This window comes from Ruegeria sp. F12 (assembly GCF_056533885.1).
Genome location: NZ_JBQFOV010000014.1, coordinates 1 through 112,144, shown reverse-complemented (window position 1 = coordinate 112,144; position 112,144 = coordinate 1). Strand labels below are relative to the sequence as shown.

The following is a 112,144-nucleotide window of genomic DNA, read 5'->3' as shown; positions in this document are numbered from 1 at the left end:
TCCGGCTGAACAGGTCGAAACGAAACGGGGCTTGGAGCGAGTTCTGTTGATGGTACGTTCAGCAACGGAGCCGATGTGATCTGCGGTTCCGCAGGAAGTTTGGGCACCTGAAAGACCGTGGGCGCAGGCACCGTCATTTCAGACCTGTTCGAGGCAATGAACATGATCGCAGCAATCGAGACGCTGCTGATCGCGATCGCCGAGGTTGCTAGAAACCGTGCGCTCATGATGTTGTATCCGCTCCACTTTTCAAAGCGCGGCGGATCTTGGGTACAGCAAACTCTCTCTGCTCATGATAGTCGATGGTGCTGACAAATTCGCCTGTGGGGTTAAACAGAAAAACACTTGCGGTGTGGTTCATTGTGTAGTCGCCATCTTCCATAGGAACTTTTTCATAAGTGGCGCGAAAGTCGTCTGCGGCTTGCGCGATTTGGTCCGAAACGCCGACCCAACCGCGAATAGCTGGATGAAAGTAGCTGACATAATCGGTCATGGCATCGACCGTGTCCCTTTCAGGGTCTACGGTTATGAACACGACGTTCAATTCGTCCGCGTCATTGCCCAGATCATCCAGCCAGAGGGAAATATCCGAAAGAGTCGTCGGGCAAACATCCGGGCAGTAGGTAAAGCCGAAGAACACCATTGTTGCACGTCCGACCAGCGATTGCGGGGTGACGGGGGTCCCTTCGTGATCAACCATGCGAAAGTTCATGCCCGACAACGCAAGGGGACGAAGGCGATCTGATTGAGCCGCTCCCGGCCCATCCACTTGCCACCATCCGACAAAGAGTGTCAGGCCGATTGCGCCAATTCCAGCAGCCCCAAATGTGAGAACACGTCGCCGCTGCATCAGTTCTCTGGGCCTCGTGCAGCAATACCGAATATCGGTATGTTGACGGTCTTTTCTGCTCCATCGGCAAAGATCAGGGTCAGCGCAAAACTCTCGCCTTCAGTCATCGGGCGTTGCAGCCGCATAAGCATTGCATGCAGCCCGCCGGGCTCAAGCGCGACGGAACCACCGGGCGCAATTTCCAGCTCGCCAGCTGGTGCCATGGAACTAACGCCCTCTGCATTGGTCGATGTCTGGTGGATCTCGGGCATCATCGCAAGATCGGTGCGGATAGAGGTCAGTGTGACGACCTCATCACTGGTGTTGCGGATCGTCATGTACGCGGCACCCGGCCGGTTGGTGCCGATAGAGGCCCGCGACCAGGCATCTTCAACGACAACATCGTCGCCCCCTGCCAGTACCGGTGCCGATAGAATGGCAGTGGTGCCGAATGCGGCAAGCACACCTGCCAGAAGTGTATTTTTTGTAGTGAGTCTCATAGTACCTCTCGCTACTGCTCAGCTTTGCAGTGCTGCAACTTCTGCAGCGACCAGACGTCTCAATTCAGCCTCACCAAACGGATCCAGAGATTTGCCATTGACGAAGAATGTCGGAGTTTGCCGTATACCGACTGCTTCGACATCAGCGCGATCCTGATTAAGAACACCGACTGTCTGGGGCGCGAGCATTTGTGCCTGCGCTGCATCGGCATCCAGTCCCGCCGCTGCTGCAATTCGAATAATAAGACCAGGCTCAGGCGCACCATGCGCGGCCCATTTGGGCTGCTCTCGCAGCACGGCTTCCAGGACCGGTTCAAAGACCCCCTGCATGCGTGCCGCTTCAAGCACGCGGATCGCCTCCTCTGAGCCTTCGCCATGGAAAGGGGTGTACCGGATCACAACGCGCACGGCGTCTCCATGCTGTGCCATGATGTCCTTCACGACCGGATGAAAGGCACGGCAGGCTTCACAAGCCGGATCGAAAAATTCGACAATTGTAACCGGTGCGTCTTTAGGGCCGAGAACAGGCGAGTAAGAACGGATAAGTGTTTCAGCGATTTCGGGTGCGACAGGCTCGGTGTTGCCTGAAGCAGCCGGGCGGTTCACGTACCAGGAGGCGGCTCCAAAACCAGCGCCACCAAATGCGAGAACGGACAAAATCAGGCCTCGTCTGTTCATACTTGTTTCTCCTTGAGTGAAAGGGCGCACAGAACGCCGATTAGCGCGAATGAAACGAGCGCCATCAGCGGAATCGGGACGCCCAAAACAGTTTGATTTGCGTCCGTGCAGGACGGACCGCTAGCTGAGCATGGTTGGATTTTTTCGGGGATCAGACCGGCATACAGGCCCATGTGCCACAAGGCGACAGCAGCGCCCCCCAATGCCAGTGCTATCCCGTAACGGCCCACGTTCTGGTCCTGCCACCACAGGCCAAGCCCCAGTACGATCGCCAATGGGAACATGAACGCGCGCTGGAACCAGCACAGCACACAGGGCGTCTGCCCCAGGATCTCTCCAATGAACAGAACAGAAAGAGAAGCAACCAGGGCAATCGCCCAGGCCAGGCCGAGAAGTGTATCTTTGGAAAACCAGGACATGGTGCTCAGAGTCTCTGTTTCAGATCCGCAAGAATTTCTTCGGGAGGCGTGCCATATGACCAGGACTGAACGAATCCAGCGTCCTCATTGAACAGAAACAGATGAGAGGTATGCCCCATCGTGTATCCGTCCGGTGCAGCGGCTTGTTCGATCCGTTCGTAGAATATCGGAAAAGTCTTGGACGTTTGCGCTATCTGTTCTGACGTGCCTGTAAGTCCAATGATCCCCGCATCGAAAAGTGGTACATACTCGGCCAAGACGGCCGGAGTGTCGCGTTCGGGGTCAATTGAAATGAAGATGGGTTGCACTTGGTTTGATTGGGTTCCCAGGCCTTCCTGCACTGCTGCCACCTCGGACAGTGTTGTAGGGCAAACGTCCGGGCAGTTGGTGAACCCAAAAAACACCAACATCCACTTGCCCGCAAAGTCGTTCTGAGTACGGACAACACCAGAGTGATCTGTCAGTTCGAACCTGGCCTCGAACGGGACAGAACCTTCTTCGGTCCGCACGGATCTGTTATCTGACCACAACATCAGATAGGCAAATGCCGCCGTTGCGACACCAGCCAGCACCCATAAGATTTTCTGAAATACAGTCAGTTTCAAAGTTAGCCGTCCGCCTGCGATTCTTGGTTCAGAACGGCGTGTACACCCTCTACCTGCTAGAGGTTCAAAGGTGATTTCGAGCCTGCGGCTGGGTGTCACAGGTCCACCGGCTGGAAGGTGCTATTGTGCGGTGCTGACCTGAACCTACATAAGCTGTAACTTTGCAAGGAGACCCAGATGCTGACGATCGGAACGCTTGGAAAAAAGACCGGAACCAAGGTTCAGACGATCCGCTACTACGAGCAGATCGGACTTATGCCGGAACCGGGGCGCACCGAAGGTGGCCAGCGGCGTTATGGCCATACCGAATTGGATCGCCTGGCTTTTATCCGTCACGCCCGCCAACTGGGGTTTTCGCTTGAGGCGATACGCGAACTGCTTGATTTGTCCGACGATCCGGATCGCCCCTGTCATGAAGCCGACAGTATCGCGCGCCGGCAACTCAAACAGATTGAGCAAAGAATGGCGCGGCTGGAAGCGTTGCGGACCGAGCTGGAGCGCATGGTGCATGAATGCAGTGGCGGCAACACCTCGGATTGTCGTGTACTCGAAGTTCTGCGCGATCATTCCGAATGTCTTACTGATCACGAAGAAATCGGCGCGTAACCCTGGGCAGCGTCGTTGCGAACTGGAATTAGCCCCTTGAAGCTATAGTCACTGTAGCAATTACAAGTCTTTCTGAGTTGATTCGACGAGAGACCAAATGCTGAACCGAGACCCGTTGCTAACCGCCACACCTCTGCTTGATTTTGAAACACCCGCAATTTTGGGACTCATAACGGAACGGCGCTGGCCCGATCTGCCTGTCTTGGATCGAATTGGCGCTATTTATGATTTCGTGCGTAACGAGATTGCCTTTGGTTACAACCGTGCAGACGATATCCCGGCATCAGAGGTACTCGCCAATGGCTATGGGCAATGCAATACCAAGGGCACTCTTCTGATGGCACTGTTTCGCGGCAGCGGTATCCGATGCCGTTTGCATGGCTTTACGATCCACAAAGAGTTGCAGAGGGGTGTGGTTCCCGAGCTTTTCTATCCGATGGCGCCGACGGAGATTGTGCATTCATGGGTTGAAGTCGAAGCAGAGGGTACGTGGCTAAAGCTGGAAGGCTTTATTCTGGATGAGCTTTTCTTACGCGTGTTGCAGCAGACATTTCCCAAAACAGAAAGCCTGTGTGGGTATGGTGTGGGGACGGATTGCCTGAGCGATCCCCAGGTCGAATGGGAAGGCCGTGACACATACATTCAAAGAAACGGCATCGTGCAGGATTTTGGGGACTTTGACTCACCTGACTCCTTTTATGTCCGTCACAGGCAGAACTTTGGCTTTTTTCGTGAACTGATGTACCGAGTCGTCGTGAGGCATTGGATGAACGCACGTGTAAGAGCACTACGCACTGGCAGGCTGGTGGCAAATGTTTCGGCAACACATTCCCATGGCAACTCCGGTGAATCCGTTTGAACGCTAGATTGGCACCAAGAATTTTCCTCAACGCAGGCGATTTTCAATCTAGCAAGCTTGAGGCCTTAACAAACCAGCGCGAGGGCGTGTGTAGCAGGCTACACCGGCCCGGTTTCAAGCGAAGCATCCAACCTTCAACCGCGATGGAAGAAAAGGAAAGACACGAGCCTTTTCTTTAGAGAATTGGGAAATTCCGGCTTAGTTGAACCGTTTTTGCAAGGCCATATTCAGCGCCTCTGACAATAAAACCAGAACAATGATTGCCAACGTCACGGTCGCAGCCTTTTCATACTGAAACGACCGTACATAGGTTTGCACATACAACCCAATGCCACCTGCACCGACAATGCCCAGTATCAGGCTTTCGCGCAGATTTAGCTCAAACCGAAATACGGTATCGCGCATGATCACAGGCGCCATCTGCGGCCAGATTGCCCAACGCAACTGTTGAATTCTGTTGGCCCCTGCGCTTTCAAGCGCCGCCACAGGAGCGGTGGCAACATTGTCGATGGCTTCTGCATAGAACTTTGCCAACATGCCGGTCGCGTGAAATGTGATTGCCAGTATACCGGGAAGCGGACCCAACCCAACAGCGCCCACCATTAGCATAGCGACCAGGATCAGCGGGATCGACCGGATAACCGCAAGCAAGGCACGGACGGGACGCCAGATCGCTGGTGGTACCATAGTTTCAGAGGCCAAAACGGCCAGTCCCACCGACAGGATCACGGCGAACAATGTTCCCAGAATGGCGATCCTCAGAGTCTCCGCCAGCCCGGTCAGAACCTCGCGCCAAACGGACAGGTCAGGTGGGATCATACGCCCCAAAAACTCTGCCAGACGGGGTCCCGCGCCTGGCAGCTTGCCCAATCCCATATCTCCGCTGGTCAGCGACCACAGGATCGCCAGCACCAGCATGACCCAAATGACGGATCGACCCATCAACTGACTACACGCAGCCCCGATGTGACACCGGCACCGTGATACAGTTCATCGATGTCCCCGCTGGTCAACTGAGCCGACGGTTTGTCGAACAATACCACGCCATCTCGCAGGCCTATGATGCGCTCAGCAAAGCGGCGTGACAGGTCGGGCTGATGCGAGCTGAAAATGACGCCGATTTCGCGGCTACGTGCAGAGCTGGTGATCAGGCTCAGAATGCGTTCTGCGTGAGCAGGGTCCAAATTGCTGACGGGCTCATCCGCAAGGATCAACTCGGGTTCTTGTGCCAGACATCTGGCAATCGCAACGCGCTGCCGTTGTCCACCCGACAACTGATCGGCACGGCGGCTTGCCAGATCGGACAGCCCCGTATCCTGAAGCGCCCGTGTCACGCACATATGGTCCTCTTCCCGGAACCGCCCCCAGAGTGAGGACCAGATATTCATCCGGCCCATCCGACCGTTCATCACATTCTGATAGACACTCTGCCGATCAACCAATGCGAATTCCTGGAAGACAAAGCCGATATTGGCACGGTCCTCGCGGGATGGAATTCCTGTTGCCAAAAGTGACTTGCCCAGCACCTGGGCCTCGCCCTGCCAACCGCTCGAACGACCATCCAACAACGCCAGCAACGTTGATTTGCCCGCACCCGAAGGACCGAGTAGCGCGACACTTTCACCCGGCTGCACCGACAGTGAAACATCTGCAAGAGCTGCCGCACTGGCAAAGTGCTGCGATACCGCGTTGAGTGAAATCACAGGGTTCATTTCAGAAACCCATACCGCCGCGCAGTCTCGCGTACGCCTTCGTAAACCGATGGATCAGCAGGGAGATAGCCGTCCGGGCCATAGAGGTAGGTGAGCAGGTGACGGTTCTCACTCTCGTTGAGGCGCAGCATGGTTTCAATGAACTTCGCCTGCAGCCCAGCGTCCAGGTCAGGGCGGGCGATGATTGCGTGGCTGGGAATTTGTTCTGATTCCGCCAGCACCTTGACCTCGGCCTGCTGATCCGGTGTCAGATAGAGATCGGCATACTGGCTTGCGCCTGCCGCATCGACCAGTCCGTTGGCCATGGCCTGCATCGCTTGCTGATAACCACCGGCAAAGAACTTCTGCCCGAAAAAACTGTCAGCATCGCCTGTGCCCGAGAACAGCCCGGCGCGCACAAACAGATCAAGCGGATAGATGTAACCGGATTCCGAGACCGGATCGGAAAAGGCAATGTCACGTCCCCGGAGATCGGCCAGCGTTTCGATACCGCTGTCACGTCGCACGAAGACGCGGCCCGAATAGCTGGGTTGCCCGCGATAAACCTCGGACAAGAGCGGTACGGCACCGATCTGGTCCTCGGCCAACACAAAGGGCAACGCTCCCATGAACGAGATATCGGCATCACCGTTGCGCAGCGCCTCGACGGCGGCTGCGTGGTCAAACGTCACAAACCCCGTGACCGGAACACCCATCTGCTCGGAAAGCCAGCCTGTGATGATGTTGATATCACCCAACAGCTTTTCGGGGTTCTCCTGCGGGATGAAGGCCAGCTTCAGCCCCTGATCAGTTGCGGCCATTACGGGCAGGGCTACAGATGCGGCTGCAGCGACCAGAAAATTGCGGCGCGACAGCATCAGAACATCCTCTCGTCAATTTCGGCCTGCATGGCCTTGAACAGCTCCCATTGGCGGGTGGCTTCGGTCCAGTTTCCTTCGGCGCTGGCATCGCCAACCGCTCGCAGGATGGCAGCGAATTCGTAGATTTCGGGCTTGGCGTTCTGATTGACCATGACACTGGCATCCGTCGCCAGATCAGGAGCTACCGTGTCGATCAGAACCGCTATGTTTTCAGCATCCTGCATAGGCAGCAGGGTATCGAGCGTGCTGGCGAATGTTGTCAGTTCTTCCCAGGACAAGCGGAATACGCTGTCACGGCCTTCGAATACTTGATAGGGGTCTTCACCGTCGCCAACGGCTTCGACATAGGCAGTCAGGTCTGCGCGCTGTGCTTCGTCCAACCCCAAATTCTTGGTGTCATTGAACCAGTCAACAACGCTGGCCAGCGTCGGCAGCGATCCGTCATGCATGTAAGGTGCAGTGAAATTGACGTTGAGCAGTGTCGGGGTTTCGAACGCCGTAGCCGTGCCCCCGGGGAATGGTGGTTCAGCGCTGCCCATGTCGTAGGTCAGACCATCGCGGAACTGACGGTCAGGCGTGTGACACGAAGCGCAGGATTTGTCACCAAGTCCGGCAAATTTGGTGTTGAACAGCACCTCTCCGCGCTTGGCGTCGTCCGAAGCCAGATCGGTCAGCTTGCCGTACCGGTCGATCTTTGGGTTGGGAAGGAAGTCGAACTGTTTGACATAGGCTTCCAGCGCATCCAGCTGGAACGGCGTTGGTTCCTTTCCCGCGAACTCGGTCACAATCACATTTCGGATGAACCGGCGCAGGCTTGGTTCGCGCCCGTCGCGGCCATAAGGTGCGGTAAAGCGGATGCCACGCATGGAAGGCGTGTCCAAGTGATCATCGGTCCGGTCATTGAACATTGGATTGAAGAACGAACCGTCCACATCCATCCCACCTGGATGGGATGAAAGGCCCGGAATGAAGAAATCCCGGTTCACGTCGGAGCGGTTGTGGCAGGTCGAGCAGGCGATGCCCAACTCGCGCGCCGGGCCGCCGAAGATTTCAGGGCTGTCGAACAGCATATCTCCATAGGCCACCAGCGGTAGATTGGCCTCATCCTCACCCGCCTCTTCAAACTGAAGAACCAGCCGCGGCAGCTGCGCCTGATCTCCGATGTTCGACCCTGGCGGCAGCGTGGCGGGCATTGTGATTTGTTCGCCTGAAAGAACTACTGTTTCAGGCAGCGGTGTTAACTTGTCGCGTTGGGCATACTCGGATGGCAGATAGTTGGCACGAATATAGGCAACAATAGTGGCCTGAGCTTCTGCAAATTGGTCGACATCCACTGTTTGTGCGCCATTGCCCAGTACTCCTGCGCTGCCAAGGGTGGAGTTCAGAACCAACCATGCCCGGCCCAGATCGCGAGACGCCGACGTGTCTGCAGCCTTGATACCATCCTCGAATGCGCGGAACAGAGCAGCCGCTTGCGCGACCTCGCGTGCCGCTTCAGGCTGACCCAGCGCGGTCTTTGCGACATCCAAATGGCGCAGAATTCCCTCAGCAATGGCAGTTGTGCTTGCTTCAAACAGCGCCTGCCGATCTTCGGCTTTCATAGCTTGGTTGATCGCAATCGCTTCGTTGCCGGAGACGCGTGACAAGGGAGCGACCTGAATGTCACTGCCAGGTGCGGGCGAAGTCCAACTCCTCTCAATTTCATCCCAGGGAACCGGGGTTAGATTTCCCATGAACAAGGTCAGTCGATACGCGGCAGCGCGCGGAGCCCAAGGAGATTCTTCAATCGCCGTGGCATCCGCGATCACGGGCAATGCGCAAAGTAGTGTGGACGCTATCAGGTGTTTCATAGCACTGTCTATCAAAGTTAGCCTTGTCTAATTTAATGATGAAGGCATGCTCATTGTCAAGCTCGGCTTTCAGGTGCATACACTGGAGACTAGACCAGCGACGTAATCGTGAGCCGATGACCGAAACAAAACCGGTAAATTCAGATCGTAGCATTGATACCCAGGCGAGTGGGTTTGAGGCTGTGCGACAGGCCCACCAAAGCGAAATGGTTGAAGACTACGTTGAACTTATCGCGGAGCTGATCCATCAGAATGGCACGGCGCGCCCGGTCGAAATAGCCGAGCGATTGGGCGTGACCCAACCTACGGTTTCCAAGAATTTGGCTCGTTTGAAACGAGAGGGTTTCATTGAGCAAATACCCTACCGCTCACTTCAGCTGACCGATGCCGGGCGTCAATTGGCGGAAGCTTGTAGAAGGCGTCACCGGATTGTCGTGGAGTTCCTGATCGCCTTGGGCGTTTCACCAGAAGTGGCAGAGCATGACGCTGAAGGTATTGAGCATCATGTAAGCGAAGAAACTCTTGCAGTGTTTGAACGGTTCGTTGGGCGGGCCGATGAAGCAAAGTAGAAACAAAAAGAGCCTCAAATATGGTTGCGAAATTTGGTAGATCTAATTTCACATAGACAGAGATTGTCCTAAGTTGCAGCTAGACAGTGACGCTATCTGAGGGTGGGTGGCCCGGCGCGAAACTACGTGGGTACCTGAAAATCGATACAGGTGCAGACGTAGTGAACGAGTCCTTAGAACAAGAATCCAATTCGGTAGATGATCTGGCTCACTTAGTAATCGGCGTCAAGATTTCCAGCGGCAAAAAACCTGACTACAGCAGCGATCTCCGTACTGAATAGGCGAAAACTGAAAGATTGCTTAAGAATAACATATGTCGAAATCATAGAGTTACTCATTGCACTTCTGACGAGGTGGCCACAACTGATCACTTTGTTTTCGGTTCCTGTCCTAGCGAGATCCAATATACCTTTGTTCAACTGGCCTTTAGTGATATTTTTTTGAAAAAATCAAAATGAGCCGAGCAGTTCCAATGAAAAGACGTCTGTTTCTCTCTGGCTTCATAGCCGCCTTTTTGTCCGGCTGTGCAAGCAAGTTCCGTACTTACAATGGGCCGGTTGTGACTCGGCTTCGGCTATACAAAGCGCAGCGCCTACTTATCCTCGATGGTAGTGAGCGTGTCTTGCGGGCTTTTCCAATTGGACTCGGATTTGCCCCCGAAGGTCACAAGCAATTCGAAGGAGACGGGCGAACACCTGAAGGCTCCTATGTAATTGACCGTCGCAATCCCGAGAGCCTTTTCCATCTTTCAATCGGAATCTCTTATCCGAACGAGGCGGATTCTGCGTTTGCCCGAGCTCGGGGTCGTTCTCCGGGCGGTGATATTTTTATCCATGGCGGCCCTCGCCCTGGAATTGATCCCACGAACAAGCGTGACTGGACTGCAGGGTGCGTCGCTGTCACAGATCAGGAGATTGAAGAGATCTACGCTATGGTCAAAGACGGGACGCCAATCGAAATCTACTCATAGAGGGACAGGTTCCGAATAGACAACGATTGCGGATTTGCCTTAGCGCTACGTTGATGGGGGCAGAAGCTATTACTAGAGCTTTCACGGCCAACGCCACACTCGCTGTTTCGACGAACGGATAAACGGATATAGGTCTGGATTGAGAACCCAATCCCACCAGCGCCGAGCATCGGTGGGATGACATGCTTATGGGCAAGCAAATTGATGACAGGACGAATGAACACCGCCGACGAGTCCAATAAAGGACGTTATTTGTATCCTTTTCCGACATCAACTCGCGTAATTCTGCCGTCGCCAGACCGCAAGTCTCATGCTCCAACAGGTGAGAAGTAGGACATGAGGTGTCCCATCACCGATCTGCAGCTTTCCGGTGCGCAGACGCGCCGTAGTAACCATCGCGTTCAGATGACAGGGTTCTGAGAAGACGTTTATTTGATCTCGCGATGGATAGTTGCCTTCGAGCGTTTCAACACATGTGCCATCTCTCGAACAGGGACCTTCGCATGCCTCCAGCGCTCAATCCTACGCCGTTTCTAAATGCCGAGTTGCGAATACACTGCGCCTGTGCCATTTTCTCCTCATTAGATAACCCATTGGTTTCTAACAGAAGTCGCACTTGGAAATAGCACACACCCCCTGCTTCAAACCAAAAACGCAGAAGCGAAATTATGTGAAACTTGCCCCTGCTCACAATTTTGCAAATCAAGCGGTGCACGTGGGCCGAACTCAGAGATGCCTGATCCACACGCATTGATCCCGGTTGGGCCCAAGTTCTTCGAGGATCCTTTCAGCATCCAGATTGAAGTCTTTGGCAATTTCCTGGACCTGAACCGCCTGAAAGCTATCCAAGTTCCGCACCGTTCGACCATCTTCAAAGGTGATCAACTCGTGTGATCTTCCAGACCAACGCACGATCCCGCCGCAAAGGGTCTGTCCTTCAACATCCGCAAGTTCGGCGACCGGGTCGGCAAAGAAATCGGTCCATTTAAGAATACCTGTGCTGACAGCTCTCGCCACTGCTTGTTCCGTTGTCCGGCACTTGAGTTTTGTGACGATCGAAGACGTCAAAGCATGCACCATTCTGGAGGAGAGCCCCGTCTGGCCAGCAACTACGGATGGGATCAATCCTGATGCGAGCATCTTCAGAACATCCATCTCCTGATCGGACAACGCATCCGTAGGAAAGTTGAAAACCGTATCAATCACATCGAGCGCGAGTAGATGCAGGACCTGCGCTTCGTGGCGAAGGGCAGGGAGCATACTCCCGACCAAGGCGTCCCAGTCGGAACGGCGCAGGTTGGAGGTAACCGTAAAGACGCCACGCTCCCCAAACGGATTGATAACCGGAATGGATAGTCCGTGCTGACCCACACCAAATTTTCTCGCTGCATCGAATAGCGGTGCGTGTTCACGCTGATCATCAAACACAGCCCAATCAATCGGGGCAATCATTGCGGCGCCAAATCGAATAAGGGGATCAATCAGAACCAGGTCGTTGTCGACGTAATGCCTGACCCATTCGGCCGGGAACGTGGTGCAACCGTGGACAACGTTGTGATGCTTGTCGATATGGGCGTAGGACGCATTCTCCAGCTCAAACCTGGAACAAATTTCCTGAAGGCGCGCCTCCCCGGTCTGTCTGAAATCCAGTTCAGAATTGCCAATGTCCGCGATTTTCATAGACCGTCTTCCTGTTCCGCGTTGCCGTCGAGGCCGATTAGCAACCTAAAGCTGAACAAACCACTCGGGATTTCCCGTAGCCAATCACAGATTTGAATACGCTTCTGTTCTGGAGGCGGAAACAGAGCAAAAACCTGCCGATGAGACACATGAATTGGAGAAGCTGGCAGCGCGCAACCCGACACGGTTAAATCCGCTTCTTGGGGTCTTGCGGAAACCCGTCTTCCTCCTCCCGGGCTCTTCGTGCCAACAAACCCATGAAACTGGAAATCAGGTTCAACTCCCCGCGCTCATCTGCGCGCACCATACCGCGAAGGTATCCGCCCGGATTAACCACGGGCGGCAGGCGCGGATCACTCAGCCTCGCGTCTATGATCAACCCGGCCAGGATTGCACCCATCACGGTCAAACGGTCAATCGCCGTATGCCATGCGGAGGCATTGGCGCCGATCTCCGACAATCGCGCCGAAACGCCGGTCTCAATCGCGTAGAGCGACGGGCTGGAATTCTGATCTCCGCCACCGGCGATATCGATATGCATACGCAGCTCGGGTGAGGCCAGTTCATATAGGATGCGGTTATTCACCTGCGGTAGTTTTTGGGCCTTGCTTGATGCCGTATCTGTCGGATGATTGCTTTCTAAGCAATGCGGAGGGCCGTAAGGCCCGGAGCCAGAACAATCTGGTTCCGAGGCTTCAGCCGAGGGCATTGTAACTTCGCCATCGGCGTTACAAGACAGAATTTCTTCTTCAATTTGGTCTTGTATATGGCACCCGAAACAGGCTTCGGGTTCACCCGAAAATTCACCGGGTTTTTTAACATATATTTCGATCCGCTTCCAAAGATCGTGAGCTGCCTGAACATGTGATCTGAGCCCATCCAGCGACATGTATTTCAGCTTGTCGGCACGCGGCCAGGATCGAAGTTCCCCCATCATGTCTTCCAGGCCTTCAGGACTGCAGGGGAGCGAGGCAAACACTGCCAAGCTGTGTTTCACATGTCGGTAAAGCCGTGATCGATCCCCGCGCAGCTCGTCATGTTCTTTCTTCTCGGCTTTGCTTTGCTCGTCTGCGTCGCGCATCTCTGAAATGAGGTTTAGGGCAGGGGTCAGAAAGAGGCCGAGCCCCTTGCGCTTACAACGCGCCCCATTTGCACCAAGCCTGCGTTCGAGCAGGCCAATCATTTCCAGTTCTCGTTCGTGATTGTGGATTGTCCGATCTGTCACGCCTCGACCGGCAATGAGGGTTTCCTGGCGCGCGTAGCAAAAGGGTTCCTGAGACGGGTCTCGAAAAGCACATGGCGTAATCATATCGATGATGATCTCTAAGGTGCGAATACAATGGGCTGATGCGCCTCTGATCTGCGCATATCCCACGCAGAGCTGCCGAAACCTGTCTCGATTCCAACCCTCGGGAAGGCCGTTGTGGAAGCGTATATTTTCGTGGTGATGGACGGATGCGATCTGCCGAAAGCTCATCGTATTGGCTTCCCTTGGCAAAGGTCAGTATTGGCATCGCAGCTTAGCGGGGCAGGGTGTTCGGTATGGTTAAGGGGTCTCATAGTCTGCTTCTCTTTGGGGAAGCAAGGCAGGTTGAACCTCAGCAAATAAACACAGAAAAACCGTTCGCACAGATGCGTTTGTCCTTGTCAGTAATTTTGGAGTTTCCTATAAATCAGGTGATCAAACGTGACTTAAGAAGATCCCCGCTGAGGCCCCGCCTTGCGGGGGTTTTTGTTTCTGGGATTAAGTTTTTCCTCCGGGCCAATCGGCCTGGTTTAAAAATGCAGCTGGCGATTTTTGGTGGCATAGCCAGGAGCAACGCGTTGTACCGCAGGTCAGCACCTCAATATCGGATGAGTTCGTAGTCGCTGAACCCGAATGTGTCGGTCCACTCGACGCCAACGCCGCGGAAGTAGCTGGGAGGTTCACAGCGATTGCCCAGTGGCAGCCAGTAAGGGATTGGGGCAGGAGCGCGCTCGGACCAGCGAAAATTCGTATTATCGTCGTAGGTGCCAACCACAAGATCAAGCGAACGCTCGCAATCTCCCTCCCTTGAACGACGGCGATAGCTGTAGTGGCGCACATCCCAAACCCTGATGGATCTCACAACGTCGAAATCGGAAGAAGAAAGATCGACGCTGATCGGGGTGGCTTGGAAACCGTCACCGTATTGGCCGTGATGTGCATCGATCCTTCCTATCGAGATCGCTGCGTCTACCAGTATTGGCTTAGCGGTGTCATCCGATGGAAGCTCTGGAACTGGGCTAGCACTGGTGCGCTTGATGGCTTCCAACCGTTCCATAGGACCCAAGTCCGAGGGGCTGTGTGACGTATTCATCGGACAGCGCCAGAGTTGAAGCGGCGGTTCGACCGGGTAGGGTGTGATGCGCCGAATGAACTCCGCCTTGGCTGCGACGCAATCAGCCGAACTTGGCCAACCCCCGGCGAGGCAAAGGAATATGGCACAGTCAATTGGATAGGCACGAGCCTGCGTGGCTGGCAGTGCAGCGAGTGCAACTGCAAGGGCCTTCGCGCGAGTTCGATTTCCGGATTTTGAGTGTTTCAAGATGGTCTCTCCTGCTTGCGAATCGCCTAAGCAATATCCGGCCAATATATTTCTGACAATCCAATATCGTATATTGGCGGGTTTTCTTATATTGACGTAGATTGTGTTTTAGTCCACAACTTTTGGATGTAGAAGACGGCCCATAGGGGGTCGTCATGGCGGACAACAAGAGACAATACACTGTGGTAACCATCGAGATGGTCCGGGGCCTGAAAGAGGATCAGGTTCCCTTTACATGCCGCTACGAATTTATCGGACTCGCTTCCCTTGGACGACCTAAGTACCACTGCATTTACAGCTCGCCGAACTATGTCGGGGCCTTGTGCAAGTCGAAGATCTCTCGAGCGGGCGCTGAGCCCAGAGAGTTCGATCTTTGGCCGGGCCTCTTCAAGCATCATCAGGAATTTGGTGATGGGCGCATTCTCTGCGTCAAATCAGACTATACGATCGAGTCGATTACCCCAGAGGGTCTCGAAGCAGCTCAGGCCCTGGACGCGAAATCCAAAACCTGATCGGTCACGTTCGAGAACCCGGCTCATCAAAATGCTGGGGCAGGGCGCATGAAACGGCTCTTGTTTCTCAGCGCTACACTCGCGTCTTTGTTTTTTGTTGCGGTCTGGATTGAACCATCAAAACAAACAATAACCCTGAGCGCATCCGAGGTGATTGCCGTTGATGGTGACACCATCGACCACGGTGATGACCGCTACCGCCTCATCGGTTTCGACACTCCTGAGACCTTCCGCGCACAATGTGAGGCCGAGAGAGCTTTGGGTCTGAAAGCCAAAGACCGCCTGACGGAGATCATTCAGACCAGTGGGCAGATAGAATTGGTTATCCAACCAGACCTGGACGTGCATGACCGTTTCCTCGCGGTCGGACGTTCAGGTGGTCAGGAGATAGGGAAAACTCTGATATCCGAAGGTCTCGCGCGACCCTATTCGGGCGGCAAACGCGGGTCCTGGTGCGGCTAGACGAAAGGACTGAGCGACGACTTGCAGAAAATGGAACAAAACCACCGAGCAGTGAGCGGTCCTGTCGATTGCGCCAACAACCGACAGGACAAGAAACGCCCCAAATCCATCCGGGCATTCCTCAAACATCAAGAGAGAACTGTACTATGGTAAAAACAGTAACCCTAGATGCCGATCTTAGATCGGACAGCACCGCGCCAGAGTCAATGGGTGCGACCCTGGACAACGTGCCTGCACCTCCGACCGCTTAGCGCTGTCTGACGATTTGGGCGAGCGGGACATCCGAACGTTTCAGCTAGGCCATCCGACTAAGAGATCCGAACCAGACATTGGTTTTTTGCGGCGCCTCTGAAGGTTCCGTGTTGTGTCCCGGCACCCTTTTCCCACGGCCCAGATGACCTGATGTCGAACCCCATAATAGTAATTATGTAAAAACTACTGACCTAATTTGGAGGACAAATTAGTGACCAGCTCCATCAAAAGCTTCACCGAAAACAGATGTCGGATCAACGCCGTTTGGCCGTTGTTGGCATTCTTGACGGCGACTTTGGGAACGGATGCCAGTGCACAGGTCATCGAATACGAACCGGACGGCAGCGTGTATCTGAACGGTGCGCGGGCAGAAATCGTTAATGGCATCGTCTGTCCAATCCGGATGCGCGAGTACACTCTCGATGAAAAACCGGAAGCTCCGAAGGCCAAGCCACAGAAAAAGATCGAGATTGCGGGCAAGGCACCGCGGCCTCGCAGATCCTCGGGCGGCTGGTCGCAGGAGCGGATCGTTAAAGAAATCCACGCAGCGGCGGAACGCCATGACATTCCGGCAGAGTTGTTCATGGCGCTGGTCTGGCAGGAAAGCCGGTATCAGGCTGATGCTCTGTCGCCCAAGGGTGCCTATGGCTTCGCACAGCTCATGCCCGGAACGGCGAAAGACCTGGGCGTGAACCCAAAGAACCCTGCAGAAAACCTCGACGGTGGTGCCCGCTATTTGGCGGCGCAGTACCGCGAGTTCGGAACCTGGAAGCTGGCGCTTGCCGCCTACAACGCCGGGCCTCACCGCGTCGTCGAATACGGCGGCGTCCCCCCCTTCACCGAAACCCGCAACTACGTGCGGATCATCCTAAGCAAAGTGAGCACTTCCTCATGAAAAGAACCCACTTCATCCAACAGACCGCGTTCTTCGCGCTGGCAATGATTATCGTCAGTGCAGCTCCCGCCTCCGCTGGCTGGCTGCAAGATGCCATTGGCGATTTTATCAACGAAACGCTGGCCGACTCCAAGGTTGTTGGCGTCAGCCTTGCCGCTGTCGGCTTCATCTGGGGCTGTCTTGCCTATGTGTTCGGTTGGGGCTCGCTGAAGGGTCCAGTGGTCGCGATTGTTGTGGGTGCCGTCATTGGCCTTGCCGATACATTCATCGGAGCCTGATCGATGCCGCGCCGAAATACCGTCTTTCGCGGCCTAAGCCGTCCCGCAGAATGGGGCGGCCTACCCGTGATCTATCTGCTGGTGATCCTCGGGATGACCATGCTTTCGTTCTTCATGTTCGGAATAGCGCCAGCAATCATTGCGGGTTTTGCTTTCTACACCGTGCTTCGCCTCTTTTACGAATGGGAACCGGCTTTCTTCCGCGTCCTGTCTGTAACCCTTTCCAAAACTCCGCGCACCAAAAACCGCCAGCATCATGGGGGAGATTACTATAGTGCCTAAGCCTGCTGCCCGAGGCATGTGGACCCTTGCCCGCTCGTTGATCGAGCCGAGCTGGCGCAAGGATGAAATGAGCCTCTTTCAGATGTTGCCGTATGGCTATGTCGTGGATGATGAGGTCATTTCCACACGCAACGGTGGTCTTATCGCCGCTGCGGAAATCACCGGTGTCAACGCAAACACGCTGGACGAAAACGAGTTCGAGTTCCTGGCCGAACGGTTTGAGCGTGTGTTGCGCACAACACCTAATGAGGTGGCTTTTTATATCCATCGACTGACCGTCCCGGCTGAGACTGGTCATGTCATCACAGATCCAACCGGTTTTGCCGGTGCAGTGGCGCAGGCCATGCGCTCAGCGTCCGTCGATGCAGAGCTGAAAGAACGCAAGATCATCATCAGCGCCATTCTCCAAAAGCGGCAGGATGAGCGGGCAAAACAGATGTTCGGCATGTCGTCTGGAACGATAGACGAGGAACGCCGAGAAATGATGGAACAGCTCGACGGTGTGTTCACAACACTGGCGGGCACGCTGGGCGAGGCCCGTGTGCGCCGGCTGAAGCTCAGCGAGGGGCATTGGCTCGGTTATTATGGAATGCTGTTGAACGGTCGGTATCAGCCGATCATTCACACAAACATTGCAGAACCCATCGCCTTCAACATGCCGCAAGAGGATGTGCTGTTTCAGGGCAAGACCGGCAAACTGGTCACAGGCGACGATCAGGAACGCTCCATCCGTGTGTATTCCCTGAAGAATTACCCGATGGTTTCGTTCCCCGGCATTTTCGACGGGCTGGACCTGCCGGTTGATGTTGTGATTTCGCAATCCTTCCTGCCGATCAGCCGCGCCCAAGCGCAGGAAATGGAACGCCGCAAGTCGGGACAAATGCGCTCGGCGGGCGACAAAGCGAAGTCGCTTGAAGAGGACTTGTCCATTCTGGCGGACGGCATTGCCTCCGGCACCATGTCACTCGGCAAGCACCACCTGTCGATCTGCGTGTTTGGGAACGAGGAAGATCTGAAAACCGCCGAAAAACACATCATCGGTGAAATCCAGATTTCGGGCGGCACGGTCAAACGCGAAGCGATGTCGGCGCGGTCGGTGTACTTCGCGCAGCACCCCGGCAATTTCGCGTTCCGCGCCCGTGAAGAACTGATCACGGACCAGAACTTTGCGGATATGGTTGCGTTCCACATGCGCCCCAAAGGGTTGGATGCGGAAAAGCTACCCTGGCCGGGGCCATTGGCGACGTTCCCGACAACGCACGGGGACAGCTACGATGTTTCGCTGCACCTTCCCAAGACCAGTAACGACCCTGAAAACCTGCCCTCCGGGCATACGATCGTTCTTGGACCGAACGGCTCGGGTAAAACTGTGATCGCGATGCTGCTGGCAACAATGGCGGTTGCACAGGGCGCGCGGATCATCGCTTTTGACAAAGACCGGGCAATGGAGGCTCCAATGCGGGCGCTCGGTGCGCAGTACACCCGCGTCCGGGTGGGCGAACCCACTGGCATGAACCCGTTTCAAACGGAAACGGATGAGGCTGGGCAAAGCTGGCTCGCCAATTGGGTCATTGCCCTGTTGAGCTATGACGAACCACTGACCACCGATCAGAAGGATGAAATCACGCGGGCTTGCCAAGCGAATGCCACTTTGCCGCCTGCGCTTCAGAACTTCGATTCACTGGTGGAACGGTTCAGAGCTTTTGACGATGACAAGAACCTGTACAAGCGTGCAAGTGAATGGGCTGGCGAAGGCCGCTTGTCCTGGATGTTTGGCGAGGGTGGCTCAGATCCGTTTGCTGCTGGCGACCGTCATCTTGTTTTCGACATTTCCGAGGTTCTGGATGACGAATTGGTGCGGCTGGCATGGATCAGCTACGTCATGCGCCAGATCGAACGCCGCTGCGCCACCAAGATACCCACTGTCTTTGTGATTGATGAAGCATGGGTAATTGCTGGCAACCCTTATGGCGCTGGCATCCTCATAAATGCCTACACCACGTATCGGAAGCTGAACGTCATGATGATGATGATGACGCAGATCCCCGATCACCTCCTGTCGTCGGCAGCAAGTAAGTCGATCCTGGAAAACACCAGCACGCAGCTCTTGTTCCCCTCTCGATCCGGCAATGAAGCGGATTACAGGGCAATCGGCTTGAACGATTCAGAGCTGGGCGCGCTGAGGGCGCATTTTGGCGACCGCGTAATGCTCATGAAGAAAGGTGATGAGAGTGTTTGGCTCGATGTCGATGTCGGCGCTCTCGGCCCGCTTCTCCGTGTTCTGAGCGGATCAGACGGAAAATCGTTCCCTGATCCTGACTGGCGAAAAAACCCCATCTTCTGGAAGGAAATCACATGAAAACTCGCCTTGTAATCGCCCTTGTAGTTCTGGCCGCCGTCTCGGCCTGCACCAGCACCTATTCGGGCTATCGCAGCAAATGCGCCTGCGACTTTGAGCGCATGACCCCCCCTGAAAACTTGGAGCTTGTCTAATGAGTATTGCAAAGAAATTGCGGACAACCATTGCTGTTTCGGTTCTGGCCGCCCTGCCCGTCGTTACAGCAGCCCAAGGTGTTCCGACCGTCGACGCCACAGCCATTGCACAGGACGCCGCCAATTCGGCCCGCGAAGTCGCAGAAATGGTCCGCCAATACGAACAGCTGATACAACAATATGAGAAGCTCGAGCAGCAGCGCGCGATGCTGGAGAACTCCTTCAAGGCCATTTCTGGTCTAACAGATTTGGACGAGTTCAACAGCCGCAGCTTTTTGAAGCTGGCGACCGCTGCTGACACGCTCGGATACGCGTTGGACGCGACCGAAGATACGATTGGTGATCTTCCGGGCGTGGCCGGGCTCGCGATGGAGCGCCGATCGATCAGCCTGGGTCTGAATAATGGCATCCTCAAAGAGTTCAGCACGTCAGACGTGCCAGCCCGGCGCATTATCTCGGAGCGCGGTGGCGCTGGCTTGATGGCGTCCGCTCTGGGCGAACAGGGCTATGACATGGCCGGTCAGCTCGCTGAAGATGCCGAAAAGCTGCGCGATGAAATCGGCCAGCAAGAAGATCTGAAGGACGCCATCGACTACAACACGGCGGTTCTCCTGAAACTCTTGCAAGTTGAAATTGAAATCTTGCGCACAACCTCTGCTAATGCTCTGGCGTCGGGCACAGATCTGGCTGCAAACGCAGCGGACCTAAAGACGCTTAGCAATTACGCAAGAGGAGAAACCCAATGAAAAGCCGCACCACTTTCGCCCTGATCACACTGACGGCGACGCTTTTAGGGTCGTCGGCCAGTGCTGAGGCCAGACTGCCGTTTCCCCCCAATGTTGATTGGACATTTGGGGAATATCGGACCTGTCTTGGTTATTCGGGCGTGCGAGCGTTCAAAAAACCCCTGAAGGAATACGGAGTTGAACAGCTCGCTAACGCTGGTCAGGGCGCGGATCAACAGTATGTCGTCGGCAACTGGACCGATGCCATTCTGAATGAGCAAGTGATCGCTGCTCATGAGTTTGCCATTGAGCAATGCCGACTGCGCAAATCCGATGAAGCTTTCAGCACTGAATGCCCGCTCGGCAACCTCAGCCGCGAAGCTGCAATCGAGTTGGTGGGCGCTGACCAGGGCGATTTCTGGTCAAAGCCATCCAGCGAACTCAAATCGCTCAAAGCAACGCAGCAAGAACGCTTGGAAGCGCTGCGCCCTGTAATTGAGGAGGCTTGTGGGCCGTGATTCAGGATTTCGTCAGCTCGATTGAATCAGCAATCAGCAACTTTTCTCAGCAAGCATACACCAGCCTTGCGGCGGATCTCGCATCCGCCCTCTGGGCTATTGCTGCGCTGATCTTTGTAGCGATGCTGATCAACGGCGTACTTCAGATCAGAGAAATTGGGTTTGGTGGTTATGTAGGCTGGATCATTCGGGCGACGATAATCATCGGAATGGCGTCGAGCTGGTCCTTTTTCCAACCAATCTATCAAGGCGTCCAAACCTTGCCGGACAGTATTGCCGGGGCACTCACTGGAACCACTAATGTATGGCAAGCGTTGGATGAGATTGCGCTTCAGTGTTTCTTGATGGGCCAGCAGGCCATTGAAAACGCGACTTGGGGCTTGAGCATCACCGGGGCTATTCTCTGGGTTGTTGGGGCCGTCATCGTTGCCTTTGGCACTGGCATGGCACTCATCGCAAAAGGCGGTCTGGCGGTGTTGCTGGGTCTAGCGCCAGTTTTCATCGCAACGCTACTCAGCTCGGCAACAGCCAATATCTTCGCAGCCTGGGCGAAAACGACCGTTGGCCTGATCATGGTCATCGTCGTTCTGACAGGCATCGTTTCTCTTATTCAGGCGCTTTTCGCTTCGGAGCTTGGTTCCTTGTCTGATGTTAATGACATGGAAGCGAGCGGGCGTTTTCTAGCAATCTGCATCGTGGCTATCGTCATGCTCACGCAAATCCCGTCACTGGCTGGCGGCATGTCTGGCGCGATAGTTTCGGCATCCTCCGGTCTTGCCGTGGCAACCGGCGCGGTAGCAGCCGCAAGAAGTGCATTGGGCACTGCCAGCGATGGCGCGCGCGGTGCTGTTGCCGGTGGGAAAACTGCCGCCGCTATGGCTTCCGCAGCTCGTGACGGGACTGGCGTTCGTGACAGCGCGTCTCGCGCAATGCAAGCGCGTCGGGACATAGCGCACAGAGCCCGCAATCAGGATGGGGCAGCTCGTCAGAGCTACGCCGCTGACCGTTACCGGCAGAGCATTCGACAAGCTCGCGCCAATAAATCTTCATAAATCGAGGTACAGAGCAAATGTCACACGTGACAGATCACGAAAAAGAACTCTTTCTGGGCGCACGCCGCGATGCCTTCAAATGGCAAGTATTCGGCATGGTCGGTATGGCAATGGGCGTGGCCTCTATTATTGGCTGGGCGATGCTCCTTCCCTTGAAGGAAATCCGGGCGGTGCCATTCTCCATTGATCCGGACACAAAGCTGCCGGTGCTGCTGACTGAAAAGGTCGAAGAACTGGAACCATCTGAAGCGATGGCCTTCCGTGAAGTCGCAAATTATGTGCGCGACCGGGAAACCTATGATGTCCAGGACAACAACGAGCGCCTGAAATCGGTACTGCGTCGTTCTAATGAGCTGGCCGAAACGTCTTACCGCGAACTGTGGGATGGGTCGAACGACAGCCATCCGGATGAAATCTATACGCCCAAGACAAAGGTGCAGACGGAAATTCTGGGCGTCTCGCCGGTCAACGATGAGACGGTGCAGGTCGAGATCCGCAAGTCCCTGATCGTGCCAAACCAAGAAACGGCCTCAGCCCGCTACGTGGTCACAGTGACCTACGGGTTTGAGGAAAAAATCGTGACGTCGATGGATGAGCTTCTGGAAAATCCTTTCGGCTTCGTCGTCACCAACTACCGCGTAGACGCCATGGGAAACATCTGATGCTGCGTACGTCAAAAACACTCGCGACCACCGCCGCAGCAGTTCTGGCATTCTCTACGCCACTGCTCGCTGAAATCACACCGACGCCAGACGGAAAGAATGCGGATCACCGCATCACGCATTTCCATTACGTCGAGAACCAAGTGTACCGCATCCCTGTAGGTGAACGCCTGATTACCTATGTTCACTTTCCGCAGGGCGAAACCGTCCGCAGCATTGGTGCGGGCGACACCGAGAGTTTTCAGATCACTCGCCTGCAGGAAGGTCGCGTTATTGCGTTCAAACCGGAAATCCTGAACTCGGATTCAAACCTGACCGTTCTGACCAATCGCGGGACATACAACTTCTATCTGGTTCCGGCCGAGAGTGCCGCCGAACGTAAACGAGTACCGTTTCGGGTCACGTTCTATAACAAAAACAACAGCGGCGGGACTACAAAGCGCCGTGGCACAGTTGCTCGGAGTGAACCGAAACCGACAGGCCGGTTTGTGAACCAAAACTACTCGCGCTCGGGCAAAGCTGACTTCGCGCCCACCGCCGTGTGGGATGATGGCGTTCACACCTATTTGCAGATCCCGCAGGATGCAGAGTTGCCGGGGATCTTCCGTGTCCTGCCTGATGGCCGCGAGCTGATGGTGAACACCACAGTCAAAGAGCGCGGCATTATCCAGGTGCAGGGTCTTTCCGATCTTTGGACACTGCGCATCGAGGACACTTCGATCTGTGTTCGAAACGATGGCGACGCGTTTCAGCAGGCAAGCGTGAGCGGTCGGCCCGTCACTTCACAGACAGTTAAACCGGGGGGCAGCAAATAATGAACCGCGAGCAGACAATTGCGGCGCGGATTGCAGCGGAGCAACCGCCTCAACGAGTAAGGAAGAGGTTTGAGCCCAAGAAGCTCATTACGGTTACTGTCGCCGGAACAGTATTCGTGGGCTTCGCGCTGTTTGTGTTGGGCGAAGACAGCAAGACCTCTCGCGCCGGAGTTCGTGTCGACGCTCTGCAACAGAGTGGTGGTGAGCGATACGGGCTTTTGACGGCACGTGGGCCAGAGGTCGATGAACCGAAACCCCAAGCTCTGCCAGAGACAATTGCTGTCGCGACACCGGCGACAGCGTCTGTGCGGGTCGAGTCCGAAGGGCTGAAACAAGCCTTGAAAACTATCGAGCAACAGAACGGCCGGATTTCCGAACTGCAAGACGAGCTGACGGACGCCAAAGTTTCGCTGTCAGAAAAAGACGGTGAAATCGCAACGCTGAACCTGACCAATGAACGCCTTCAGGTCAGATATGATGAGCGCGAGAAGAAGTTCCAGACCGAACTTGCCCAGGCCATCGCGGATGCGGAGGCCCGGGCACTTGCCAGCGTAAGCCACCTTCAGGCGCAAGGTCTGACCGATGATGAGCGGCGCAGACTCGAAGAACTGAAGAAGATGCGCCAGCGGCAGAACCAGTCGGACGGCATTGTGTTCGATGAAAACCCATACGGCAGAAACTAACGGAGCTGACGATGAACAGAACAGCACTCACCCTCGCCCTGGTCGCGTTGGCCTCAAGCGCGATGGCGCAGAATGCCACCGGGCAAAACTACGAGCCGATTAACAGCGGATCGCAGCCGGTGATATTCCAGCCCTACTCTGCTGCGCCGCAGCCGGTTCAAATCCAGCCAGACGACACCCGCCTGCATGAAGAACAGCGCGGTTACCAGGAAAACCAAAACACGACATGGCAAAACAATCTGGTCGAAGAATATCCCCCCATCGTGGGGGCCTCGATTATTGACGACCCGTCACGCACCCTAACGCAAGGGACGATCTTGTCGGCTGTGTTCGGTGGCGCGGTCAGCTCGGAATTGCCCGGTAGCGTCGTGGCGACGATCACACGTGGCGTCTACTCGATGGACGGCACTCGTTTGCTTCTGCCGCGCGGATCGAAGCTCTATGGCGAGTATCGAGCGGATACGACGTTGGCGCAAACACGCATCATGATCGTTTGGAGCCGTGTGATCACGCCTGACGGCCTGTCAGCTCAGATCGGATCGGCTGGTACGGACGGTCAAGGCCGGACTGGTGCGACCGGCAGGGTGAACACACACTTTGGGAAGCGGTTCGGCACGGCTGCGTTGTTGTCCATCATCGGCATAGCGCCTGTCGCGCTGGTGTCTGACAACGATAGCAACAACTCGGTTCGCACTGATCTGGCAACGCAAGTGGGTTCCAACCTTCAGAACGCCACGGCGGCGGCGCTTGATGAATACCTGCGCATTACACCAACAATCTTTGTAGATCAGGGCAGTCGTATCAACGCGATCCTGCAGCGCGACGTTGTGTTCGATAGCTTCTGATGAGCGGGCGGAACGATAATAGCCTTCTGGAATACTATACAGGCAAGATCGAGCATCTGTTGCACGATGAAAGCCTGAGCGAAATTTCTGTGAATCCTGACGGATCGGTCTGGGTCGAAGAAATGGGCACAACGCACATGACCAGGACAGACATCACTCTGAACAGAGACGATGTAGAAAACATCGGGCGCTGCGTGGCCGGTTTCAGTGATGTGACATTCGGAGAAAAGAAACCCATTGCGACGGCCAATGTGCCAACACAGCAGGGCAAAGCGCGGGTCCAGGTCGTGATTCCGCCAGCAACAACCGGCGTGGGGTCCGTGGCGATCCGCCTCCTCCGCTTGAAAACCGTCGATCTGGGCGCGTTCAGCTTCGCCTGCAAAGAGGCGGCGTTGGCGGAAAGCAACGATCACAGCGCGCTTGAAAATGCCCGTGCTGCCCTTGCAGCAGGCACGATGAGCTTTGACGAGCTGGCGGACCTCTCAATGCTTAGCAAATGGAACGTGATCATTGCGGGGGGCACCTCGTCTGGCAAAACCACTGTTCTCAATGCAATGCTGAAGCGCGTCGATCCGGGCGAACGGATCGTGACGATTGAAGAAGTGGCCGAGTTGGACATCGAGCAACCCAATTCTGTCGATCTGCTTGCTGACCGTTCCGAAGAAGATGGCCCTCGATCACCAACAAAGCTACTGGAATCGGCGCTTCGCCTCCGGCCTGATCGGCTGGTTTGCGGGGAAATCCGGGGCGACGACGCGAATATGTTCCTGGAGCTGGTGAACACCGGCCACGATGGATCAGTCTGTACCATGCACGCCAACTCGCCCGTTGATGCCATTGGACGCATGAGCAAGATGGTGCGTCGCGGATCTCCGACCGTTCAAAAGTCAGAAGTGGTCGATGACATCCGGGCCACCATTCACATGATCGTTCACATGAAGAAAATCGGTGACGAACGGAAGGTCAACGGAGTGATCTTCCCACCCCTGATGGCCGCTGATCAACTTATCTGAAGGAGAAATAGAATGAAAAAATTTGAGTATCGTAATGTCTTGATGCGGGTAGAGGAAAATGCAGGCGAGAAGTTTGCGAAGCTCGGGCAAGACGGTTGGGAAATGGTTGGTGTCGCACGTGCTGAATTTGGCATCGTGTGCTTCTTCAAACGCGAGCTGACCGATGGCTGAGTTTCAGGATCTCCCAAAGGGCAAGAAGGTCGCGATCGCCGGTACAATGGGCTTTATCGCTACCTCGGCTTGCGCGGTGTTGGTGGTCGGGCTGGCTCTCGAATACATCAACACCAGAGGCTTTCGCGGGCTGGACATCTGGGCGATCCCAGAGAAGTTCATGGCACAGCCTGCAGAGACGCAGCAGATCATGGGTCTGGTGGCGGTGGTCGCAGTGGGTGTTTTGACCTTTGCATTTGTGGCGGCTGCGCTGCGTGGTCCCTCAACGAAATACGGTGATGCGACCTTTGCAAAGGCCCCTCAGCTCGTCCAGGAAGGCTATGCGTCGGTTCTGAAGCTCAAAGACAAATTGGATAGTGAAATCGTGTTTGCCAAATTTGGTGAGCCAAAGGACAAAAACGCGATCTACTATAAGCCCGGCCCCGGTGTCCAAAAGCCGCACGCGATGTTCATTGCCCCGTCTGGTTCGGGCAAAACCAGCGGCTTTGTGATCCCGAATGTCCTGCGTTTCAATGGGTCTTGCGTCGTCCTGGACATCAAGGGCGAGATTTTCCAGACAACCGGCGCGCGTCGGGCAGCAATGGGCGATGAGGTTTTTATGTTCGACCCCGAGAACCCCGACAAAAGCCACAGCTACAACCCTCTGCGCCGCGCAGCACGTGCCGACAATCTGGACCGGCGATGGGAAGAAGTGATTCAGGTTGCAACTCAGATGTTCGACACGCCCAGCTCGTCCGCGCAGGGCTTTATGGGTGGTGTTGAAGGCATGTTCTGCGCAATGGCGATGCTGGCGATCAAAAGAAAGCGGCCATACATTTCCGAAGTCCTGCGCCTGGTCAAAACGACCAAGCAAAAGGACTATGAGAAAATGGCTGAAGAAGTTGGATATGCGCGAGCTGCAGATGAGTTTCTGAATCTTGCAGCCGAAGAATCCAAAATCCTGCGGTCAACGATTTCGGTTATGTTGAACTCCGGCCTGCAGCTCTGGCGCAACCCGTCGGTAGCAAGAGCCACGCAGGGCAATGACATCAACTTTGAAGATCTGCGTCGGCGCCCCAGCTCGATCTACTTTTCCGTGCCAGGGAAAAAGGTCAAAGAGTTCCGGACGCTCATTCGCCTGTTCTTCCTCGATCTGGTGAACACCATCGAAACTGTTGAGCCGGGCGAAGATGAGCCGTTCAAGGTTTTGATGCTGCTCGATGAGTTCCAACGCCTCGGCCATCTTGAGCGCGTTGTTGAAGCCTATGACACCATGCGATCGTTCGGGGGCAGGCTCGTGGTGATTTCGCAAACACTGTCGCGCCTACAGGACATTTATGGGCACGAGGGTGTGCGGGCGATGCTGGCAAACGCTGGAACCCAGATGTTTGCCGCCTCAGAGGATTCCGAAGTACGCGAACATGTGTCCAGGTCCATCGGGGACAAAACGGTCATAAGCAAGTCGAAGTCTCGAGCACTCGGCAAGATGGAAATGGGCAGCATATCAGAGCGTGAAGAAGGCATTCGGCTGCTCCGGCCAGAGCACGTTGGTCGTCTGCCGGAAAACGAGGTTGTGCTGATCCGCGAAGGCAAGATGCCGGTGATTGCAAACAAGATCCGATACTTCGAAGATCCGTATTTCATGCAGTTCTTGGGTGGCGAAAGTCCGAAGATCAAAGGCACACACCTCGATCTGGCTGTAGAGCAAGCCAGGGACACGGCAAAGGCAGTGGCTGATGCGAAACCGGCCCCTGCCCCGGACAGAGAGGTTTCTGAAAAAGACCAGGAACTTCAGGCGGCATTTGATGCGCAGCGCACGGTCGCAAAGCGGAAAAGTCGGTCAGCGAAAGATATGGCGATGGAGAAAATGAAAGCCAAACGGGCTGAAAGTAGCGCCTTCACTTGACGGGGGTAACAGGACGCGGCCGAACCGGACCTTACTTCAATATGCAGAGAACGGCAGGAGAGAGCCCTAACCTGCTCGTGCTGCGACTTACATATATGTCCGCTTCCGTGAAGCTTACTAGAATGGCGCATTGTCAGCTTTATGCCTGCTGAGAATTGTCGTCATAGTATCGACAGCAAAAACACTCATCAAAAACCAACAGATTGACGACAGATCAAGGGAACCCCGCACGCATATAAACGATGATCTTCCAAAGGTCTTCTTCGCTCAGCGCTTCCTTGAAGGCTGGCATGTCTGTTCCGAAGCGTTCGCCGCCCTCGGAAATTGCCCAAAGAAGGTACTCGTCCCCCGACATCGGCATCTGAACGAACCATCGTAGGAGAGCGGGAGAGGGCGCGAGCGAACGTCCGGCTTCACCATCGCCCAAACCCTCAGCTCCATGACAGCTTGCGCAGTTTTCCGTATATAGCGTCTTGCCCTCCGAAACATTCTCGGGCGTTGCACGAATGGTGCTCCGAGCCCCGCGGTAGGCTGCGGGCACGTCCTCGTTCATATACGTCCAATGTCGTTGCATGCGCTGCTGCTGGCCAGGCCCCATATTGCCGTGCCCCCAACCACGCATGTGCTCAGACCTCATGTGGTTAGATCCCATTGGCCCGTGACCCCACCAATCTCCTCGTTGTTGTTGTGCGCAACCCACTGTAGCAATGGTGATAGACAGAACGCTTAAGGTAAGAGTGCGTAATCCAAGCTTCGTCATCTTCTCCTCCTTACTGTTTCCGCTCGATGAACGTCGCCTCAGGCCGCTTCGTAACTCTTGAACACCTCGGTGCTACCGTCCTTGAGGATCAAAAACACGTCGTAGGCCTCACGACGATCTTCCGGCCCCATCCCAGGGGAACCGTAGGGCATGCCAGGAACAGCAAGTCCAACAGCACTGGGTTGCTCCTCCAGCAGACGACGAATGTCTGCAACCGGCACATGCCCCTCGATCATATAGCCATCGATCTCGCCTGTGTGGCAGGACATCATTTCTTCGGGAATGCCGTTGTCCAATTTGTGGCGGACAAGCTGTGTTCCAAAGCTGCGCTCCTCGGTAATGCGAAAGCCTTCCTGCCGCAGGATGTCGATCCAAACCTGGCAACAGCCGCAGTTCGGATCCTTGAGAACACGGACGGAAGGCGTGTCTTGCGCAAACGCGGCAAATGGTACTGTGCTGGCAAAGCCAGCGGCGTAAGTCAGTACTTGGCGGCGTTTCAGGTTCATGGCGAGAGTCCTTGGTATTTCCAACTAAATTGAGCCGATTTCGTATCATTCGAGATCAAAGGTCATAATCCACGTCAAACATGCTCATGTTCGCCAACTTCCCGACGCTCGGCGAGCGCTTGGCGCACGATCTGGAAAGCAGAGGAAAGAAACAACGTTGCCATGACCGCCGCAACAATCAGGTCAGGCCAACCGCTAGCTGTGCCCCAGACGCCTAAAGCTGCAAACATAACGGCCACATTGCCAATGGCGTCATTACGCGAACATAGCCAGACAGAGCGCACATTTGCATCGCCGTCCTTGTAACGGACGAGCAAGAGAACACTTGCGAGATTGGTCATAAGAGCGAAAAAGCCAACGATGCCCATGATCTCGGCCTCCGGCACTCCGACATAGAACACCCGGTACACGGTCGATCCAAACACCCAAAGACCCATCAGCAGCAAGCTCACCCCTTTCGCCAGAGCGGCATTGGTGCGTGCACGGATTGAAGCCCCGATCACTGCCAGCGAGATACCGTAGGTCAAAGCATCCCCAAGGAAGTCTAGAGCGTCGGCCTGAAGTGCCTGAGACTTTGCATAGTGACCGGCAGTCATCTCGACGACGAACATCACCGCGTTCAGAGCAATGACAATCCACAGCCTCCTTTTGTAGTCGTCTGATACGCCGTCGAATTTGGCGTTGTGTCCGCAACATGCTGACATTGGGAAGCCCTTTTTGTATCTGTCGTGACCATAGTGTAGTGTCTCTAGTTACTAGAGGTTCAAGAGGTATTTTCATGTTTTCTATCGGGGAGCTTTCCAAGCGCACGAAGGTCAAAGTTCCGACTATCCGCTACTATGAGGAAATGGGCCTGCTTGCCGCACCAGAACGCACCGAAGGCAACCAACGGCGCTACGATGTGGCAGGGCTAGAGCGTCTCAGTTTCATCAAGCATGCACGCGATCTTGGTTTCTCAATTGAAGCGATCTCCGAATTGATTGTGCTTCAAGGCCACCCGGATCGTTCATGCCAAGCCGCAACGGACATCGCCGTCTCACAACTTTCCGAAGTAAGAGCAAAGATCAAACGACTACGGGCTCTTGAAAAAGAGCTGGTTCGGATTTCGAAGGGCTGTGATGACGAAGGAGTGTCAGAGAACTGCTATGTGCTCGCGTCTCTTGCCGATCATAAACTCTGTCACCACGATCACTAAACTATGAGCGGACATTGCTTTAGTCCCAGCGAAAGACTGTTTTGTCCGCTTCTTGCCTATTCAAACGTGGTGCAGCGAATGCCCGGAATGTCCAAGGACAAGAGTCCGTCCCAATCGGAACAGACCCCACATTACTCCAACCCGGTGGTCTCGCTGTTCCCGGCAACACATTCACCGGCGCGAACAATCATCTATCATGTCCTCCGTGGTTAAAGACTGTGTCCATCATACTCATGGACGTGGGTAGCCTGTTCGCGGGTATGGGCAATCTCTTGCACCACGGCGGCAATCTTGCTGGATGAAACTTGGTGCAGCTCACCAACAACGGCCTCCGCGCGCTCGTAGCTGTCCGGAACGCCTTGGCTGTTGAAATGGGCGGCAGCGGTGGAAATGTCCGCGTCTTTCCAAGTCGCCGTTGTGCCGATTGAAACGCTGTCATGATCGTTGTAGCGGGCCAGGAACTTGCTTCCGTCGAGACCGAAGCTGTGCGCGGTCGCCACAATGTCATCACGCACAGCCAGCCATTTTTCGGCTTCCGTGGGGTCCAGGTTGTCCAACTCGGCCGCATTCATGGATGTGGTGTAGCTGTCATCAGCCAAAGTGTATGCCTGCAGGTCGGTGTCATATGGGCGCAGTTCGGCAACATCGCCTTTCAACTCCCCGATCTGAACGTCCATTGCGGCACGCAAGTGTGGATCTTCGACCTCTCGTGCAAGAGCCTCCATGTTCTCGATGGAGTTCACGATGTCCTTGGTCTGCTGCTCGTAGTTCTCAAAGATGGCCTCCCCCAAAGCGGATTGCATATACTGAACATAGCGATCACCGGGCGACTGGTAGTCGTCGGACTCCTGAAAATCCTTGTCACCACTCAGATCCGCAAGGGACGAATAGTAAGGGTGATACAGATCGTATTCCTGAGCATCACTCATGTGCTGAGAAACCAAAGCCTGCATATCGTTCAGATCAACCGGCTCCCCTGACCGCTCCGCAGCTTCAAATTCGATTTTGAATTCTTCGACCAGATCTTGTTGCGCAGTATGTTCGTCAACACGGCGGTTGGCCTGGTCCTCGATGTCGAAGCTGTTTGAGGCGATGGCTGCACGATCAAAGCCCATCGCCTGCTGTTCTTTCCTGATGATGTCGATCTGCTCTGAAACGCGATCTTCACGCGGGGCGGATTGATCAAATCTGGAATAGGGTGCGAAGTGTTCGACTTCGTTCAAAAGATAGTCTGTACGCGAAACCATAGTTTTTCCTTTGCGAGTTGATGGAAAACTCTGTGATGGGTCTGCCTGGGGCGTTGGCGCGCGCATCAGGCAGACCGGTTAAAGTCCTTACAAGCTGTGCCCGTCATCGTCACCGCGCCCCTGCAAGAGCGGGTGCGTTGCGTGGGCGTGAACGTCTGAAAGTTCTTCTGAGATTGCGATGATCCTGGAAGACGCAAGCTGGTGCAGCTCGTCAACAACGGCCTCAGCGCGGTCGTGGCTGTCGGGTAATCCTTGCGCCTGGAAGTGGGCCGCGGCGGTCGAAATGTCGTCGCTGCGCCATCCCATTGTTGTACCCAGGGTGACGTTCTGATGATCGCCAAAGCGGGCAACGAACGCCTCGCCATCGAGGCCGTAGCTGCTGGCCGTGTCGGTGACTTCTTTGCGGATCGCTGCCCACTTGCCGGCCTCTGAATAATCCAAGACATCCATTTCGGCAGTGCCCATTCCCATCATCGTTGAATAGCGGCGGTCCTCGATGATGAAGGCTTGAAGGTCCGGATCGTTGGTGCGCAGGTCCGCAACGTCGCCCTTCAACTCGCCAATTTGAATATCCATAGCGACACGCAGATGAGGGTCGTCAACCTCACGGGCCAGCCCTTCCATCTTGTCGATGGATTGCAGCAATTCTTTGGTCTGAGTCTGGAAGTCCTCATAGGCCCCCTTGCCCAAGGTGTCCTGTATATAGACCTCGTACCGGCGTGCTGCCGGGGCATAATCAGCGGACGACTGGAACGCCTTGTCATCGACAATATCAGCAAGGGCAGACAGATACGGATGGCTCTGTTCGTTGTCCCGAACGTCGCTGATATGGGCAACAACCTGAGCCTTCAGCTCGGGTGCGATTGTTTCCTCAGAACCGCCTAATTCGATGTGTCGCCGCAAGTTGCTCATGACTTCGGGCGACACATAAGACGGGTCTCCTGGCTCGCCGTAATCATCAAAATGATGGGCTTGATCCAGCAGATGTTCCATTCTCGATACCATAGGTTCCTCACTTTCAACGAGTTGGATGGCAAACTCTTCGATCCGGTCTTTGACAGCGTTGGCGCGCTCATCAAACAGATCCGACATTCTTGCGATGGAGAGTGTCATCACATCACCGGCCATGTCGCGGGCCGTAACTTCAACCTCCGGAGTGCTTTCAACAACAGACAGTCCGGCCTGAACCTTCCACGTGTCGGTCTCAACTTCCTGCCGCAAACCGCGCTCAAGGCGGGTCGTTGCGGTCAGCTCAATTCCGTATCCTTCGGCAACCTCAACCTGGATAGAGCGCTGAACGTCGATGTTCATGTCGCTGCTCATACCCATAGCCAACCACTGCCCATGTTCCACGCCTCGGTTATTCACAACGATGTGGACATGGGGGTTGTCAGTGTCGTTGTGGAACACGGTCAGATAGTCCCAGGTATCGCCAAAATCACCGCTCCCAAACAGGCGATCCGCGAAGTCCAAACCGGCCTCATGCGCGGCATCCGGATAGGTGCCTTCGGGAAAAGAAACGATCATGTGACGGGTATAACCATAGTTGGTTTTCCCGTTGAAATCCTCGGCCCAGGTCTCGATCAGATCACTCACCTGATCGGCATCGAGCGGGGTCACACCATTGTCGCGGATGTCCAACACGCCCTCTGCCCTGACGGTCAGGTAATTGATCTGGCGGCGCAGCTCATGCGCTTTTTTCACCCCACCTTTGCGGACGTGTTTCACAACCGCCTCGGGCTTTCCAACCACAGCACCAAGCCGCGCCTTGATGGATGAGGCCCGCGAGATCATGAACTTCATGCGCTTGGCGGTTTGCAGCTGCTGGCTGATCTGCTTGGACCGATCGATACCCTTCTGCGCTTCCCGGAAGGCTAGCTCCAGAAAGTCCCCTGCCGTCAAATTGTGAGCCGCGACGTTCATGCTTCAGATGTCCTCTCATCGTCGCGCAAGATTCGGCGAATGGCGGAGTCTGGCTCTCGGTTTCGGCGGGCCGCGGTGATCAGCGCCTTCAGGTCTTGCCGGTGCTGGATGATCGCACGATGGAGGTTTTCGACATCGCGCCGGTCGTCATCGGTCCAGATCACCGAACCGCGTTTGGCCGATTTTGCGAGCTGATTGAGGTTGGTGTATCCACCCTGAACCTGCCGCAAGTGCGTCTGCCAGAGATCGACAACGGCCGGGTCAGGATCGAGATACCCGATCAGACGATAGATCAGTCGTTGGATGATCTGGTTGCGGCTCTTGGCCCCAAGCGACTGCACGGCCTCCTCCAAACGCACCAACGCATCTGACGGCAATCGAACGGAAAAGACAGTGGTGTCGCCGGGCTTGCTCAATGTATACCTCTGGTTGTTTTTATGACTTGTAACACAACTACCTTATCCTGTCATACTCTCCAAGAGGAAACCGGGGGTGATTTTAGAAATCCGTATTTTCTCAAATTGCCCCCGGAACAGTTTTGCTCTTGGAGGCAATCTCCACGCCGGGAAAAGGGTCCTGCCCCTTTTCCAGCCAGCAGGCGTGGGTGCCGGTGGACCGGCGCAGGGCAATCACGCAAAGCGGGAGCTGCCCGAACAGCGCCCGTCACATACCGGCACGTTCAAGGTCAGTATGGCATTTTCCGCGCGCCTCAGCGCGCTCAATGTCCCGCCGCTTTCGCGGCGGGTGTGGCAGGGTTGTCTGCTGCCGCATTGGGGCAGGTCGGCACCCCTGCCCGGTCTTAGGACCGCGCGCCACCTGTGGCGCATATGTGGTCCGGCCTGCGGCCGGAGCAGAAGAAAGGGCGGCTTGCGCCGCCCTGCCCTCCCGTCATTCGGTGACGGGATCGTCATCGGTGCGCTTCGGGAAGGCCACCATCTCAACGCCAGGGAACATGCTGTGCTTGACCTGGATCGAGGTGATGGTGCCGGTCTCATCGGTATTGACGAAGAGCACCCCGCATCGATCCCAGAATGTCTTGCCTTCTTTTTCACCGGTCTTGACGCTCAGTTTCAGAGTTTGAGTTGCCATTGTTTGATCCTCGCTATGGCGTGTTTCGATGAACAAGGGAAAAGCGGGCATCAAGGGGATGTCAGCAGGGAATTTGATCCGCGCGGAATGCGCCGCAGGCGCAGGGGACATTCCTTGTTGAAGCGCGGCGCCCGGCCCGGGCGCCGCGCGTCTTCCCCGACTGCCCGCTTATGTTCATCCCTTCAGAAACACCGCAGCCGAGGATCTTCTCCGGCAACGTACTTGAAACTGTCAGACCTGGTGAAAGGCAAGGCTTTCTGGGATCGCTGCGCGCGGAACATCTGAACAAAACGATGTCTTTGATGGCGGCAACATCACCTCGATCCGACACAGGCGCGGCGCTCAGTTCTAAGTTGGGGGTTGCCCTTCTGGGTCGGTATGACCGTCGTCGCAAAGGATGAAGAATGACGGACGGTGCAAACCGCCCTATCCAACTGGCGGAGGCCAAAGACCGGACGGTCCGGCCCTGGTCCGTGCTTGTGCGGATCAGGTAAACAGCCGGACTCAATTTGGATTGGCGGGTTCGGTAGGACGCCCCGGTAATCCGCAAGAACTCTCTCAAGCGCTGTCGCGGGGCGAGACCGGCGCACGGGCAGATACAGTGATGAGTACGCCAAGAAAAAGGCCCACCGAAGCGGGCCACGAGTTTAACCAAAGGAAAATCTGGAGGTATTCTTTACAGGCTAACGCTTGCGCGCGCGATCGACAACACCGTCAGCTGTGATCGTGGCAATGCGATCCTCTGTGCGGCGGGTCATTTCCACCCCGTCACCCGTCATATGCGCCTCGGCAAATTCCGTGAACTTGAAGATGCTGCCATCTGCTTCAACATGGGTTTCGTCCTCTGCCGAGCGCCGCTTCACCGATCCGTCATGGCGGATTTCGATGATCGTGTTGTCGGCCATTCGGACCGTCACGGTATGCTCATCTACAGCGACACCCTGCCACCAGGCATCTGCATCGCGGCGCACAACAATGCGGTTTGGGTGCAGCTTGATCTGCACGTCCTGTACCTCGTCCGGATCAGCGGCTTTGACGACCACGATGGCCTCCTGCGCGCTGGGATCACCATGGATCGACGCGCTCCCGTTTTTTGGCGGCCAGAGCTTCGGCTGTGTGCGCGGCTTGCCCTTCTGGTCTGTATGAAACCCGACGAACATCTGCGCGGATTTCCAGACGCGGCGGGCGGCTTTTTCAACCGTAGACGGAGCTGCATCGGTGGACATGGTGGATAGCCTTTAAAGTGGGTTAATTCACGTGCATTTTCGGGGTGAGCGTCACACCCACAGCGCTCAGCACTTTCAGCACCGTGCCAAACTCGGGATTGCCATTTTCGCTAAGTGCGCGGTAGAGGCTTTCCCGAGACAGACCAGATTTGTCGGCCACACTCGACATACCTTTGGCCTTGGCAACATCGCCAAGTGCCGACGCGATCAGCGCCGTGTCGCTGGTTTCAAAAGCCGCTTCAAGATAGGCTTGAATGGCTTCCGGGCTGTCCAGATAGTCAGCCGCTTCAAACTTCGTTGTTTTGACACCCATGTTTTTCACTCCAACTCTCTTGCCATCGCCTTGGCGGTTTTGATGTCGGCTTGCTGGGATGACTTGTCTCCCCCGCACAGCAAAACGATCAAAACGTCACCGCGCGACACATAGTAAACGCGATACCCCTTCCCTTCGGAGATACGCAGTTCACTCACACCTTCACCAACCGGTTTCACATCACCGGGATTGCCCAGGCTCAACCGCGTGATGCGAACCAAGATCCTGGCTCTCGCCCTTTGGTCCTTCAGGCCCTTGAGCCACTTGTCGAACAGGTCCGTCTTACGAATTTCTATCATACCTATATGTAGCCTACAGGCTACAACCTTTCAAGTCAAAACAACCTATACCATTGAACTAAAATCAAAAATCATTGCTGAGAAGCAGGGCGCGTTGCGCCCTGCCCTGCCAGTTTCAGAAGCAATCCGGCACCCATGCATCGATCCGGGCTTTCTGTGCCTCGGTCACGCCCAGTGCCTTTTGATGCTCTGGATCATTGAAGAGCTTGTGCAGCGCCTCGTTCTTGGCACCCTTTTTGGATTTCGCGAAGGCTTTGAACATGTCGGCGTCGATGTGCAGGTCCAGCAGGTCTTTGTAGAGATCATCCAGCTGCCAGCCTTTCAGACGCTTGAAGCAGTTTTCAGCCGAAGGGGTCCAGATCGCGCGCATGTCAGCCTCGATCTCAGCCTCGATCTCCGCCATGAACTCCGGGCGTTGGGTCAGAAACCGCCGGGCCAGAAAACCCGTGATCTCACCATTGCGGGTCTTCTTGCCCAGATCGCGAAACGCTTTGAACGCTTCCACGCTGCCTTGTGCGGCAATCTCGTGGAACTGGTCATAGGCTGCCTGTGCCGCTTCATCCCGTTCTCCGCCAAGACGCGGGTCGAGGATGAACTGGTCATCGATCTCGGGTGTGTTCCGCTCGGCACCACCATAGCCAAACCCAAACAGATTGCTGCTCAGACCGGAGGCCGGGGTGGCAAAGAAAGCAAACAGGCTCAACACATAATCAGGCTTGTCCAGCAGGGCCGTTTGAACCGCTGCCAGCCGGATCGCCACCATGTCGTCGATGAACTTCTGCGAATAAACTGGTTTTGGTTCTTCCTTGATCTCCGGTTCTTTGACCGGGGCCAGAACACCAGCCTCAATGGCAGCCTGAACATGTTCCGCCGCGACATAGGCCGGGGATGTTTTGATCTCGCCATTGTTGGTGACATAGACAAACACGCCGGACAGCTTGCGCTGCGCGTCAGAATAGAACGGCGCCGTATAGTCCTCAAGCGCGGCCAGCTCCTTTTCACCATCCGCGTCCAGAGCCTCACCCTCATAGAGTTCGGCAAGTTCGTCATACCGTTCGGCCTGTCCTTCGGTGAAGTCCCGGCTCACCATGTCCAAACGGTGCATGTCTTTCGTACCCGAGAACCCATAGGGAATGTAGCTTTCCTCATGGGTGTCCACCCAGTCCCAGCCTTCCGCGTCGCGCAGTTTTTCCGCTTCTACCGCCAGTTTCTCGGCAAACAGACGATCCAGTAACGCGCCTTCATTGAATAGGGTTTCATCGGCAAACAGATCAGCGGTGACGGTGCCGCCCGCCTCAACATAAGCCTTCTGCCCGACAAATACGGCCTTGCGGCTAGTGCTGCTAACAGCCTCCGACGTCAGTGCCTGTTTGACATCATGCTCACTGAACCACCGACATTCTTTGGCCCGTTCCAGAACCTCCAGAATTTTCTCTTCTTCGGTGCTGACGGTCATGGCCTTGGCCAGCCCCATGCTGATCTCACCGGCTTTGAGCGCATCCAGAACGGCGGCGGGCAGACTGGCAAGCGCGAGGCGGCGGCGCACATGGGATTCGGTCACGCCAAACGCATTGCTGATCTTGGCAATAGACAGAGATTTCTCGGCCATTTTGCCATAAGCACGGACCTCGTCCACAGGGTCCAGTTCTTCACGGGCGGTGTTCTCCGCATTGGCCCATTGCTCAGCCACGAAGGGATTGTCCGTGACCTTAACGGGAACCTGTGCCAGATCAGCGCGCTCAGTCACGGCGATGTTCAGAGCCCGTAGGCGGCGACCACCGGCAACGATTGCGACTTTGCCATCGGTATCGCGCAACCCGCTGAGGTTCTGGATCAAGCCACACATAACCAAACTGTCGGCCAGAAGTGCAATACCTTCCTCACCAACCTCCTGTCGTGGGTTGATGTCAGACAGGTAGAGATCGGACAGGGATACGGTTTCGATGGTTTCCGGTGCGGTGAATGTTTCGACTTTGCTCATGGGGCAAATCCTTGTTTGAGTGTTTGAGATCGTGTTAAGGGTGCCCTACCCCTTCCGGGGTAGAGCGGAGCCGTTTAGATGGCTGCGTGTTGGATCAGGAAGCGGCGCGCGATGTGGAAATTGTCGCCCTTCCTGATTAGCGCCCACGCTTCTGCGATACGTTGCTGCAAGATTTCATTGCTCATGGTGTTCACCTCCTTTCCGGTTTGGGATTGAGATCAGTATTCGCTGGGGCACATGATGGTCAGAACGCGGCGCGTCACTGACGTGTCAAACGGCCGGTCGGACCCATACGTGTAGTCCGTGTCGTAAAGATCGATCTTCCAGAACAGCTTCTGGTCACGGACTGTCACCGCCCCAAAGGTGTGATCGCCATAGGGGTCATTGCCCTCGTCAAACTGGTCATCCGACGCCACCGCTGCCAAAGCTGCAGTCTGGAACTCCATCCCTTCACCTGACACGCCGGGCGTGACAAATACCTGACCCTGAATTCCCTTAGAATGCATCTCGATTGCCGCAGTCGGATCGATCAGCGCTTTCCGAAATAGGTCATTCTGGGTCGCAATCTCTGCCGCCTGCAGGCTGGTGTCAGTGTCGATGTCTTTTGTCTTTTCAATGTCCAAAACCGTCTCTCCTTTTGTGGTGCGACCTCTGGGGTTGATCCCCTTTGGTGCTGGTTTTGAGCCGAGCCCTGAAAGGGCGTCGTCTCTAAAACCTGCCCCGTGGCGAACGCGGAGAGGGGCGAGACAGGACCAATCGACAAGAGTGGTGCGGCCCGCAGCGCAGGCGCGCGAGGACACGGTATTGTCTATTTGTCTTGTCCGAGGGGGGAGGCCGCGCCTTCCCCCTTACGGAAGGTAGCGTTTGGCTTGTCCAAATCCCGCCTGACCCACAAGGAAAGGACAAAGGATCTCTGATCCTGCGTGAGCGCAAAAGGGACCGTCACCCGAATGGGCAGATCACCACGGCATGGACCGACCATGACCCAAAGCCCCTGCCCCGGCTCGCAAGAGACGGGTCAGGGGCTACTGGGACAGGGAGATCATTCTGGGGTGTTCTGGGTGGAAGCCGATACGTCGGCTGAAACCTAGAGCCTGCTCACGAGCCGAAAGGCTCGGGATTTGCCACAGAAACAGACTGCAGCCCGAAGTCACTCACCGACCGGAACATACCCTCGACGGAGCTTTTGCTTTTCGAGATTGTGGAGCGCTTCACTAGCCAGGGCTTCGTCATCATACGTCACCATCATGGCTTGCCCGTTCGTGCCAATACGCCCCCAGGTACGAAGCACTGAAACCTCCCCAAACAACGTCGGCTGCAACTCGATGCCATAGAACCGCGCCATGTTGATCTCAGGGTCCACATGGATCAGGTGCACAGGTGTGGTGTCTGTCAGCTCCATGACGCGATTGTCGATCAATAAAGCTCGTCTGTCCAATGACTTTGCTGGAACAGTCAATTGGCAAGGATTCAGAACCGTGATGAAAACATTCGACAACTCAATCTGTCTGATGCTTGCCTCGTACCCATCCAGGTACAGGAGCTCATATTGGCACCATTCCACATTCCGCTGCTGGAACCGTTGTGACCACTGGCCAGAGTAGGTACGGTTTTCTCATATCTTGCAAAACGAAATAGAAGGATGAAGGCAACGTGGCTGAAATCTTGGAAGGCGGATGTTTTTGCGGTGAGGTTCGATACCAGGTCACTGGCAGCGCAGTAATGCAACTCATGTGTTTTTGCAGTGATTGCCTATCGATGACCGGAACGGACGGTTATGCCGGGTACATGATAAAGTCGGAAGACCTGCAGCTGCTGAAAGGCAAACCACGGACCTTTGAGAAGACCTCAAAGGAAGGTCGACCTGTCATCAAGCATTTTTGTGGCACCTGCGGATCAGGCCTGTGGGGCGTGACAGCCTTCGGATTGACGAGCATTGCGGCTGGGACATTGGATGAGCCAAACAACTTCAAGCCAACGAGCAAGGTTTTTGTGAAAGATGCCCCCAACTGGGCCAGGGTTCCCCACCATTTGGAAGAAATGTAGCGTTTGAAGCTTTGGTATCACCTACATTTCTGTCTTGGAGTTGTTCCTCTTGGTGACCCGAGTTGCTACGATTGTCGTTGAGGCAATAAGCAGGACATCGCGATGCGCAATGCAATCTTTTTACCCCTAATGGCTTTGTTCCTGGGGGTCGTCATGGACGTTAAACCGGCGGCGGCCGCGTCACTCGGAACATATGAGGTTTTTGGCGTCGAAGACGGTGACATGCTAAAAATGCGCAGTGGGCCTGGAACAGGGTTCAATGTGATCGTTGGTCTTCCAAATGGAACCGCACTACGAGTTCACGGCTGTGAGCAGACCGGTGGCACCCGTTGGTGCCGCGTCTCTTTGGAGCGCGCGCGCAAGCTTAAGGGATACGTCTCTTGGGCATATTTGCGGAAAATCTAATACGACAGCGATCAGCACCACCATCTTTTAGCAATCATAGAATACCGGCGGAAACGCCCTGACGAATCCACTAGTTGGGCTCACACCCGTCGTCGAAGCGGCTCGCAACATCCCCGAATTCGCTGGGTTCAGGACGGCCCTAAGGCTTTGACTGGGGAGCGCTTGATCGCCTGCACCGTAACGGATTGATCCTGGACCCGGTTGGAAAGGCAAAATCGGTGGTACTGACCGATGAAGGCCTGCGCCGCTCCGAAAAGCTTTTCACAGAGCTTTTTGGGCGGGAGCCAAAGACATAGCATTCGCCATGACAAGTCCCTCCATGTAACGCAGGTCTGCATACGCGTGTGGGCTGGCTGGCGGTTGCAATCTGCGCTAAATCGCCCCTGTCCGGCAAACAGGGAGAAGCTGAAGATGACAACGGGGAACGATCTTGGTGGGCTCATCGGGTTTATCACCCGTGACGAGATTTGGCATGAGCGGCTCGCTGATGTGTTGGACGAGCATTTTCTGCCAGCGCTCGAGGCCTTCGATCTTGAGTTCGAGGATCTGGGCGACTTGCTGGGCGAGGATTGGCCGATGGTCCTGTGGGGTGGTGGCCTGGAAGATTTGCTGGGCAGGACATTCGGAGCGGACGCCGAAAACGCTGCGGATGCTTATCTGAAAGGGAGCGGTTCCAAGGAGAGTGCGCAGACCCGCGCCTATATCAAAGGATTGCGGGACGCGTCGGTCAGCCTTTATGAGGTGAGCGAGGTAGACCCCGGCAGATCCATGGTCTTGCGCAACATGCTTTCGGACGCAGAGCCGGTTACCGTCCGGGAACACAGCGCGACGCAGATGCTGCAGCGATGGGATCGCATCGCAGCTCGGGTTGTCGCACAGGGGGATTATAACGTGATCTCGGGGGCGCTGCTCCCATTCGACCCCGACACCGTCGCGTTTTTTGAAGACGGGCTCCGCTCCGTGTTGAAATTGAACCCCGACGTTGAACTGAGGCTGACACAGGATCAGCTACACCGTTCCGCACCCCTCTTCACCAATGCCTGGCTCTTCGCACATCTGCCGAACCTACTGGATCCGGAACCACCACAAATCAGCAACAGCGATGGCGACAACCTGCTCTTTCACGACATGCGCTTCCCCCTCGCCAGCAAAGTGACGCAAAGCCAGGTATCTGAAAAGCTAACACAGTCCGCAGAACTCGTGATCTCAGGCCAGAAGGATTGGACCTGGCTTGACCTCGACACCCCGTCCGGCACCAAGCACGGCACCGGCCTCGTGTTGGACAAATCAATGTCAGGGGCCTCCGTGCTTGGGTCCCTAGATCTGAAAGGTCGGACACTCACACTTTCTGTGAGCTCTACAGCGCGCGCTGAACGCGGCGAAGCCCTGGTCCGGGACCTCCTGGGCGACCTGGTGAAATCTCCGCTGACATCAATCCAGACCGCCGAACAGATGATGGCGGATGACAGCACGAGTAACGGAGTGGCAGAAGAAGAGGACATCCCCCGTGCCCTTGCCCGTCAGATGGCCCACGAATATCTCGAACAGCATTACCGCGATACGCTTGACCAGCCGATTCCTGCCCTGGATGGCAAGACCCCGCGCCAGGCCGTTCGCAGCACGGCGGGCAGGAAGAAAGTCATAGACTGGCTGAAGACAATCGAAAACCGCAGCGCGCGCCAGACCGGCTCTCCGGTGGCTGAGTATGATTTCGGCTGGATGTGGGACGAGCTTGGTCTGTCAGACTACCGAAATTGGACCAGCGATGGTTCTTGCAAAAACCGTTCCAAAGCTTCGCCTCCTGAACCCATCGACTAACCCATGTTTTCCCGGCTGCGTCTTGCAGAGATGTGGCAAGGGTTATGCTGTCGCTGCGCGTCCAGATGGTTTGCCTCGTGACAGCTGGGGCACAACAAAATTTCAGTCTCCGTGGACACACCGGTTTCATAATCGAAACAGTACTCTTGTCCACATATTTCCAGCACCTCTCCACTCTTGGCCAGTTCCGAACTTGTCACCTCGCAGTGATCACAAATTCCGTCCAAGAGAGCTGATTGGAGTTCAGAAAGAACCACTGTTTTCTGAAAATTGCACACTCTGTCACTCATAACTGCTTCAGGCTTTCACAAAATGGTGAAGAGAGAAAGCTTGTGAAACAAGAATTCAAGGGAATGTGACATAGCCCAATGGGTTCGAGATTTAGTTTCGCCGATCATTGCCTGTAAGCTGCGCGGCGCGTCGAACTTTCACGTCAGCCGCCATCCCACAACAGACCCGCGCACATCAAAATACAACCTGGGCTAGTCCTCCCAGCGAAACGCGTCGTTGTCCGCCTTCACCCGACCAATAGACGGCAAAGCGAAGTGGTTTCCCAGCACAATACATCCCGTTTCCGAGGCGCTTTCCAACAGTTTCCGACGGGATGTCACGGCCATCTCAGCATCGGAATCAAACATAAAATGCCACTCGGGATGCCAGCACTGGGCGGTTGTATGGATTGCATCACCTGTAATCAGAGCGCGCCGGTCGCCACTGGTGATTTCGACCGAGACATGACCTGGTGTTTGGCCTGGCGTGGGGATCAGAGTGACGGAATACACCCTGTCGCAGTCCTAAGGTTCACAGGAGGCCCGAGACAAAGTAGGTTTCTTGTGCAGAGGTAACGGCAATAGGCGTGGATCAGAATGGCGCGACAGCTCCCACTCGAAGGTAACAAGCCCTTTCTGGTTTACGCCGGCACTGGCACCGACCTGATTTTCAATCATGGAATTGAGCTTCCCGGTTTCGCGTCGTTTCCATTGCTGGAAGAACCTGGCACCAGGGTGATACTGGCCGGTCAAATGCAGGCTCTTGTCGATCTGGCCCGTGAAATGAATGTCGGATGCATCCTTGATGCGCCCACATGGATGGCGAACGCCGACCGGGCAGCGCCCTTGGGGTACGATGCAGAGCGGCTCGCCGAAGTAAACAAAGATGCGGTCAGTCTAATGGAAGACGTGCGCCAAGCTGCCGCTCGCGATGATGTACTGGTGTCGGCCTGCATCGGCCCGCGCCATGATCCTTACGCCGACATCCCGCCGGTACCCGTCGAAGATGCACGTCAATACCACGCCGCTCAAATGCACAGCCTGAAAGACACAAGCCTCGATCTGGTCACCGCTTATACATTCAACCGCCCAAGCGAGGCAGCGGGATGCATCCTCGCCGCCCGGGACGCTGAACTGCCGATCATCATGTCTCTGGTTGTTGAGACAGACGGGTGCCTGGCAGACGGGACCAAACTTGTGGACGGAATTGACCAGATCGACGCAGCAACCGACTCGGCGGCGCTGTTTTTTATGGTCAACTGCGCTCACCCTACCCATTTCGCCGGAGCGCTTGGCAACCACCCCCGGCTGAGAGGCCTTGTGGCGAACGCTTCGAGTTGCTCGCATGCGGAACTTGACGAAGCAGATGAGCTGGACGAAGGCGATCCAGCTGAACTTGGTAAACAGATTGCCGCGATTGCGAGGCAGAATCCGTCGATCCAAGTATTTGGAGGATGCTGCGGTACCGACATGCGCCATCTGAAATCGATGATCAGCGAACTAGCATAGCCAACTTGGTTCAATCTGAGCGATAACGCTGAGATCTAAGGTGATCCCGTAATTTCTTTCCACAACTTGTTAGGAGATCGGCCCATTCCTGCCGTTGACCGAGGGCGCGCATCGCTGCGGTGCGGCCCACCAGACCGGACTTTAGCTGCGACTGCGAAATCCAGCGATCGACAAACTCACGCATCGCGGACCAAGTGTGAATTCGCCGCGCTTGTCGCGATGGCAGCTCGGTGCGCTTCGCTGACGTCAGAACAAGCGTGAAAATGTATCGATTCTCGCCTGGATTGAAATACCTTCAAAGACAACACCAAAGAAGTGAATCTTTGTTCAGACTAACATGTTGGGTCTGCTTCTAGGGGGGGATGCCCAATGACCGAGACCGGCAAAACAGTCCACACGCCAGTGGCGCTTCAATGCCAAGTTCGGTGTGAATTTAGGCGTTCGCACCATCAATGGTCATCGGGTTAGCGCTCCGATTTGACACCAATATATTCCGGCAGATAACGCGGCGGCATTGGCCCCTTGTTCCGCCCGCCCTGTTGAATCTGTTCCCAGCCATGAGACAAGACGCCAACCGAGCGGGAAAGACAGAACAATCCCCGGGAAAGCGGTGCCGGGAACCCCAATTCGCAAAAGATAACAGCCGTGGCCCCATCGATATTCATCGCGATATCGGCACCGCGCTTACGTCCGATTTCCGTCTGTATAGCTTCACCGATATCGGCAAATCGCCCTTCTACAGTGCCTGACATCGCGGCCTCGCGTACCAACGCCATCAATCGCGGTGCGCGGGGATCGACGGGCTTGTGGAAACGGTGGCCAAAACCCGAGACGATCTTGCCATTTTCCTCACACCAGGCGGCGATACCGTCGCGGACGGCAACTTCCTGTTCAGCGCCGTCATCCATCCGTTTGGCGACGTCGAAATAAAGCTCGGCGCATTGTTCACCGGCGCCGCCATGCACGTCACCCAACATGTTGACCCCGGTGGCCATGACGTTGTTGAGCCCCAGCCCACAGGTCGCGGCCATACGCGCTGCGGCTATCGATGGCGCCTGCGGACCATGATCCACGCCCGCCACCAGCGCGCATTCAAAAAGCGCCGCCTGTTCTGGCGTGGGCAAATTGCCGCGCACCATGAGCCAGATCATCTGAGCAAAGCTGACGTTTCCGATCAGGTCCTGGATCGGGTGGCCGCGAAAGGCGATCCGCCCCGGAGCCATGTCGATAATTTCGGTGCGCCACCAGTGGCAAATGGCATCGGCGTCATTGCGTCCTGCGGGGTCCGTCATATCGCGCCATCCTTTGCCAGTTTTTCAATGTCTTCCGGTGAAAGACCTAACTCGCTCCAGATTTGAGAGTTGTGCTGCCCCAATGTGGGCGGTGGTGCATCGACGGTGGGCGCGCTGCCGTCCAATTTGATCCCGGTCGTGGCAACCTGAATGTCGCGTCCGACGCCGGGGACGTTTTCAAACTGGTCGAGGAAACCGCGGTCTGCAACCTGCGGCATTTCCAATACTTCCGGCACTGTCAAAACCGCTCCTGATGGCACACCAATGCTATTGAGTTCCTTGGCCCAGTCGCGCGGTGACCGGGTCTTCAACACGGTCTCCAGCTCAGTTTTCAGAGCCAGCCTATTGCGTTTGCGATCCTCGCGCGTGGCATATTCAGGCCGCTCGCGCAGCGCGGCCAATCCCAGGTGGTCCGTCAGTAGCTCCCATTGCTGGTCTTTGTTTGCGGCAATGTTGATCAACCCGCCCTTCGCTTCAAACGCACCGGAAGGCGCCGAAGTGGGGTTTTCATTGCCATTGGCAGTCGGATTGACGCCGGCGATCAGATAGTTCGACACCACCCAGCCCATTGTCGCCAGCACCGATTCCAGCATCGACACATCAATAAAGGTGCCGCGCGGATTGGCGTTCAGAGCAGATGAAATCGCAAAGGCTGCGGTGATGCCCCCCACAGTGTCTGCCACCGGATATCCAACGCGCAGCGGCGCGCTGTCGCTATCCCCGGTGATCGACATCACACCCGAGGTTCCCTGTATGATCTGGTCATAAGCCGGGCGGCGTATCCACGGGCCCTCTTGGCCAAAGCCGGAGATAGCACAATAGATGAGGGTCGGATTGGCCTCTTTCAGGGTCTGGTAGCCCACGCCGAGGCGCGTCATGACGCCGGGCCGGAAGTTTTCAACCACGACATCTGCAGTTTCGACCAGTTTCAGAAAAATCTCTCGACCCCGTGGGTTCTTGAGGTTGACCGTGACCGATTTCTTGCCCGCGTTCTGGGCGAGAAAGGACACGCCCATGTTGACTTTGTTCAGCTCTGGGTCGGCCCCCAGTTGGCGGGCGAGATCGCCCCGACCGACGGCTTCGACCTTGATAACCTCGCCGCCCAGATGCGCCAGATGATGACAACAGAACGGACCGGCAAGGACATTGGTCAGATCAAGAACACGAATGCCCTTCAAAGGTGTCTGCGACATTATCCGCGCCCCGCGTGTACAACCTTGGCCGCCGTGAAAAACTCGCGGCAATAGCTGCCTTTTTCCGGTGCACCATAAGAGGATCCCTTTCGGCCCGTAAAGGGTGCGTGGAAATCCATGCCGGCGGTGGGCAGATTGACTTGTATCATGCCTGCTTCGGCGTTCTGCGAGAAGTGATCGATTTTGGCGGGATCCCGCGTGACAATTCCTGCGGACAATCCAAATTCGCAGTCGTTGGACGTGGCCAGGGCGGCGTCGTAATCCGGCACGCGTAACACGGCGGCGATGGGCCCAAAGATTTCGTCTCGTGCCACGGCTGCGTCGGGTGACACATCCGTAAACAACGCAGGCGCAAAGTAATGGCCGGTTGTTTTGGATTTGACCTCGCCACCACCTGCGGCAAGCGTTGCACCGTCATCCACAGCCTGAGACACGTATCGTTTGTCGATGGCGAGCTGCGCTTCACTGGCGACCGGACCAATCTGGGTTTCCGGAGCGCGCGCATCACCGATCCGAAGGTCTTTCATTGCCGCGCAAAGACGGTCAACAAATGCGTCGTGAATGCCCTCGGTCACAATCAGGCGGGAAGACGCTGTGCAGCGTTGTCCGGTTGAGAAAAAGCTGCCCTGAACGGCGCAGTGCACCGCCAGATCCAGATCGGCGTCATCCAGCACGATCAAGGGGTTCTTCCCCCCCATCTCCAGCTGCATTTTCGCTCCTCGCGCAAACAGCGCCGCCCCCATATGGCGACCGACGGGTGTGGAACCGGTGAATGTGACCCCGGACACCTTGGGGTGCGTAACGATTGCCTCCCCAACCTCACGGCCTTTTCCCATCACAAGGTTGAACACCCCCTCAGGCACGCCCGCACGGGCAATAATATCGGACAACATCCATGCCGATCCGGGCACCAGTTCGGCAGGTTTGAACACAACCGTATTGCCATAGGCCAGAGCGGGTGCGATTTTCCATGCGGGGATCGCCAGTGGGAAATTCCAGGGCGTGATTACGCCCACAACGCCGATTGGCTCGCGTACAACATTTAGCGACACACCTTCGCGCAGAGATTGGTAGGTGTCGCCGGTCGCACGATACGCCTCAGCCGCGAAATATTTGAACAAATGCCCGGCGCGATGCGCTTCGGCCTTGGCTTCGGGCAAGGTTTTGCCCTCTTCGCGGGCCAGCATATCGCCCAGCTCGTCTACACGGGCGAGGATTTCCGACCCGATCCGGTCGAGCGCTTCGAACCGGACCAGAGGCGATGTCTTGCGCCAATTCGGCAGGGCCGCGGCCGCGGCCTCGATTGCGTCAACCGTTTGATCGGCGCTTGCCCGGGCATACTCGCCGATCGTGTCGTTCAGGTCGGACGGGTTGACATTGGGGGCCGCGTCGCTGCTAGCAACCCATGATCCGGCGATAAAGTTGGCAAAGGGGTTTGCAGTCATAGCGCTTCCTCAAGAACTGGTCGCCACCCGATATCTTCATGCCGGTGGTCCACAGTATTCACGTAAAAATAGGTCGGGCCATGATAGCCCCTGCACACCCGCCCATCGGCCCGTCTGGCAACCGGTTCGGCGGTCCAGCTGACCGCGCCGAACCAGTTCCACAAACGGTTATGAGGCGAGGTCAGATGATCCGGGCAAAGCGGTGCTGTACTATTGGCCGGGTCCGGTTGCGGAGCGTTCAACGCCCCGCTGCCCCCCACCAGCGCATCCCATTCATTGGGGCGCGTCGCCCCCTGAAAAGGGTCACTACAGGGCGTATCCCCCCCCGTAAGCAACCGGCAGCGAAACAGGCGTCCATCAATCGACAGCTCTGTGCCATGGACATACCCCGCATCATCCAGATCCTGCCAGCTGACGCGGCTCATAAGCATCCGGTCGGCGACCATCAATCTTCTTCCACCGTCCTCAAATAGATGCCAGTTCAGGCGCAGGTTCGGGTCTTTGGGACTGTCGGTGAGCGCCCAGTTGTCCCAATTCGGGTCGCGTTCAAATTCCGGTAGGTTCCCGGGTTGCAGGCCCTCGTAAGGGCAAAGCGCTGACAGGTCTGTGATCCAGGGCCGTGTCGCGGGCGCAAGTGTTTTTCCTGCATGGGAAAACCCACCCAGCTGCTCTGTTCCTTTGTAGTCCATCATTGCTCTGTCACCGCCCCGGTCACAGGTTGTGTGCGGAAGCGACGCAGGATCCGGAACAACATTTCTGCAGCCAGAAATTCGGTACGCTCCGACGGATCAAGAGGAGGGGACACCTCAACAATATCCAGTCCACCCAACGGGGCCTCGGCCAGCCCATCCAGCAGATCGTAATACTGACGCGGTGTAATACCGCTATGAACGATTGAGCCGGTGCCGGGGAGGTAGCCAGCGTCCATCGCATCGATGTCGATTGACAGATACAGTTCGTCACATCCCTTCATGGCATGCTCCAACGCCTGACGAATTGCCTCTGCCGTCCCCAATTTATGTACGTCGCCAGCCGAAAACACCCGACCGCCCTGCTCTTCGATCAAGGCGAGTTCACCGCTGTCGACCCAACCGGTGATCCCGACCCAAACCATATTGGACACGTCGACATTGGGCAGTTCGGAAATCCGACGGGCATTGGTTGCGTGGTTATGGCTGCCCCACGCGCCAAGCCGGTCAGAGAAATCCAGATGACCGTCGATCTGGATATACCCAAAACGTGCATTTGGTGCGCGTTTGGCCAACCCACGGGAATAGCCAAGGCAGGCCGGGAAGCTATTATAGTGATCACCGCCCAGTGCCAGAGGGATCGCCCCTCCAACGCTCAGCGCCTCGGTCATTGCGGCAATGGCCTCGGTGGTTGCGTCTACATCCTCAGGGGTGATCACTGCATCCCCGCAATCCACGAGCCAGTCGCTGGCCGTTGCGCTTCTTTGGCCCGTATCTGGATCAAAACTGACCCCCTGCGGTCGCATGGATTGCAATACCGTCGTTGCCTTACGCAGCGCCTCGGGACCAAACCTGGTTCCGAGCCGGCTTGAATGTGTCCAATCGCTGGGCATACCCACCACACCGATTTGGCCCGGACGGACGTCGGCGGCATCGAGCAGAGGCCCATCAAACAGCCGATACCCCGGTTGTGCCAGAGGCGGGAGAAATGTCGTTATCGCTGCAGTCATGTCAGTACTTTTTCCTTGGAAGTTTGGCGGCGCGGAAAATCAATCCCAAAGCCGAGGCGCGCATAGATAAACGCCAGAAGAGCCGTGACCATCAGGCGTTGGCCAACCTTCACGACACCCATTCCGGGACGGTTCGGATTCAGACCGGTCAACATAATGGCGCTGACCTCGTGCCGTCCCAAAAGCTCAAGCCATTGCACCACCGTCGCAAGATCGCAGCCCCCCAAACGGGGCCGATCACAAAGCGCACTGAGCGATGTTTCAAACACCGAGAGATCAAACCGAACAAACAACGGCTTTGATGGATCCCGCCACTCTGAAAACGCGGCACGCTGCGCGGCAGTATCTCTATTTACCGGCGTGGTCGTTCCGTTCGGCAAGGGCGCAATATGAAAATCGCGCGCATCGGCTGGTGTACCGCCAAGCTGCACTGTCTGACAATGAGGGAGCGCGCTCCGCGCCGTCTCGGACATGCGATCTGATCCGCCCAAAAAGATTGCACAGGCGCCATTGTCGCTGATCTGACGCATGGCCGCCTTCAAGGCCGCGTGGATCGCATCTTCGGACCCCGGTGCAATATCTCCGAGATCACAAAGCCGCTCGTGCAGGCCATCGGTACTGATATCCTGACGCGCATCGATATCTACGGGGTGACTGAATTGTGGATTTGCGTGCCAACCGAAATAGACCGAGGTTTCGCGTAATGCACGCGGCGCCAGAGATTGCCCTGCATGAGGTGCGTTTGTATCTTCAAACGGGATGCCCAGTACGGCCAGATCTCCAGACCGGACGTCGCCGATTGCTTTGGTCTGAGAGCGCATGAACGACAGATGCCCTGCCATGCGCGGCAACGGGGCCGAACGTAGAGGCATCAGCCTGCTCCTTTCTCAAGACGAGCTGTGACCGCTTGCAGGATCGCCAGTGCAGCGCGGGTTTCAGCCTTGCCACGGTTGTCCAGTTCCGGGGCAAGCCCAAAAACCGCAGCCGCGATGGTATCGCCCGGGGTGGCGTCAATTTGCGCGATCATTTGTGCTGGTGACATTCCCGTCAGGCGATGCGGGTGCGATACCCATTTGCCCGCAAGCTCTTGTAAATCCACAGACAGGATGACCGGTTGGGTGCGGGGCAAATGGCTCACTGCGCCGCCATTGACCCCAATGATGGGAACATCCGCACCTGTGACCTGTCTTGCGGCGACGTCAAGCGCTTCCAAACCGCTGGAATCGCCGCCTACCAACACCATGCGGGCACCGGTTTCAAGAACCGATTCACATTGCGAGGCAACTGCGAGAAAATGCTTGTCAGGTTCTAGCGGAAAGACGTTCACGTCCCCAAGGTCAATTGCATTCGCGGGTGTTACTGTGGGGCAGGACGCATACCGAAGCTGGCGCGCGAGATAGCGTTGCCCTGCCGATGGCCGGGCGAGATTGTCACAAAAATAGCCTGCAATCGCGACCTGACCGGGCACGAGATCTTCCAGATCGCCAATGGATGCGCCCAGAAAACTGGGGATCGCGTCAAACTGTATTTGCGCCGCTTCACTCATTGTGCAACGCCGCGTTCAGGGTTTCGATCGCCGCCAGTTCCGACATTCCCCTGGTGTCGCGCGCAGGCGCAAGGCCGGTGATCACAATCGCCTGCCATTTACAGGACATGGCACCAATGACGGAAACCAGCGTTTCAGGTTTCATCCCGCCGGGATTTAGGCCGACGCTGCCAGCTGCATGCCCCAGATCAATGACCGATATGTCGATCCACAAGACAGCGCGCTCGGGCGTGTCAGAATAGTCGCCGTGCCCTTCATCCAACTGCCGCGCGGTGCGCCAATCCATCTTGCGCTGGCTGATCAGATCCCAGACACCAGCAGGTTGATCGCCGTTCAATCCCACCCAGATCGTGTTGGCTGTTCGCGTCGCGATATCACGCCGGGCCAACGGCATGGCCGCGACAACTGGCAGATCAGGCAAGGCCCCCAGCACACCCGAGGCGACATCAGACGCGCCACCCAAGACAACGGGTACAACACCGTGATCCACCATTTGCGTCACAAGTTGTTCCAACGCGGCAGGCCAATCCCCTGACAGGTCCAGATTGCCAAGATCCCGACCATCTACAGGCAGTCCGATCCCAAGTTGGGCAGTCATTTTGCGCAGCGCATCGGGTGCCAGAGAGGTGCCGGATCGGGGCCCGGTGTTAACTTCGCTCGGAACGCCCATAACCCCAACACAATCAGCCTTACATTGCGAATGAATGCCAAAAGGAAGGTCCGCATAACCAGCTGTTATCATTTGTTTCCGCGCGCTATTCATTGCCAGACGCCTTCGTTATTTGCGATTTCCAATTGCGCTCAAACCGGCTATAAAAAGCGACGGATTTGCGTCGAAAGGTCTGCCTATGCCCGACAAGCCCCGATCCCCTGACGCCAATGGTGGTGTCGAAGCGGTAGAGCGCGCATTGCGTGTGCTGGACATCTTTGAGCCGGGCGATGCAGGCCTCTCTTTGAAGGAGGTTGCGGACCGCAGCGGGGTCAACAAGGCGACAATTCTGCGTCTGAGCGTGTCGCTTGAAAAGTTTGGTCATATTACGCGAGACGCCGAGGGTCTGTTTCACCTCGGGCCGTCTTTGTGGCGTCTTGGATCCGTGTTTCGCCAAAACCTGCGGATGGGGCCAATTGTGCGACCGGTGCTTGCGAATTTGGTGAATGCGACCGGCGAAAGTGCGTCGTTTTATGTGCAACGCGGCAACTCTGGCGTGTGCCTCTACCGGGTCAATTCGCCAAGGCTTGCGCGGGATCACGTTCAGGAGGGCGAGATCATTCCGCTGAGCATGGGCTCTTCGGGTCAGGTGCTGGATGCTTATTCCATCCGGCAGGGAAAACAGGCGGCCAGCATCCGAAAGGCCGGGTATTATCTCAGCCTTGGTGAACGCGATCCTGACGTCGCCGGACTGTCGGTTCCTGTTCTTGGGTTCGAAGATGAATTGCTGGGCGCGATCAGCTTGTCCGGCCTGCGCGTCCGCTTCAATGACACAGCCGTCGAAAAGTATCGCGCGGCGGTCCTTGATGCCGCCCGCCAGATTCGGGTGGAGTTTGGCGAAAAATAAGACCCGCATCATTGTGCCTTGTCTTTCCGACGCCCGATCATCTGCACACCGATAAGCGCCGTGATGGACACGACAATCAGACAGGTCGAGATCGCCGCGATTGTCGGATCAAGCTGATCACGCAGTGAATTGAACATGCGCCGGGTGATTGTGGCGTTTTCCCCGCCCGAGACCAGCATCGAGATCACAACCTCGTCCAGCGACGTGATAAATGCCAGAAAAGCCCCTGTCTGGATCGAGAATTTCACCTGCGGTACGGTGATTGTCCACAATGCGTATGCACGGGACGCCCCTAAGCTGCGCGCTGCAAGCTCCTGATCGAAATCATAATTCTGCAATCCCGACATCACCGTCACGATCACGAATGGCAGCGCCAGCGCAGTATGGGCGATCACGATCCCGGTCAGTGTGTAATTGAGCCCCAGCTTGGCATAGAGGCTGAACACTCCAACAGCGATCAGGATCACTGGCACGACAATCGGCATGATCACAAGGATTTGAGCCGCGCTCCTGATACGAGGCGCAGAGCAATGCAGACCATAGGCACAAAGTGAGCCCAGGGGCGTCGCGATTGCCGTGGTCAGCGCCGCCGCGATCAGCGAGGTCTTTGTTGCGCTCATCCATTCCGGCGACGTGACATAGGCCACGTACCAGCGAAACGAGAGCGATGTCGGCGGGAATTCCAGATAGGATGCCCCCGAAAACGACATCGGGATAACGATCAGCGTGGGCAGGATGAGAAAGAACAGCACAGCAATGCCGACCACTGTCAGCCACAGGCCGTCGATTTTACGTTGTCCGACTTGTTCCATTTTCAGATCCTCAGCGCATAAACAGTTTGTCGAGCCCGAAGACACGGTTCATCAGCCAGATCATCGCCAGCGCCAGCAACAGCAGGACCACGCCCAGGGCTGATGCGGCCCCCCAGTTCGAATAGACTGTGATGGTGCTTTCGATACGCTGCGCCAGCATCTGAACCCGGCCACCGCCCAGCAAAGCCGGTGTGACAAAGAACCCAAGCGACAGGATGAAAACCAGCACGATGCCGGCAAAAAGGCCCGGCAGGGACATTGGGAAAAATACCCGCCAAAAGGCCCCGCGCGGGCTGGAACCAAGGCCCACGGCGGCTCGGACCAGGTCGCCGTCAATATTGCGCATAGTGGCGTAGAGCGGCAGAACCAAAAAAGGCAGCATGATATGCACCATGCCAATGATGGAGCCGGTCAGATTGTGCGCCAGTTGCAGCGGTTCTTCGATAATGCCAAGTGACATCAGCGACGAATTGATGATCCCATTGCGCTGCAAAAGCACCAGCCACGCATAGGTCCGCACCAGAACCGAGGTCCAGAAGGGGACCAGCACAAACACCATCAGAATGGCCGCTGTTTTGTTCGGCATCTTTGTCAGCCAGTAGCACAGCGGGTAGCCGAGAAGGACGCAAATCACCGTCACGGCAATGCTGATCTGAAACGTGACGACAAAGGTTCGCCGATAGAGAGCACTACTAAAGATGCGCGTGTAATTTTCCGTGCTCAGTTCGCCTGCCGCATTGAAAAACGACAGCGAAGACAGCCAGAAAATCGGCAGGAAGACGACGATCAAGATCGTCAAAACCGCAGGCATCGAAAGCCCAAGAAACGTCAGTTTTTCGCGGCGTTCTTCGGATTTGAGCGTGCTGGCATTCTGAAGAGTCCCAGCACCTTCATACGTCTCGGCGATACTCATGCCACATGTTCCGGTACGATGATCGTATCTTCGGGATGCAGGGCAAGGCCGATTTGCTCTCCCTTCGACGGCAACCCGGTTTGGCCCGCGCGATTGGCAGGCACACGCACATTGATCTGACCAGCGCTGTCGTGCTGAACGATCACTAGAACGCTGTCGCCCTGATAAATGATGTCATGCACTTGGCCGGACAGGTCATTGGCGGCGTCTGGCACCGCGCCTGCTGTGACTTCCAGCAACTCGGGCCGGATGATCAGACGATGGCCTCCGCTGCCCAGCGCAATAGGCGTATTGGATTTCAGAACGCGCTCGCCAAGCTGCGCCGTGTCATTCGCTACACTAACCGGCAGGGAAATGGATTCCCCGATAAAATCCGCCACAAAGAAACTATGCGGCTGGCGATAGAGCCGCTCAGGCGTCGCGATCTGTTCGATCCGCCCATGATTGACCACTGCAATCCGGTCCGACATCGTCAGGGCTTCGCGCTGGTCATGGGTCACGTAAACGACAGTTGCATCCAGCTTTTCATGCAGCGCCTTCAATTCGATTTGCATATGTTCGCGCAACTTCTTGTCGAGCGCTGACAACGGCTCATCCATCAGAATGATCTGCGGCTCAAAAACCATGGCGCGGGCAAGGGCCACGCGCTGTCTTTGTCCCCCGGATAATTGCGTGATGCGCCGGTCGCCATAACCGCCCAGCTGCACGGTCTCCAGCGCGCGCTCGGCGCGGGCCTTCTGATCGCTTTTGGACACCCCGCGAATTTTCAACGGATAAGCCACGTTTTCTGCGACCGTCATGAACGGAAACAACGCATAGCTTTGGAACACCATGCCAAGGCCGCGCTTGTGGGGCGGCGTTGCAATCATTTCCTGTTCGCCAAACCGGATCGACCCGCCATCAGGACGCACAAATCCGGCCAGCGCCATCAAAAGCGTCGTCTTGCCGGAGCCTGATGGCCCCAGCAATGTCAGGAACTCGCCCGCGGCGATGTTCAAAGACACGTCATTCAGCGCTTTGACCGATCCGTAGGCCTTGCACAGGTTGGATATATCGATGGGAAGGGAGTGGGCTGCAGGTGACATGGGGGCTCCTAACCTGACAAAAATGGGCGCAGCACAAGATGTGCCGCGCCCAGATATTTTTTACTGTTGGATCAGCGTGTCAAACTCTTCGGTCAACTCGCCCAGCTGGCCGATGTAAAAGTTCGGATCGACCAGAAGCTGCTTGCCATAGTTGTCGGGATGTGTGTTGACCTTCACTGCCATCTCATCCGAGATTATCCCGGTGCCGAAGGCACCCGAATTCACCGGACCCAACGGCATGGTCACCGCCAGCCTCGCCTGTGCTTCGGCGCTCAGCAATTCGTTGATAAGGCGCATCGCGTTGTCTTTATTCGGAGCCCCCTTGGGAACCAACAAGCAGTCCACGTCCATCGTGCCGCCATCAAAGGCATAGGCCACATCAATGCCCGACGCGATCACGCTTTCTACGCGGTTATGGCCCATATGGATCACGTCCACTTCGCCGTCACGCAGCAACTGCGCCGATTGCGACCCGCCGCGATACCAAACGGTAACTTCGGGGGCAATCTCACCCAGCTTGTCCCATGCGCGCGCCTTGCCCTCATTCGTGGCCAACGTGTCATAGATCTCGGCCATCGGCACACCATCCGCCATGAGCGCGGCTTCGAGGTTATAGTTCACCTTGCCGTGCATACCGCGCTTGCCGGGGAAGTTTTCCAGATCCCAGAACTCTGCCCAATTGGACGGGCCATTGTCGCCAAATGCATCCTTGCGATAGGCAATCACCTTGGTGAAGTTGATGAAGCCGATGTAATTGTCATGGATCAGCTCTTTCGGAATGCCTGTGGTGTCAACAATCGAATAGTCGATCGGCTCAAGGCTGCCTTCCCGGCTCAGGGTTTCACACGAAGGCAAATCCTGTTCTGTAACGTCCCATGCAACGGCACCCGCCGTGATCTGCGCGCGCACGTCCTGAATGCCGTTTGTCGTATCTTCCTTGACAGTGATATTCAGCGCACCAGCGGCAGGTTCCAGCATGGCTGAGCGCAAGGCATCCTGAAACGAGCCTCCCCAGGACGCAAACACGACCTCTCCCTCGGCAAAGGCAGGCGAAGCAATGGCCAGGCCACCTGCCACTAGCGCCGTGGTGAGCTTCAGTTTTTGGTTATCTTTCATCATGTCAGGCTCCTCCCGAACTGTTGGTTGGTTTGTGGCTTCGCGACATGCGCGGCTCCACATAATCATTCGCAATCGTTTCATCTAGCAAAACGTCATTTCAGTTTTACTAGAGCTGATGTTGGAATTGGTCAAGGATTCTTTTGCCCCGTAGGATTCACACTCCCGTTTCCTGAGCATCAGAGCCTGGAAAATCTCGCAATTCGCGCATTGGTGCAGCATTCATCTGGGTTCGATCTTGCACATATGGCGTCTGAAGCGATCTTCGTCTGACCCGAAGTTAACTGCCACCGATTGAAGCATTTGGTGGAACGTGCGGACCGCAAACTCTCACTCGCTTTGCGTTGATCCGCGAATTTGAGTGGCAGCTTCTTGACAGTATGCGCCAATTGATCCTGACGACAGAATTGGTCAATTTGGGCTCAGCCCCGACCTCGGATGCGACGCAGCATCCCGTGATATGGAGGCATCGTCAACGTCAGGTTGTCGTTGTGGGAGGGCATGGCGGATCGGAGGATCAGTCATGGAAACACCAAACTTACCGGCCATTCGTGCGCTTCGCCCGGCTTGGAACAAAGGGCGCATCGTTGGGCAAAAACGGCCACTGAAACCAAAACACGTCTGGGCAATCCGTGTTCGACTTGAACTCGCCGAGAACCATCGGGACCTGGCGCTGTTCAATATGGCAATCGACAGCAAACTGCGTGGCTGCGATCTCGTGAAGATGAAAGTCGTCGACGTGATGGCGTCCGGCCAGATCAAGGAACGAGCTTCGGTGTTGCAAAGCAAAACGCAGAAGCCGGTTCGTTTTGAAATCTCCGAAGGCACACGCGCCTCGGTTGAAAAGTGGATGGAAGATGAGCTCATGGTCGGCTCGGAGTACCTATGGCCGGGTCGTTTCCATGAACGCTTGCACATCTCGACACGCCAGTACGCCCGGATCGTCCGGGATTGGGTCACGTCGATCGGTCTGGAGGCCAGTGCATACGGAACGCATTCGATGCGGAGGACAAAAGTCACACAGATCTACAAGAAGACCGGCAACCTGCGGGCGGTCCAGCTGCTACTTGGGCACACCAAGATGGACAGCACCGTCCGGTATCTCGGTGTTGAGCTGGAAGATGCGCTTGCGATCGCAGAGGCCATTGAAATCTAACAACTTGGGCCGTCTTCGCGGACGGCCCAAACAAGACCTTGGCGAAATCTGCGGCGAACAGCGACGAGGAGCCCAGAGCGACGGTCTTCTTGCGGAGCAGGCAAGGACATCGCTTTAAAGTTTCAACTGACACGGCGTATTAGAAAATTCAGAAAAAACTGCCCGTCAATCCTGCGCGGCTCGTAGACAAGCCTTCTTCCTGGCGAAAGTCCTTCGGGCAGTTTGACGCTTATATTGACCTTATAGGGTGTCGCCTGCCCGAAATGCGAACTCAATGTGAAGCGCAATTTCAACTGACCGGAGTCATCGAATTTGCCAGTGAAGTCCCTAAACCAAGGCCCTTCGGCCGCAAAGCCTTGGGCAGATAGCAAGGTCAGCTTGTCTCCATTGCGATTGATGCGCAAGGCTGCAAGTGGCTCGATTTTTCCGGGGAAATAGGCCTTGTCGGGCCGACTGGTTGTTTGCCAATAATCATCGTCCCATCTGCGTCTGATTAAGACAATGTAGTCACCATCAAAAGTCGCGAAAGACGGCGCGACCAACTGATTACAGACTCTTCCTTGCTCTCCTCGAAGTGCGGCAAGAGTTTCACTGGTCTCGAGGCTCTCAGGCGTCAGTCCAAGATTCTCTCTAGCGCTGATATACCGAGAGAAAGCAGATCTCGTGCGTGGGCCCGCAACACCGTCCGCTGTGCCAGCGCTGCAGCCAACGCGATTTAGCTCAGTTTGTATATCACGGATCAGGCTGCGCGTCTCTGTATCATCCTTCGCGCTTTGAGGCGATGTCGGCACAAGAGCTGCTACTTTGTCTCGCGCAGTACTACTGTTGCCCGGCACTTCGTCCTTCTGGTGCTCAGCAAGCAAGTCGTCCCGCAACGAAAGGGCGAGCGCGACTGCAAAATGATCCCTTTCGCCTTCGTATCGCTCCAGAAACATCTCGATCGCATCAAGCCTTCCGAGCGAACGCGCAAGTTCAAAGTCCGCATAAATCTGGTCTTCGACACGCTCAATTTCTTCCTCTGGCGTCGAGCCTGCAGCCGCATCTGGAACAAGAAAAATGTCTCTGGCGGGAAGCGAGCCATAAGTAAATGGCTCCTGATAGCCTTCTGTCAGAGTGTAAACCCTGTCGCGGACTCGCCGAAACAACTTGCCAATCTCAAGTCCGGGTTCCTCGATGTGGTTGAGCAGAGCCTGAGCATAGGGGCTGTTGCGGCCATCGCCGTCAAGCGCCAGCGTTCCGCTCCTTGCAGCATATCCAACCAACACACCTCCCGGATCGATACGTGCAAGTCCGCGTCCAATTGAGCGGGTGCTGTTTGTGCGCTCCATAGTCGCGAGGAATGGATTGTTGCGGCAGGCGTCAACCAACACGATCTTCAAGCCGGGTGCGCCCGCGATGGAGCTAATCAATGTGTTGAGGCGGATTGCCTCGAGTTCGATGTCACGGTCGCTCCGCAGTTCCGCACTGACAGGGATCAGGAAGTTCGTGTTGTCCAACTCGATGCCGTGGCCGGCGAAGTATACGATGACCGACTCGGCGTTTTTTGCCTTTTCTCCAAAGTCACGTATGGCAAGGCGCATGTCGCGGTAATCCAGATCAAGACCTGTTGTGACCTCAAACCCGATCCTGCGCAATGCCTCTGCAATGTCGATCGCATCATTCGACGGGTTTTTGAGATTGCTGACATGTTGGTAGTTCGCATTGCCAATTACCAAGGCAACTTTGTCCGCCAGCACCATCGCAGGCAGAAAACAAAACACAACTGAGAACAGGATACGCTTCATGTGAAATATCGCCGTTAACGCGTCTACCATATGAACGTTTCCACACTTTCGGAATTCAATCAATATGACCGGCGTGGACAAGCTCTAGCTCGGCTTAGGCCGCATAGCGGAGTTCGGGATTGACACGACGAAGGTTCGTTTCCCGCCCATTGCGCCAGTTTCGGCATGGACCATTCATATGAAGTACGAACTCGGAGCCGCCTTGCGGCGGGACAGAAAGATGCTCGCTTGGGAAGCTATCTAAACGTCAGCTTCCGCATTTCCTGCGAGCATGCGTAGCGACTGCAGCGAACTTCCACTTCCCGCGCTTCGTGCCGTACTTCAGCCCCCTACCCGTCCCGATCTAGCTTTAACCAATATCGCGTGTACCGGAGTTCACCCGTTCGGATCAAAGCGCCCTTCTCTACCAGGTTCTGGAGATCCCGCGTTGCTGTGGCGCGCGATGTTCCCGTGATCGAGATATAGTTCTCAGCGCTCAATCCCCCTGTGAACCCATCCGGCCCAGCCTTGAACAAACGGGCGATTACCTTGCTTTGGCGAGTGTTGAACTGATCACGGTACCGATCATAGAAGTGCGTCTTGGAAATAAAGAAACCAACCCGCTCAAGCGTCACCTGCTGTGCTGTAAGGACAGTTTCGGCAAACCAGACGAGCCACGGTGTGACTTCCAGCGTCTTTTGATGGCGTTCGAGTTGGTCGTAGTAAGCCTTCCGCTCTCGCTCGATCGTGAAAGCAAGGGCAATCAGACTTGGCTGACCGATATTCTGGGCCAAGGACTTTTCAGCCAGCGCCCTACCCAACCGGCCATTGCCGTCCTCAAAGGGATGAATGCTCTCGAAATACAGATGGCTCAAACCGGCCCGGATCAGTGCGCGCAATGGTTCGGGACCATCCGGTGCGGTCCGGTTGAACCAGGCTACGAACTGGTCCATTTCAGCCGGAACCTGATGTGAAGGTGGAGCTTCGAAATGCACCGTTGGGCGGTCGAGCCTGCCTGAGACGATTTGCATCGCATCCTCATGGCTCCGGTATGATCCAATCGTTTCCAGATGCCTGTCATGGGACAGAAGCATGTCATGCCACCGAAACAGGGTGTCGTGTGACAGTGGTTCCGAATAGTTGGAATAAACATCCACCATCATTTCAGAAACGCCCTGCTCGCGCGGTTTGGATGGATAGCTGTCGGGAGCCAGTCCAAGATGTCGGCGCAAGGAAGATTGCACGCTGAGACGATCCAGCATCTCACCTTCGATCGCGCTGGTCTTCATTGCTTCTTCGCTTAGCAGGTCGATACGCAATTGATCTCGATCCGATGTGTTCACATGATGAACCGCTCCAAGAACTTCCCCTGAGGACAACAGGAACTGTTGCTCGTATGGTTCGAGTCTTGCGGCGTCGTAACGAAAGGTAGGCCAGTCAGGGTTCTGCCAGTTCCACATCGTGAGGTATAAGCTTCCTTTCTATAACTCACTATTTATGGTTGCGTGATTTATAGAGGTCAATCCTATAGCTCACCTTTTTCAGACCCTTCGATCCAGTCATCACTTGGAGGTGTAATCTGAAAACGGTAAATTTCATCCTGTTTCCCCAAATTTACGTAGCATTGGATGTCCGCGAGAGCATTGCCTTTGGAGACAATTCGCCCTTTTCGATCTTGGCCAGCAACGAAATCAGGTAAGCCCCTGGAGATTGTATGTTCTCAGCACGTTGAAAGATGTATCCGAGAACAATGAAGCGAATAGCTGGGCCAAAAGTTGATTTCATTGCATACCAGGTTTGGCCAAGCCGTAGATACTCGGCGATATCATCCATAAGCCGATCACAGTGGTGCTGATCTTTTGCAAAGCGTAGTTCTGAGCATAGCCGTGGAAAACTGCGCTCCATTTGGTCTGGAGAAACCTGAATCTGAGAAAGCTTTTCTTTCTTAACTTCCGGATTCAAAGAGTCCTCTTTGTGCCCCTCAATTTCACTGTCACTGGCCCTCAAATTTTCTGTATCAGTCTGTGTTATCTCGGAGATTTCCACAGAGATTTCTGCCAACAGCTCGCTGAGTACATTCGCATCTGGTTTGCGACGCAGAGCATTGCGTACGGTGGTCACCAAATCAGAGATCGCGGTGTCATTTGCTACGAGTTCCTTAAGGCGCGCCAGAGCGGCGGAAACTTTGTCACGGAGTACAGTGAACTCGAGAACGCGATCAGCATGCCTCTGGGCTTCCTGAATGAACTCAGCGTGCCGTTCAGACAAAGGCATCAAGGAGAGCCCAGTTGCGGTGACCACCCTGCCCTGGCGATCCCGGCGCGCCCATCGCTTACCGTTTGCGCTCATGACGCGGCGGATAAGTCCAAGGTCCACCAGCGTCGAGATATGACGCTCAACTGTCTGCACGCTGACATGAGTTCGTTTGGCTATCGCCGCGTTGGACGCGAAACAGATGTGATGATCATCCTGGTCCGCAGCAATCTGATCACCGCCCATAAAGGAAACCATCGCTCTCAGGACATTGAGAGTTGTGGATTTTAACCCAAGAGGTTCTCTGGCCTCTTCAACGGCGCGAAGAAGTATCCATTTTTTGGGCGTACTGTTCCCCTGCCCTGCCGTTCCCGACAAGGTCGCTCCAATTGGAGCCAATGCTGTTAGTGTTTTCATGATTATCTATCGGCAGACAAAAATTACCCGTTCGCTCAAGAGCGTTTTTTCTTGTGTGGCGATTCGGGTGCTGCTAGATTCTAGGTGTCTAATCTAAGAATTGCGCTTTGCGCAGCAGCCCTCGAAGCTCCGGTTTCGGGGGTTTTGTTTGTTTGCCTTCCTCCTTTCTGCTCGTCCTCAGTTCTTTTTCTTGGCGTTTACAGCTGTAAACTCAGCGTGTGAGCGCTTAATGATTTCAGCCATGTTTTCGTCCAACCAGCTAGCGAAGCCAGCGTTAGCTCCGGTCCTTTTGACCGAAACAGTTAGTGATCCGTTGGTAGATTTGATTGTAACGCCTTCGATTGGGTTGAGTTCGGCTGCACCTTCTCTTTGTCTTGCACCGCGTTTGGCAGCTGCTTTTAGGAGCATTTCCAGCCGATCATCTGACGACATCGATGGCTCAATGGTTGCAAGAAGATTTGCAGCTTCATCTTCCGCTAGCTTGCCTGCAACGAAGTGCTCTGCAAGCACGGTCCATTTTGGGCGGCCTGATTTTGGGGCTGCGCCGATCATGTCACCAATCTTTGCAGGAACATGTTGCGTAATTTTTGTCAGGTGAGACAGCCCTGATTTCGAAACGTTCAATACTTGCCGCACCGTTGCCGTGTCATGCCCGGAAGTCAGGATCGCCTCGGCGAAACGTGCTTTCTCGTAGAAGGAAAGATTGCGCCTCGCAGCATTCTCAAGCCCTTTGGCGAGAAGCGCTGAAGCATCGTCGATATCCTGAACATTGGCGCGGACTTTAATACCAAGTTCACGACAGGCTTTGAGCCTCCTCCGTCCATAAATTGCCTCGTATCGACCGTCGGATTTCGATCTTCTGACAAGAATGGGAACTTGTTGGCCACCGTCTTGTATACTCGACATCAAGCTTTCAAAACTATCGTCTTCTTCGTCAATGTTTACAGCTGTAAACTCACCGAGCCTATCGGCAGGCCCCCAGTCGTCGATCAGAGCAGGGTCAATTTCCCTGATTGCGGCAAGAGAGCCCTGAAGCGCACCAAGAGCAGGGGCATTGGGTTTTGGAGTTTTATCGATGGCCTTGGGGCCAGAGCGCGCGATGGTGTTTGCGATCCCCGACATCTCCTGAAGCGACTTTCTAGCCATTAGCTGCGTCCCCATGCTTGATGGATCATTTGCTCTACCTCAGAGCCGATCGCATCCATTGAGTTCTTTGCCCGATCATAAGTTGCGCGTGTCATTTCTGACCGCACGACTTCGTAAATTGATTGTTTGAGCATTGTGGCGTCACTGACCGCGGTGCTTTTGAGGGCTGTGGCTGACATAACGCGATCCTGAAACAGTGCCCGCATGAACGAAGCCAGTTGTTGAGACGGTACGTCTGTTGGCTCGTCACGCGTTATCAGGAATTTGAAGTTGTCGTATTCGAGCGTAGCGCCGGCATCTTCAATGACTGCCATGTAAGCACCAGCGAGTTCGAGAAATTGAGCCGTCGAAGACACGTCCAGCATCGAAGGTGTAAGTGGCACAAGCAATGAACTGGCGGCCGCCATCCCAGCAATTGTCAAGAATCCTAGCTGAGGTGGGCTATCAATCAGAACAAGGTCAAAATCTCCTTCCACCTGGGCCAGGGCATTCCGTATTCTTGTAAAGAACGGATGGTCTGGGTTGGAGTGAACGGCAGATTCTGTCTCAAATTCGGAAAGAACAAGCCGTGACGGAGCCACAGAGAGACCGGGGAAGTACGTCGGAAGCACGACGTCCGCCATATCTACCGGATCTTCATATCGAATAGCATCGTAAATCGTCAGCCCGTCAAACTCTATTTCGGGGCTTATGCCGCACATGGATGTAAGAGAGCCTTGAGGATCCAGATCAACAGCCAGCACACGGTAACCGCGAAGCGCAAAATAGTGAGCCAAGTGAATTGTTGTGGTGCTCTTACTGCTGCCGCCTTTGAAGTTCATCAACTGCCAGACTTGGAGCTTTTCTCCTTCAGTCCGGCGAGGGACATAGCGCCCTTTTTTGCGTGAGGTTTTCTCAAGCGTTTCGCGAGCCTCCCAAAGTTCTTGGGCAGTATAGTAACGCCTACCGCTGCGTACGTCATTCGGTTCAGGAATCGTTCCCTCTGCGTGGACTTTGCGCATGAATTGACCTGAGACTCCTAAGAGTTCAGCAGCTTCTGGCGCTGCAAAATTTCGCAGTGATTTGGTGTTGTCGGGGGCAAATGCAGCAAGTAGATGTTCCCGGATAGCCGAGTTTAATCTCTCAGATATTTCCGTGGCGAGTGCCGATGGTCTTTCTGCCGCAAGTGGTGTCACGGGAATCATGTAGTTGCCTCAAATTAAAGAATGTGGTCATTTTTGCGCCACTTGAGATAAACAGCCGTGATTCATAGCACTAAGTCAAGGATTTTCGCCTATATTGTAGGTTTTCCAACGCGGAGGACTACATACGCTTTGCATCAGAGCAGGGTGGTTTACAGTTGTAAACTCGGTTGAGCGGGATCATGGGTTCTTTCAGTCGATGAAGTTCTAACGTAGGCATGCGAAGGCATTCCTGTAAAACTCCTCCCTATGCTCCGCTTTGAGTAGAACGCCTCTAGCATGGAGTTGGAGTGAAGGCCGAACGGCTTTTGGCGCAAATTGCGCAATTGGGAAGGGCAGGGAGCTAGTTGAGCTGATTGGTCAAATTCTCTCACCAACAATTTCGTTATCGAGTTTTCTGCGATACCAACTTCGTAACAATACTTCTGCGCCAGTACGGGAGTACGATGCGGTGAGAATGGCATGGCGATCTGGGTCAGATACACCGAGCTCAGCCCGTGCGCAGAGGAAAACACGCGAACATTCCGGCTAGAGTCAGCCGCTCGCCAATTGCCCAAGAAATGGCATACCGTGAGGGCGGGGTTTCGGGAATTGTGCGCCTGTAAGTTGCGACGGAACACGGAACTGTCCTCGATCCAGTGCAGCTGTGCTTGCGCGGCGCGGCTTTTGACGCAAGTCTCTACCGTCATTGGATTCATATGGGATCACAGACATGATCCGTGTGTTCACGTCCCATTAGCGTCCATAAAACCAGCTTGCTCGAATTAGTGATTTTGGGCTCCTCAATCGTTGAACAGACGGTCTCGTTGGCATATATTGCCAAAAAGGAGGCTTACGCCATGGTAACCCGCAATGTTGTACTTACAGAATCGCAGGATCAACTGGTGCAGAATCTGGTTGCGTCCGGTCGATATCAGAACGCCAGTGAAGCGTTGCGCGCCGGCCTTCGGCTTTTGGAGCGGGAAGAAGCGGGGCTGGAGTCTCTCAAACAAGGCTTGCAGGAGGGTGTAGCGCAGGCTCAGGCCGGAGATTTGGCAGAAGGCAGGGGTTCGGATGCGATCCGTCGTGCCTTTGCAAGGGCACGAGCCAAGGCGTGACCAGACCCTTTCGACTGACACGCCGCGCTGAATCCAGCCTGGTGGAAATTGCCCGATGGACCATCGACAAGTTTGGATCGCATCAAGCCGATCTTTATGAACAAGAACTAATAGCGCGCTGTCAGGCCATCACAGAGGGCAGGGTGGCCAGCCGAAGTTGTTCTATATTGGTCGAAGAGGCGGCGGATCTCAGATATGTGCGCGCAGGAGAGCATTTCCTGGTTTATCTGGATCAGCCGGACGCGGTGATCATTGTTGATATCCTGCATTCCCGTTGCGATCTGCCGCGACATGTTTCCGCGCTGGCCACGTTAACAGATGCGACAGGAAACAAGACATAGGCACAGCAGCCGGAGTTTCCCTCAAGCGGGGATTATTAAATAGTCAGTAACTACTCACCCCAGTAGATCAGTCGCCGGGTTATCCGCGATGTCCACATCGTCGTAGTATTTCTGCGCCTGGGCCATGGAGCGATGCAGGGAGAGGCGCATCGCGGCCTGGATCGGGGCGCCGTCCAGCGCGGCCTGGGTCAGGAAGCCCGAGCGCAGCCCATGGGGGGAAGCGAACCCGTCCGGCAGGCCCGCCAGTTTCGCCCGACGCTTGACGATCTGCGCGATGGCATCCGGGCTGAGGCGGCGGGTTAACACCCGATCGGCTTTTGAAACAGGCCGGAACAAGGGGCCGTCCTGAATCTCACCCACCTCGATCCAATGGGCCAGCGCTTGGGCTGCGCGGCCTTTCAACACCAGCCGCGGCGTTTCACCTTTGGTTGTCGTCTTGGTCTCCAGCAGTGAAATCCAAACCAGGCTTTTCTCGTCGAACTCCTTCAGCGAGACGTCTTCAAACATCAACCCGGTGATCTCCGAGCGCCGTCTACCACCCGAAGCCCAACCCAGCATCAAGATGGCGCGGTCGCGGCAATCCCGCCGGGACCCCCGACAAGTGGACAGCAACTGCTCGAGCACATCGCGGGTAATCGGTTGCTGCGATTTTGGGGCAGGGGGCCGGGCGGCGGCGCGGCGCGCCTTGGCACGGGCCTGCTTCACCTGCGGCGCATCAAAAGGGCTGGTCAGGTTCTTCATTCGATGAAAGGCCAGCCAGGAGGCGATGCGCCGGTCCAGCGTAGAAGGGGCCGGGCAGGCGAGGGACTTGCGTAGCCCTTGCGCGATCAACATCTCGGCACTCTGACGCGCGACATCCTCGGGCGCGGCATCTCCCAGATCGCGGGCGTGATCGAGAATGAAGGCCAGCGCTGTGGCCTCGCTCTCGGGCCAGTCCAACGGCACTCCGAACCGTGCTGCCTTCCAGGCCGTTACATAGAGCAAATCGCGCTCATAGGCCCTGAGCGTGTTGGCGGGTGTGCCGCGGACATAGAGATCGGTCAGGGCGTCCTGGTCAGACTGCGACAGGGCAGGGGAGGGGGCGGGGAGATAGGGCTCAGGGGTGCTCATACGGCCCACTCTGCGCCCATTTTCCCGCAAAATCAATTATACTTGATAAGGGATACTTATCAGATGTGATTGTGATTTATGAGTGCGCCAAAAGTAACGATCAAAACGGTCTATTTTTGCGCGTAAGGCGGGTCGAGGGCTTGCGGAATAATATAATCGAAGGTTCTGTGGCAGGTCTGTGACCCATTTGGCATCGACATTGCGCTGGAACCGTTGGCAAACTAAATGAAATGAACAGATATTTTGCCACTGAATTGCCTTTCTGGAAGTTTGCCAGAAACACGCTGATCGTCAGTTGCCTCGCGTTGTTTCCGCTGTTGGCCATCTTCGTTTTGCGCACGCCGGGCTTTGCGACGCACCTCCTGAACAGTGGTCCCGCGTTTGTTCGGTTTTTGCGCCAGGTGGTGACGAACGGGTTGCCGGTCGTGTTCCTCGTAAATTATCTCAGCTTTTTTCTTTTCGCAGTTGGGGTAAGGGCGCGGGGCAAATGGGCCATCCCGGCCCGGTATCTGCTGATTGACCTGCTGCTTCGGGCCGTCCTGTTCATCGGGCTGCATGCGCTGATCTACGCGCTTTCGGCGGACTGGTTCGGGTCTTTCGGCGGTGATCCCGTAGTGGCGTTGCGGGTAGTCGGTCCGACGCTGGTGCGCTCCGCCTACTTCGAGAACATCTCAGGCGTTTACCTGTACGCCACGCTGGTCGGAGCGCTGCCACTGTACCTATCCGTTGTTCAGAGCCAGATCGCCCACGGTACTGGATTTGCGGCCCAACTGGCACGTCGCGTACCCGGGCGCGGCGGACCTGTGATATTGGCCCTTCTACTGATGGCGGTGTCAGTGGTCGTTCTGACCACCGCGGCGGCGCTGATTGTCCGTTTACAGTCGGTTTGGGGCTGAAGGGTCAGAACGCCCTGCGTATCGCGAAGGAGACTGTGTAATCGCGTTCAAGCTGGGGCCCATCCAGATCTTGATACGCCGGGATCACGCCCTCGATACCCAGACGCGTGCCCGCCAAAACGCCCGATCCCGACACAAGGTAATTCACTCCGATTCCGATGCTCAGAAACTGTCCGCCGCGCAGGGTCGGATCGGCGGTGGGCACCATGCCTGGGTTCAGGCGTGCATCCGACCCGTCAATGTTTTTGACGATGTCGCCGACCACCCGCAACGAAGAGCTGAACTGATCATTCCAGCGCCGTGCACCCCAAACTGTTGCTGAATAGACGTTGCCCAAGGTGTAACCGGCATCATTCTCACCCATCCGGATCATGGCGGCCAGCTGGGCGCCCCACGACCAATCCGCGTTCTGGCCCGTATAGGTGACGCCCGGCAGCAGGTCGTAAGTGCCTGAACCCAGTTGCATGGGGTAGGGCAACAGCTGGTCCGGCCCGGCCGGTGTGGTGTCGGTCTCGTCTATCGAGCCGGTCGGCAGACTGAGGCCAAGAGATAGTTCCAGCACCTGCCCGTTGGATTTGTAGATATCATATCCGCCGATGATCTTCAGATCGCCAAACCCCTGTGCCTTGGTCTTAAAGGTCTGGCCCATGCGGGTCTGGTGCTTCATCGTCTTACGTGTATAGGGCAGCATCGCCATCACTGAGATTTCGTCGGTCACACCGTACATCAGGCCGACCATCGCCATGTTCATGCTCATGCTGAGCGGCGCGATCGGATACTGCGACAGCACGTCCGAGGTAGACAGCGACTGCGTTCCGGTACGATTTCCGTTCATCTCCATGTTCATGTAAGAGAACACCGGCATCAAAACACCCTCAGGCGGATGCATACCGCCAACGACACCCGTTGGCGGTACCGCGTCGGGGCGCATCATCGTGGACATGCTTCCCATACCTGACATGTTGCTGGAGGCTTGCGAGTTCATCGCCACGTTGTCAGCCGGACGGTTTTCAGGTTGGGCCATGGCAGGTGACCCGAGGCTCAGCCCCCCAGCCAGCATTACGGCCTGGAGGCGTTGCCAGACGCACAAAATCTTGCTGTTGTTCCGTGTCATTTTGCCCTCGTGTTCGTTTGTTTCCTGAATCCGTGTCCTGAAAACAAAATGTTCGGTACGCCCATTGGTGAAGCCGGAATGGTGGGGGTCTCCAGCGCTGGAAGGTCAAGGCCACCGGCCAGACTTGCGCTCGTCAAGAATGCATCAGCCGGAGGGGGGTGCGGCAATAATGCGCTTGACCCTCCAGCGCTGGATTGTCGGACAAGGCCGCAAAACCGGAAATCCGGAGGGATTGGAATGATACCGGAAATCGGGCAGTTCGCCCTGGCGCTTGCCCTGGCCGTGTCCTTGGTGCAAAGCGTATTACCCTTGATTGGAGCAGCCCGGAACAATGTCATGTGGATGCGATCGGCATCTGCGACCTCGGTCCTGCTGACAGCGCTGGTTGCTATCGCCTTCGCCGCTCTAATGTGGTCCTTCGTGGTCAGCGATTTCACTGTGCTAAATGTGGCCAGCAATTCTCATTCGCTGAAACCGATGCTTTTCAAGGTGGCTGCGACCTGGGGTAGCCACGAAGGGTCGCTGCTGTTGTGGATTCTGATATTGGTGATTTTCGGGCTGGGTGTGTCTCTGTTGGCTCGGAACATCCCGCTGAAACTCAAGGCGCGCACTCTGGCAGTGCAGGCCTGGATCAGTGCGGGGTTCCTGTCATTCATGCTGTTCACCTCGAACCCGTTCGACCGGGTGTTTCCGGCACCGCTGGATGGTCAGGATTTAAATCCGCTGTTGCAGGATGTCGGCCTGGCTATGCACCCGCCGTTCCTATACCTGGGTTATGTCGGCTTCTCGATCGTATTTTCTTTCGCCGTGGCTGCCCTGATTGAGGGGCGGGTCGATCCGGCATGGGCGCGGTGGGTCCGACCCTGGACATTGGCGGCCTGGGTGTTTCTTACACTTGGTATCGTTCTGGGCAGCTGGTGGGCCTATTACGAACTGGGTTGGGGCGGCTGGTGGTTCTGGGATCCGGTCGAGAATGTCTCGTTTATGCCCTGGCTTGCTGGCACAGCGCTGTTCCATTCGGCCATTGTGACCGAAAAGCGCGGCAGCTTCAAAAGTTGGACGATCCTACTGGCCGTTTTGACCTTCTCGTTGTCCTTGTTGGGGACATTCATTGTCCGCTCAGGCTTGCTTACATCGGTCCATGCGTTTTCGGTCGATCCCGAACGCGGCATTTACATCTTGGCGCTGTTGGCTGTCGCGATCGGTGGTTCATTGACGCTGTTTGCCATACGCGCACCGGAGATGGAGGGCGGCGGTCTTTTTGCCCCGATCAGCCGCGAGGCCGGTTTGCTTATTAACAACCTGCTGCTGGCCACCGCAACGGCGACGGTTCTATTCGGTACGCTTTATCCGCTTTTGCTTGAGGCTGTGACAGGTGAAAAGATTTCGGTTGGACCACCTTATTACAACGCCAGTTTCGTGCCGATCATGCTGGTTCTGGTCGTTGTAATGGGGATTGGGCCGCTGTTGTCATGGAAGCGGGCGGATTTGCGCGGTGTTCTGGGCCGGCTCAAATGGGTGGCCGGGGTTAGCCTGCTCGTAGCGTTGCTTGTGTGGTATCTGGATACCGGCGGCCCAGCCTTGGCGGTAGTGTCGATCGGCCTTGCGGTTTGGTTGCTGGGCGCTGTGCTGACAGAGTGGGCCAGCCGAATTAAATTGGGTGAGGCGCCGTTGGCCGAGTCCCTGCGTCGGGCCCGCAACCTACCGCGTTCTCATTACGGCATGGTCGTGGCCCATGCGGGGTTGGCTGTCTGTATGATCGGCTTTATCGGGTCCAGCGCTTGGAAATCCGAGGTCGTGACTTTTGCCGAGCCCGGAACACAGATTGAGATAGCAGGGTTCGACGTGCGTTTTGACGGTGTGGAACAGCTTCGCGGTCCGAACTATCTGTCTCGCACGGCCACACTGACGGTATTTCGCGATGGCGCTTATGTCACCACGCTTCAACCCGAGCGCAGGGCCTATCTCGTGGCGGGTACCAGTACGACCGAGTCGGCAATTCGAACGACGTTGGCAGGGGACCTTTACGCCTCGATATCGGAACCGGCGGCGGAATCAGAACAGAGCAAATGGACCCTGCGTATCTTGTATGAGCCATTGGTGGTCTGGATCTGGATAGGTTCAGGATTGTTGGCATTGGGTGGGGTCTTGTCACTCACCGATCGGCGTCTACGCGTCGGTGCACCACGAAAACGGACTGGGCAGGGCTCCATTCCGGTGGCGGCGGAGTAGGGCAATGAAACGTCTATTTGCACTGTTCCCAATTACGATTGCCGGCATCCTGGGTGCCTTCCTGCTATGGGGACTGAATCCCGATCGCGATCCAAACGAAATCCCGTCTGTTTTGATCTCGCAGCCGGTGCCTGAGTTCGACTTGCCGCCGGTCGATGGGCTGGATACCCACGGGCTGTCCAGTACCGATCTGGTGGAAAATGACGGGTCAGTTCCGATCGTGGTCAACGTGTTTGCGTCCTGGTGCGTGCCCTGCCGGGCCGAACATGCGGTGCTGACGCGTATGGTGCGCGATGAGGGCATTCGCCTGATGGGCATTAACTACAAAGACAAGCCGCAGGGCGCGCGGAAATGGCTCGACGATCTGGGCAACCCTTATGAGCGCATCGGTTCCGACCTGGACGGCCGAGCCGGGATCGAATGGGGGATTTCCGGCGTACCGGAGACCTTTGTGATTGATGGCGCGGGCAAGGTCGTATTCCGTTTTGTCGGCCCGGTGCTGGGCGACGAGGCAATTTCAAAGATGCGCACCGCGCTGGATCAGGCGCGGGCGGTCGGAGGAGAGGCGTCATGATACGTCGAATTGTAATTACCGCAGTCACTCTGGCGACGCTGGTGTCGCAGCCGGCATTCGCGGTTGAGCCCGACGAGATACTTGTAGATCCGGTTTTGGAAGAGCGGGCCCGGGCGATTTCAAAACAGGTGCGCTGCGTGGTGTGCCAGAACCAAGACATCGACAGTTCCAACGCCGGGGTGGCGCGCGACCTTCGTCTGCTTGTGCGCGAACGGCTGGTGGCAGGTGACTCGGACCAGCAGGTTATGGATTTTCTGGTTGCGCGTTATGGCGACTATGTTCTGTTCAACCCGCCATGGAAGCCATCAACTTACATTCTGTGGGTTGCGCCTATCGTCATCCTGGGGCTGGGTGGTATCGCGACTGCAGCGGTATTGACCCAAAATGCGCGCCGATATCGGAAGTCGCGAAAACAAGAGACGGAACGCGGCGCGAGCGAAGAACGGAATCCCGAAAACCATTCACTCACGGAGCCGCGCGCATGATCTGGATTATCTTTTCATTCATGGCCGCGGCGGTGTTTCTGACGCTCGCCCTCTCCGGTATGGGGCGCAAGACCTCGGACTTGTCGAGACGCGAAAGCGCCTCTGCCATCTTTTCCGACCAGATCGGCGAAGTTGAGAAGGACCTTGAACGAGGAATTATCTCGGCCGAAGAAGCCAAGGCCGCCAGAGCCGAGATAGAACGTCGCCTGAAGGCGATTGACCGGCAATCGGACGACAAAGCGATGATGGGCCATTCCGGGCGTGCACTGATTCTACTTGCCGCGCTGGCAGTTCCAGCACTCGGAGCCGGTCTTTATTGGCAACTGGGTAATCCCGACATCCCCAGCCAGCCATTTGCCCAACGCGAGGGGGAGCAGGCGGAAGCCCGTGAAATCGCCGACCTTGCCGTGCGCCTGAAGTCGCGGCTCGAGGCGGATGAAACCGGCGGACCAACCGAGGGATGGGTGTTGTTGGCTCAGACCTATATGCGTATGGGACGCTTTGGAGATGCCGCAGACGCGTTCGAGGGGTTGCTGGACCGACCCAATGCGAATTCAGCGCTGGTGTCGCAATATGGCGAGGCGTTGGTCTATGCCGATGACGGTGTCGTTACGCCCAAGGCCGATCGGGCGTTTGAACGAGCCTTGGAACTGGACCCATCGAACCCAGCAGCGACATTCTACAAAGCCGTTGGTCTGGAGCAGGCTGGATCGCCTGATGAGGCCTATGATCTACTGAAGACACGGATCGACGCCGAAGAGGAGTTCCGGCCATGGATGGAGAGTTTTGTGGCCCAGCTTAACCGCATCGCCCCGTCGATCGGACGGGCGCCGGTGGATCTGGCGGCTTTTGCCCCTTCCATGCCCGGCCCAACTGCCGATCAAGTGGCGACGGCCGAGGAGATGTCCGACGAAGATCGGCAGGCCTTCATCCGCTCGATGGTCGAACGGCTGGCGAGCCGGATGCAGGAAAACCCAGGCGATCTGGACGGCTGGATGCGGCTGGGCAACGCCTATTCGGTGCTGGGCGAGACCGACGGCGCCCGGAACGCCTATGGCAGGGCAAGGGATCTGGCGGATGACCTGCCGCAGGAGGATCCGCGCAAGGTGGCAATCGACCGGGCATTGCTGGAACTGGGGGGTTGAATCCCGCAGCCTGGCGTGGGTCGGGCCGGCGCCGACTTTGCGCTTCGATGCCCAGTGAGCATCTGGAAAATGCCGGTTTAGGCTTTCGCATGCCGATCTTTAGGAGGTTGAGACCATGAAAGTTGAAACGTTTTCTGATCTAATTGTCTGGACGCGGGAAATGCATCATTGGCTCGCTGAATGTTTGGCCCACTGTTCGACACAGTCCGAGCAGGAACTGGTCAGGATGTTGCTTACCTACCTCGCCGACCATGAGGCTGCTTTGGAGAAAATCATCGATGGCTTCGTGAAACGAGCCGATCCCAAAGCGCTCAACACGTGGGTATATGACTATTTGGGCCATGAGCCGATCGACCCACATCGCACCTGCGACAGACCGTTCGCACAGATGAGCGTCGATGAGATCTGCGAAGCGGTCTTCGATCTTCACAATCAGGTGATCGATTTATATCGGTATTTGCAAGGGCGTGCCGAGATACCCGAGGCACGCGAACTCCTTCAAGCACTACTGGATATGGAAGAGCACGAGACCATGCGTTTGGCGCAGCAGAGCAATCGCATCCGGGATATGTGAACTCCGGGGTCAGGATCCGCTTTCCACAGCTCCGCCCGCAATCGGCGCGGCCTGTTCCATCGCGCCGAGAATGGCGTTCGTGGTCAAGATCTCTGGCAGGGCGATGCCTTCGGGGGCCGACGGGCCGTAGACGATGTTGAAGGGGATCCCGAACCGGCCATTGTCCTCAAGGAACCGGGCGATCACATCGTCGGGGCGGGTCCAGTCGGCCTGCATCGGAATTGCTTTGTCCGATTGCAGTGTTGCCAGAACCTCGCCGCGTTCCAGAACCAGCGCTTTGTTGGCCTTGCAGGTCAAACACCAATCGGCTGTGACATCGACGAAAACCACCTCGCCGCGCGAAACAAGGCGGGCGATTTCGGAGCGGCTGAAGGTAATCCATGGGATCTCTCCGGCTGGCTCAAGCAGCTTGGACCGGTCTTTGCCGGCAATCACAACCGGTGCAGCAAACGCTGCGGTCAGCGTCAGCAACAGGGCTGTCCAGCGCAGAACGGGTGGCATCATCGTACTTTTCCAGATCAACAGGACCAGCACAGTTGCAGCCAGCACGGTAGCAGTTGCAGCAGTGTCTCCGGCCACCCCGACCATCACCCAGACCAACCAGCCGATCGTGGTCAGCAGTGCCGCCGACAGGGCCCATTTTAATCCCACCATCCAACGCCCCGGTTTAGGCAGAGCGGCGGTGAGTTTCGGGTGTACTGCAACCAGCAAGTAAGGAATGGCCAGCCCAACCCCCATTGCGGTGAAGATCGCCACGATATCCACCGGTCGGCCGGTCAAGGCAAAGGCCACCGCCGTGCCGAGGAAGGGGGCCGAGCAGGGCGTCGCCAGAACTGCTGAAAAAGTTCCGGTCAGGAAATCCCCGACCAGCGACACGCGGCCCTTTTCGACATGGGCCAGCCGGGTGTTCAGCGACTGCGGCAGCGTGATCTCGAACAGGCCCGCGAGGCTGGCTGCAAAAACCGCCAGCACCACGATCATCACCGCAAGGAAAAGCGGATTCTGGAACTGGATGCCCCAGCCGACGGAATAGCCCAGCGACCGCGCCGCAATGGTGATAGCCGCCAACAGCCACATGAATGTCAGGATTCCGGCTGCCGAAGCCAGGAACCCGGCGCGAATCTGAGCCGCAGAGCGGTCGCGAGCCTTTACCGCCGAGGAAAGCTTGATCGAAAGCACTGGCAGTACGCAGGGCATGACATTCAGAATCAACCCGCCGCCCACCGCCAGCAAAATGATCCAGACCAGCGCGCTGGCTGAAGTTTCGGCGGCCGCGATCTCATATGGTGGCGGGGTAGGGGGAGCGTCGGTACGGGGCGAAAACTCGGCCACGCGGTTGGTGTCGGTAACCGTGACGGACAAGGAGGGGGGGGCCTGTGCCAGAGCGAGGACCGGGAATTGCACCCATAGCTGACGCCTGTCGCCAGCGAGCCGGATGTCGGGTGCACCAAACGCGGTATCACGTCCCATGTCGGGAAAGACATCAGGCGCATCAAAGGGCAGGTCGCTGGTGAAATTCAGCGTCAGCATCTCGGACTCGGTATCCAGAGTCGCAGCGTCGGACTTCATTCCGCTTGTGTTTCCCGTGGTTGGCACCCGCGACAGAAAGGCATTTATAAGCCGGGCCGAGTCCTGATCCCGACCCGTTCCCTGAGTCAGCGACAAGTCCAGCGAAAACTCGACCGGCACACAGATATCGGAACAGATCAGCGTTGTCACAGCGGCCTTCAAGTCAACTGGCGCTCCGGGGTTCTCGAGTGTGACGGTCAGCGGAAAGACCACTTCGTCCTTGTACCCGAAATTCTCGATCCCGAAGGCGCGAAAACGGATCGGCGCGGGCCAGTGAAACTGTACGTCGCTGACGTTTTGCGAGCCGTTCCAAGTGATCTTGGGCGGAATTCCCACCTCACCAGGCGATTTCCAGTAGGTTTTCCAATCTTCGCCCAGTTTCAGATGCAGTCCTGCAGTGATCGTCTTGACGTCAGGCGCGATCCCGTCCTGCGCGGTAATTATGTGTGCGATCAGGGGCTCTGATTCATACGCTTGGGATGTAGCTGCAAGGCTTGTCCCGGCGGAAGTCTGGCCAAAGATTAACCCCAAGATCATAATACATAAATTTAGGAGTGTTCTTGCCATTGCGCGTTGCCATCGGTTGTTTTGCACCCGTCTCTGCCAGATTCCAGCGCTGGAGGGTCAACGAGCCGGAATGTCACATCCCCACGATCAGCTCACGAAACCTTCGCGCCCGTCTTCGCAGATGAAATAGGCCCCGCCATCCGCGCCCTCCCATTGAACCCGGCAACCTTGGGGCAGGGCGTATTCAGGCTGCGGCGGTTGCAGCGGGCATAGTTTAGGGCGTGGTGCGCAAGCCGCCAGCGAAAGAGCGGCCAGCGACATGGCGGCCAACCTTGAGCACCAAAGCTTCATGATTGAAGATTATTGCCGGTGTACTGGGTTCGGTCCGACCGCGGCGTCTGTTGCCTTTGGTCTTTCCGATTCAGATTTGTTCGAATGACAGGATTTTCCCATCGCCTTGTGCATAAAGAAATGGGCTCCGAGGCACAGGATCAACGGTGCGAAAAGACCCAAGGATTCAGAAAGCCCGCCAACCGTCCCGCCGGCGATGAAGTAGAGAACGATCGGCGTTATCATGGCAATGCAACATACCATCATGCCCCATTTCAGGATCTTGCCGCCGCTAACCGGTGTTGACGCCTGCGGCGCGTCTGCAATCTGATTTTCTTTCACATTCAACTCCAAAATTCGGATTGGAGACCTCTGCTAACGCCTTCCCACGATGGAAGGTCAAGCTGTTTTGGCGCGAAGCGAATTTGACGCTGTCAAACCAGTCCAGCATTTGCTTGGGCCTTACTTGGTGCATAGACACGGCCGGAACAGGGAAGATTTTAGGGGTATGAACAGCAGGCATTGTCGTCCCGACGCTTGGTGAAGTTTCAGGTTAAACACGAAGCTGCCTAGGTTACTTTATGCCTTGAAAACTCGCGGGTGGGTCGAAGCGGTATCGAACGAATAATTGAATGGACAAATCTTCCCCCGTCGCGGATTGTCTAATCCCCTGGGTACTAACTCCAGACACCAACCAGGCAACAGGAGCGCTATAAATGCTGACCAGACGACATTTTGTTGCAAGTTCGCTCGCCATTTTCTCTCAGCCGGTTTTTGGAGTGACGTCGGCGGCGGCCTCGCAATGGTCGGAGTGGGATGCGCAAGTAACGCCAGCCAATTTTGATCCCGCAACATCCAATCCCTGGGGGTTACACCCACGTTTCCTGCCTCAGCGTGTGCAAACCAATCGACCACTTATTCCGGGTGACATTCATGTCGACGCGGTGGCACGATATCTGTATTTCATCGAAGACGGTGGCACAGCAATGCGTTACGGCGTAGCCATTGCCCGAGGCAATCTTTACGAGCCCGGTGTCTACACAATCAAGCGAAAGGCCAAATGGCCGCGTTGGACTCCTACAGCCGAAATGATTGAACGCGACCCTGATGAATATGCGCAATTCGCAGATGGTGTGCCCGGTGGGCCGACAAACCCATTGGGATCAAGGGCGTTTTATCTGTTCGAAGGTGGTCGCGACACATACCTGCGAATTCACGGAACGCCTTATCCAAGATCTATCGGAGGTCGCGCAAGTTCTGGCTGCGTAAGGATGGCGATGCCACATATCATCGGGCTTTATGATCGTGTCAGGCCAGGGTCCACGGCTCATCTCTACCCTCCCGAGCGCCTTCTGACCGCGACCAGCTGATAGGCGCTTGTCAGGCGCGCGTACAGATTGGGCGCCCTTCAATAGTCCTGAGTGGCAGGTAGGTTGTTTCAACCGGCCCCACGTAGCGATACCAATAGCAACCGTCCTCAGGCATGATTTTAACGGCGTTCAGGTCCTGGCCCGGAGCAGCGATCTGGGCAACGGCGTCAGGAACTCGGGAAAGCGTTCCGGGCTCGCTTTCTGCAGATATCGACGTTGTTTCGGTGCAGGCGCCGACGAGCATAAGTGCGGCCAGTGCTTGGAAAGCTTTCTTGAAGCACATGGTGTTTAGTCCACTGTGTTTGTCATTTGTAGTACCTGATACCCTCGCATCGACGGGTGATCACATCAATTCACCAAGAACTAAGCAATTGTTAGCGTTGCTTTTTTGTGCTCGGTTGATTCAAGAAAGTCAGGTTTTGCTTAAAGCAGCCTGGAATTACGTCCAAGAAAAATTGCTTTTCCACAATGACTTGATGATTTGGGTCCGCCTTCTAAGGAAATATTCCTGCGCCGACGGCAACAACAATTCAGACGAGGCATCCCATATGAAATGTCATTTGCGTGTTGACCTTCCAGCGCAGGAACCGGGCATACGAGTTATTTGAGTCGGAAAAAAAGAATAAACTTTGGGATGGCAGGCATGAAACGGAGCAAAGAAGGAAAGGTTGTTACGCGACGTGGAGTGATTGCCGCGTTTGCTGCGACGACGCTTTTTCCAGCACCGGCCGTTTGGGCCCAATCAACGGCAACTGAGGGGACGCGCCGCAATGTTTCCTCATTCCGCGTTGCTAAATGGCAGGACCACTTTGATACCTTGAAAAACGGGGTAATCCTGTCCGATACACAGTCCAAGGTCCTGCAATATTGGTCAGAAGACGAAAGCGTCTATCGGATGTATCCAACCAGCGTACCGCTCACGGAAGACCTTACAAGGCTGGGCTACACCACAGTTATTCGCAAGGTCGAAGGGCCATCTTGGCGACCAACGCCGGCAATGAAACAGCGCAATCCAGCATGGCCTGACTATGTAGGCCCGGGTCCTGAGAACCCTCTGGGGACACATGCGCTCTATTTGAGCTGGCAATACTACCGCATCCACGGCACCAACGACACGCGCAAGATCGGGAGAAGATCCTCCAACGGCTGCATTGGTTTATACAACGAGCAGATTGCGGAATTGTTCGAACTGGCCACTGTGGGCACTCAGGTAAAACTGATCTGACCTTGGTCAGGCCGACTTTTTTTGCGCGCGTTGAACCTAAGAACTGACAATCATGTGAAGAACAGAGATGGATAAACTTACACTCTTGATAGGCGGAGTAGTGGTCGCAGGCGCCGCCGCGTTCGTCTACAACTTAAATCAGCAACCAACAGGTCACTCGATGACGCCGCCCGATACGTCAGCACTGGAGCCAGGAGACCCAATTGAAAACGTCAATCTGCCGGACCAGCTAAGCGAATTTGCGGCCGTCGGCAAAGTGGCATTCGACGCCAAATGCTCGGCGTGCCATGGCGCGAATGCAACGGGTCTGGAAGGCCTTGCACCACCTTTGGTGCATAAAATCTATGAACCAAGCCACCATTCGGACGAGTCATTTTATGTGGCAGTCCAGAATGGAGTTCGGGCACACCATTGGAAGTTCGGCAATATGCCGCCGGTCGATGGCTTGACCCGTGCGGATGTGAAAGGCATCGTGGCGTACATAAGAGAGTTGCAGCAGGAAAACGGGATTTTCTGAAGGTGACGAGCCGAATGGGCAGTGCAATTCGTTACATCATACTGTCAATGGTGCTGGCCATTGGCGGGCTGCTTGTGACGGCCGATTCTGCTCATGCACATGGCAGTGGTTCACAGCACGTGATTGACCAATCGGACTCTGCGGACGTTGAGCATGTCAAGCAGGGTCATCCCGGACATTGTCATGGCGGAACGATTTGCAACGCTGTTGGTCTATTTTCGATGGGTCCACCACCGCCTGGCCCCCAAGATACTGAACAAAGATACTCGATCCCTCGAGCCCAATACCGGGTTCTCGGTATCGCGGCGTTTGACCCACCGCCGCCGCGTGTCCTGATCTGACCAGTCGAATTGCGCTCAACCTGGGCGCGTCGAAGCAGACGACAAGGACAAAACAATGAACATTCTAAAAATGACCACAGGCGTTGCCCTGGTTTCTCTGTTCGCAGCCGCCGCCCTGGCGCATGGTGGCGCAACCGGCATCGTCAAAGAACGCATGGATGGTATGTCCGCGATGAAGGACAGCATGAAGATCCTTACGCCGATGATGCAGGGGAAAACGCCCTACAATGCGCAAACGGTACGAAGCGAGGCCAAGAAAATCGGGCGTCACGCTGGCGAGAGCATGACAAAGCTGTTTCCAGAGGGATCTGATGGCAAACCCTCGGAGGCCAAATCGGAGATCTGGCAGGATTGGGGTTCATTTGCAGAGTTAGCCAGACAGTTGGAAACCTACTCTGAAGGCCTTGCGCTTGCGGCGGACAACGGGTTGATGATGTCCGGGTCGGGCCATGGTTCGGGCATGATGGGCGGCGCATCCATGATGGGTGCCGGAATGATGGGCGGCAGTTCAAACCAGGCACAACTTTCTGAAATGCCGGCAGATGGTGTGTTCATGATGCTGAGCCAGACATGCTCGGCATGTCACACGCAATTTCGGTCGGAATAGGAATGCGTCATGAGACCGATATTCCGATTGGGCCTTGCTGCCGCCGTAACGGCGTCAGCGGGACTTGTTGCCGTGATGGCTTGGCCAATTGGCCAGCCCTTACAAGCTCTCGACATTCAGGGTGACGTTAACCGCGGGGCTTATCTGGCAAGGGCAAGTGGCTGTATCGCTTGCCACACAGATTTTGCCAAAGGGGGCGCGCCCTTGGCCGGTGGGGTGGAGTTGGATACCCCGTTCGGCACGCTCTTTTCGCCGAACCTGACCACAGATCCTGACCACGGGATCGGTGACTGGACAATCGAGGAGTTTGCTCGCGCTGTGCGTCAAGGCGTGTCACCCGGCGGACAACCCTACTACCCGGCCTTTCCTTATCCGTTCTATGCCAATTTCACGGATCAGGATATCGCCGATCTCTGGGCCGCCTGGCAAACGGTTGCACCGGTAGCGGAACCGTCAAAAGAGCAGGAAATGGCGTTCCCCTTCAATCAGAGATGGGGCCTGAAGCTGTGGCGCGCGGCTTTTCTGGAACCACCCCGCACTGATCCCGTGCCGGGCAATGACGAAGTGTGGAACCGGGGTCGGCTACTGGTCGAAGGTGCCACGCATTGTGCGGCCTGCCACACCGGGAGGAACCTGGCTGGCGCAAGAAATTCGGACACGGAACACTTCAAAGGAAGTGACTCTCTGCCGGGCGGTGACAAGGCACCGGCTATCGACTTTGAGACCCTGCAAATGCGTGGTTGGACGGTTGATGATCTGGCTTACGCCTTGCGCACCGGCGTCATGCCTGATGGCGATGTCTTCGGCGGGGCCATGGGAGAGGTTGTAAACTATGGCACCAGTTTTCTGACAGACGATGACCGGAAGGCAATGGCGACCTATCTGCTGGATGTGCACGAGGGGGGATAATCCAGTGAGAGATCAAGTATTCTTTGGAAGGAAGTCTTCATGAAGCTTAATCGCAGGCAATTCGTTGCAGGCACGTCGGCACTAATCGCAATGCCGACTATCGGGAGGGCGGCGACCGCCCCCCGAATAATCGAGGCGCGTTCAGGATTGGCACGTGTTGCCCCCGACAGCTATCCTGAAACTGAGATATGGGGATATGATGGCGGTGTTCCGGGCCCCGAAATTCGTGCCCGGCAGGGCGAAACGGTTCGCCGGACGCTCCTGAACTCACTGCCTCAGCCTACGGCAATCCATTGGCATGGACTGCGGGTTCCAAACAATATGGACGGGGTGCCGGGTCTTACACAGGAGGCTGTACCAACAAGCGGCGAATTTCAGTATGACTTGCCTCTGAAGGATGCAGGAACCTTCTGGTACCACTCTCATAACCAGTCAACGGAACAAGTGGCCAGGGGCCTTTACGGCGCGTTCATCGTCGACGAAACGGACCCGCCGGACACGGATCATGACCTTACGATCCTGCTGGATGACTGGAGGTTGGGTCAGGACGCCCAAATCGTCGATGATTTCGGCGCGATGCATGACTGGACGCATGCAGGCCGAATGGGAAACTACGTTCACGCAAACATATCGCCCATGACAGAAGTTCTGACAAACCAGCGTTTGCGACTTCGAATGGTCAACGTGGCAACTGATCGGATCATGTATGTCTCAGTAGGTGGCGCAAACGGGAAACTGGTCGCTTATGATGGCATGCCGGTAGCGCAGCCAGAGGATTTTGAAACCCTTGTTTTCGGGCCTGCACAGCGAGCAGACTTAATTGTTGATGTAACAGCGGAATCGAACGAAGCCGTTCAAATAACTCTTCACGAACGCGATGAATCGTTTGTCATCGCTGAGATCCCGGTTTCGGGAAGCGGCACATCTGCTAACCGCGGTGTGATCGCAGCCCTGCCACCCAACCCTGCTTCTTTTCTCGAAGATGTTTCTGACGCTTTGACAGTTCCATTGGTGATGGAAGGCGGGGCGATGGGCGGACTGCGTCAAGGCACTTTTAACGGCCAAGTCATGAGCGCCAATGAATTGGTTCAGGAAGGGCAGATCTGGACATTCAACGGTGTCGCCGGGTTACCTGAAAACCCGCTTGCTGCCGTTACGCGTGGCGACATAGTCCGGATTCAGATGCAGAACGACACCGTCTTTCCGCACGCTATGCACTTGCACGGGACGCACTTCCAGGAAGTTCTGCCGAACGGCAGCCTGGGGCCGCTGCGGGACACAATCCTGGTTGACCGGATAGAAACGCGGGAGATTGCGTTCGTTGCGGATAATCCGGGGGACTGGCTGTTTCATTGCCACATGCTGTCGCATCAGGCCGCTGGTATGAAGACCTGGCTGAGCGTGGCGTGATGAATAAGAGCGCGGCGAAATGGGTGTCACTGGCTGCTGTGGTGATCATTGTCGCGGTCGCTGGCTGGGGCCTGGGTGGGCGTGCGCAGAACAGTTCATCGGCGGATTCGGCACGTGGTGCAGTTTTGTACGCCGAAAACTGCGCGTCATGCCACGGGGCAGATTTGGAGGGTCAGCCGGATTGGCAAACACCCGGTGCAGATGGCGTACTACTGGCACCCCCGCATGACCGAACAGGGCACACTTGGCATCACAGCGACAAGTTGTTGTTCGATTATACAAAGCTTGGCGGGGACCAAACTTTGAAACAGATGGGTGTCGCTGACGTCAAAAGCGGCATGCCGGGTTTCGGTGACACTCTGTCGGATCAGGAAATCTGGGACATCCTCGCCTTCATCAAGGGAAGTTGGCCGGATCGGGAACGCAAGCTGCAAATGCAGCGCACCGAGGCAGAACAAACGGAAGGAAACTGATGTGAAACGAATACTTGCCGGCTTAATCGCCATCGCCATGTCGATTGGCGTTCCTATGGCACGCGCCGAAGAGCTGTCTGACTCCGATGTGAAACGGCTGGCTCTGGAAGCCATTTTGGAAAACCCTGAGATTATCATGCAGGCGATTCAACTGCTTCAACAGCGCGAGAATCAGGCAAAAGCCGAAGCCATTGGAAACGTCCTGGAAAATCAGCGTGAATTGCTGGAACAGGATCCGAATGCGCCTGTCATCGGAAACCCGGAAGGCGATGTAACCGTGGTCGAGTTTTTTGACTATAACTGCCCATATTGCAAACGCGCTGCCCCGGTCGTGAAAAACGTAATCGCAGGCGATTCCGATGTACGAGTTGTTTATCGAGAATGGCCCATACTCGGAGAAGGTTCCGACTTCGCGGCACGCGCCGCGCTTGCCTCACGTAATCAGGGAAAATATGAAGAATTTCATTGGGCACTTATGGCTCTGAACGGTCGTGCCACTGAGGCCAGTGTCCTGAAAGTTGTTCGGGAACTTGGCCTGGACGAGGATCAATTGCGCGCAGACATGGAGGCGCCGGAAGTCGACGCGCATATTCAGGTGTCCATGGAATTGGCCCGACAGCTTGGCTTTAGTGGCACCCCCTCGTTTGTGATTGGAGATGCGCTTGCCCCGGGGCTGATCGCCGAAGATGAAATGACCCGGCTAATCGAGGCAGTCAGAGACGCAAGATAAAACCAAGGCGGCGACAGAATGTGCGCCCCTAAGTTTCTCATGCGACCGTGGCTTCGTATCCCTCGGACTTCAGAGCAGCAAGGATATGATCAAGTGGATTGGCGCTTAAGACACGTACCCTGCGGTTTTCCATGTCAAAGTCCAACTGTGCGGAGGAATCCACCGTGGCAACGGCTTTTTCGATAGCTGACTTGCAGTGCCCGCAGCTCATGTCCGGGATATTTAGGGTCGTCATAGATGTTTGCTCCTGTTTTCCGTTGTCCCGGCTAAAGTATTCCAGCACAGGAAGGTCAAGTCGTGAAAATTGGATCGCCAAAATTAGTGGAAAAGAAAGTCAACCCCATCCCTTGACCTTCCACTTGCTGGAACCCTTATGTTGCCCGTCAGCAGAACATTTGTGGTGACAATATGACTGAAATTTCACATGCACGGTTTCAAGTTCAGGGTATGAGCTGTGCTTCTTGCGTAGGGCGCGTCGAGCGCGCGTTGAAAGATGTGCCAGGGGTAGATGCCGCTTCGGTTAATCTCGCCAGCGAAAGCGTTCAGGTCGATTTCCATGATCCAGCCGATAAAGCGGCCATTGCTGATGCGTTAAACAGCGCCGGATATCCGGCACGGACGGAAGAGGTAACGCTGGATATTCAGAACATGTCCTGCGCATCGTGCGTGGGGCGCGTTGAACGGGCATTGCAAGCAGATGATGGCGTCTTGTCCGCGTCGGTCAATCTGGCAACCGAAAGTGCAACTGTACGTTATGCTGAGGGAGTCACAACACCCGAAGCCATCGCGGCGCTTGCGGCAACTGCTGGCTATCCGGCGAGTCTGCGATCCGCGACGCAGACCGAACCACAAGACCGCAAAGCCAAAGAGATTCGCCAATTGGCCCGGCGAACAAGCTTTGCCGCCTTGCTCGCTTTGCCGGTCTTTATCCTTGAAATGGGCTCGCATGTAATTCCGGGCATGCACCACCTGATAGCGAGCACGATCGGCATCCAGAACAGCTATTACCTGCAATTCCTTCTGACCACGATCGTTCTTTTTGGCCCTGGTTTGCAGTTCTACACCAAGGGATTCCCTTCCTTGTTCAAAGGCGCGCCGGACATGAACTCTCTGGTGGCCCTGGGCACTTCGGCGGCCTATGGGTTCTCGCTTGTTTCCACCTTTGCGCCGGGTGTTCTTCCCGCCGGCACCGCAAACGTCTACTACGAGGCCGCAGCGGTGATCGTGGTTCTCATATTGCTGGGGCGGTTCCTCGAGGCGCGCGCCAAGGGGCGAACTGGTGAAGCGATCCGAAAATTGGTCGGTCTGCAGGCAAAAACAGCGCGAGTTGAGCGCGACGGATCGGTTGTCGAGCTACCGATCGAGCAGATCGATGTAGGGGATATTGTGCACGTTCGACCGGGCGAAAAAATCGCGGTGGATGGTGCCGTAGTGACCGGCGCGTCATATGTCGATGAAAGCATGATCACCGGCGAGCCGGTTCCTGCCGAAAAGACCGAGGGCGCAACTGTGGTCGGCGGAACAGTCAATGGCGCGGGCGCATTGACGTACCGGGCTGAAAAGATCGGCGCAGACACTATGTTGGCCCAGATCATTCAAATGGTCGAACAAGCCCAAGGGGCCAAGCTTCCGATTCAAGGCCTGGTCGATCGCATCACGCTGTGGTTCGTGCCGGTAGTGATCGCTGTGGCCGTTGTGACTGTGCTGGTTTGGATGTTGTTCGGACCCGATCCCGCGCTCAGCCTGGCGTTGGTAGCCGGGGTTGCGGTACTGATCATTGCTTGCCCCTGCGCCATGGGGTTGGCCACACCCACCTCAATCATGGTCGGCACCGGCCGCGCGGCCGAGATGGGTGTCCTTTTCCGAAAGGGCGACGCCTTGCAAATGCTGCAGGAAACCACTGTTGTTGCGGTAGACAAGACAGGGACCTTGACCGAAGGGCGCCCGGAGCTGACCGACCTTATTGTGGCCGAAGGATTGGCCGAGGATGAGGTTCTGCGCCTTGTGGCTGCCGTTGAGGTCACATCCGAACATCCGATCGCCACGGCCATCGTGCGCGCGGCTGAAACCCGTGGTCTGGAGCTTTCGAAGCCAGAAGACTTCACGTCGCTCACCGGTTACGGGGTAAGCGCTTCAGTCGAAGGCCATACAATCTTGATCGGGGCCGACCGCCTGATGAGTCGCGAAGGGGTTGAAATGGGCGCGCTGTCTGATCGGGGCGCTGAACTGGCAATCAACGGAAAGACTCCACTTTATGCTGCCGTAGACGGGGTTATCGCGGCCGTAATCGCTGTGGCGGACCCAATCAAGACCACCACGCCAGACGCAATTGAAGCTTTGCACGGACTGGGGCTGAAAGTAGCGATGATTACCGGCGACAATACCGCTACAGCCAAATCCATCGCGGCGCAGCTTGGCATCGATCATGTCGTGGCCGAGGTTCTGCCCGAGGGTAAAGTATCCGCGTTGCAAGATCTGCGCTCAAATGGCGGAAAACTGGCCTTTGTGGGTGATGGCATCAATGATGCCCCCGCTCTGGCGGCGGCTGACGTAGGAATAGCGATCGGGACAGGCACTGACATCGCCATCGAGGCGGCTGACGTCGTTCTGATGTCAGGCGACCTGACAGGCGTGGTCAACGCCTTCGATATTAGTCAGCGCACCATGCGCAACATCCGCCAAAACCTGTTCTGGGCATTCAGCTATAACACGCTGCTCATACCGGTTGCAGCGGGGGTGCTCTATCCGTTTGGCGGCCCGTTGCTGTCGCCGGTTCTGGCTGCAGGTGCCATGGCTCTGTCCAGTGTATTTGTACTGACCAACGCGCTGCGGTTGCGCTGGGTTAAGCCGATCAAAGTTGGGCGAGAACAGATCTCGCAGAACACCGAGCAGACGCTGCGTTCAGCGCCTGCTGAATAGAATAGGAGAACCGCTGTGAATATCGGAGATGTAGCAGAACGTTCGGGTTTGCCTGCCAAAACCATCCGCTATTACGAGGATATCGGATTCATCAAACCCAGGCGCAGCCTGAATGGGTATCGTCATTTCGATGAAAAGGAATTGCACAAACTGGCCTTCATCGGGCGGGCCCGTTCCTTGGGCTTTACCATTGAGGATTGCCGTTCACTACTGGCGTTGTACGAGGACAAAGAACGCGCAAGCGCGGACGTGAAGGATATCGCCAAACAGAACCTAAAAGAGATAGATGCCAAGATCGCGGACCTGAAGGCCATGCATGCTACACTGTCTCATCTGATCGACGAATGTGCTGGCGACCACCGCCCTGACTGCCCGATCCTGAAGAACCTCGGCCAAACTTAGATGCGCTCATCGTATGAACTGCCTCCAATTTTGGCAGTTTGTTACGTGTATTCGCGGGAATCAGCTTCATTTCGATGCAGCGCACCAACTCACCTGTTTTTTTCTCCGACTGGCTTGAACACACGTTACGTTCGTCCTAACTGCACGGGATGGAGTGGAAGTTTTTCTCAGTGTTGCGAATGACGTTTCTGACATGCGTCTGCTTGGCGATGACATTCGTCGGCACTGTTGTGGTCGCGAGCACTGACGTCAAAAACAGTAGCACCTCTGAGCCTCACGGCGTTTCAATGGCTGCAAAGTCATCAGACTTCAAACACGACCATAGCGGTTTGCATCCGACGACTGGCCAAATCCACACGGATAGCCACGTAAATCACAGCGGAGAATGTCATTCCGGCATCTGCTGCGTTGGTGAGTATCCAACCCAAGTGAGTGTTGCTGTGTTGGCTACAGCTTTTGGGCAGCAAAACCGAAACATGGATTCGGACACCCGCCTGTCTCAGGAGCCCCTGACGCCCGATCGCCCTCCACAAATCTCCTAACATCCACAGGCCCGCAAGCGCGGGTTTTCATGTTGTTTCGGTTCGAGCGTGCACTGCGACCGTCAGGAGATTATTATGCGTGGAAGATATGCGGCACTATCAGTACTTGCCTTGGCGTTTGGCCTGGGTGGAGGTGTCATTCTTGAAAGACTGTACCTGAATCCAATTGATCAGGGCCAGTCGAACGAACCAGAGGTCCTTTATTGGGTAGCTCCGATGGATCCGAATTTTCGGCAGCCTGGACCTGGAAAATCGCCGATGGGTATGGACTTGATCCCGGTTTATTCTGGGCAGGAACCTACCGGCGACCCTGAAGAAGTCACCCTGAGCGCTGCAGAAATCAACGCAATTGGCGTGCGAACCGCGGTTGCACGCATGACGGATATCGAGCCTCGTATCGAGACGGTGGGTTTCGTCGGCTTTGACGAGCACCTGACCAATCACGTTCATACACGCGTTGAAGGTTGGATTGAGCAACTGAAAGTTCGCGCGGTCGGTGATCGCGTTGAGAAGGGGCAAGTTCTATTCGAACTCTTTTCACCGCTGATCGCAGCTGCAACCGGCGATCTTGTACGCGCAGTCGAAGCTGGTGACCCGCGTATTTTGGACGCGGCGCGCAACAAGTTGATCAGCCACGGTATGTCCGCACGTCAGGTTGCAGAGATCGAGGCGGGCGGTGAGTTGGTTCGAAATGTGGAAATTGAGGCGCCTCAAAACGGTGTTGTCATAGCGCTGAACGCCGCCGATGGAATGTACCTGCAGCCAGGCACGCTTGCGTTTTCGGTCACCGATCTTTCCGAAGTATGGCTGATCGTCGATGTTTTCGAACGAGATATTGCACGTTTGTCGGAAGACATGCGCGCAATAGCAAGGTTCGAGCACCTACCCGGTCGCACCTTCGAAGGCGAAATCGACTATGTTTACCCTGAGCTTGATCCGCAAACCCGAACTCTTCCCGTCAGACTGAGTTTCGATAACACCGACGGCGTGCTGCGGCCGGGCATGTTTGGCAGTGTTAGCCTTATACCGGATGAAAGCCGGAATGTTCTCACTGTTCCATCAGAGGCGCTAATTCGTACTGGTTCGGCGGAACGCGTCATCTTGAAAACAGGCGATGGTACCTTTCGCCCGAGACTGGTGACTACAGGTCTTCGAGACAGTTTCGGCGAGGGGGGACGAACAGAAGTTCTACAAGGGCTTGAACCCGGCGAGGAAGTTGTCGCATCCGCACAGTTTCTAATCGACAGTGAAAGTGCTTTGAGCGCCGGCTTCACGCGTATGACACCAACGGACACCGAACCAGCACGCGGGGCAGGTACCCTGGTTTCACTCGATGCCCAAAATCGTATGGCTACTGTTCGTCACGACGTTCTCGAAAGCCTTGATTGGCCCGCAATGACTTCGCAGTTTCCGGTGAGGTCTGGTGTTTCGCTCGACCGTTTGAATGCTGGCGACGCGGTTGCTTTCGTGATCGCGCGGGGTGCGGATGGGCTTCTGAGCCTGATGGAGCTTGCACCAGACGATGGTATTGCCGGAACTGGAGCCGGAATCGCGCGCGCCGTCACTTCAGACGGCAAATTGACGCTTGAGCACGGACCGATCCCCGAGCTCGGTTGGCCCGCCATGACAATGGATTTGCCTGTTGTGGGAGTAGATCTCACTACCGTGCCAATCGACATGCCAATTGAGTTTGATCTGGCAGAGGGAGAAGGGGGGATGTTCTCGATTGTGGCAGTTCGCGAACAGGGCTCGCCGCCGACGGATTCAGTTGAACCCGAAGAAACCATCACGCCTTCTGCTCCACCGATTGTAGTCACCGGCACGATCAACCTCGTTAATGCTGAGGCAGGAACTGCAACCATCACTCACGGGCTGATGACTGAGATTGGGATGCCGGGCATGACAATGGATTTCCCAATAGAGCCAACATTGGACCCAAACATGCTCGAAGTCGGTTCTGAAATGACTCTGACTTTCGCGCGTGCAGATGGCATGACAATGATCTTGGCCGCGGCAACGCCTATTGCGCCGCCGCTTCAGGTTTCTGGCCGGATTAACAGTATCGACCCGAACGCGCGTACTGCGAACGTAACACACGGTCCGATGACTGAGATCGGCATGCCGGGCATGACCATGGATTTCCCGGTTGCGGAGGGGATTGAGGTTTCTAACTTGCCTGTAGGGATTGATGTTTCTTTGATCCTTCGCCGCAATCCCGACTTTTCGATGACGCTGTTAGAGGTCGCGCTTGATGGGAGTGTTACGCAGTGATCACGGCCATCATTCGTTCTTCGCTCGCCAACAGGTTCGTCATCTTGGCCCTCGCATTCATGATAGGAGTTGCGGGTATTTGGGCCATTCGTGAGACGCCGGTTGATGCAATCCCAGATCTTTCGGATGTCCAGGTAATTGTTCGCACGCCATATCCCGGGCAAGCGCCTCAAGTTGTCGAAAACCAAATCACATATCCACTTGCGACAGCCCTATTGGCCGTACCCGGTGCAAAAGACGTTCGCGGGTTCTCGTTCTTTGGAGACAGCTTTGTATATGTCGTCTTTGAGGACGGGACGGACCTCTACTGGGCTCGGTCGCGTGTGCTCGAATATTTGGGCCAGATTACCGGCAGCTTGCCTGAAGGCGTGTCACCACAACTTGGCCCAGATGCGACTGGGGTCGGGTGGATTTATCAGTATGCGCTGGTTGACAGAACCGGAAATCATGATCTGGCTCAGCTCAGGACTCTGCAGGATTGGTTTCTGAAATACGAATTACAAGCCGTGGAAGGCGTCTCAGAAGTCGCCACCATCGGCGGAATGGTCAAACAGTACCAGGTCGTCGTCGACCCAAACAAACTACGTGCCTATGACATAACACTTGCACAATTGAGGACGGCTATTCAGGCGGCCAACCGCGAGACGGGCGGCAGCGTCATTGAGATGGGTGAAGCCGAATTCATGGTCAGGTCATCGGGCTACATCGATGAATTGTCAGACCTTGCAAGCGCGCCATTGATGGTCAACGAGCGCGGCGCCGCTCTGACGCTTGGAGACGTCGCTGAAATCCGCCTGGGGCCTGAAATGCGCCGTGGTGTCGGAGAGCTCGACGGGCAAGGAGACGCGGTTGGCGGAGTGGTCATCCTGCGATGGGGTGGGAACGCGTTGGCGACGATCAAAGCGGTGGAAGCGCGCATAGAAGAGTTGCGCTCAAACCTGCCGGAAGGGGTCGAAATCATAACGACCTACGACCGATCTGGTGTGATCGAGCGCGCTATCGATAACCTCCAGAAGAAACTGACGCAGGAATTCATCGTCGTTGTTCTTGTGTGCGCGGCTTTTCTACTTCATCTGCGGTCATCCCTCGTGATTCTTCTGTCGCTCCCGCTGGGAATCTTTGCCGCATTTATTCTGATGAAGGCGCAAGGAGTAAACGCAAACATCATGTCGCTCGGCGGCATAGCCATCGCTATTGGTGCGATGGTCGACGCATCGATTGTGATGATCGAGGCGATGCACAGGCGGTTGGAAAAGGAAAAGCTCACAGCAGAGAACAGATGGCGGATTGTGCAAGAGTGCGCTTCTGAGGTGGGACCAGCCCTGTTTTATTCTCTGGCGATCATCACGGTTAGTTTTCTGCCTGTCTTCGTTTTGGAAAATCAGGAAGGTAGGCTCTTCTCGCCACTCGCTTATACCAAGACCTACGCCATGGCTGCAGCCGCCATCCTTTCGATAACGCTGGTCCCGGTTTTAATGGGTTACTTTGTAAGGGGGCGTATTCTACCTGAGCGAAAAAATCCGCTAAATCGTTTGGTCGTGTTCGTGTACCGCCCATTTCTGGACGCGGCAATTGCCTGGCCATGGGCAACAACACTTTTGGCTGGCGTTTTGGTGACGTCCATGTGGTACCCGTACCAGAGAATTGGCTCTGAATTCATGCCCGAGTTGAACGAAGGTGATTTTCTCTACATGCCGAGCTTCTACCCCGGGATCTCGACGGGAAAAGCCCGTGAGGTACTGCAGCAGACCAACCGCCTGATCGCGACCGTGCCAGAAGTCGAAACTGTTCACGGTAAAGTTGGGCGTGCGGAGACTGCAACCGATCCAGCACCTCTAACGATGGTGGAGACCACAATCCAACTCAAGCCGGAAGAAGAATGGCGCCCCGGCATGACAATGGAGAAAATCCGGAATGAGCTCGATCGTATCGTTCAGGTTCCGGGCGTTACAAATGTTTGGATCCAACCTATCAAGAACCGCATCGATATGCTTGCGACAGGTATCCGTACTCCTGTCGGTGTCAAAATATCCGGCACCGACTTGGAGGTCATTACAGATATAGGGATCGAAGTAGAGCGTGCGGTCGCTGATATTGATGGAACGGCTTCCGCCTACGCAGAGCGACCTGTTGGCGGGCGTTTCATCGAAATCGACGTCAAACGAGATGCCGCCTCCCGATACATGATGAGTGTTCGAGAAGTTCAGGACGTAGTGCAGACCGCAATTGGCGGTATGCAAGTGTCGGAATCTGTGGAGGGGCTGGAGAGGTTTCCTATAAACCTTCGGTACCCTCAGGCATGGCGAGACAGCCCGGAACGGCTCGAAAATCTTCCTGTCGTCACGCCGTCGGGTGCTCATGTGCCACTGTCCGCTCTCGCCGATATTCGAATAGTTGACGGGCCGGGAATGATACGATCAGAGAACGCTCGACGAACTGGGTTCGTGTTCATCGACATCGCGGGGCGCGACCTGGGCGGCTATGTGGCCGAAGCACAAGAGGTGGTTACAGAAAAGGTCGACCTGCCTCCAGGTTACTCGCTGACTTGGTCAGGGCAGTATGAGTACATAGAGAGAATGCAGGACAGGTTGACGATCGTTGCTCCTGCAACCCTGCTAATTATCACGCTCATGCTTTTCTTGGCGTTCAATCGGGTGATTGAGGTCGGGATAATTCTTGCGGCGCTCCCGGTCGCATTGGCAGGTGGGGTTTGGTTCTTATGGTATCTTAACTTCGATATCTCAATTGCTGTGCTCGTGGGCTTCATCGCGCTGGCGGGAGTTGCCGTGGAAACAGCGATTGTCATGTTGTTGTACCTCAATCTTGCTTGGGAGAAACGTCGAGGGCTGGCGCAATCGGAACAGCGAAAGCTGACACGTGACGATATCGAAGACGCGGTGTTCGAAGGAGCCGTTCTTCGGGTTCGGCCGAAGGTAATGACTGTAGCCACGATCTTTGCAGCACTGATACCCATCATGTACGGCACCGGTACAGGCTCTGAAATCATGCAGCGGATCGCTGCGCCGATGATTGGGGGCATGGTGACAGCGACCCTTCTTACGCTTTTTGTCATTCCCGCAATATTCGTGATTTGGAAACGGCTCGCGCTCAATCGCGTGAACCGAGAGATCTCCCACACGATCCAGGAAGTGCCCCCTGCGCTTCCGGCAGAATAATACCCACAACCTTGAAACAGGAGCATCTGATGAAAACTTTGACTGCAATTTTGGCCCTATTGGCCGTGTCTACAACATCCGGCATCGCGCAAACGAACCACGGCATGGACCATTCCAACATGCCCATGTCTTCCGAACAGATGGAAGGTGCGGTCCACGCAAAGGCTTTGGTGAACTCAATTGGCGACGAAACCGCTAACGTCAGCCATGATCCGATCCCCGAGATCGGGTGGCCCGCGATGACGATGGATTTGCAGCTTCTTGAGAATGCCCAGATGATGGGTGAGATCAGCGCAGGTGACGAAGTCACACTGATGTTGGTCAAAAGCGATGATGGTATGTATGCGATCGGCGCGATCATGAAAAACTGAGTCTGTTGATGCGGCAGCTATTCACCAATGATGTGATTGTTCGCCGTTTCAACGACTGTAGGAAATTCTATGAACTAAGAGAAATGGAGTAGGAGCCACTCAAGAACCAAATCGTATTTCAACGATCTGTGGCTCTGCTCATAAGTTATCAGTCCATTGTCGGTTAAAGGCGCTTTAAGCAATTCGTTGACTGATTGAAGCTCCAAAGCTCAGAAAATCTTCCGGCTATACTGATTGAACAGAGCAATCCAGGCAAGCAGTACACAAACTGCCAACGCTTCGGTATCTCCGGCCCGCGCCACTGCAGTTAAACTGCGCAAAATTCTGGAGCTACTTGCGCAGCCCAGTGGAAATCTGACCGACAAGCAAATCCCACCTAAAACATTTCACAATTGGAATGTGTGTACTACATTGTCGCCGAGATGACTTCACGCGGCCATTCAACGGACCAGCGTCGAATTGTCTGGGGCGTTGCCTTGTTGGTTTTTGCTTCAGTCGAAAACGCAGCGCGGAGCGGTCAAAATGAGGATATCTCCAGGGCGACGACTTGGGAAAACGATACGACATGACAGCTAACACAAGAGAGCACTGGGACGATGTCTATGGCGAGAAGTTTGACACCCAATTGAGTTGGCACGAGGATGATCCAGAGATATCGCTTGAACTCATCGAGTTGATCAGAGTGTCTAAGCCTTCATCCGTCATCGACATTGGTGGAGGTACATCTCGTCTTGCTGGAGCGTTGCTTGCGAAGGGGCTCCATGACGTGACAGTTCTCGATCTATCGCAGGTCGCGTTGGACACGGCCCGGGAAAGGTTGGGGCGCGCCGCTGAAACAGTCACTTGGATTTCTGCAGATATAACTTCTTGGGTCCCCGATCGCAGATATGACGTCTGGCATGATAGGGCGGTTTTTCACTTTCTCGTGGATACATCGCAACGCGCGGCCTATCTGGAAAGCGTGAAGAAAGGGGTAAAAATTGGCGGCCATGTGATCATTGCTACGTTTGCACTTGATGGGCCGGAGACTTGCAGTGGTCTCCCTGTCGCCCGCTATAGTCCGAGCGATATCGCCGTGCTTTTTGAGGAACACTTTGAACTCGTCGCGCATCGCCATCACCTGCACCAAACCTCTTGGGGGGAAAGTCAGTCTTTCCAGTTCAGTGTTCTCCGCCGCTGCGTTTGAGCCCACACCTGAAACTGGCCCAAAGCGGTACGCTTCCAATAAGCTTTCGGGGCATGCCGATTGTGTTCACAAGTTACGTTTGGCCCTCAAAAACTGGCAGAACCACCTTAGCGCACAAACCGCCAGTTTCCCCGTTTAGCAATTCTATCGTGCCACCGTGCGACTGGATGATCGTACGTGCGATCGACAGCCCCAAGCCGGTTCCGCCAGTCTCTCGCGAGCGGGATGTTTCAAGCCGCACGAATGGGTCGAATACCGCATCGAGCATATGCTCGGGGATGCCGGGCCCCTGATCCTGGATCAATATTTTTGCCTCATTCCCCTCTTGCATGACTGAGACGTTGGCCCGGGCACCATACCGGCAGGCGTTTTCAATGATATTGCGCAGAGCTCGCTTCATCAGCATCGGCCGAAGCGTGACGGCCGGATTGTCTGCGACCGATACTTCAACCGTGTCACCGGCTTGCACAATGTCTTCGGTCGTTTTGGTTACGAATTCACCAATTGGGACGGTACTGGAAGGTTCGCGCGTGGCCACGCCCTTGGCAAATGACAGGGTGGAGTCCACCATCTCCTGCATTTCCTCGATGGTCTCGATCAGATGGTCACGGGTCTCCTCTTCCTCCACCAGTTCGGCGCGAACCCGCAATCCCGTCAGTGGCGACCGCAAATCGTGACCCAGCGCCCCCAATAGTCTGGTCCGATCGGCAACATAGCGAGTCAGCCTATCACGCATATGGTTGAACGCCTGCGTCAAATCTCGCACCTCGGTCGGACCAGAAACCGTCAGTTCCTGGACGTCTTCACCGCGACCAAACTGGTCTGCAGCCAGTGACAGGCGGCGCAACGGGCCGGTCAGCCGTGTCAGTAGAAACCAAATGGCTGCTCCAAGAATTAAAGTTGCAGTGAAACCGAAGCTGACGAAGGACTGCAAAGGCCATTGCAGAGGAGGGTTATGGAACCGGGTATCCACGTTGAGCCATTGATCGGTCGTCAGAGCGATCGACAGCTGCATTTCAATTGCGGAAACGTGATCACGCATCATTGCCATGTGCATTTCAGCCATTGTAGACGGAACACCTTCAACCGGCAGCATATCGGGAGAGAACTCATGCAACTCTACCCGGATGGGACGGTTTTCATAGCCTGGCAGAATTCTGCGGATTGTGTTTTCGACCGTCCCACCAGCGCTATGTCCGGTGTGATCGACTGCGGGCGTATCTGTAAGGCTGAAACGCACCAGTGGAGAACTTGCCGCCCGCAGGATCGCGTCGTGCATCTCGGGTGGAGCTTCTTCAATCAGCCGCGCGATGTTTGCGGCGCGTCCGGCGGTTTCCAGGCCAAGGGCCATGTGCACTGCCATTGAGCGTTCGTCGACGAACAGCCACAGGCTGACCAGTTGCGCGGCAGCCAGCGCGGCGATGATCAAAAGGATAAGCTGACCGCGCAGACTTTGGGCAAAGGCTTTCATCCCGTAAGCTCGCTCACGTCGGTCGACAGGCAATAACCGCCACCTCTTATCGTGGTGATGAGCTTCGGCCGCGTTGGGTCAGCTTCGATCTTGCGACGCAAGCGGCTGACCTGGTTGTCGATCGTACGGTCGAACAAGTGCGGGCTGCGGCCGGCGGTCAAATCCAGCAGTTCGTCTCGCGACAGGAGTTTGCGGGGCCGCTGCAGGAATACGGCCAGCAGCCGGACATCGGCGGTGGTCAGACTTTCTTCGGCCCCTTCGGCGGATATCAAGGTGCGACTGTCGGCATCCAGAACCCAGCTTCCAAAGGCGATCCGTTTGCCGCTCAGATCGCCAGCCGGGGGGACGGTGGTTTCGGAACGCCGCAGGATCGCCTTGATCCGGGCCAGCAATTCACGTGGGTTGAATGGTTTGGGCAGGTAGTCATCGGCGCCGATCTCTAAACCCACGATACGGTCGGTGTCATCGCTGAGGGCTGTCAGCATCAGGATCGGCGGGCCACCGGCCGCGGACAGGCGGCGACAGACCGACAATCCGTTTTCGCCCGGCATCATGATGTCGAGTACGATAAGATCAATCCGACCGGCCGCCAGTCGTGCGTCCATCTCGGTTGCGTCGCGCGCGGTACTGGCGCGCAACCCATTCTTTTCCAGATAGCGGCTGACAGCATCACGGATTTCGCGGTGGTCGTCGACAATCAAGATATGTGGTGCTTCAGTCATGGCGCAATCATAAGCCCCGGCGCGGTACAAATCCCGGCTTTTTTGTATCCCTTTGTATCAGTTGGGCGGGCTGCGACACAACGATACAAACCGGGTTGAGCAGGGGGGTGGTGGCGCGACCGAGGGCGGCCATATGCTTTGTGTAGAAACAAAAACCCGAGAGGTGAAAGTCATGAAACGTACCTTCACGCTGGCCGCTGGAGCCATTGCCGCGACTTTGATGGCGCTGCCCGCGCTTGCCGCCGGTCAGCATGGCAGCAGCGCGCAGATGCAGGGCCATGAGGGCGGCATGATGCAGGGTGCGCCCGGCGGCATGATGGGCGATCACGCAGGCATGATGCAAATGATGGTGAAAATGCATGGCCAGATGATGGGCGGCAACTGGCTGGCGGTTCTGGACATGGACGAGGACGGTCGCCCGAGCGAATCTGAGATCGCCGAAGGTCTGAAGGCCCGGATGCAGGCGCATGACGTCAATGGAGATGGCAACCTGTCGATTGATGAGTTCGAAGCGCTGCATTCCGGGATGATCCGCGAAACCATGGTGGACCGATTTCAGCATCTTGATGCCAATGGCGATGGCGTTGTGACCACAGGGGAAATCGAGAAAGGCGCAAAGACGATGTCGCCGAAACACGGCATGAAGGCCTCGAAACCTGTGACAAAGGCTTCTGAAACCAACAACTGAAACGCAACCGTGTAGCCGGGTCATCGCACTCGGCACAAACCACTGAGGAACAAAGCGATGATGGGCTATGGCGCTGGAATGGGGTTTGGAATGATCTGGATGTTGCTGATCGCAGTGTTGATCGTTCTGGCGATCGTAGCGCTGATCAAATACATCGCTAAGTGACCTCGGAATCCGTCACTCCCGTTTAGGGGTGGAGGGCTATGTCATAGGAGGAACGAAAGCTGGAGGGCCTGCACAGCAATAGCCGTTTGGTTTTCATCGCGGTTTTGATCGCGTTGCTGATCGCCACCATCTGGTTGTGGCTGTCTGGCGCGTTGGACGCAGGACTATCGCGCGAAGTCATTACTGCGTGGGTGGATTGGGCCGGCCCGTTCGGACCCGTTGTCATCATCGGCTTCATGACAGCCGCAGTGGTTGCCAGCCCAATCCCCAGCGCTCCGATCGCTGTCGCTGCCGGGGTGGCATATGGGCATGGGCTGGGAACCGCATTGGTTGCTATCGGAGCGGAGTTGGGGGCGCTGCTGGCGTTCCTGATAGCCCGTTGGTTGGGGCGCGACGCGCTGCGCCAGTGGTTCGGCGACAAGCTGGACTTGGGGTTGCTTGGATCGCAGAATGCCCTGATGTTGACCGTGTTCACCAGCCGCCTGATGCCTTTCGTTTCTTTCGACATGGTCAGCTATGCCGCCGGTCTGACCCGACTTCAATTTTGGCGGTTCGCACTGGCCACCTTGGCTGGACTCCTGCCGGCCAGTTTCGTTCTGGCCCATCTGGGCAGCCAGATTACCGAAACCGCGACAGGCGGCACCAGCCTTGCGGTTATCGGGCTTGGGCTGTTGACGGGGGCGCCACTTATCTGGTTGGCTTGGAAACGCAAGATGCCTGTTGGCTCTTCAGACCACGAATTGAGCCAGATCAATGCGACCGGTCCAAGCGGCCCTAAACTGTTGGAGAATGGAGGAAACCCTAAGTGATCCGCGCACAATGGATATCAACTGCGACACGGACGGCCCGAGCCATGGGCCGGCTGCAGGTCCTGTTGATCTGTGCGTTGGTGGTTTCGATGCTGATCTCTGTTGTGCCGTCCCATGCCGGGCATGACATCGCGAAGGCCGCCACCCAGGCCGAGCTTGTGATCGATGACAGCGGTGGGTATCCCGCGTCTCATCCATCAGAAGAATTAGACTGCTCAGTGCACCCGGGCTGCTATGCGATGGCAGTTATGGCGGCACCTGAATTGCTCTCGATGCGTATTGCTACGCCCGTGGCGCCAGAACGGTTCCGGCCACGCGCAAGCCTGCCGGTCGCACCACTACCACATCCGCCAAACCTGTCCTGAACGTGACCGGCAATGGCTCCGGAATCGCTCCGGGGTCTTGCCCAAGCCGTTGATTGCGGCCCAACTCAGTTCAGGACACTTACCATGCTTACCATTCTGTACTTTTTCGTCACGGGCGTGGTGCTATTCGCACTGTTGCGCCTGACCTGTGGCCCCTGTGTGATGGGGACACAAGAACATCATCCCGGTGTTCCGGTGACAACCCTTGGCTGGGCGCTCAGCCTGTTTCTGGCCGCAACCTACCTGCTGTGCGTGGCCTTTGACCTGATCTTTCCAAGTTTTGCCATGTACCGGGCTTGGATCGGCCTGATGCCCGGAATGACTTGGCTCAGCCTGCCCTCATTCCTGTTGGGACTGTTATGGGCGTTTCTCTACGGCTGGTACGCCGCGTTGCTGTTCGGCGGACTGTTCAATGTCTTTGCGGCTCGCACAAAACTCAACTGATTGAAAGGACAAAGCCATGAAGGCCATCGCTCTGACCCTGCTTTTGACGCCCTTCCTGATGGCCGTCATCTACCGGATTTTTCTGCACGTGCCCGCCAATGCGCGCGTTTCAGTTGACGAAAGGAAACCTAAATGACCCTGTTCAATCTGGCCGCAGGCCTGTCCGTCGCAGCTTTGACTGCGCCTTCGCTCACGCTGGCGGCAACCGTGTTCATTCCCGAAGGCAGCGCGGACTCGGTTCTGGTGATCGACTCCGAAACCGGCAAGACCGTCGAGCGGCTGCCGAGGCTCGTGGCGGTCCATGGGCTGGCCGGCGCGCCCGGCTTTAAGTACCTGGTCGCGGGCAGCTACGCAGAAACCGAGGCCACAACGCCACCAAAACCCGAAGGTATGTCCAAGGATGAACACGCTGCGCACCACGCCAAGCGCGATGTCACTGCGTTGCCCAAAGACAAGGGGCGGAGCCTGCTGACGATCCTTGATGCGGAAACACGCGAGGTCGTCCGCCAGATCGAGGTTCCAGGTGCGGTGCATCACACTGCGGTGTCGCCCGACGGGCGGTTCGCGGTGGCGACCCATCCGGGCGGTGACGGTATTTCGATCGTCGATCTCGATAAGCTCAGCTTCCTTGGTTTCGTAGCAACCGGGCCAATGCCCAACTATGCGGTATTCGCGCCTGACGGCGACAGGGTCTATGTCACCAATACCGGCAATGGTACACTTAGCGAAGTGGATGTCGTCAAAGGCTTCGTCGTACGCAACATGCCCGTCGGCGAAGGCCCTGAGCATCTTGTACTTAACGCCACCGGCAGCGCCGCCTTCGTAGCCGACAGTGATGGTGGCAAGGCCTTCCGCGTAGATCTTGCCAGCGGTTCTGTCACCGAAACCTATGACATTGGAGGCGAGTTGCACGGGATCGGCCTGTCCGACCGCGAGGGCGTACTGTTCGTGGCCGCCAAAGGCACCGACCGGTTGTTGTCGATTGATCTTGCTACGGGCAAACAGCGCTCGACCAACCTGTCACCGGCACCTTATCACCTGACGACCATACCGAACTCAGGCAAAGTGATGGTATCAAGCCGAACCGAACCGAAGGTCTGGATCGTCGATCAAGTCAGCCTGACGGCTATTACCGAAATGCCGATACTGGGTGAGGGCCACCAGATGGTTGTTCTGCCCTGAAGGACTGTGCCCGGCATTGCGTAATTAAACGGCTCTACGACCAAAGCTTAAACCAGGGAGCAGAACATGACAGAAGACCACGACATCAGAATCCACGCGAACGGCCCGACCGAGGTCGCTTACGTCTGCCCCATGCATTCTGACGTGCGTCAATCTGGGCCCGGCGACTGTCCCAAATGCGGGATGCACCTTGTGCCCGAGGGCGAGGTGGATGCGCATGCGCATCACCACCATTCCGCGCATCATGGCGCGACGGACGAGAACGGTGAATATGACATCGTTCCGACAGGCTATGACGGACCCGTATATACCTGCCCGATGCATCCGCAGGTGCGGCAAACCCATCCCGGGTCCTGTCCACTCTGCGGCATGGGGTTGGAGCTGGAAAGCGCGGCGATGGTGGACGAGGGGCCGAACCCGGAACTGGTGGATTTCACTCGGCGCCTATGGGTAGGTGCGATTCTGACGCTTCCACTTTTGGTTTTCACGATGGGCCCCTACGTTGGGCTGTCTGGTGTGCGAGAGATTTTTGGTGAGCGAACAACCCTATGGATTGAACTGATACTTGGCACTCCGGTTGTTCTTTGGTGCGGTTGGCCATTTCTGGAACGAGGGTGGAATTCGTTTCGCACCATGAACCTGAACATGTTCTCGTTGATTGCCATGGGGGTTTCGGCCGCGTGGCTGTTCAGCGTTGTCGCCGTATTGATGCCCCACATATTTCCGGACGGTTTTCGAGATTCAGAAGGCCATGTTGGGGTCTATTTCGAAGCGGCCGCAGTTATCGTTACACTTGTTCTGCTCGGGCAGGTGATGGAACTGCGGGCACGCGAAGGCACAGGAAAGGCAATCCGCGCTTTGCTGGACATGGCCGCAAAGACCGCCCGCATTATCCGCCCTGACAGCAGTGAAGAGGAAATTCCGCTTGAAGAAGTACAGGTAGGTGACCGCCTTCGCGTACGCCCCGGCGACAAGGTGCCAGTAGACGGCATTGTACTCGAAGGGCGCTCATCTGTTGACGAAAGCATGATCTCTGGCGAACCGGTTCCGGTCGAAAAGGTACAAGGCGAGCCGGTCACAGGGGCCACAATCAACGGCACCGGTAGCCTTGTGATCGAAGCAACCCGAGTGGGCTCTGACACAATGCTGTCCCAGATTGTCGAAATGGTGGCCAACGCGCAACGCTCGCGCGCACCAATTCAGAAATACGCTGACAAAGTGGCGGGCTGGTTTGTACCGGCGGTCATAAGTATAGCTGCGCTGGCCTTTATTGCATGGGCAATTTGGGGACCGGCTCCGGCGCTCTCCTACGCCTTGATCGCAGCGGTGTCGGTACTGATCATAGCTTGCCCGTGCGCGCTTGGCCTGGCCACTCCGATGTCGATCATGACGGCCACGGGGCGCGGGGCGCAGGCCGGAGTGCTGATCAAAAATGCCGAAGCGCTGGAGCGGTTCGAGAAGATCGATACTTTGATCGTCGACAAAACTGGCACGCTGACCATGGGCAAGCCAAAGCTTGTGGCTGTATTACCCGAACCTGGCCATGACGAGGTCGAGGTGCTGCGGCTGGCCGCAACGCTGGAGAAGGGCTCGGAGCACCCGTTAGCTGAGGCAATCGTCACAGGAGCCGAGGAACGTGGCGTAGCCCTGTCCGACGCCAGTGACTTCGAGGCGGTGACTGGTAAAGGCGTGAAAGGCACGGTGGATGGCCGCCCCGTCGCGCTCGGCAATCTGAAACTGGTCACCGATCTCGGACTCGAGGCGGCCGAACTGACGGCCAAGGCCAATGCGCGTCGGGATGACGGCGAAACGGTGATGTTCGTGATGCTTGATGGTTCAGTGGCGGGGTTGGTCTGCGTCGCCGACCCGGTCAAGGAAACAACACCAGCCGCACTCAAGGCGCTGCACGAACTGGGTTTCCGGATCATCATGGCGACTGGCGACAACGAACGCACTGCAAAGGCGGTGGCCGAACGTCTGGGTATCGATGAGATTCGAGCCGACGTACTGCCCGAGGACAAGGCCCGCATAATTCGCGAACTGCAGGAGAAAGGCGCAAAGGTCGCCATGGCGGGTGACGGAGTGAACGACGCACCCGCGTTAGCGCAGTCCGATGTGGGCATCGCCATGGGGACCGGTGCCGACGTGGCGATCGAAAGTGCAGGCTTCACGCTGGTCAACGGAAGCCTTGATGGCATCGTGCGCGCCCGTAGGCTGGCCCGCGCTACCATGCGCAATATCCGGCAAAACCTATTCTTTGCCCTGATCTACAACGCCTCGGGCGTTCCGGTGGCGGCGGGTCTTCTGTTCCCGCTTTTCGGCATCCTGATCAGCCCTATGTTCGCCGCCTTCGCCATGAGCGCTTCGTCGATTTCAGTGGTGTTGAATGCGCTACGCCTGAGGGGGGCGAAGGTTTGAGCGCGCACAAGCATATGACGCACGAGGGCGTAGGCAACTTGAAATCAGGTTCGATATCGCTGACGGGTGCGGTCGCTATGGGCACCGGTGTCATGATCGGTGCGGGGATATTTGCTCTGACAGGCCAGATCGCTGGGCTCGCTGGGCCATGGTTTCCGCTGTCTTTCGTAGTCGGAGCCGTCGTGACGGTTTTCAGCGCCTACACCTATATTGCCATGTCCAACGCCTGGCCGTCTTCGGGCGGGATCGCGATGATCCTGACAAAAGCATATGGACCGGGTGCTGTAGCGGCCGCGGCTTCATTGTTGATGGCGCTGTCGATGGTGATCAACGAAAGCCTCGTGGCACGCACATTCGCAACCTACGCGCTCCGCCCATTCAACATCGAAGATGGGCCGTTGGTGCCGATGGTCGCGGTTTCGCTGATCGTCTTCGCCTACGCGGTCAACCGGTCGGGGAACCGCTCGGTGGGGTTGTGGTCCATTGTCATGTCTGTGCTCAAGATCGGTGGGATCGCAGTGTTTGGCGTTGCCGCGCTGTGGGCTGCGGGCGGCGACTGGCAGGCGCAAGGCACCGCCCCCGCCGGGCCGCTGGGTTTCATCGCGTCCGTGGCTCTTTCGATCCTTGCGTTCAAGGGATTTACCACAATCACTAATAGCGGTGCCGAGATCGTCGACCCACACCGCAATGTCGGGCGCACCATCATGATCTCGATCGCGATCTGCGCAGTGATCTATCTGTTGGTCGCCTTCGCCGTGGGTGCCAGCCTGCCACCCGACCAGATCCGTGCCGCACAGGACTATGCCTTGGCAGAAGCCGCCCGACCAGTCTTGGGGCAGGGTGGTTTCTACCTGACCGTTGCGCTGGCGATGGTTGCCACCGCCTCAGGACTGATTGCCAGTGTGTTCGCCGTATCACGGATGCTGGCAATGCTGACCGACATGAAAATGATCCCGCACAGCCATTTCGGCATGACGGGCAGCATCCAGTCTCACACGCTGATCTACACGGTCGTGATTGCGGGTCTGCTCGCGGTGTTGTTCGACCTGTCGCGCATCGCCTCGCTTGGTGCTTTCTTTTATCTGGTGATGGATATGGCCGTGCATTGGGGCGTTTGGCACCGGCTGCGCAGTCAGATCAACGCTCGGGGTTGGGTCTTGTTAACTGCCCTGGCGCTGGACTGCGTAGTCCTGACCGCGTTCACAATACTCAAGCTGCGCTCCGACCCGATGATCGTGGTATATGCCGTTGCTGGCATCGGCTTGGTCTTCGCCTACGAGCGCATCTTTCTCAAACAATGGATCATCGAAAAGGAGACAAATCAGCTATGACCCAATCAAATTTCGACGAAACCCGCGCCACACAGGAGACGACCGAAAGGGTCAGCTCTGACGTAACGGCCGAAGCGCCCAAAACCGAAGATCAGACGGCCAACGGTGCCAAGCGTAATTGGCTCCCGGTTGTCATTGCGATCGCGTTGGGCGCCGCTGTTCTGGGCTGGGAATACCGCGAGACACTCTATCCTTTGCTCAGTTCTCCGTTGCTGTTCTTGCTGGTCTGCGTGGGCATGCATTTCTTAATGCATCGCGGCCACGGCAAACACTGAGAACGGCGCCCTGTATGGCTGGCGGCTTTGCGGCAAGAACACTGCGCAACAAGGAGCAGCAACGGCCAACTGATCAGAACAAATTTGTAACCCAATAAGGAAGGGAAATTGCCATGTTAGCAAATCCAATTCGGAGAGCAGCAACTGAACTGCACCTGACGGCCGGTGCACTAACTGTAAAGGCATTGCACGGTGACACCGACGAAGATCACTCTGATGAATAGGGAATGGGGCATCGCGGTGAAGAAGAGGACCAAGGCGACTGATCCACCTCGTCCGAGTCCTATAATTCGATGAACCCGTCCTGACGCACAGGAGGAACAATATGTCTGAATTTTCTGAAAGACAGGCACCTTCAGAGCCTGAAACTCGGCGCGATTTCTTATACTTCGTCACCGGCGGTGCCGCCATCGTGGCCACGGGCGCGGCGGTCTGGCCACTTGTTAACAGCATGAACCCCAGTGCAGACATCTCCGCCCAAGCCGTTGTCGACATAGATCTTGAAGGTGTCGGACCAGGAACGAGGATCACTGTTAAATGGAAAGGCAAGCCGATCTTTATCGACCACCGGACTAAAGAGCGGATCGCGCTGGCGATAGCAGAAGACGATGCACCAATGATCGACCCGCAACCTGACGCCGAGCGCGTACAGCGACCGGAATGGCTGGTAGTTATTGGCGTTTGCACCCATCTGGGATGCATACCACTCGGGCAGGGCGGCAGCGAACCCACCGGAGACTGGGACGGTTGGTTCTGTCCGTGTCACGGTTCACATTACGACACGTCGGGCAGAATTCGGAAAGGCCCGGCGCCCCGCAACCTCGATCTGCCCCCCTACGAGTTCGTCACCGACACGCGGGTCAAAATTGGGTGACGGCGCGGTTAACTCTGTCCAAAGGCAAATGCCCGCCAAGCTCGTTTGTCAGTCCTCGAATATCCCTCGATCAGCGCCGCGATGACATGCGGCGCAGTTCGACATGGAACCTGCTTTCTGGAGTTTTCGGGACGAGACCTCGCCGTCATGTTCCGAGCGGAACCAGGGCATTTCGGAAATCCGCAGAGGCGTATCCTCTGGCGCAATCCGGTAGAGGAGGCTGGACGAACGCCCTCCGACGTCGGCGGCATTCTGGGTCAGGTAAGCCTCGATCTCTGTGCGAGTTGCGTCGTCCAGCATGGCGTTTTCGCCAAAATGGTCATCAAGCGTGGTCATGATCTTTGTCCACGACCGGCTGGGCAGGAATCCTGCCGGATAGGCCATGTGGCATTCGCTGCATTCGGCCTTGGTTGCGGCGTGAGTTACGGGCCGCATAAACTCACCTTCGCTGGCAAGAACCGGCGCCGAAATCAGAGCTATTGCAGCTACAGCAAGAATTCGTTTCATGGTGGTGTCCTTTCCTCAGAGGCTCATGAACCAAGAAATGATGTCGGCTTTTTCCTGCGCGCTGCAGTCGCGGCCGAGAACAGAGTTGCAGTTTCGCCCAAACCATTTTTCGACAAATTTCATGTCGGTGAACCGTTCTGAATTCACGCGCGGAACCAGGGGGTCGATCGGCTTTCCGGTGCGGGCCTGACCGCCTTTTGTAGGGTCTGCCGAATGACAGGTGACGCAGGAGGGCGTATGGGGTTTTCCGCTTGCATGGTTGGCCGTGAACAGCGCCCGTCCGTTTTTCGGTGATGGGGCAGCACCCGCCTCGGCACTGTATTGATCGACCAAGGCCTGCGGGGAAGTGTCTTGCGCCAAGACAGGCTGGGACAACAGGATGGCGGAAAGAACAAGAACTGGTTTCATTGCTTAGGCTCCTTCGGAACGGAAATCTGAAAAGGGCTGAACCAGCCGCTCTCGGCATCCCTGTGACAAGCGAAACAGTTCGAGCGGCTATGGATGGTGCGGCGGGTGAATGTGCCATCGGCGAGCGACCCGTGAAGACGTTGCCAGATGTCTGTGTTCGGTAGGGCAACCGGCAGGGTTTCTTGCAAACCCGTCCAGAGGGTCGCGGGCTTGCTGTCCACAGTTTCCGCGGAGTGCTTGACCAGCCAAACGGTAATCTCGTCACCGGTCTCCTTTGGCAGAGTGGCGTCCTCACCGAAATGACTGTCCAGCTTGTCCATCATCAATTGCCAGGATGCGGCAGGACGCAGGGACGGGTGATAAGCCATGTGGCAGGCGGCGCATTCATCGCTGTAGACCAGTGCCATACTCCCAACCGGCGGGAGCGGCAGTGGGCTTTGTGACATCCTGTTGATCGCGCCGGTGGCGATGATGACAAGACCCGAGATGAAAAGGGCGGCAAGCGCCCGCTGCGCAGGCCGTGGCGGCGCAGTCAAATCCCCGGCGCGCATCTCCTTGCGCCCGGTTATCATCGACCTGGCCAGGTTCTCTCGGCTGCGGCGGCTTTCCAGAACGACACCGCCGATATGCAGGGCAATGAAGCTCAACAGCGCGAAAGCGGCCAACTCGTGAATTTTGCTCCAGATGTGGCCCTGTGATGCTGGCAAAGAGGCAGCCATCGGCCCTGATTTTAGACCGCTGCCCAAGCTGGCGACACCTGTCAAACCAAGCCCGACGATCAGGGTAAGCAATACAAAGACCATCAAGGCAGCAAGTGGATTGTGCCCGATGTGGCGCGCATGAGCCGCTCCGGCCCTCAGATGGCTGATAACCTGCCGGTAGCTTGGTAAGAACTGCGAAAACCGCGCGTAGGTAGGGCCGGTAAATCCCCAGACAGTTCTGGCAGTAACCAATGCAATGGCAAGGGAACCGGAAACCAGGTGTAGGCGAATCCAAGATGCGTCCAGCAGGAACCCAGACACCAACGCGGTGGAAACGCACGCTACCAGCCCCCAATGAAATACACGAGTGAATCGATCCCAGACGAGATGTCCGTCATAGGCCAGCCCATCAAATGGCGCGGGAACTTCTCTCATCGCTTCTGCCTCTCATCAATCTCACCAGAAGTTTGTCAGAAGCGCACTGATGTCAGCCTGATGGGGACTGTCAGGTGATTGTCAGGTAGCAGCCAGAGGCAAAGTGATCCGAACCATCAGTCCCGGATCGCGGGAGATCAATTCCAGCGATCCGCCCAGTGCCTCGGTCAATTCCCGCGCGATCGCCAGGCCAAGCCCGGTTCCTGTTTCGTCCTCGCGCACGCCCCGGCGCATGAGAGTATCGATCTTGTCTGGTGGAATGCCCGGACCGTCGTCAAGAACGCTCAGAACTGCATGCGTCGCCTGTTTGCGTGCTGATATCCTGACTTGCCGCCTCGCATGGCGAGATGCGTTTTCCGTAATCGCACCCAGAATTGCGGATAAATCTTCCATATCTGCCGCAACCACGAGATTCGCTGGCGCGTCCAAATCCCATTTCAATGCGTCGTTCAAACTGGCTTTCTGAACTACTGCAATAACGCGACTTGCAGCCTCGGTGAGATCGGCCTTCGACGTGGCGGCTCGCGTCGCAATACGAACCCTGTTCAATTCACGCTCGACATGGCGATGCATGCTTTTGACGGTGCTTTCGATTGACGCTGCGGTATCAGTCAATCCGGCCTCGCGAACACGGCGCGCATCTCCAAGTAATGCTTGAAGTGGGGTTTTCAGGCCATGAGCGAGATCGCCCGCTCTGTGCCTTGCCTGCTCGATGTCCTTTTCCCTTTGTAGGAGCAGGGCATCCACTTCGGCTGCAAGGGGACGAATTTCCGTAGGGAAATCCTCGCCCACCCGGTTCACGTCTCCCGTTCGGATCCTTGATATCCGCCGCTCGACGGAATTTAGCGGTCGAAGACCGACAATGACTTGAACCGCCCCAGCGAAGACAATAAAAAGCGCCAGAAGAAGCGTAAAAGGCACAAGATCTTCCCGGAATTCTTCGGTGCTTTTCTCAAGCTGAGAGGCATCCATGGCCACGGCAGCGCGCATCGGAACGCCTCCAAGGCGTGTGGAAAGCACAATGCTCCGCTCCATGACAAGCAGCTGGTTTTCCCCGGGCCCGGAGAGATAGTGCACATGGACGGTCCCGCTCTTCAGATGATCCGGAGGAAGATCGAGAGCGAAATCCCATAGCGATCTTGAGCGTAACTGAAGCCCCTCAACTTCGATCTGCCAGTAGAGGCCCCCAAAAGGCTTTGAGAAACGGGCATCTGCCGGAGCCGATCCAATCCGAATTTTCCCTTTTTCATCCCGCTCCACTCCTGCGAGTATCTGGTCGAGCTGGACGGAGAGGTCATCAATTGCACGCCGTTCCACATGCGAGGCAAAGAGCAGCCCCAGCCCCCAGAACGCCAGCATCAGCGCGATGGAAACCGACAGCGCAGTGGCTACGAACAACCGAAAGCGGAGAGAGCCCGTTTTCACCCATCGCCCTCCACTGCCTCCAGAAAGTATCCAAACCCGCGTCTGGTGCCGATAATGCCGGCCCCAAGCTTCTTGCGAAGTCGGGTGAGAATGGCCTCCACCGCATTGGCCTCACGGGCGTCGTCATCACCATATAGATGCTCCAAGAGCTCGGTTGGCGGCACCACGCGGTCTCGGTGCAGCATGAGGTAGGACAAAAGCCGGTATTCCAGGGAGGTCACCGTTATCGGCACTCCTCGAACAGCTACGGACATCCTGTTCGTGTCGATGGTCAAATCGCCCAACGTCTGCACAGGAGCACTATGCCCGGCAGACCGGCGCACCAGCGCCCGAGCCCTGGCCACAAGTTCTTCCATCCGGAACGGTTTGGGCAGATAGTCGTCGGCCCCAGCTTCGATCCCTTCGACCCGTTCGTGCCAAGCCCCGCGCGCTGTCAGGACCAGAACGGGCATCTGCCGGCCGTTGGCGCGCCAGCGTTTCAACACGCTCAATCCGTCCATGTGCGGCAATCCGAGATCAAGAACGACGAGGTCATAATCTTCGGTATCCCCCAGAAACCATGCGTCCTCGCCGTCCTCGGCGATTTCCACGCGGAATCCAGAGGCTTCCAAAGCAGATTGCACGTCCTTGCGAATGATCGGGTCGTCTTCGACCGCGAGAAGCCGCATTATTCGTCCCTTTCCTGCCAGCCTTCCTGCTCAACTTCGAGTATCGCACCCGTGGTGGCATCCACCATGACTTCGATCATTCGGCCCGAGCCCGTGATCAACTCCAGTTCATAGACATACGCGCCATGCTCGCGTTCGAACTCTGCTTCGAGCAGCGACGCATCGAATCTCTCTAAAACGTCCGGAACAATCTTCGAGAGCGGAATGACCTTATGTTGGCGCACTGCATCACGTGCCGCATCGTGGTCCTCGGATGCGAGGACAGTGCTGGCAAGTGTGCATATCAGAACGATCAAAGCGTGTTTCATGTAGGCAAACTACCGTCTTTCCACTGACAGTTCACTGACACGGGCTGTCAGACCGGCATCAGGCGACATTTGAGAAAAAGGAATACCGACAGGGCAATCCCGCCCAATTCATCTTGGAGACCTACATGAAAGTAATCCTCTTTGCCGCCACCCTGCTTACCGCCGCCGCTGCGGCCTTTGCTGTCAACGCCGCCACCGATACGGTCACGTCGGCGTCACCTGAGACCGTCACTTGGATGCCCGTTGGCGAGGTTGCCGCCAAGCTTGAAGCGCAGGGCTACCAAATTCTGGAAATTGAGCGCGATGACGACCGCTACTACGAAGTCGAAATGCGCGACGTATATGGATACGAAGTCGAAGCCTACCTGGACGCAGCGACTGGCGAACCGGTTCCCCACATGTCCGATACGAATGACGACTACAGCGAGAAAGGCGACGACTAATCGAAACTTCTTGTGATGATTTGACCCCCACGGCGAAGCCTCGCTGTGGGGGCGTTCATTCTGGGTCAGCCTGCCCAGAACTCGTGCTTGAAGAACTCATTGAGATCGAGCAGCCAATTCGCGGGCGGAAGCCCAAACACCGTCAATGTGACCAAAGCGATCACGAAAGCGGCTCCGATCATCGCTTCGATCCGATGCCCCTGTGGACACATCCTGTTGTCGAGGATCAGCGTTTTGAAGGTTCGAAAATGCAGCGCCGCGTGCCACAGGGAGAATCCGACAAACAGCAACGCCAAGGCGATGTGGACGTCATCCCACCCTTGCCGGTCAAGGCCCAACACCTGCCAGTCGGTGGCATTGGAGATTTTACCTATTGGAGCGAAAAACAAAATGCCTCCGCTGACCAGCATGGCCAAAAAGGAAAAGGTCACACCGAACACAGCCATGGCCCTACCAGAAATCTTGGTTTTCACGCGCGCTGTTGATTCTGCATTGGCCATTATTGCCTCCATTCACGATGCCAAAATATTAGGCCAGAAACAGAAAGTTCGCCTTGACCCATCTTAAGTTCCCCACAGAGGAACAGCGAATTGTGCGACCGTGGTGAAACAAAGTGCTATATCAAACTTGGGACAGCCGCGCCGCGATCACGACCTGACCCAGCGCGGCCAGGATC

At 56.2% G+C, this 112,144-nt stretch carries 121 protein-coding genes and 2 pseudogenes (1 of these 123 cut by a window edge); 63 read left to right on the top strand and 60 right to left on the bottom strand.

What is annotated here, in order from left to right; translation table 11 throughout:
• The 6 genes in view from ACR0CA_RS17305 to ACR0CA_RS17280 are tightly spaced (at most 18 nt apart) and all read right to left on the bottom strand, a layout consistent with a single transcriptional unit that may run on beyond the window.
• Positions 1-227 carry the beginning of a M23 family metallopeptidase gene (locus ACR0CA_RS17305; RefSeq protein ID WP_152460745.1) on the bottom strand. 1,141 nt of this gene lie to the left of the window's left edge, so 227 of the gene's 1,368 nt are visible here — the first part of the coding sequence; the start codon lies at positions 225-227; the stop codon falls past the left edge of the window.
• Positions 224-850: an SCO family protein gene (locus tag ACR0CA_RS17300; RefSeq protein WP_050605688.1), complete on the bottom strand. Its 627-nt coding sequence runs from the start codon at positions 848-850 to the stop codon at positions 224-226. Before ACR0CA_RS17300 ends, ACR0CA_RS17305 begins: the two co-directional genes overlap by 4 nt.
• Positions 850-1,329 carry a copper chaperone PCu(A)C gene (locus ACR0CA_RS17295; protein ID WP_152460744.1) on the bottom strand — a complete coding sequence of 160 codons (480 nt, stop codon included), beginning with the start codon at positions 1,327-1,329 and terminating at the stop codon, positions 850-852. The genes ACR0CA_RS17300 and ACR0CA_RS17295 overlap by 1 nt, the downstream gene beginning before the upstream one ends.
• Before the next feature lie 18 nt (positions 1,330-1,347).
• A complete protein-coding gene (locus tag ACR0CA_RS17290; RefSeq protein ID WP_050605686.1) occupies positions 1,348-2,007 on the bottom strand; it encodes a DsbA family protein in 660 nt (219 codons plus the stop codon).
• Positions 2,004-2,426: a disulfide bond formation protein B gene (locus tag ACR0CA_RS17285; RefSeq protein WP_152460743.1), complete on the bottom strand. Its 423-nt coding sequence runs from the start codon at positions 2,424-2,426 to the stop codon at positions 2,004-2,006. Before ACR0CA_RS17285 ends, ACR0CA_RS17290 begins: the two co-directional genes overlap by 4 nt.
• Before the next feature lie 5 nt (positions 2,427-2,431).
• Positions 2,432-2,995 (bottom strand): SCO family protein, encoded by a 564-nt coding sequence (locus ACR0CA_RS17280; protein WP_152460846.1) that lies wholly within the window; start codon positions 2,993-2,995, stop codon positions 2,432-2,434.
• 213 nt (positions 2,996-3,208) lie between these two features.
• Between ACR0CA_RS17280 and ACR0CA_RS17275 the strand changes: the two genes are divergently transcribed.
• Positions 3,209-3,637, top strand: coding sequence for a MerR family transcriptional regulator (locus ACR0CA_RS17275; RefSeq protein WP_152460742.1), 429 nt, complete (start codon positions 3,209-3,211; stop codon positions 3,635-3,637).
• A gap of 97 nt (positions 3,638-3,734) precedes the next feature.
• On the top strand, positions 3,735-4,496 hold the full coding sequence (locus ACR0CA_RS17270) for a transglutaminase-like domain-containing protein (protein ID WP_152460741.1): 762 nt from the start codon (positions 3,735-3,737) through the stop codon (positions 4,494-4,496).
• A 198-nt stretch (positions 4,497-4,694) separates the two neighbouring features.
• Here ACR0CA_RS17270 and phnE read toward each other — a convergent pair whose 3' ends face one another.
• The 4 genes from phnE to ACR0CA_RS17250 are packed head-to-tail and all read right to left on the bottom strand — an operon-like array spanning position 4,695 to position 8,918.
• Entirely contained in the window at positions 4,695-5,438 is a 744-nt protein-coding gene (gene phnE, locus ACR0CA_RS17265; RefSeq protein WP_152460740.1) for a phosphonate ABC transporter, permease protein PhnE, read from the bottom strand.
• Positions 5,438-6,208, bottom strand: a complete 771-nt coding sequence (locus ACR0CA_RS17260) for a phosphonate ABC transporter ATP-binding protein (protein WP_152460739.1) — start codon at positions 6,206-6,208, stop codon at positions 5,438-5,440. The genes phnE and ACR0CA_RS17260 overlap by 1 nt, the downstream gene beginning before the upstream one ends.
• Positions 6,205-7,065 (bottom strand): phosphate/phosphite/phosphonate ABC transporter substrate-binding protein, encoded by an 861-nt coding sequence (locus ACR0CA_RS17255; protein WP_152460738.1) that lies wholly within the window; start codon positions 7,063-7,065, stop codon positions 6,205-6,207. Before ACR0CA_RS17255 ends, ACR0CA_RS17260 begins: the two co-directional genes overlap by 4 nt.
• Positions 7,065-8,918, bottom strand: a complete 1,854-nt coding sequence (locus tag ACR0CA_RS17250; protein ID WP_152460737.1) for a cytochrome c peroxidase — start codon at positions 8,916-8,918, stop codon at positions 7,065-7,067. Before ACR0CA_RS17250 ends, ACR0CA_RS17255 begins: the two co-directional genes overlap by 1 nt.
• 116 nt (positions 8,919-9,034) lie before the next feature.
• Here ACR0CA_RS17250 and mntR point away from each other — a divergent pair, with 116 nt between their 5' ends.
• Together mntR and ACR0CA_RS17240 are read left to right on the top strand one after the other, a co-directional pair.
• Positions 9,035-9,487, top strand: coding sequence for a manganese-binding transcriptional regulator MntR (mntR, locus tag ACR0CA_RS17245; protein ID WP_152460736.1), 453 nt, complete (start codon positions 9,035-9,037; stop codon positions 9,485-9,487).
• A gap of 454 nt (positions 9,488-9,941) precedes the next feature.
• Entirely contained in the window at positions 9,942-10,457 is a 516-nt protein-coding gene (locus ACR0CA_RS17240) for a L,D-transpeptidase family protein (protein ID WP_253746770.1), read from the top strand.
• Positions 10,458-10,809: 352 nt separating this feature from the next.
• Here the strand turns inward: ACR0CA_RS17240 and ACR0CA_RS17235 are convergent.
• From ACR0CA_RS17235 to ACR0CA_RS17220, 4 genes and pseudogenes are all read right to left on the bottom strand, one after another.
• Positions 10,810-10,978: pseudogene (locus ACR0CA_RS17235) on the bottom strand (helix-turn-helix domain-containing protein); the annotation flags it as partial.
• A gap of 205 nt (positions 10,979-11,183) precedes the next feature.
• Positions 11,184-12,137, bottom strand: a complete 954-nt coding sequence (locus ACR0CA_RS17230; RefSeq protein ID WP_152460691.1) for a helix-turn-helix transcriptional regulator — start codon at positions 12,135-12,137, stop codon at positions 11,184-11,186.
• A gap of 187 nt (positions 12,138-12,324) precedes the next feature.
• On the bottom strand, positions 12,325-13,614 hold the full coding sequence (locus tag ACR0CA_RS17225; RefSeq protein WP_152460690.1) for a helix-turn-helix domain-containing protein: 1,290 nt from the start codon (positions 13,612-13,614) through the stop codon (positions 12,325-12,327).
• Positions 13,615-13,981: 367 nt separating this feature from the next.
• A complete protein-coding gene (locus ACR0CA_RS17220) occupies positions 13,982-14,440 on the bottom strand; it encodes a hypothetical protein (RefSeq protein WP_170624892.1) in 459 nt (152 codons plus the stop codon).
• Between the two features lie 419 nt (positions 14,441-14,859).
• Here ACR0CA_RS17220 and ACR0CA_RS17215 point away from each other — a divergent pair, with 419 nt between their 5' ends.
• The 17 genes from ACR0CA_RS17215 (at position 14,860) to ACR0CA_RS17135 (ending at position 28,247) form a co-directional block, all read left to right on the top strand.
• A complete protein-coding gene (locus ACR0CA_RS17215) occupies positions 14,860-15,216 on the top strand; it encodes a hypothetical protein (RefSeq protein WP_142638830.1) in 357 nt (118 codons plus the stop codon).
• A 48-nt stretch (positions 15,217-15,264) separates the two neighbouring features.
• Positions 15,265-15,678, top strand: coding sequence for a thermonuclease family protein (locus ACR0CA_RS17210; protein WP_170602109.1), 414 nt, complete (start codon positions 15,265-15,267; stop codon positions 15,676-15,678).
• 463 nt (positions 15,679-16,141) lie between these two features.
• Positions 16,142-16,825 (top strand): lytic transglycosylase domain-containing protein, encoded by a 684-nt coding sequence (locus ACR0CA_RS17205; RefSeq protein WP_367396996.1) that lies wholly within the window; start codon positions 16,142-16,144, stop codon positions 16,823-16,825.
• Entirely contained in the window at positions 16,822-17,103 is a 282-nt protein-coding gene (locus ACR0CA_RS17200) for a hypothetical protein (RefSeq protein ID WP_170474368.1), read from the top strand. Before ACR0CA_RS17205 ends, ACR0CA_RS17200 begins: the two co-directional genes overlap by 4 nt.
• Positions 17,104-17,106: 3 nt before the next feature.
• Positions 17,107-17,385, top strand: coding sequence for a VirB3 family type IV secretion system protein (locus tag ACR0CA_RS17195; protein ID WP_170474365.1), 279 nt, complete (start codon positions 17,107-17,109; stop codon positions 17,383-17,385).
• Positions 17,378-19,744: a VirB4 family type IV secretion/conjugal transfer ATPase gene (locus tag ACR0CA_RS17190; protein ID WP_170474362.1), complete on the top strand. Its 2,367-nt coding sequence runs from the start codon at positions 17,378-17,380 to the stop codon at positions 19,742-19,744. The genes ACR0CA_RS17195 and ACR0CA_RS17190 overlap by 8 nt, the downstream gene beginning before the upstream one ends.
• Complete coding sequence (locus tag ACR0CA_RS17185) at positions 19,741-19,878, top strand: hypothetical protein (protein WP_170417970.1); 138 nt, start codon at positions 19,741-19,743, stop codon at positions 19,876-19,878. Before ACR0CA_RS17190 ends, ACR0CA_RS17185 begins: the two co-directional genes overlap by 4 nt.
• Positions 19,878-20,624, top strand: a complete 747-nt coding sequence (locus ACR0CA_RS17180; RefSeq protein ID WP_170474359.1) for a type IV secretion system protein — start codon at positions 19,878-19,880, stop codon at positions 20,622-20,624. The genes ACR0CA_RS17185 and ACR0CA_RS17180 overlap by 1 nt, the downstream gene beginning before the upstream one ends.
• Positions 20,621-21,121 (top strand): hypothetical protein, encoded by a 501-nt coding sequence (locus ACR0CA_RS17175; protein ID WP_170474356.1) that lies wholly within the window; start codon positions 20,621-20,623, stop codon positions 21,119-21,121. The genes ACR0CA_RS17180 and ACR0CA_RS17175 overlap by 4 nt, the downstream gene beginning before the upstream one ends.
• Positions 21,118-22,173, top strand: a complete 1,056-nt coding sequence (locus tag ACR0CA_RS17170) for a TrbL/VirB6 family protein (RefSeq protein ID WP_170474353.1) — start codon at positions 21,118-21,120, stop codon at positions 22,171-22,173. Before ACR0CA_RS17175 ends, ACR0CA_RS17170 begins: the two co-directional genes overlap by 4 nt.
• 26 nt (positions 22,174-22,199) lie before the next feature.
• Complete coding sequence (locus tag ACR0CA_RS17165; RefSeq protein ID WP_170474350.1) at positions 22,200-22,835, top strand: VirB8 family type IV secretion system protein; 636 nt, start codon at positions 22,200-22,202, stop codon at positions 22,833-22,835.
• On the top strand, positions 22,835-23,650 hold the full coding sequence (locus tag ACR0CA_RS17160; RefSeq protein WP_170474346.1) for a TrbG/VirB9 family P-type conjugative transfer protein: 816 nt from the start codon (positions 22,835-22,837) through the stop codon (positions 23,648-23,650). Before ACR0CA_RS17165 ends, ACR0CA_RS17160 begins: the two co-directional genes overlap by 1 nt.
• Before the next feature lie 116 nt (positions 23,651-23,766).
• Positions 23,767-24,333 carry a hypothetical protein gene (locus ACR0CA_RS17155; RefSeq protein ID WP_170474343.1) on the top strand — a complete coding sequence of 189 codons (567 nt, stop codon included), beginning with the start codon at positions 23,767-23,769 and terminating at the stop codon, positions 24,331-24,333.
• 11 nt (positions 24,334-24,344) lie between these two features.
• Positions 24,345-25,178: a TraB/TrbI/VirB10 family type IV secretion system protein gene (locus ACR0CA_RS17150; protein ID WP_170474340.1), complete on the top strand. Its 834-nt coding sequence runs from the start codon at positions 24,345-24,347 to the stop codon at positions 25,176-25,178.
• Positions 25,178-26,191, top strand: a complete 1,014-nt coding sequence (locus ACR0CA_RS17145) for an ATPase, T2SS/T4P/T4SS family (RefSeq protein ID WP_170474337.1) — start codon at positions 25,178-25,180, stop codon at positions 26,189-26,191. Before ACR0CA_RS17150 ends, ACR0CA_RS17145 begins: the two co-directional genes overlap by 1 nt.
• A gap of 12 nt (positions 26,192-26,203) precedes the next feature.
• Complete coding sequence (locus tag ACR0CA_RS17140; protein WP_170474334.1) at positions 26,204-26,362, top strand: DUF4177 domain-containing protein; 159 nt, start codon at positions 26,204-26,206, stop codon at positions 26,360-26,362.
• Positions 26,355-28,247 (top strand): type IV secretory system conjugative DNA transfer family protein, encoded by a 1,893-nt coding sequence (locus ACR0CA_RS17135; protein ID WP_170474331.1) that lies wholly within the window; start codon positions 26,355-26,357, stop codon positions 28,245-28,247. Before ACR0CA_RS17140 ends, ACR0CA_RS17135 begins: the two co-directional genes overlap by 8 nt.
• A gap of 214 nt (positions 28,248-28,461) precedes the next feature.
• Here the strand turns inward: ACR0CA_RS17135 and ACR0CA_RS17130 are convergent, their stop codons facing one another.
• The 3 genes from ACR0CA_RS17130 to ACR0CA_RS17120 form a co-directional block, all read right to left on the bottom strand.
• Positions 28,462-28,800 carry a c-type cytochrome gene (locus ACR0CA_RS17130; RefSeq protein ID WP_214646850.1) on the bottom strand — a complete coding sequence of 113 codons (339 nt, stop codon included), beginning with the start codon at positions 28,798-28,800 and terminating at the stop codon, positions 28,462-28,464.
• Positions 28,801-29,045: 245 nt separating this feature from the next.
• Positions 29,046-29,513 carry a DUF411 domain-containing protein gene (locus tag ACR0CA_RS17125; RefSeq protein ID WP_170417767.1) on the bottom strand — a complete coding sequence of 156 codons (468 nt, stop codon included), beginning with the start codon at positions 29,511-29,513 and terminating at the stop codon, positions 29,046-29,048.
• Positions 29,514-29,587: 74 nt separating this feature from the next.
• The gene (locus tag ACR0CA_RS17120) at positions 29,588-30,217 is read right to left on the bottom strand and encodes a cation efflux transmembrane domain-containing protein (RefSeq protein ID WP_170417770.1); all 630 of its coding nucleotides are present in this window, start codon (positions 30,215-30,217) and stop codon (positions 29,588-29,590) included.
• Positions 30,218-30,291: 74 nt separating this feature from the next.
• On the opposite strand from ACR0CA_RS17120, the gene ACR0CA_RS17115 reads away from it, so the two are divergent.
• Positions 30,292-30,708: a MerR family transcriptional regulator gene (locus ACR0CA_RS17115; protein WP_170417773.1), complete on the top strand. Its 417-nt coding sequence runs from the start codon at positions 30,292-30,294 to the stop codon at positions 30,706-30,708.
• A 209-nt stretch (positions 30,709-30,917) separates the two neighbouring features.
• On the opposite strand, the gene ACR0CA_RS17110 is transcribed toward ACR0CA_RS17115, so the two are convergent.
• From ACR0CA_RS17110 to ACR0CA_RS17065, 10 genes are all read right to left on the bottom strand, one after another.
• Positions 30,918-32,021, bottom strand: coding sequence for a hypothetical protein (locus tag ACR0CA_RS17110; RefSeq protein ID WP_170775031.1), 1,104 nt, complete (start codon positions 32,019-32,021; stop codon positions 30,918-30,920).
• Between the two features lie 21 nt (positions 32,022-32,042).
• Positions 32,043-33,878 carry a relaxase/mobilization nuclease domain-containing protein gene (locus ACR0CA_RS17105; protein ID WP_170417779.1) on the bottom strand — a complete coding sequence of 612 codons (1,836 nt, stop codon included), beginning with the start codon at positions 33,876-33,878 and terminating at the stop codon, positions 32,043-32,045.
• On the bottom strand, positions 33,875-34,294 hold the full coding sequence (locus ACR0CA_RS17100) for a hypothetical protein (protein WP_170417782.1): 420 nt from the start codon (positions 34,292-34,294) through the stop codon (positions 33,875-33,877). Before ACR0CA_RS17100 ends, ACR0CA_RS17105 begins: the two co-directional genes overlap by 4 nt.
• Positions 34,295-34,766: 472 nt before the next feature.
• Positions 34,767-34,967 carry a hypothetical protein gene (locus ACR0CA_RS17095; RefSeq protein WP_170417785.1) on the bottom strand — a complete coding sequence of 67 codons (201 nt, stop codon included), beginning with the start codon at positions 34,965-34,967 and terminating at the stop codon, positions 34,767-34,769.
• A gap of 683 nt (positions 34,968-35,650) precedes the next feature.
• On the bottom strand, positions 35,651-36,193 hold the full coding sequence (locus ACR0CA_RS17090) for a hypothetical protein (protein ID WP_170417788.1): 543 nt from the start codon (positions 36,191-36,193) through the stop codon (positions 35,651-35,653).
• Between the two features lie 22 nt (positions 36,194-36,215).
• On the bottom strand, positions 36,216-36,506 hold the full coding sequence (locus tag ACR0CA_RS17085; RefSeq protein ID WP_152460667.1) for an addiction module antidote protein: 291 nt from the start codon (positions 36,504-36,506) through the stop codon (positions 36,216-36,218).
• Positions 36,507-36,511: 5 nt separating this feature from the next.
• A complete protein-coding gene (locus tag ACR0CA_RS17080; protein WP_170417791.1) occupies positions 36,512-36,805 on the bottom strand; it encodes a type II toxin-antitoxin system RelE/ParE family toxin in 294 nt (97 codons plus the stop codon).
• Positions 36,806-36,920: 115 nt separating this feature from the next.
• Positions 36,921-38,786, bottom strand: a complete 1,866-nt coding sequence (locus tag ACR0CA_RS17075) for a ParB/RepB/Spo0J family partition protein (protein ID WP_170417794.1) — start codon at positions 38,784-38,786, stop codon at positions 36,921-36,923.
• A gap of 218 nt (positions 38,787-39,004) precedes the next feature.
• Complete coding sequence (locus ACR0CA_RS17070) at positions 39,005-39,409, bottom strand: DUF3768 domain-containing protein (RefSeq protein ID WP_152460664.1); 405 nt, start codon at positions 39,407-39,409, stop codon at positions 39,005-39,007.
• 527 nt (positions 39,410-39,936) lie between these two features.
• On the bottom strand, positions 39,937-40,224 hold the full coding sequence (locus tag ACR0CA_RS17065) for a WGR domain-containing protein (protein WP_237215935.1): 288 nt from the start codon (positions 40,222-40,224) through the stop codon (positions 39,937-39,939).
• A 215-nt stretch (positions 40,225-40,439) separates the two neighbouring features.
• Here ACR0CA_RS17065 and ACR0CA_RS17060 point away from each other — a divergent pair, with 215 nt between their 5' ends.
• The 4 genes and pseudogenes from ACR0CA_RS17060 (at position 40,440) to ACR0CA_RS17045 (ending at position 43,055) form a co-directional block, all read left to right on the top strand.
• Positions 40,440-40,832, top strand: coding sequence for a GFA family protein (locus ACR0CA_RS17060; protein ID WP_152460663.1), 393 nt, complete (start codon positions 40,440-40,442; stop codon positions 40,830-40,832).
• A 129-nt stretch (positions 40,833-40,961) separates the two neighbouring features.
• Positions 40,962-41,237, top strand: coding sequence for an SH3 domain-containing protein (locus ACR0CA_RS17055; protein WP_480595487.1), 276 nt, complete (start codon positions 40,962-40,964; stop codon positions 41,235-41,237).
• A gap of 155 nt (positions 41,238-41,392) precedes the next feature.
• A pseudogene (locus tag ACR0CA_RS17050) lies at positions 41,393-41,533 on the top strand (DUF6429 family protein); the annotation flags it as partial.
• Positions 41,534-41,648: 115 nt separating this feature from the next.
• The gene (locus tag ACR0CA_RS17045; RefSeq protein WP_174819503.1) at positions 41,649-43,055 is read left to right on the top strand and encodes a DUF7986 domain-containing protein; all 1,407 of its coding nucleotides are present in this window, start codon (positions 41,649-41,651) and stop codon (positions 43,053-43,055) included.
• Between the two features lie 482 nt (positions 43,056-43,537).
• Here the strand turns inward: ACR0CA_RS17045 and ACR0CA_RS17040 are convergent, their stop codons facing one another.
• Positions 43,538-43,837, bottom strand: coding sequence for an MBL fold metallo-hydrolase (locus tag ACR0CA_RS17040; protein ID WP_170417797.1), 300 nt, complete (start codon positions 43,835-43,837; stop codon positions 43,538-43,540).
• An 84-nt stretch (positions 43,838-43,921) separates the two neighbouring features.
• Here ACR0CA_RS17040 and ACR0CA_RS17035 point away from each other — a divergent pair, with 84 nt between their 5' ends.
• Positions 43,922-44,833, top strand: a complete 912-nt coding sequence (locus ACR0CA_RS17035) for a homocysteine S-methyltransferase family protein (RefSeq protein ID WP_170417800.1) — start codon at positions 43,922-43,924, stop codon at positions 44,831-44,833.
• A 464-nt stretch (positions 44,834-45,297) separates the two neighbouring features.
• Here ACR0CA_RS17035 and ACR0CA_RS17030 read toward each other — a convergent pair whose 3' ends face one another.
• The 8 genes from ACR0CA_RS17030 to ACR0CA_RS16995 are packed head-to-tail and all read right to left on the bottom strand — an operon-like array spanning position 45,298 to position 52,678.
• On the bottom strand, positions 45,298-46,125 hold the full coding sequence (locus ACR0CA_RS17030) for a citryl-CoA lyase (RefSeq protein WP_170417803.1): 828 nt from the start codon (positions 46,123-46,125) through the stop codon (positions 45,298-45,300).
• Positions 46,122-47,318, bottom strand: coding sequence for a CaiB/BaiF CoA transferase family protein (locus tag ACR0CA_RS17025; RefSeq protein ID WP_170417806.1), 1,197 nt, complete (start codon positions 47,316-47,318; stop codon positions 46,122-46,124). The genes ACR0CA_RS17030 and ACR0CA_RS17025 overlap by 4 nt, the downstream gene beginning before the upstream one ends.
• Complete coding sequence (locus tag ACR0CA_RS17020; RefSeq protein ID WP_170417809.1) at positions 47,318-48,763, bottom strand: aldehyde dehydrogenase family protein; 1,446 nt, start codon at positions 48,761-48,763, stop codon at positions 47,318-47,320. Before ACR0CA_RS17020 ends, ACR0CA_RS17025 begins: the two co-directional genes overlap by 1 nt.
• On the bottom strand, positions 48,760-49,455 hold the full coding sequence (locus tag ACR0CA_RS17015; RefSeq protein ID WP_170417812.1) for a hypothetical protein: 696 nt from the start codon (positions 49,453-49,455) through the stop codon (positions 48,760-48,762). Before ACR0CA_RS17015 ends, ACR0CA_RS17020 begins: the two co-directional genes overlap by 4 nt.
• Entirely contained in the window at positions 49,452-50,462 is a 1,011-nt protein-coding gene (locus ACR0CA_RS17010; protein WP_170417815.1) for an agmatinase family protein, read from the bottom strand. The genes ACR0CA_RS17015 and ACR0CA_RS17010 overlap by 4 nt, the downstream gene beginning before the upstream one ends.
• The gene (locus ACR0CA_RS17005; RefSeq protein ID WP_170417818.1) at positions 50,459-51,334 is read right to left on the bottom strand and encodes an arginase family protein; all 876 of its coding nucleotides are present in this window, start codon (positions 51,332-51,334) and stop codon (positions 50,459-50,461) included. The genes ACR0CA_RS17010 and ACR0CA_RS17005 overlap by 4 nt, the downstream gene beginning before the upstream one ends.
• On the bottom strand, positions 51,334-52,008 hold the full coding sequence (locus ACR0CA_RS17000) for a hypothetical protein (RefSeq protein WP_170417821.1): 675 nt from the start codon (positions 52,006-52,008) through the stop codon (positions 51,334-51,336). Before ACR0CA_RS17000 ends, ACR0CA_RS17005 begins: the two co-directional genes overlap by 1 nt.
• Positions 52,001-52,678 carry an arginase family protein gene (locus ACR0CA_RS16995; protein WP_170474326.1) on the bottom strand — a complete coding sequence of 226 codons (678 nt, stop codon included), beginning with the start codon at positions 52,676-52,678 and terminating at the stop codon, positions 52,001-52,003. Before ACR0CA_RS16995 ends, ACR0CA_RS17000 begins: the two co-directional genes overlap by 8 nt.
• A 178-nt stretch (positions 52,679-52,856) precedes the next feature.
• Between ACR0CA_RS16995 and ACR0CA_RS16990 the strand changes: the two genes are divergently transcribed.
• Positions 52,857-53,564 carry an IclR family transcriptional regulator gene (locus ACR0CA_RS16990; protein WP_170417827.1) on the top strand — a complete coding sequence of 236 codons (708 nt, stop codon included), beginning with the start codon at positions 52,857-52,859 and terminating at the stop codon, positions 53,562-53,564.
• An 8-nt stretch (positions 53,565-53,572) separates the two neighbouring features.
• Here ACR0CA_RS16990 and ACR0CA_RS16985 read toward each other — a convergent pair whose 3' ends face one another.
• The 4 genes from ACR0CA_RS16985 to ACR0CA_RS16970 are packed head-to-tail and all read right to left on the bottom strand — an operon-like array spanning position 53,573 to position 57,493.
• Positions 53,573-54,376, bottom strand: a complete 804-nt coding sequence (locus tag ACR0CA_RS16985) for an ABC transporter permease (RefSeq protein ID WP_170417829.1) — start codon at positions 54,374-54,376, stop codon at positions 53,573-53,575.
• A gap of 10 nt (positions 54,377-54,386) precedes the next feature.
• Complete coding sequence (locus tag ACR0CA_RS16980) at positions 54,387-55,289, bottom strand: ABC transporter permease (protein ID WP_170417832.1); 903 nt, start codon at positions 55,287-55,289, stop codon at positions 54,387-54,389.
• Entirely contained in the window at positions 55,286-56,374 is a 1,089-nt protein-coding gene (locus ACR0CA_RS16975; protein ID WP_170417835.1) for an ABC transporter ATP-binding protein, read from the bottom strand. Before ACR0CA_RS16975 ends, ACR0CA_RS16980 begins: the two co-directional genes overlap by 4 nt.
• A 60-nt stretch (positions 56,375-56,434) precedes the next feature.
• On the bottom strand, positions 56,435-57,493 hold the full coding sequence (locus ACR0CA_RS16970) for an ABC transporter substrate-binding protein (RefSeq protein WP_170417838.1): 1,059 nt from the start codon (positions 57,491-57,493) through the stop codon (positions 56,435-56,437).
• A gap of 520 nt (positions 57,494-58,013) precedes the next feature.
• Between ACR0CA_RS16970 and ACR0CA_RS16965 the strand changes: the two genes are divergently transcribed.
• A complete protein-coding gene (locus tag ACR0CA_RS16965) occupies positions 58,014-58,646 on the top strand; it encodes a tyrosine-type recombinase/integrase (RefSeq protein ID WP_093037018.1) in 633 nt (210 codons plus the stop codon).
• A 122-nt stretch (positions 58,647-58,768) separates the two neighbouring features.
• On the opposite strand, the gene ACR0CA_RS16960 is transcribed toward ACR0CA_RS16965, so the two are convergent.
• The 5 genes from ACR0CA_RS16960 to repA form a co-directional block, all read right to left on the bottom strand.
• On the bottom strand, positions 58,769-60,430 hold the full coding sequence (locus tag ACR0CA_RS16960; protein ID WP_170417841.1) for a caspase family protein: 1,662 nt from the start codon (positions 60,428-60,430) through the stop codon (positions 58,769-58,771).
• 329 nt (positions 60,431-60,759) lie between these two features.
• On the bottom strand, positions 60,760-61,869 hold the full coding sequence (locus ACR0CA_RS16955) for a Fic family protein (protein WP_170417844.1): 1,110 nt from the start codon (positions 61,867-61,869) through the stop codon (positions 60,760-60,762).
• Between the two features lie 154 nt (positions 61,870-62,023).
• Positions 62,024-63,079 carry a helix-turn-helix domain-containing protein gene (locus ACR0CA_RS16950; protein WP_170417847.1) on the bottom strand — a complete coding sequence of 352 codons (1,056 nt, stop codon included), beginning with the start codon at positions 63,077-63,079 and terminating at the stop codon, positions 62,024-62,026.
• Between the two features lie 177 nt (positions 63,080-63,256).
• On the bottom strand, positions 63,257-64,225 hold the full coding sequence (gene repB / locus ACR0CA_RS16945) for a plasmid partitioning protein RepB (RefSeq protein WP_170417850.1): 969 nt from the start codon (positions 64,223-64,225) through the stop codon (positions 63,257-63,259).
• A complete protein-coding gene (repA, locus tag ACR0CA_RS16940) occupies positions 64,225-65,409 on the bottom strand; it encodes a plasmid partitioning protein RepA (protein ID WP_170417853.1) in 1,185 nt (394 codons plus the stop codon). The genes repB and repA overlap by 1 nt, the downstream gene beginning before the upstream one ends.
• An 836-nt stretch (positions 65,410-66,245) precedes the next feature.
• Between repA and ACR0CA_RS16935 the strand changes: the two genes are divergently transcribed.
• Positions 66,246-66,503: a type II toxin-antitoxin system ParD family antitoxin gene (locus tag ACR0CA_RS16935; protein ID WP_170417856.1), complete on the top strand. Its 258-nt coding sequence runs from the start codon at positions 66,246-66,248 to the stop codon at positions 66,501-66,503.
• Positions 66,500-66,844, top strand: a complete 345-nt coding sequence (locus ACR0CA_RS16930) for a type II toxin-antitoxin system RelE/ParE family toxin (RefSeq protein WP_170417859.1) — start codon at positions 66,500-66,502, stop codon at positions 66,842-66,844. Before ACR0CA_RS16935 ends, ACR0CA_RS16930 begins: the two co-directional genes overlap by 4 nt.
• A 54-nt stretch (positions 66,845-66,898) precedes the next feature.
• On the opposite strand, the gene ACR0CA_RS16925 is transcribed toward ACR0CA_RS16930, so the two are convergent.
• A complete protein-coding gene (locus tag ACR0CA_RS16925) occupies positions 66,899-67,954 on the bottom strand; it encodes a tyrosine-type recombinase/integrase (protein WP_170417862.1) in 1,056 nt (351 codons plus the stop codon).
• 230 nt (positions 67,955-68,184) lie between these two features.
• On the opposite strand from ACR0CA_RS16925, the gene ACR0CA_RS16920 reads away from it, so the two are divergent.
• Positions 68,185-68,850: a hypothetical protein gene (locus tag ACR0CA_RS16920; RefSeq protein ID WP_152460792.1), complete on the top strand. Its 666-nt coding sequence runs from the start codon at positions 68,185-68,187 to the stop codon at positions 68,848-68,850.
• Positions 68,851-68,854: 4 nt separating this feature from the next.
• Here ACR0CA_RS16920 and ACR0CA_RS16915 read toward each other — a convergent pair whose 3' ends face one another.
• Positions 68,855-69,964, bottom strand: coding sequence for a transporter (locus ACR0CA_RS16915; RefSeq protein ID WP_152460791.1), 1,110 nt, complete (start codon positions 69,962-69,964; stop codon positions 68,855-68,857).
• Between the two features lie 237 nt (positions 69,965-70,201).
• Here ACR0CA_RS16915 and ACR0CA_RS16910 point away from each other — a divergent pair, with 237 nt between their 5' ends.
• The 5 genes from ACR0CA_RS16910 (at position 70,202) to ACR0CA_RS16890 (ending at position 74,974) form a co-directional block, all read left to right on the top strand.
• Positions 70,202-72,196, top strand: a complete 1,995-nt coding sequence (locus tag ACR0CA_RS16910) for a heme lyase CcmF/NrfE family subunit (protein ID WP_152460790.1) — start codon at positions 70,202-70,204, stop codon at positions 72,194-72,196.
• Positions 72,197-72,200: 4 nt separating this feature from the next.
• Positions 72,201-72,770, top strand: coding sequence for a DsbE family thiol:disulfide interchange protein (locus tag ACR0CA_RS16905; RefSeq protein ID WP_152460789.1), 570 nt, complete (start codon positions 72,201-72,203; stop codon positions 72,768-72,770).
• On the top strand, positions 72,767-73,255 hold the full coding sequence (locus ACR0CA_RS16900; RefSeq protein WP_170602091.1) for a cytochrome c-type biogenesis protein: 489 nt from the start codon (positions 72,767-72,769) through the stop codon (positions 73,253-73,255). Before ACR0CA_RS16905 ends, ACR0CA_RS16900 begins: the two co-directional genes overlap by 4 nt.
• Positions 73,252-74,400, top strand: a complete 1,149-nt coding sequence (ccmI, locus tag ACR0CA_RS16895; protein WP_152460787.1) for a c-type cytochrome biogenesis protein CcmI — start codon at positions 73,252-73,254, stop codon at positions 74,398-74,400. Before ACR0CA_RS16900 ends, ccmI begins: the two co-directional genes overlap by 4 nt.
• Positions 74,401-74,515: 115 nt before the next feature.
• Positions 74,516-74,974: an ATPase gene (locus ACR0CA_RS16890; protein ID WP_152460786.1), complete on the top strand. Its 459-nt coding sequence runs from the start codon at positions 74,516-74,518 to the stop codon at positions 74,972-74,974.
• Between the two features lie 9 nt (positions 74,975-74,983).
• Here the strand turns inward: ACR0CA_RS16890 and ACR0CA_RS16885 are convergent, their stop codons facing one another.
• From ACR0CA_RS16885 to ACR0CA_RS16875, 3 genes are all read right to left on the bottom strand, one after another.
• Positions 74,984-77,080 (bottom strand): protein-disulfide reductase DsbD family protein, encoded by a 2,097-nt coding sequence (locus ACR0CA_RS16885; RefSeq protein WP_152460785.1) that lies wholly within the window; start codon positions 77,078-77,080, stop codon positions 74,984-74,986.
• Positions 77,081-77,197: 117 nt separating this feature from the next.
• Complete coding sequence (locus tag ACR0CA_RS16880) at positions 77,198-77,401, bottom strand: hypothetical protein (RefSeq protein ID WP_170602093.1); 204 nt, start codon at positions 77,399-77,401, stop codon at positions 77,198-77,200.
• Between the two features lie 9 nt (positions 77,402-77,410).
• Positions 77,411-77,722, bottom strand: coding sequence for a DUF2933 domain-containing protein (locus ACR0CA_RS16875; RefSeq protein ID WP_170602095.1), 312 nt, complete (start codon positions 77,720-77,722; stop codon positions 77,411-77,413).
• Between the two features lie 374 nt (positions 77,723-78,096).
• Here ACR0CA_RS16875 and ACR0CA_RS16870 point away from each other — a divergent pair, with 374 nt between their 5' ends.
• The 10 genes from ACR0CA_RS16870 to ACR0CA_RS16825 all read left to right on the top strand — a co-directional run bounded on the left by ACR0CA_RS16870 (position 78,097) and on the right by ACR0CA_RS16825 (position 84,962).
• Positions 78,097-78,750: a L,D-transpeptidase gene (locus ACR0CA_RS16870; RefSeq protein WP_152460783.1), complete on the top strand. Its 654-nt coding sequence runs from the start codon at positions 78,097-78,099 to the stop codon at positions 78,748-78,750.
• A 113-nt stretch (positions 78,751-78,863) separates the two neighbouring features.
• A complete protein-coding gene (locus tag ACR0CA_RS16865; RefSeq protein WP_172978564.1) occupies positions 78,864-79,358 on the top strand; it encodes a hypothetical protein in 495 nt (164 codons plus the stop codon).
• 26 nt (positions 79,359-79,384) lie between these two features.
• Positions 79,385-79,975, top strand: coding sequence for a L,D-transpeptidase (locus ACR0CA_RS16860; RefSeq protein WP_152460781.1), 591 nt, complete (start codon positions 79,385-79,387; stop codon positions 79,973-79,975).
• 67 nt (positions 79,976-80,042) lie between these two features.
• The gene (locus tag ACR0CA_RS16855) at positions 80,043-80,492 is read left to right on the top strand and encodes a c-type cytochrome (RefSeq protein WP_152460780.1); all 450 of its coding nucleotides are present in this window, start codon (positions 80,043-80,045) and stop codon (positions 80,490-80,492) included.
• 183 nt (positions 80,493-80,675) lie between these two features.
• Entirely contained in the window at positions 80,676-80,828 is a 153-nt protein-coding gene (locus ACR0CA_RS16850) for a hypothetical protein (protein WP_171126942.1), read from the top strand.
• A gap of 60 nt (positions 80,829-80,888) precedes the next feature.
• On the top strand, positions 80,889-81,440 hold the full coding sequence (locus ACR0CA_RS16845) for a c-type cytochrome (protein ID WP_152460778.1): 552 nt from the start codon (positions 80,889-80,891) through the stop codon (positions 81,438-81,440).
• Between the two features lie 9 nt (positions 81,441-81,449).
• Entirely contained in the window at positions 81,450-82,349 is a 900-nt protein-coding gene (locus ACR0CA_RS16840; protein WP_152460777.1) for a c-type cytochrome, read from the top strand.
• A 39-nt stretch (positions 82,350-82,388) separates the two neighbouring features.
• A complete protein-coding gene (locus ACR0CA_RS16835; protein ID WP_152460776.1) occupies positions 82,389-83,759 on the top strand; it encodes a multicopper oxidase family protein in 1,371 nt (456 codons plus the stop codon).
• The gene (locus tag ACR0CA_RS16830) at positions 83,759-84,232 is read left to right on the top strand and encodes a c-type cytochrome (protein WP_152460775.1); all 474 of its coding nucleotides are present in this window, start codon (positions 83,759-83,761) and stop codon (positions 84,230-84,232) included. The genes ACR0CA_RS16835 and ACR0CA_RS16830 overlap by 1 nt, the downstream gene beginning before the upstream one ends.
• Position 84,233: 1 nt before the next feature.
• Positions 84,234-84,962 carry a DsbA family protein gene (locus ACR0CA_RS16825; RefSeq protein ID WP_437181726.1) on the top strand — a complete coding sequence of 243 codons (729 nt, stop codon included), beginning with the start codon at positions 84,234-84,236 and terminating at the stop codon, positions 84,960-84,962.
• 37 nt (positions 84,963-84,999) lie between these two features.
• Here the strand turns inward: ACR0CA_RS16825 and ACR0CA_RS16820 are convergent, their stop codons facing one another.
• Positions 85,000-85,197, bottom strand: a complete 198-nt coding sequence (locus tag ACR0CA_RS16820) for a heavy-metal-associated domain-containing protein (RefSeq protein WP_152460774.1) — start codon at positions 85,195-85,197, stop codon at positions 85,000-85,002.
• 173 nt (positions 85,198-85,370) lie between these two features.
• Here ACR0CA_RS16820 and ACR0CA_RS16815 point away from each other — a divergent pair, with 173 nt between their 5' ends.
• The 6 genes from ACR0CA_RS16815 to ACR0CA_RS16790 all read left to right on the top strand — a co-directional run bounded on the left by ACR0CA_RS16815 (position 85,371) and on the right by ACR0CA_RS16790 (position 95,829).
• Positions 85,371-87,881: a heavy metal translocating P-type ATPase gene (locus ACR0CA_RS16815; RefSeq protein WP_152460773.1), complete on the top strand. Its 2,511-nt coding sequence runs from the start codon at positions 85,371-85,373 to the stop codon at positions 87,879-87,881.
• Between the two features lie 15 nt (positions 87,882-87,896).
• The gene (gene cueR, locus ACR0CA_RS16810) at positions 87,897-88,283 is read left to right on the top strand and encodes a Cu(I)-responsive transcriptional regulator (protein WP_152460772.1); all 387 of its coding nucleotides are present in this window, start codon (positions 87,897-87,899) and stop codon (positions 88,281-88,283) included.
• 617 nt (positions 88,284-88,900) lie between these two features.
• Entirely contained in the window at positions 88,901-91,096 is a 2,196-nt protein-coding gene (locus ACR0CA_RS16805) for an efflux RND transporter periplasmic adaptor subunit (RefSeq protein ID WP_152460771.1), read from the top strand.
• On the top strand, positions 91,093-94,272 hold the full coding sequence (locus ACR0CA_RS16800; protein WP_170602099.1) for an efflux RND transporter permease subunit: 3,180 nt from the start codon (positions 91,093-91,095) through the stop codon (positions 94,270-94,272). The genes ACR0CA_RS16805 and ACR0CA_RS16800 overlap by 4 nt, the downstream gene beginning before the upstream one ends.
• Before the next feature lie 29 nt (positions 94,273-94,301).
• Positions 94,302-94,643 (top strand): copper-binding protein, encoded by a 342-nt coding sequence (locus tag ACR0CA_RS16795; RefSeq protein WP_170417920.1) that lies wholly within the window; start codon positions 94,302-94,304, stop codon positions 94,641-94,643.
• Between the two features lie 565 nt (positions 94,644-95,208).
• Positions 95,209-95,829 carry a class I SAM-dependent methyltransferase gene (locus tag ACR0CA_RS16790; RefSeq protein WP_170417923.1) on the top strand — a complete coding sequence of 207 codons (621 nt, stop codon included), beginning with the start codon at positions 95,209-95,211 and terminating at the stop codon, positions 95,827-95,829.
• Between the two features lie 73 nt (positions 95,830-95,902).
• On the opposite strand, the gene ACR0CA_RS16785 is transcribed toward ACR0CA_RS16790, so the two are convergent.
• Together ACR0CA_RS16785 and ACR0CA_RS16780 are read right to left on the bottom strand one after the other, a co-directional pair.
• The gene (locus ACR0CA_RS16785) at positions 95,903-97,333 is read right to left on the bottom strand and encodes an ATP-binding protein (protein WP_237217564.1); all 1,431 of its coding nucleotides are present in this window, start codon (positions 97,331-97,333) and stop codon (positions 95,903-95,905) included.
• A complete protein-coding gene (locus ACR0CA_RS16780) occupies positions 97,297-98,022 on the bottom strand; it encodes a response regulator (RefSeq protein ID WP_170417925.1) in 726 nt (241 codons plus the stop codon). Before ACR0CA_RS16780 ends, ACR0CA_RS16785 begins: the two co-directional genes overlap by 37 nt.
• A gap of 172 nt (positions 98,023-98,194) precedes the next feature.
• On the opposite strand from ACR0CA_RS16780, the gene ACR0CA_RS16775 reads away from it, so the two are divergent.
• The 9 genes from ACR0CA_RS16775 (at position 98,195) to petA (ending at position 106,573) form a co-directional block, all read left to right on the top strand.
• Entirely contained in the window at positions 98,195-98,710 is a 516-nt protein-coding gene (locus ACR0CA_RS16775) for an EF-hand domain-containing protein (protein ID WP_170417928.1), read from the top strand.
• Positions 98,711-98,961: 251 nt separating this feature from the next.
• Positions 98,962-99,684, top strand: coding sequence for a TVP38/TMEM64 family protein (locus ACR0CA_RS16770; protein WP_331252139.1), 723 nt, complete (start codon positions 98,962-98,964; stop codon positions 99,682-99,684).
• Positions 99,685-99,728: 44 nt separating this feature from the next.
• Positions 99,729-100,049 (top strand): hypothetical protein, encoded by a 321-nt coding sequence (locus ACR0CA_RS16765; protein ID WP_050605704.1) that lies wholly within the window; start codon positions 99,729-99,731, stop codon positions 100,047-100,049.
• 84 nt (positions 100,050-100,133) lie between these two features.
• Positions 100,134-100,493 carry a hypothetical protein gene (locus ACR0CA_RS16760; RefSeq protein ID WP_152460765.1) on the top strand — a complete coding sequence of 120 codons (360 nt, stop codon included), beginning with the start codon at positions 100,134-100,136 and terminating at the stop codon, positions 100,491-100,493.
• A gap of 132 nt (positions 100,494-100,625) precedes the next feature.
• Positions 100,626-101,675, top strand: a complete 1,050-nt coding sequence (locus tag ACR0CA_RS16755; protein ID WP_170417931.1) for a YncE family protein — start codon at positions 100,626-100,628, stop codon at positions 101,673-101,675.
• A 132-nt stretch (positions 101,676-101,807) separates the two neighbouring features.
• Positions 101,808-104,093, top strand: coding sequence for a copper-transporting P-type ATPase (locus ACR0CA_RS16750; protein ID WP_170602128.1), 2,286 nt, complete (start codon positions 101,808-101,810; stop codon positions 104,091-104,093).
• Between the two features lie 14 nt (positions 104,094-104,107).
• The gene (locus ACR0CA_RS16745) at positions 104,108-105,424 is read left to right on the top strand and encodes an APC family permease (protein WP_170602131.1); all 1,317 of its coding nucleotides are present in this window, start codon (positions 104,108-104,110) and stop codon (positions 105,422-105,424) included.
• The gene (locus ACR0CA_RS16740) at positions 105,421-105,699 is read left to right on the top strand and encodes a DUF2933 domain-containing protein (RefSeq protein ID WP_170417934.1); all 279 of its coding nucleotides are present in this window, start codon (positions 105,421-105,423) and stop codon (positions 105,697-105,699) included. The genes ACR0CA_RS16745 and ACR0CA_RS16740 overlap by 4 nt, the downstream gene beginning before the upstream one ends.
• 325 nt (positions 105,700-106,024) lie before the next feature.
• Entirely contained in the window at positions 106,025-106,573 is a 549-nt protein-coding gene (petA, locus tag ACR0CA_RS16735; RefSeq protein WP_050605700.1) for a ubiquinol-cytochrome c reductase iron-sulfur subunit, read from the top strand.
• 48 nt (positions 106,574-106,621) lie between these two features.
• Here petA and ACR0CA_RS16730 read toward each other — a convergent pair whose 3' ends face one another.
• From ACR0CA_RS16730 to ACR0CA_RS16705, 6 genes are all read right to left on the bottom strand, one after another.
• The gene (locus ACR0CA_RS16730; protein ID WP_152460761.1) at positions 106,622-107,080 is read right to left on the bottom strand and encodes a diheme cytochrome c; all 459 of its coding nucleotides are present in this window, start codon (positions 107,078-107,080) and stop codon (positions 106,622-106,624) included.
• Between the two features lie 15 nt (positions 107,081-107,095).
• On the bottom strand, positions 107,096-107,488 hold the full coding sequence (locus tag ACR0CA_RS16725; protein WP_152460760.1) for a DUF1924 domain-containing protein: 393 nt from the start codon (positions 107,486-107,488) through the stop codon (positions 107,096-107,098).
• Complete coding sequence (locus tag ACR0CA_RS16720; RefSeq protein WP_152460759.1) at positions 107,485-108,624, bottom strand: cytochrome b/b6 domain-containing protein; 1,140 nt, start codon at positions 108,622-108,624, stop codon at positions 107,485-107,487. The genes ACR0CA_RS16725 and ACR0CA_RS16720 overlap by 4 nt, the downstream gene beginning before the upstream one ends.
• A gap of 81 nt (positions 108,625-108,705) precedes the next feature.
• Entirely contained in the window at positions 108,706-110,049 is a 1,344-nt protein-coding gene (locus tag ACR0CA_RS16715) for a sensor histidine kinase (protein WP_152460758.1), read from the bottom strand.
• Complete coding sequence (locus ACR0CA_RS16710; RefSeq protein WP_152460757.1) at positions 110,046-110,717, bottom strand: response regulator transcription factor; 672 nt, start codon at positions 110,715-110,717, stop codon at positions 110,046-110,048. Before ACR0CA_RS16710 ends, ACR0CA_RS16715 begins: the two co-directional genes overlap by 4 nt.
• The gene (locus ACR0CA_RS16705) at positions 110,717-111,025 is read right to left on the bottom strand and encodes a PepSY domain-containing protein (RefSeq protein ID WP_152460756.1); all 309 of its coding nucleotides are present in this window, start codon (positions 111,023-111,025) and stop codon (positions 110,717-110,719) included. The genes ACR0CA_RS16710 and ACR0CA_RS16705 overlap by 1 nt, the downstream gene beginning before the upstream one ends.
• A gap of 125 nt (positions 111,026-111,150) precedes the next feature.
• On the opposite strand from ACR0CA_RS16705, the gene ACR0CA_RS16700 reads away from it, so the two are divergent.
• The gene (locus ACR0CA_RS16700) at positions 111,151-111,468 is read left to right on the top strand and encodes a PepSY domain-containing protein (RefSeq protein ID WP_152460755.1); all 318 of its coding nucleotides are present in this window, start codon (positions 111,151-111,153) and stop codon (positions 111,466-111,468) included.
• Between the two features lie 65 nt (positions 111,469-111,533).
• On the opposite strand, the gene ACR0CA_RS16695 is transcribed toward ACR0CA_RS16700, so the two are convergent.
• On the bottom strand, positions 111,534-111,968 hold the full coding sequence (locus tag ACR0CA_RS16695) for a DUF4405 domain-containing protein (protein ID WP_170602101.1): 435 nt from the start codon (positions 111,966-111,968) through the stop codon (positions 111,534-111,536).
• Positions 111,969-112,144: the final 176 nt, after the last annotated feature.

Coding starts and splice junctions, on each gene's coding strand:
- ACR0CA_RS17300 (WP_050605688.1), bottom strand. CDS start 850: ATGCAGCGGCGACGTGTTCTCACATTTGGGGCTGCTGGAATTGGCGCA.
- ACR0CA_RS17295 (WP_152460744.1), bottom strand. CDS start 1,329: ATGAGACTCACTACAAAAAATACACTTCTGGCAGGTGTGCTTGCCGCA.
- ACR0CA_RS17290 (WP_050605686.1), bottom strand. CDS start 2,007: ATGAACAGACGAGGCCTGATTTTGTCCGTTCTCGCATTTGGTGGCGCT.
- ACR0CA_RS17285 (WP_152460743.1), bottom strand. CDS start 2,426: ATGTCCTGGTTTTCCAAAGATACACTTCTCGGCCTGGCCTGGGCGATT.
- ACR0CA_RS17275 (WP_152460742.1), top strand. CDS start 3,209: ATGCTGACGATCGGAACGCTTGGAAAAAAGACCGGAACCAAGGTTCAG.
- ACR0CA_RS17270 (WP_152460741.1), top strand. CDS start 3,735: ATGCTGAACCGAGACCCGTTGCTAACCGCCACACCTCTGCTTGATTTT.
- phnE (WP_152460740.1), bottom strand. CDS start 5,438: ATGGGTCGATCCGTCATTTGGGTCATGCTGGTGCTGGCGATCCTGTGG.
- ACR0CA_RS17260 (WP_152460739.1), bottom strand. CDS start 6,208: ATGAACCCTGTGATTTCACTCAACGCGGTATCGCAGCACTTTGCCAGT.
- ACR0CA_RS17255 (WP_152460738.1), bottom strand. CDS start 7,065: ATGCTGTCGCGCCGCAATTTTCTGGTCGCTGCAGCCGCATCTGTAGCC.
- ACR0CA_RS17250 (WP_152460737.1), bottom strand. CDS start 8,918: ATGAAACACCTGATAGCGTCCACACTACTTTGCGCATTGCCCGTGATC.
- mntR (WP_152460736.1), top strand. CDS start 9,035: ATGACCGAAACAAAACCGGTAAATTCAGATCGTAGCATTGATACCCAG.
- ACR0CA_RS17240 (WP_253746770.1), top strand. CDS start 9,942: ATGAGCCGAGCAGTTCCAATGAAAAGACGTCTGTTTCTCTCTGGCTTC.
- ACR0CA_RS17230 (WP_152460691.1), bottom strand. CDS start 12,137: ATGAAAATCGCGGACATTGGCAATTCTGAACTGGATTTCAGACAGACC.
- ACR0CA_RS17225 (WP_152460690.1), bottom strand. CDS start 13,614: ATGAGCTTTCGGCAGATCGCATCCGTCCATCACCACGAAAATATACGC.
- ACR0CA_RS17220 (WP_170624892.1), bottom strand. CDS start 14,440: ATGGAACGGTTGGAAGCCATCAAGCGCACCAGTGCTAGCCCAGTTCCA.
- ACR0CA_RS17215 (WP_142638830.1), top strand. CDS start 14,860: ATGGCGGACAACAAGAGACAATACACTGTGGTAACCATCGAGATGGTC.
- ACR0CA_RS17210 (WP_170602109.1), top strand. CDS start 15,265: ATGAAACGGCTCTTGTTTCTCAGCGCTACACTCGCGTCTTTGTTTTTT.
- ACR0CA_RS17200 (WP_170474368.1), top strand. CDS start 16,822: ATGAAAAGAACCCACTTCATCCAACAGACCGCGTTCTTCGCGCTGGCA.
- ACR0CA_RS17195 (WP_170474365.1), top strand. CDS start 17,107: ATGCCGCGCCGAAATACCGTCTTTCGCGGCCTAAGCCGTCCCGCAGAA.
- ACR0CA_RS17185 (WP_170417970.1), top strand. CDS start 19,741: ATGAAAACTCGCCTTGTAATCGCCCTTGTAGTTCTGGCCGCCGTCTCG.
- ACR0CA_RS17180 (WP_170474359.1), top strand. CDS start 19,878: ATGAGTATTGCAAAGAAATTGCGGACAACCATTGCTGTTTCGGTTCTG.
- ACR0CA_RS17175 (WP_170474356.1), top strand. CDS start 20,621: ATGAAAAGCCGCACCACTTTCGCCCTGATCACACTGACGGCGACGCTT.
- ACR0CA_RS17160 (WP_170474346.1), top strand. CDS start 22,835: ATGCTGCGTACGTCAAAAACACTCGCGACCACCGCCGCAGCAGTTCTG.
- ACR0CA_RS17150 (WP_170474340.1), top strand. CDS start 24,345: ATGAACAGAACAGCACTCACCCTCGCCCTGGTCGCGTTGGCCTCAAGC.
- ACR0CA_RS17145 (WP_170474337.1), top strand. CDS start 25,178: ATGAGCGGGCGGAACGATAATAGCCTTCTGGAATACTATACAGGCAAG.
- ACR0CA_RS17140 (WP_170474334.1), top strand. CDS start 26,204: ATGAAAAAATTTGAGTATCGTAATGTCTTGATGCGGGTAGAGGAAAAT.
- ACR0CA_RS17135 (WP_170474331.1), top strand. CDS start 26,355: ATGGCTGAGTTTCAGGATCTCCCAAAGGGCAAGAAGGTCGCGATCGCC.
- ACR0CA_RS17130 (WP_214646850.1), bottom strand. CDS start 28,800: ATGAACGAGGACGTGCCCGCAGCCTACCGCGGGGCTCGGAGCACCATT.
- ACR0CA_RS17125 (WP_170417767.1), bottom strand. CDS start 29,513: ATGAACCTGAAACGCCGCCAAGTACTGACTTACGCCGCTGGCTTTGCC.
- ACR0CA_RS17120 (WP_170417770.1), bottom strand. CDS start 30,217: ATGTCAGCATGTTGCGGACACAACGCCAAATTCGACGGCGTATCAGAC.
- ACR0CA_RS17115 (WP_170417773.1), top strand. CDS start 30,292: ATGTTTTCTATCGGGGAGCTTTCCAAGCGCACGAAGGTCAAAGTTCCG.
- ACR0CA_RS17110 (WP_170775031.1), bottom strand. CDS start 32,021: ATGCGCGCGCCAACGCCCCAGGCAGACCCATCACAGAGTTTTCCATCA.
- ACR0CA_RS17105 (WP_170417779.1), bottom strand. CDS start 33,878: ATGAACGTCGCGGCTCACAATTTGACGGCAGGGGACTTTCTGGAGCTA.
- ACR0CA_RS17095 (WP_170417785.1), bottom strand. CDS start 34,967: ATGGCAACTCAAACTCTGAAACTGAGCGTCAAGACCGGTGAAAAAGAA.
- ACR0CA_RS17090 (WP_170417788.1), bottom strand. CDS start 36,193: ATGTCCACCGATGCAGCTCCGTCTACGGTTGAAAAAGCCGCCCGCCGC.
- ACR0CA_RS17085 (WP_152460667.1), bottom strand. CDS start 36,506: ATGGGTGTCAAAACAACGAAGTTTGAAGCGGCTGACTATCTGGACAGC.
- ACR0CA_RS17080 (WP_170417791.1), bottom strand. CDS start 36,805: ATGATAGAAATTCGTAAGACGGACCTGTTCGACAAGTGGCTCAAGGGC.
- ACR0CA_RS17075 (WP_170417794.1), bottom strand. CDS start 38,786: ATGAGCAAAGTCGAAACATTCACCGCACCGGAAACCATCGAAACCGTA.
- ACR0CA_RS17055 (WP_480595487.1), top strand. CDS start 40,962: ATGGCTTTGTTCCTGGGGGTCGTCATGGACGTTAAACCGGCGGCGGCC.
- ACR0CA_RS17045 (WP_174819503.1), top strand. CDS start 41,649: ATGACAACGGGGAACGATCTTGGTGGGCTCATCGGGTTTATCACCCGT.
- ACR0CA_RS17035 (WP_170417800.1), top strand. CDS start 43,922: ATGGCGCGACAGCTCCCACTCGAAGGTAACAAGCCCTTTCTGGTTTAC.
- ACR0CA_RS17030 (WP_170417803.1), bottom strand. CDS start 46,125: ATGACGGACCCCGCAGGACGCAATGACGCCGATGCCATTTGCCACTGG.
- ACR0CA_RS17025 (WP_170417806.1), bottom strand. CDS start 47,318: ATGTCGCAGACACCTTTGAAGGGCATTCGTGTTCTTGATCTGACCAAT.
- ACR0CA_RS17020 (WP_170417809.1), bottom strand. CDS start 48,763: ATGACTGCAAACCCCTTTGCCAACTTTATCGCCGGATCATGGGTTGCT.
- ACR0CA_RS17015 (WP_170417812.1), bottom strand. CDS start 49,455: ATGATGGACTACAAAGGAACAGAGCAGCTGGGTGGGTTTTCCCATGCA.
- ACR0CA_RS17010 (WP_170417815.1), bottom strand. CDS start 50,462: ATGACTGCAGCGATAACGACATTTCTCCCGCCTCTGGCACAACCGGGG.
- ACR0CA_RS17005 (WP_170417818.1), bottom strand. CDS start 51,334: ATGCCTCTACGTTCGGCCCCGTTGCCGCGCATGGCAGGGCATCTGTCG.
- ACR0CA_RS17000 (WP_170417821.1), bottom strand. CDS start 52,008: ATGAGTGAAGCGGCGCAAATACAGTTTGACGCGATCCCCAGTTTTCTG.
- ACR0CA_RS16995 (WP_170474326.1), bottom strand. CDS start 52,678: ATGGGCGTTCCGAGCGAAGTTAACACCGGGCCCCGATCCGGCACCTCT.
- ACR0CA_RS16990 (WP_170417827.1), top strand. CDS start 52,857: ATGCCCGACAAGCCCCGATCCCCTGACGCCAATGGTGGTGTCGAAGCG.
- ACR0CA_RS16985 (WP_170417829.1), bottom strand. CDS start 54,376: ATGGAACAAGTCGGACAACGTAAAATCGACGGCCTGTGGCTGACAGTG.
- ACR0CA_RS16980 (WP_170417832.1), bottom strand. CDS start 55,289: ATGAGTATCGCCGAGACGTATGAAGGTGCTGGGACTCTTCAGAATGCC.
- ACR0CA_RS16975 (WP_170417835.1), bottom strand. CDS start 56,374: ATGTCACCTGCAGCCCACTCCCTTCCCATCGATATATCCAACCTGTGC.
- ACR0CA_RS16970 (WP_170417838.1), bottom strand. CDS start 57,493: ATGATGAAAGATAACCAAAAACTGAAGCTCACCACGGCGCTAGTGGCA.
- ACR0CA_RS16965 (WP_093037018.1), top strand. CDS start 58,014: ATGGAAACACCAAACTTACCGGCCATTCGTGCGCTTCGCCCGGCTTGG.
- ACR0CA_RS16960 (WP_170417841.1), bottom strand. CDS start 60,430: ATGAAGCGTATCCTGTTCTCAGTTGTGTTTTGTTTTCTGCCTGCGATG.
- ACR0CA_RS16955 (WP_170417844.1), bottom strand. CDS start 61,869: ATGTGGAACTGGCAGAACCCTGACTGGCCTACCTTTCGTTACGACGCC.
- ACR0CA_RS16950 (WP_170417847.1), bottom strand. CDS start 63,079: ATGAAAACACTAACAGCATTGGCTCCAATTGGAGCGACCTTGTCGGGA.
- repB (WP_170417850.1), bottom strand. CDS start 64,225: ATGGCTAGAAAGTCGCTTCAGGAGATGTCGGGGATCGCAAACACCATC.
- repA (WP_170417853.1), bottom strand. CDS start 65,409: ATGATTCCCGTGACACCACTTGCGGCAGAAAGACCATCGGCACTCGCC.
- ACR0CA_RS16935 (WP_170417856.1), top strand. CDS start 66,246: ATGGTAACCCGCAATGTTGTACTTACAGAATCGCAGGATCAACTGGTG.
- ACR0CA_RS16925 (WP_170417862.1), bottom strand. CDS start 67,954: ATGAGCACCCCTGAGCCCTATCTCCCCGCCCCCTCCCCTGCCCTGTCG.
- ACR0CA_RS16920 (WP_152460792.1), top strand. CDS start 68,185: ATGAACAGATATTTTGCCACTGAATTGCCTTTCTGGAAGTTTGCCAGA.
- ACR0CA_RS16915 (WP_152460791.1), bottom strand. CDS start 69,964: ATGACACGGAACAACAGCAAGATTTTGTGCGTCTGGCAACGCCTCCAG.
- ACR0CA_RS16910 (WP_152460790.1), top strand. CDS start 70,202: ATGATACCGGAAATCGGGCAGTTCGCCCTGGCGCTTGCCCTGGCCGTG.
- ACR0CA_RS16905 (WP_152460789.1), top strand. CDS start 72,201: ATGAAACGTCTATTTGCACTGTTCCCAATTACGATTGCCGGCATCCTG.
- ACR0CA_RS16900 (WP_170602091.1), top strand. CDS start 72,767: ATGATACGTCGAATTGTAATTACCGCAGTCACTCTGGCGACGCTGGTG.
- ccmI (WP_152460787.1), top strand. CDS start 73,252: ATGATCTGGATTATCTTTTCATTCATGGCCGCGGCGGTGTTTCTGACG.
- ACR0CA_RS16890 (WP_152460786.1), top strand. CDS start 74,516: ATGAAAGTTGAAACGTTTTCTGATCTAATTGTCTGGACGCGGGAAATG.
- ACR0CA_RS16885 (WP_152460785.1), bottom strand. CDS start 77,080: ATGATCTTGGGGTTAATCTTTGGCCAGACTTCCGCCGGGACAAGCCTT.
- ACR0CA_RS16880 (WP_170602093.1), bottom strand. CDS start 77,401: ATGAAGCTTTGGTGCTCAAGGTTGGCCGCCATGTCGCTGGCCGCTCTT.
- ACR0CA_RS16870 (WP_152460783.1), top strand. CDS start 78,097: ATGCTGACCAGACGACATTTTGTTGCAAGTTCGCTCGCCATTTTCTCT.
- ACR0CA_RS16865 (WP_172978564.1), top strand. CDS start 78,864: ATGATTTTAACGGCGTTCAGGTCCTGGCCCGGAGCAGCGATCTGGGCA.
- ACR0CA_RS16860 (WP_152460781.1), top strand. CDS start 79,385: ATGGCAGGCATGAAACGGAGCAAAGAAGGAAAGGTTGTTACGCGACGT.
- ACR0CA_RS16855 (WP_152460780.1), top strand. CDS start 80,043: ATGGATAAACTTACACTCTTGATAGGCGGAGTAGTGGTCGCAGGCGCC.
- ACR0CA_RS16850 (WP_171126942.1), top strand. CDS start 80,676: ATGGCGGAACGATTTGCAACGCTGTTGGTCTATTTTCGATGGGTCCAC.
- ACR0CA_RS16845 (WP_152460778.1), top strand. CDS start 80,889: ATGAACATTCTAAAAATGACCACAGGCGTTGCCCTGGTTTCTCTGTTC.
- ACR0CA_RS16840 (WP_152460777.1), top strand. CDS start 81,450: ATGAGACCGATATTCCGATTGGGCCTTGCTGCCGCCGTAACGGCGTCA.
- ACR0CA_RS16835 (WP_152460776.1), top strand. CDS start 82,389: ATGAAGCTTAATCGCAGGCAATTCGTTGCAGGCACGTCGGCACTAATC.
- ACR0CA_RS16830 (WP_152460775.1), top strand. CDS start 83,759: ATGAATAAGAGCGCGGCGAAATGGGTGTCACTGGCTGCTGTGGTGATC.
- ACR0CA_RS16820 (WP_152460774.1), bottom strand. CDS start 85,197: ATGACGACCCTAAATATCCCGGACATGAGCTGCGGGCACTGCAAGTCA.
- ACR0CA_RS16815 (WP_152460773.1), top strand. CDS start 85,371: ATGACTGAAATTTCACATGCACGGTTTCAAGTTCAGGGTATGAGCTGT.
- ACR0CA_RS16805 (WP_152460771.1), top strand. CDS start 88,901: ATGCGTGGAAGATATGCGGCACTATCAGTACTTGCCTTGGCGTTTGGC.
- ACR0CA_RS16795 (WP_170417920.1), top strand. CDS start 94,302: ATGAAAACTTTGACTGCAATTTTGGCCCTATTGGCCGTGTCTACAACA.
- ACR0CA_RS16790 (WP_170417923.1), top strand. CDS start 95,209: ATGACAGCTAACACAAGAGAGCACTGGGACGATGTCTATGGCGAGAAG.
- ACR0CA_RS16780 (WP_170417925.1), bottom strand. CDS start 98,022: ATGACTGAAGCACCACATATCTTGATTGTCGACGACCACCGCGAAATC.
- ACR0CA_RS16775 (WP_170417928.1), top strand. CDS start 98,195: ATGAAACGTACCTTCACGCTGGCCGCTGGAGCCATTGCCGCGACTTTG.
- ACR0CA_RS16765 (WP_050605704.1), top strand. CDS start 99,729: ATGGGCCGGCTGCAGGTCCTGTTGATCTGTGCGTTGGTGGTTTCGATG.
- ACR0CA_RS16760 (WP_152460765.1), top strand. CDS start 100,134: ATGCTTACCATTCTGTACTTTTTCGTCACGGGCGTGGTGCTATTCGCA.
- ACR0CA_RS16755 (WP_170417931.1), top strand. CDS start 100,626: ATGACCCTGTTCAATCTGGCCGCAGGCCTGTCCGTCGCAGCTTTGACT.
- ACR0CA_RS16750 (WP_170602128.1), top strand. CDS start 101,808: ATGCATTCTGACGTGCGTCAATCTGGGCCCGGCGACTGTCCCAAATGC.
- ACR0CA_RS16745 (WP_170602131.1), top strand. CDS start 104,108: ATGACGCACGAGGGCGTAGGCAACTTGAAATCAGGTTCGATATCGCTG.
- ACR0CA_RS16740 (WP_170417934.1), top strand. CDS start 105,421: ATGACCCAATCAAATTTCGACGAAACCCGCGCCACACAGGAGACGACC.
- petA (WP_050605700.1), top strand. CDS start 106,025: ATGTCTGAATTTTCTGAAAGACAGGCACCTTCAGAGCCTGAAACTCGG.
- ACR0CA_RS16730 (WP_152460761.1), bottom strand. CDS start 107,080: ATGAAACGAATTCTTGCTGTAGCTGCAATAGCTCTGATTTCGGCGCCG.
- ACR0CA_RS16725 (WP_152460760.1), bottom strand. CDS start 107,488: ATGAAACCAGTTCTTGTTCTTTCCGCCATCCTGTTGTCCCAGCCTGTC.
- ACR0CA_RS16720 (WP_152460759.1), bottom strand. CDS start 108,624: ATGAGAGAAGTTCCCGCGCCATTTGATGGGCTGGCCTATGACGGACAT.
- ACR0CA_RS16710 (WP_152460757.1), bottom strand. CDS start 110,717: ATGCGGCTTCTCGCGGTCGAAGACGACCCGATCATTCGCAAGGACGTG.
- ACR0CA_RS16705 (WP_152460756.1), bottom strand. CDS start 111,025: ATGAAACACGCTTTGATCGTTCTGATATGCACACTTGCCAGCACTGTC.
- ACR0CA_RS16700 (WP_152460755.1), top strand. CDS start 111,151: ATGAAAGTAATCCTCTTTGCCGCCACCCTGCTTACCGCCGCCGCTGCG.
- ACR0CA_RS16695 (WP_170602101.1), bottom strand. CDS start 111,968: ATGGCCAATGCAGAATCAACAGCGCGCGTGAAAACCAAGATTTCTGGT.